This window comes from Streptosporangium sp. NPDC000095 (assembly GCF_042899335.1).
In the GTDB taxonomy this organism is placed as follows: domain Bacteria; phylum Actinomycetota; class Actinomycetes; order Streptosporangiales; family Streptosporangiaceae; genus Streptosporangium.
Map to the genome: position 1 here is coordinate 1 of NZ_JBIAZS010000012.1, position 115,343 is coordinate 115,343.

The following is a 115,343-nucleotide window of genomic DNA, read 5'->3' on the forward strand; positions in this document are numbered from 1 at the left end:
CCTGCGGGTCCGGGAGGTCCTTCGGGTCCGGGTGCGCCGTCAGCGCCTGCGGGTCCGGGAGGTCCTTCGGGTCCGGGTGCGCCGTCAGCGCCTGCGGGTCCGGGAGGTCCTTCGGGTCCGGGTGCGCCATCGGCGCCTGCGGGTCCGGGAGGTCCTTCGGGTCCGGGTGCGCCGTCAGCGCCTGCCGGTCCTGCCGGTCCTTCGGGTCCTGCGGGACCTGCTGGCCCGGGTGCGCCGTCAGCGCCCGCTGGGCCCGCCGGACCTGTGTAGCCTCGGGGGCCCATCGGGCCCCTGGGACCTGCCGGGCCGGCTGGGCCCGCTGGACCCTGGATCCCGTCAGGGATTCGGCAGAGGAAGATCGGCAGACCCAGCCACCTGCACAGCGGGATGTAAATCGCATCGCTCGCGGTGGGCTGCAGGCCCTTGTGGATTATCGCTCCGGTAGTTATGACATCCCTGCTACGGATCACGGTGGGCAGGGATACGAAGTTCGTGCAAATGCTGGCAAGCACCACAGGGCAGGGGTCCCCCTGCGTGCTTCCGGCGGATTGGATTTCGTCGCGGCGAGCCTGCGCCGATATCTGAAGTTGCGAATCGGCCGAAACTGGGACAGGGGAGTGCAGAAGCAGGACGGCCCCGGCGAGCGCGCCGCCCGCAAGGGTCCGTTTCATGAAAGTAGACACGTGCGTTGTTTCTCCCTTCCTGTTGAGAGAAAACGCCGCGCGGACATTCTTGGGGCGCCCAGGAGATAGGCGGGAGAAGTGTGCTTCAAAGCTGGAATGGAAGCTTGATGGAGGGTGCGCGTTTCTTTGCGCTCCAGGCATTTGATTATATTTATAGAGCGTTAATGTCGCCGTTATTGCGATTGTTCGGATAAGTGGGCGATGATGGCATAAAGCGTAAATTAGGTTATGGGCTTGTTTCGTGCCAAGGTTCCGTGGCCGAACCCTGCTCCCGGGTTCGCCGCTCGGATCCATGCGGTTTCGTGTGGTCGGACGACGCTGGGGCACGGAAGGCCCGCCGGTAGGCCGAGGGGGAGGTGCGCATCGTCCGGGTGAAGTGATGGCGGAAGGTCGCCGTGCTGTCGAAGCCCACCGCGGACGCGATGTCCTCCACCGGCACGGAGGTGGACTCCAGCATCGTCAGGCTGGCCGCGACCCGTTGAGAGATGACCCAGCGCAACGGACTCGTCCCGGTCTGCCGTCCGAAGTGCCTGATGAACGTACGCGGGGACATGTGCGCGGCCTCCGCCAGGGTGGCGATCGTGATGGGTTCCGCGAGGTGCTCCAACGCCCAGGCCATCGCGGCGGTCACGGCGGCGCCGTCCTCCACGTGAGGGACCGCGGTCTGGATGAACTGTGCCTGCCCGCCCTCCCGGTGCGGGGGGATGACGAGTCTTCGCGCGACCTCGTTGGCCACGCCGGGCCCGTAGTCCTTGCGTACCAGATGGATGAGCAGGTCCAGTCCTGCCGCGCTGCCCGCGCTGGTCAGCACGTCCTCACCGTCCACGTAGAGCACATCCGGATCGACCTCGACCCGCGGGAACCTGTGCTGGAGCAGCTCGGCGTACTTCCAGTGGGTCGTCGCCTTCCTGTCGTTCAGTAGTCCGGCCGTGGCGAGGGCGAACGCGCCCGAGCAGATCGACACGACTCGCGCACCCCTGTCATGGGCTCGCCGCAGTGCTGTGACCACCTCGGGGGAGACCTCGCCGTGGACATTCGCGACCCCAGGCACGATCACCGTGCTCGCGGCCTCAAGCGCGTCGAGCCCGTGCTCGGTCCGCATCGTGAACCCGCCCGTGACCCGCAGATCGGCGGGCGTCTCGGCGCAGACCGACAGCCTGTACCAGGGCACCTCCAACTCAGGGCGGGCGATGCCGAAGATCTCGACCACGCAGCCAAGCTCGAAAGGTGACATGCCGTCGAAGGCCAGCACGGACACGGCGGGAGGTGTGGCGTGGGGCGCCGGCGGAGGGATGAGCATGGCGAGATATTAACGATAAGCGGCGTTCGTGCCACTGTTGGAACCGATCTGCCGACCGACACCATTGTTCGTGCCAGGCATCACCCCCGGTGCCATCTCCCGAGCCGGGAACCGCGACCGGTACCTTCCACCACCGCGGACCTCGCCGCCGTCACCGTTGTCTGAAAGGCCGCCCATGTCTGTCCCCGTTCCCTCCCCCTCCGCCGTCACCGCGGTACCGGCCGCGAGGAATGCCGAGGCGCTGGCGCACTTCGCCGCCAGGCTGGCGTTCGAGACCGACGTCTCCGACGTCGCCGCCGACCTGGCCGCCGGTGCCACGGACATCGTCGTGGTCGACTCCCGGAGCCGGGAGGGCTGGGAGCAGGGCCATGTCCTGGGAGCCGTTCACCTGCCCACCGCGTTGATCGCCGAACGCGCTCGCTCGGTCGTTCCCTCGGGGGTGACCGTGGTGACCTACTGCTGGGGGCCGGGATGCAACGGCGCCACCCGGGCCGCGCTGGAGTTCGCCGGACTCGGCTACCCGGTCAAGGAGATGCTCGGCGGCTTCGAGTACTGGGCCAGGGAGGGCTTCCCCGTCGAGACCGTCGCGGGCGTGTCCCGCCGCTCCGTCGACGCCCTGACCGCGCCGGTCTCCGGCATCGCCTGTGCCTGCTGACGTCACCTCGGCAGACGGCGGACGTACGCGGTGGGCGGCATGCCGATGACGCCGGTGAAGTCGCGGGTGAAGTGGGACTGGTCGCTGTAGCCGAGATCGGCGGCGAGCCGCGACCAGTCGGTCGCGGGTCCGGCTCTCTCGGCGGCCTCGTGGATGCGGTAACGGCGGATCACCCATTTGGGGGAGACCCCGACGTGGTCGCTGAACAGCCGCTGCAGGTGCCGGACACTCAGCCCGTGCAGGGCGGCCAGATCGCCGACGCGGACGATGGCCGGGTCGGTGAGCACGCTCGCGACGAGGTCCGCCGCCCGCTCGGCGACGGGGTCGCGGACGGGGAGCCGCGTGAGCAGGAACCCTTCCAGCGCCCGTACCGCCTCCTCGTCGGAGGCGGCCAGTACGGCCGGGGTCACCGCGTCGGCGTCCGGCCCGAGGATCCGGGAGGCGGGGACGCGGAGATCGGTGATCGTGGACAGCGGGGCGCCGAGGAAGGGGCGGAAACCGGCGGGCCGGAAGCGGGTGCCGACCACGACCCCGGTGCCGGTCAGGACCTCCAGGTAGTCACCGGTGATGACCCCTGCCACGTGGGAACCGTGCTCGTGGAAGACCAGGTTCACCGATGGATGGGACACGATCCGCTGTTCGTACGGTTCGTCCAACTCCCAGCGGACGATCCAGTGATGCTCGACGAAGGGGACCAGGGCCGGGTGGCACGCGTGACGCCCGTAACGGAACCGGGCCGCCCCGAAGTGCAGGATGCCCCGGGTGTCGTCGGCGGGCGTACCCGTCACGACGGGATGGGGATGTGGATTTTCGGCAGACCCTGCGGTTCCTTGCCCGGATACTCGCCCCCCAGCATGGTGGCCACGGTGTAGAGGTGCCAGGCGTGGGTGGGTTTCTTCAGGACGGGGTCGGCGAACAGCTTGCGTACCTCGTCGGGCTTGACGATGGGAGACAGCAGGTCCAGGCGGCCGAGGACGTGGTCGCGCATCAGGCCGGTCAACTCGGCGCCGGGACTGGTCCGCCAGTTCCAGCCGCCCCCTCCGGTCTTCGGCGCCGTCAGCACTGGCGGCCTGCGCTGCCAGGGGTAGTAGCGCTTCCCCGCGGTGAACCGCCACGGCTTGCCCTCGACCGGGATGTTCCGCAGAGACGGGGCCAGGATGCCGAGCAGCTCGTAGATGACCTCCTCCGACAGCCGCCAGGTCTGGTCGAGACCCAGCGCGGCGCGGACCACCCGGTTGTCGAAGAACGGCCAGATCTGGTCGCCTCTGCGCAGCGAGCCCGCCCGCGCCCCCGCCTGCCAGCGGCCGACCTTGTAGGAGATGTACATGTGGTCGAGCGCCTCCAGCGGAGCCCGCTTTCGCCAGGGCTCGGCCAGCTCGCGGGCGTGCTCGTTGGCCTCTTCGGTGAACAGCGCGGGATCTCGCAGGAAGGTCACGTCCACCCGGCGGCGCAGCGCCTTCTCGCTCAGGTCGGTCTGGAGCAGCAGCAGGCTTCCGGCCCGCAGGCTCTCCCCGCTCTGCCCCGACATGGTGGGTTTGGCGCTGTAGGGGAGGTAACCGACGATCGACTCGTACGCCGACGTCATCCCCTCACAGGCGCGCAACGTCTCGTAGGTCCGCGCGAGGGGATGCTCGACGACGATCGCGTCCTTCTTCTCGACACGGGCCGGGGGGATGACGGTGTGCTCGATGCGCAGCGCGCGGGCGACCTTCCCGGCGATGACCACGTCGGGATGGGTGTCCAGGCCGTTGGTGGTCGCGCGCAGCGGGATGCCGGCCGCGTGCAGCACCGCGGCGATCAGGCGGCTGTCCCTGCCGCCGGTGAGGGCGAGGTTCACCGGCTCCCTGGTCGTGCGCAGCGGCTCCACCGTCGCCAGAAGCGCCTCGGCCAACTCCCGGACGAGGTGTTTCTTCTGCCTGCGTGACTCGGGCGCGGGCACGGCCGTGGGGAGCGGGGTCGTGACGATCGTACGCCGGCCGTTCCTGACGGTCACCGACGAGGACGGTGGCAGCGCGCTCACCCCTCGGTAGGGGGTCTCGTCCGACAGGAAGTATCCCTGCCTGACCATCGACTGCAGCGCGAGCACGTCCCACTCCACGCGCTCGCCGCCGCCCGCGAGGTGGACGAGCAGCGCCCGGCTGCCGATCACGTGCACGTCGGGGGTCTCGGCGTAGTAGACCGGGCAGATCCTGTGGACCGCGGTGGCGGCGGACAGTTCGTCCTCGGTCGCCCGGAACGCCGAGAAGCACCCGCCGATCCCCTCGGTGTCCAGCACCGGCATGGCCGCCAGCCGGTTCACGTCACCCGGTGCGGTCAGGTAGCCGTTCACCCCGGTCACCCGGTCGTGGCCGGTCTCCAGCAGGGGAGGACGCCGCGAGTCGTCGGGCTCGTTGGTCCAGGAGAACACCGCGATCCCGGGACGGTGCCACTCCCGGGATCCGATGACCTCGGGCGGTACGGCGAACGCGCTCTCGATCGCGCCTCTCACGGTGTGCAGCATCGTCTCGGGTATTCCGGCTCCTGGGTGTTTGGCCGCGAGGCCGAGATATACGCGCATGCTGCAGGATCCTATGACGCGTTTTTTCAAGACAGCTGTGAGTTCGGCTCGACAGCATGGCAGGCATGAACGAGATGCTGTCACGTGCCGTCACCGGCACCGCGGCCGTCGCCCGCGGCGTCCGCGACGACCAGCTGGGCCTGCCCACCCCCTGCGACGGCTTCGACGTGCGGGAGCTGCTCGGCCACCTGGCCTGGACGGCCGCGATGTTCGAGGCACTGGCCCGCCGCGAGCAGCCGCCGTCGCAGGACGCCGACCACGCCCCTTTCGCGGACCGGGCCGCCGCGCTGCTCGCCGCCTGGTCGGAACCCGGGGTGACCGAGGGCACCAGTCCCACGATGGGGATGCCCATGGCCATGGTGCTCCAGATGGTGCTGGGCGACACGGTGATCCATGGCTGGGACCTGGCCAGGGCCACCGGTCAGGAGTACACGGTGGACGCCGCGACCGGCGAGGCCGTGGCCGCCTTCGTCGAGGGGATGGCGCCGCAGGGACGGCGCCTGGGAGTCTTCGGGGAGGAGGTGCCCGTGGCGAGCGACGCCTCACCGTTCGAGCGGGCGCTCGGGCTCAGCGGACGGGACCCGGCCTGGAAACCCTGATCACGCGCCGAACACGGTTAGCGCTCGCTTGGGTCAAGCTCCCGGCGGACCGTGCAGAGGAGTCGTCGTAGGGGATGACACGCATCCCCAGGAGGCGACATGAAGTCACGTCCGCTCACCATCGTCCTCGCCGTGCTCGCGCTGCTCGCCCTGATGCTCGCCGCCGCCTGCGGCGGATCCGGCAGCGAGCCGGTGCCGGAATCCGGAAGGGCGGTCCCGTCCATGCCCTCGGACGCCGCCCCCGAGGCCGGAGATCAGAGCTCTGAGGGAACCGAGTCCGAGGCCCGGGCCACTCCCGAAAGCGAGGCCACCCGAAGGCGCGACACCTCCGCCGAACAGATCTCGACCTTCGCCCTCGACGTGGACACCGCGTCGTACGGCTACAGCAAACGGATCCTCGCCGAGGGCAGGTTGCCGGAGGCGGGCCAGGTGAGGCCGGAGGAGTTCGTCAACTCCTTCGCCCAGGACTACGCGGAACCCGAGGACGACGGTTTCACCGTGCACATGGACGGCGCCCGCACCTCGGGAAACGGCACCGCGCTGCTCCGCGTCGGCCTGCAGACCCGGAAGGCGAGCGCGCAGGCCCGGCGGCCGGCGAACCTCACCTTCGTGGTGGACGTGTCCGGCTCGATGGGCGAGCCGGGCAGGCTCGACCTGGTGAGGGATGCCCTGCACAAGCTCGTCGACCAGCTCGGACCCGGCGACCAGATCTCCCTCGTGGCCTTCAGCGACGAGGCGGACGTCGTCCTCTCCATGACCCCCGCGACCGACAAGGAGAGGCTCCACGCCGCCGTCGAACGCCTCGCCATCCAGCAGTCCACGAACCTGGAGGCGGGGCTGACCAGCGGATACGCCGAGGCTGCGGCGAGTTTCAGGGCGGTGGCCGTCAACCGCGTCATCCTGCTCTCCGACGGCCTGACCAACGTCGGCGACACCACCTGGCGCGGCATCCTCGACCGGGTCGAGGATGCCGCGGCCAAGAAGATCACCCTGCTGTGCGTCGGCGTCGGCCGCGACTACGGCGACGAGCTGATGGAGCGGCTCGCCGACAACGGCGACGGCGCCGCGGTCTACGTCGGTTCCGTCGACGACGCGCGCAAGGTCTTCGTCGAGCAGCTCGCCACCAACATCGACCTGCGCGCCCGCGACGCCAAGGCGCAGGTCGTGTTCAACCCCTCGGTCGTGGAGTCCTACCGCCTCATCGGCTATGAGAACCGGCGGCTCGCGACCGAGGACTTCCGTGACGACACCAAGGACGGCGGAGAGATCGGCCCCGGCCACTCGGTGACGGCCCTGTACGAGCTCCGGCTGCGCGGCGGGTCGTCGGGACAGCTGGCCACCGCCACCGTGCGCTGGCAGGATCCCGACACCCGCGACCCGGCGGAAGCCTCTCGCTCCCTCGCGGCGGGCGATCTGGCGAACTCGCCGTGGGAGGGGCCCACGCCGAGGTTCCAGGTCGACGTGGTGGCAGCGGGCTTCGCCGAGTATCTCCGCACCGGGGAGGGGATCGCCGGAGCCACGCCCGGTGATCTCGCCGCCCACGCCACCCGCCTGGCCGCCTCCACCGAGGACCGCGCGGTGACCGAGCTCGCCGAACTGATAGAGAAGGCCGCGTCGCTCTGATAGGCGTGCGTGGGCACTCCATGATCGAGTGGGCCGGCTCCTCGCGAGTCGGCCTCGTGGGCGGCCCGCGCCGGTTACGCCGGTTACAGGGTGAGGGGTGATCTCCTATACACTGGCGTGGTCGCCGGGTCAGGCCCGGAGGCGTCGACGAGGGGCTATGGCGCAGCTGGTAGCGCGCCTCCATGGCATGGAGGAGGTCTGGGGTTCGAATCCCCATAGCTCCACCCCTGATCGTTTCTGAGTCAGCTCAGTGACGGCCGACGAGATCCCGTCCGATCATTTGATCGGACGGGATCTCGTCGTTTCCGGGGTCTCGCGATCGCCGGCCGGGCTTCGGATGAGCCGTGGAGCGGGAAATCATCGTGACGGCACCTGAGTGATTAAGGGACGGCGACGCTTCGTGGGTATTCCGTACGGCGTCGCCACCGGCTCGTTCCTGAAAATTTGTCCACGCTCTGAACTAATTCACGTGACCCCGTGGCGGTTATGAAAGTTTCTTCGGGATTTCGTGCGCGGGCGAGGTCTGAGAGCGAACCGCAGGGGCCTCGACGACCGTCTTGAACGGTCGGCAATGGAATGACCTTCCCCTTCCGAGCAGCCAGAAGACGTCGAGGGCGGGCGTCGTGCGCCTTTGGTTGAGATGTGGTGTTTCCGGGCCAGGGGGATTGGTCGGATCCGGCCCGGAATGGATTCCTTGACTTAACGGGTTAAGTGAACTTGGCTCACCGAAACCATGTGAATGACCTGGGGGTTCAGGGCGTTCGGCTCCGGTGCTGCGCCCAGGAGGGAGGCAAGAACATGATCTTGCGACAACGAGGACCGGCGATCCTCAGGAGCGCGGCGGGAATCCTCTGCCTGGCGGCGGGCCTGCTCGCGGCGCCGGCCTCCGCCGCGTCGGTCTCCGCGGCGCCCGGCTGCCAGGTCGCCTACTCGGTGGCCTCCCAGTGGGGCGACGGGTTCGGCGCGAGCGTCACGATCACCAATCTGGGAGATCCGCTCAACGGCTGGCAGTTGAAATGGTCGTTCGCGGCCGGACAGAGTGTGACGCAGGGCTGGAACGCGACCTTCTCCCAGAGCGGCAGCACGGTGACCGCCGCGAACGTCGCCTACAACGGCGCTCTGGCGACCGGTGCCGCCACCACGATCGGCTTCAACGGCAGTTGGAGCGGATCCAACCCGGTGCCCACCTCCTTCACTCTCAACGGGGTCGCGTGCACCGGTTCGGTCACCAACCCGCCGTCGCCGAACCCCACCCCCACCCCCACCCCCACTCCGACGCCTTCGCCGCCCAACACCACCGGTCTGGTCGGCTGGGCGACCCAGGGGGGAGGCACGACCGGTGGCGGCAGCGCGGCCGCCACCACGGTGACGAGCGCGTCGGCCCTGACGAGCGCCGCCTCGGGGACGGGCGCGGCCGTGATCCGGGTGTCGGGCACGATCTCCTGCTCGGGCATGCTGAGGATCGGCTCCAACAAGACGATCATCGGTAACTCCGGAGCGACGATCGTCGGCTGTGGCCTGAACGTCTCCAACGCGTCCAACGTGATCATCCGGAACCTGACCTTCAGGAACTGGGACGACGACGCGATCAACGTCCAGTACTCGACCCGGGTCTGGATCGACCACAACACGCTGTCCAACGGTTACGACGGCGCCATCGACATCAAGCGCGCCAGCGACTACGTCACCGTGTCGTGGAACCGCCTGTACAGCCACGACAAGGCCATGCTGCTCGGGCACAGCGACGACAACGGCTCCGAGGACAGGGGTCACCTGCGCGTGACCTACCACCACAACTGGCTCGACGGCACCAACCAGCGCAACCCCCGGGTGCGCTTCGGCAACCCGGTGCACGTCTACAACAACTACTACTCCAACGTCAGGGGATACGGGGTCGCCTCCACTCAGGGCGCCGGTGTGCTGGTCGAGGGCAACTACTTCGAGAACGTCCCCGACCCCTACCACCTGGGCGAGGCCGCGTCGGGCCCCGGCACCCTGGTGGCCCGCAACAACCATCTGACCGGTTCCGGCAGCGGGCAGCAGGGTGGTTCGGTGGCCTCCATCCCGTATTCCTACGGCCTTGATGGAGCGTCCGCCGTCAAGTCCATCGTCACCTCCGGTGCGGGAGCAGGAAAGATCAACCTCTGAACGGCCGTGAAGCCGATTTCCCGGGACGTTATGCCCGCCCCGGACCGTGTCCTCGCTCCGCAGGGCGGAGCCGGAGGGGGCACGGCCCGGGACGGAAAAGAGAAAAAGTCGAATACCGCTCACCGTCTTGACGCTCCCAATAGCGCTCCTTAGCATTCTTTCACCGATATCGGGAGCGAACCGATCGACGACGACCCTCAATATGGCACTCGACCAGAAATTTGGTCGAGTGCCATATTGGTGTGTGTCTCGACGGCAACGTGGCGGGTGCGAAGGAGAGGGCTTGAACAAGCCGTTCGGCCGCGGCGGAAACCGTCGACGCGGCGGGTCGACTCGCCGGGACGACCACCTCCGGCAGGAACACACGCCGGGGAATACACGCGGGATTTCATGCGGTTTTTTGTGCGGTCCCCCGGCGAGGAGGACCGCGATGACCGGTAGTGGCCGGAGATGAATGACCTGAAAGTCCGCTTCTCCGGCTCCCGATCGGGCCGATGGCCCATAACGATCGGTCAGCGGAATGTGCTGGGCTGGATCAGCCCGGACCTGCCGGGGCCGGCCGACATCCTGTCAACGGTGGTGCGTGTGCCCCGGGGAAGCACCATGGACGCGGTCGGTGCGGCGCTGGGCGCGCTGATCGAGCGCCAGGAGGCACTGCGGACCCTGCTGCGGGACGGTGAGCAGTTCGTGCACGCGTCGGGGACGCTCATCGCCAAGGTGGTCGAGGCCACGGGCACTCACCAGGACTGGTTCCTGCCGGGCGGGGCTTTCGATCCCGCCGTCGACCTCCCGGTGAGGGCGAATGTGGTGACCCGATCGGGATCTCCGTTCCTGGTCGTCCTGCACGTGTCGCACGTGGCGGCGGACCTGTCGGCGATGACGATTCTGCGCGCCGAACTCGCCGCTCTGCTGGCGGATCGGCGGCTTCCTCCCGCCGCCTACCATCCCGCCGACCGTGCCACCTACGAGCTCACCCCGGCCGGGCGGCGCCAGTTGGAGGGGGCGACCGGATACTGGGCTCGCCAACTGGCGGAAAGGCCGTTGTGCTCGCTCGGTCTGCCCTTTCGCTTTCCCGACGCTCGCGGTCATCATCACGTGCTGCTGGGCTCCCAGGTCGCCGCGGAGGCGGTGGTCCAGGTCGCGGCGAAGACGGGTGCGCAGCCGTCGGCGGTGGTGATGGCCGCGTTCGCGGCGCTTCTGACAGGCTGGACCCAAGACCCGGAATGTCAGCTGCACTGCCTGTGTAACAACCGTTTCTCCCCGGAGTTGCGTGACTACGTCGGCACGCTCGCCCAGGACACGATCATTCCTTTCAGTGCCTCGTCCTCGTTCCTGAGGTCGGTCCGGCGGACGAACGCCGCCGCCCTGACGGCTTACCGGTATGGCCGATACGACCCGGTCCGACTGGACGAGACGATGGGCGCGGCGGAACGGGCCCGCGGTATGCGCTGTCACCGCGACGTGGTCGTCAACAACACGAGCGGCCACGTGCATACGATCCTGCCGAGGGCCGGGGTGGAACCCGGCATGGGCGATCGCGTGTTCGGCGCCCCCGCGGAGTTCGACATCTACCGGCTGGACGGCAAGCTCGGCTGCGGGCTCGCTCTCGATGCCCGCCTGGCCACCGCCGACGAGACCGCAGGCATCCTCGGCGGAGTCGAGCGGCTCATCGTCGCCGCCGCAGACGGCGACGTCGATCCGGCGGAGTTCGGGATCCCCCCTGCGCAACGGGGGCCGGGCTGGGTGCGTGCCCGCTCGTGCTGGGTCGATCTCTCCGGTGTCCAGGCCGTGGTGGATCTCGCCCTCGGCCCCGGTGCCGCGCGGATCGAGGCCGTCGGCGACGGGCTGATCGCGCGGGTCGGGCGGGACACCGACCCCTCCGCCGCCGCCAGGGCGGTGGTCGAGGTGGTCCTGCGCGAGGGACGCCACGGTGTCGTCGCCCCCGGCGACTACGTGCGGGCCGTCGGCTGAGGAAGACCGGCCATGAGCGTGTTCCCCGATGTTCTTCCCGGGAAGCACACCGCATGACCGGTCCTCCTCACCTGCCGGACCTGAGGGGTCAGTTGCCGGTGATCACGAAGGTCGTCCCCGGCTGTCGCACGATGTCGCCGGTGGCCGAGTTGGTTATGGTCACGTTCGTCAGCGTCGCGTTACCGCGAGCGCCGCTCATGGCGAGGATGCCGGCCCCGTTGTTGGACCTGTCGATCCTCACATTGGTGATCGCGACGTTCGGCATGTTGCCGCCGCCCGTCTTGAACTGGATACCGTCGTAGGTCGAGTCGCGGATCTCGGTGTCGCGGATGGTGACACCGGGGATGTCACCGGCCTGCGGGAACAACGTGATCGCTCCGAACTCCTGGTCCTCGTTCCAGAAGGCACCACCTGTGCGGTAGAGCCCGTTGTTGGCGATCAACATGGTCCCCGAGAAGGGCAGGGGGCTGTGGTCGGTCGCCAGCATGATGCCCGGGTAGTTCATGGTGTCGTAGATCAGGTTGTTCTCGATCGAGTTGTTGTAACCGCCGTAGACCGCGATGCCGTTCGCCCGCCAGGGCAGCTGGATGGTGTTGTTGACGAAGTGGTTGTCGTGCGTGTTGTCGACGACCCGGTCCTTCACCGCCTGGTTGGCCCAGATCGCGAGGGCGTCGTCGCCGGTGTTGCGGAACGAGGAGTTGAACACCCGCGAGTTCCGTGTGCCGTTGGTGAAGTTGATGCCGTCGGCGTAGGTGTTGCGGATGCGCATGCCGCTGAACAGCAGGTTGTCGCCCGGCCCCCACAGGGCGGGGATGTTGTCGTAGTCGCGGCCGACCCAGGCGCCCACGTTGGCGTGTTCGATCCACACGTTTGTGATCTTGGTGTTCTCGCCGAACCGGCCGTTCAGGCCCACCCCGCCCTCGTCGTTGCCGTCTCCGCCGCGAATGCGGCCGGATCCGAAGATGGCGATGTCGGAGATCTGGGTGTTGCTGTCGATGTCGAAGCCGAAGTTGCCCTCGTGCGGGTGGTTGATGCCGCCCACCACGTCCTGCGGTTCGGTCAGGGTGTACAGCTGGGAGTGCCACATGCCCGCGCCGCGGATCGTGACGTTCTTGATGCCCACCTGGTTCCACTGCCCTCGGTTCAGCGGGTCGTCGGTGAGGATCTTCTGCTCCTGCCGCCACTGTCCCGCCGGGATCCACACGCAGCCGATGACGCCGTTCTGGTCGTCGGTCACCGCCCGCTGGATGGCGGCCGTGTCGTCGAGCCCGTCGTTGGGCACCGCGCCGTAGTCGGTGATCGAGGTGCATTCGGCCGGTCGGCTCGTCGGAGGTGCCACCTGCTCCAGGTCGATCAGGTCGATGACGTAGAACGCGGCCGTGTCGGTCGCGTCACGCTGCAACCGGAATTTGGTGCCGGCCGGGTAGGTCTGCGAGAGCAGCGCGTGCGACTCGTCGAACAACCGCCGGGCGTCGGCCTGGGGGGTGTTCGACAGTGACTCGGGGCCGTCGGTGTTCCCGTACAGCCAGCTGTGGCGTGAGGAGAGGGTGAGCTTCCTGGAGAAGGTGCCGTTGACGTAGAGGCTGATGGTCGCCTCGATGCCGCCGCCGCCCGGCGCGTCGGGGATGGAGTTGCGGACCACGATCGAGTTGGAGGGGTTGGTCGAGGTGAACTCGACGAACTGACCCGTGCTGTTCAGCCGTACCGACTTGCGGCCCGAGGACTCGGTGGCGAAGTTGGTGTGCCCGAAGGTGCGCAGCGGGTCGGTCTCCAGCAGGGTGCCCTGGTAGTCGGCGGATTCGGCCTCGTACTCGACCCATGGGACGGCCGCACCGCGCCCGACCACGATCGACAGCGAGAACGTGTTGTTGTTCTCGTTGGTCTCGGCGACGGCGTTGGTCGCGTCGGCGGTCGCGGTGACGGTGGCGCCGCCGCCGGTGGCGGTCCAGCTTCCGTTCACGGCCACGTTGACCGTCGCGCCCGCGGCGATCGACGCGGTGTTGGTGTTGAGCGTGGTGCCTCCCACCGTCACCCGGGTGACCGTGGTCGCGCCCGTCGCGGTGGTTCCCCGGTTCTTCACCGCCACGGTGAACGTGACCGGCGCTCCGACGGCCGGGTTCGGCGGGTTGGAGGTGACGCCGAGCACCTGCAGGTCGGGCCCGGGAGCCTGCGAGACCACCAGCGGCGACGACGCGGTGAGGGTGTTGTTGTCCTCGTTCTGCTCGAAGACCGAGTTGTCCGGATCCACCCTGGCGTTGACCGTGTAGCTCCCCTCGCCGCGGGTGCCGATGTTGTGGGTCACCGTGGCGGTGCCGTTGACGGGGAGGGCGGGGACGGCGACGGTCGCGACCGGAGTGCCGTCGAGGTTGAGGTTCACGCTGTCGGCGGGGGAGGGCGCGGTGCCCACGTTCCTGACCGTGGCCGACAGGGTGATCGCGCTGGTCTCGTTCGGGGACGCCGGGGTCCACGAGAGGTTCGTGACCGTGAGGTCGGGGTTCGGCGCGGGGACGCCGAAGATCTGGAACTCGGCGACCTGCCCGCCGGGCGCGCCGCTGTTGGCGGTGAACCTCAGCTGGACGTCGGCGACGGTGGCGTTGAGGGGGATCGTCACCGAGTTGCCGGAGGCCGGGTTGAAGGTGTGGTTCTGCGCGGAGACCAGGCTGGTGTAGCCCGTGGCGTTCTGCTCGCGGCCCAGGATCTGGATGTTCTGCGTGCGGGTCCCCCACGCGGAGTCGGGGTTGAGCTTCAGCACCACCGAGCTGACGTTCGCGTTGGCGCCCAGCTTGGCGGTGAGCGTGTTCGGGAACGCGCCGGAGTTGGCCTCCCAGTAGGTGGAGAGGTTGTCGTCGTTCGCGTTCGCGGCGACGAACGAGTGCACGTGGCCGGACTCGGCCATCTCCTTGCCGATCGCCAGGTTGGATCCCGGGGTGCCGGTGCCCTCGCGGGTCACGGAGTTGCTGTTGGCCGACTGGTTGCCCGCCGCGTCCTTGGCCCGCACGAAGTACGTCACGGTCGCCGACGCCGGCTGGTTGTCGGTGTAGGTCAGTACGTTGCCGACGCTGCCCCGCAGTTGGTTGTCGGCGTAGACGTCGTATCCGGTGACGCCCACGTTGTCGGTGGAGGCGTTCCAGGTCAGCCTGATCTGGCCGGTGGCGGGCTGGGTGAAGGCGAGGTTGCCGGGGGCCGTCGGGCGCTGGGTGTCGCCGCCGCCGGCGGTGCCGTAGATCTCGAATTCGGAGATCTGCGCTGCGGGCCAGCCGGTGTTCGCGGTGATGGCGACGCGCCAGTACCGGTGGGTCGCGGCACCGAAGTCGATCGTGACCGTGTTGCCGGTCGCCGGGTTGAACGTGTGGTTCGCCGAGGCCACGACCGTGCTGAAGGTGTTGCCGTCGGCGCCGCCCTGGATCGAGAGCGTCTGGGTACGGGTCTGCCAGGCGGCCGCGGGGGGCACCTTCAGCACGATCCGGTCGACGCTCGTGGCGGTGCCGAGGTCGATTCGCGCCCACTGCGGGAAGCTGTTGTTGGGACTCTCCCAGTAGGTGTCCGGGTTTCCGTCGTTGACGGCGGACACCGGGTAGCCGCCCGTGGAGCCGCTCGCCAGGGTCGCCTTGCCCGGCGATAGATTGGGTCCGGCCGCGGCGGAGGCCGGGACGACCGACCCCACGACGAGGAGTAAGCCGGTGACGACCATGGTCGCCACCCGTCGTAACGGTCTGTACAGCATTCTCATTCGCCTTCTTCTCTCGTCGGGCACGGCGGGGCCGAGGCGTGAAGGTGGGACCTTCACCGCACACGTAATGGGGGGCAGGTGCACGACGCGGTGCATCCCTGGAGAGTTGCGATGAGTAGCAAGAAAACGAACAGAGCTTTGCAATATTCTTGCGCGGTGTTGGCCAAAGGTTACATACGTGCTACGGGCGCGTCAACGGCGGGGAAGCGGCTTTCTCGATTGGCTCGACGCGAGCTGTGACATGCCACCAAAACCGGCAAACCGGTGGTGAACGCCGGTCGCGCGCCGGGGCGAAGCCGGCGCGCGAGGGGGCGTTCTCAGCCCAGCTCGTAGTCGAGGTGGAAGGAGTGGGCGCCGCCGTCGTTGACGATCTGGCCGCCGCCCCGGATGCCCAGCAGCTCGCCGGTGCCGGAGTCGGGAAGGATCGTCCAGCTCAGCCCCGCCTCCCCGGCCGTGTGGTGGAGCACGAAGGTGCCCTCACGGCCGTGCGCGGTGCCGGTGAAGCGTTCGAAGCCCGCGTAGGCCGCCGATGTCTCGATTCGGGGGATCGCGGTGATGATGTCGGCGGTGCTGGTGCCGACCAGGTCGCCGTCGAAGGTCTTGGTGAGGTGGACGCGGGTGAGCGTCGCCCCCTCGGCCTCGTCGTAGGTCTGCGGCTCCCAGCTGTCGATGGTGAAGGTTCCTGTGGCGCGAGGCATGTGTGCTCCCATGTGGGGTTCCGGATCTCGCGCCAATCCTGGCGACCGTACCTGACGCCTGATGTCAGGTACGGCTCCGCGCGGCATCCGCTATGAGAGCTGCCATTTGTCCATGTTCCAGGTGATGGTCGACTGCGCGGGGTTGGGGACGACGTTCTGGAGCGTCTCGTCCCAGGCGCTGAGTCCCGGATGCTGGAAGAGCGGGATGGTGGCCAGGTCGCTCCAGAGCCTCTTCTCGATCTCACCGATGATCGGGTTCTGGGCCTCCAGGTCCACCGTCGAGTTCAGCTTCGCGATGAGGCGGTCCACCTGCTCGCTGGAGTAGCAGCCGTTGTTGCTCCCCTTGTTCTGGGCGTCGCACTTTCCCGGCGAGGTGAAGTTGGAGGCCCAGCCGCTGACCAGGGTGGAGCCCGACCAGGCGAACAGGGCCACGTCATAGCCGTTGTTCGGCAGCACGTTGTCGAGGAAGTCCTCGGAGCCCTTGTCGACGACCTTGAAACCGGCCTTGTCGCAGGCCTCGATGATGAGCTGGACCGCCGCGGTACGGCGCGGGTTCGGAGTCTGGTAACCGATGCTCACCTCAAGGCCCGTCTTGCCGGCCTTGCGTAGCAGCGCCCTGGCGCCCGCGATGTCCTGTCGCTCGTACAGGCCCGCGCTGCCGCTGGCCGCGACCACCGCCGCGCTGTTGGCCTGGAAGGGGGCAACGGTGCGGACCTCGAGGGGCTTGGCGGCGGGCGCGACGGGGCCGATCAGGGTGTTGACGATGAGCTGCCTGGGCACGCACCTGGCGAACGCCTCACGCAGCCTCCTGTCCCTGAACGGGCTGGAGTCGAAGTTGAAGTCCAGATGCTCGTAGGTGTACTTCTCGAAGACGCCGACCTTCACGCCCCGCAGCGACTGCAGTTGCCTGAGCACGTCGGGCCCCGGCTGGGGCTCGACGATCTGGACCTCGCGGTTCTGCAGCGCCTGGGCCTGCTCGTCGAGGGTGATGAAGCGCTCGACGATCGTCGGGGTCGCGGCGGGGGTGCCCCACCACCTGTCGTTGGCGACGAGGGTGAGCCGCTGCCCGGCGTCCAGTCTGGAGAGCTTGTACGGTCCCGAGGACGGGATCAGCTCGGCGTCGGGCAGCCTGCCCTCGGAGACCCAGCCGTCGTTGAAGAACCTGATGCCCTTCTCCAGCTTCTGCGAGTCGGCCCCTCTGACCGCCGCGATGAACTCCTCCTCCGACAGGCCGTCCTGCTTGGCGACCACGTGGGCGGGCATCATCTCGGTCGCGCCGGGTCCTCCGGCCACCCAGTCCGCGAACGGCTTGTCGTAGACCAGGGTGAACTCCCTGCCGCCCTTCTCGCAGTCGGGGATCCGAGTGTCCCGAAGGCCGGTGGTGTCGGCGGAGGCGAAGCCCTTGACCTTGCCGGACCGGAAGGCCCACCACAGCATGACGTCGTCGCAGTCGATCGGGGTGCCGTCCGACCAGACCGCCTTGTCGTTGATGGTGTACTTGACGCTCAGCGGGTCGTCGGAGATCTTCTCGTACGTCCCGAAGTCCTTGTCGGGGGTGATCGCGCCCTTCTCGCCGTAGAACCAGAAGCCCGTCAGCACCCGCTGCAGCGGGGCGGCGTTGCGCGTGGCGTTCTCCCCGGTGGTGTTGTTGTTGTAGGAGTGGAACTCCTGCTCGTAGGCGTAGGTGATGGTCTCTCTCGGTGGACCCGACTCCGAGGCCGTGGGATCGTCCGCCGTGCCGTCGTCAGCGCAGGCGCCCAGCAGAAGTGAGCCGGCCGCGAGCAGCGCGAGAAACCCTCCCGGCCTTCGTGCGTGGAACACGGCACCACCCCTTCGATCGCCCGGTCCCCGGCAAGGCCCCCGTGCCGGTCGAGCATCGTCACCTCTCGCGACCGGGCGAGACCCGGACGGGCATCGTGCCCGCTCCGCGACCATGCCGGGTGCGAAACCCTCAGGTCAGGAGAATAGGAAAAACGTAACCTTTGAGCGAATTCACCCAAAATGTGAGATGGAGATCTTGTGGGTTCGCGTCACGGGTGTATCCGTGAACGGGAAGGCTCTATGGCCTGATTCTTGCGATTATTGGCACCCGGGCCACTCGCTGGGCGAGGTGCCGCCCCACGATTATGGGGCCCATGACAACGACACTTCGGGCGCCCAACCGCGGACTCCACCGCGCCTGGATCGTGGCGGGAGTCGCGTTCGTGGCCATCCTCGGCGCGGCGGGGTTCCGGGCTACGCCCGGGGTGCTGATCACACCGCTGCAGGAGGAGTTCGGCTGGTCCCGGGGCACGATCTCGCTGGCCGTCTCGGTCAACCTCATGCTCTACGGGCTGACCGCGCCCTTCGCCGCCGCACTCATGGACCGCTTCGGCATGCGCAGGGTGGTGACGTACGCCCTGCTGCTGGTCGCCGCGGGCAGCGGGTTCACCATCCTGATGAACGCCCCCTGGCAGCTCATCCTCTGCTGGGGCATCCTGGTCGGGCTCGGCACCGGCTCGATGGCCCTGGTCTTCGCCGCCACCCTCACCGAACGCTGGTTCGTTCGCCACCGCGGCCTCGTCACCGGCGTGCTGACAGCGGGCGGGGCCACCGGGCAACTCGTCTTCCTGCCCGTCCTCGCCCATCTGGCGGCGGACAGGGGGTGGCGGTCGGCGGCCGTCACGGTCGCCGTCGCCGCCCTCGCCGTGGTCCCCCTGGTCTGGTTCCTGCTGCGCGACCGGCCGGAGGAGGTGGGCACCACCGCCCTGGGCGCCGATCCCGCCGCACCCCCCGCCGTTCGGCCGGCACGGGTGGGAGGCGCCGCCTCACGCGCACTCGGCGTGCTGTGGAGCGCGGCGCGCACGCGGCCCTTCTGGCTGCTCGCCGGAGGCTTCGCGATCTGCGGAATGAGCACCAACGGCCTGGTGGGCACCCACTTCATCCCCGCCGCCCACGACCACGGCATGGCCGAACCGGTGGCAGCGGGACTGCTCGCCCTGGTCGGGATCTTCGACGTGGTCGGGACCGTCGCGTCCGGCTGGCTGAGCGACAGGGTCGACTCGCGCATCCTCCTCGGCGCCTACTACGGGCTGCGCGGCCTGTCGCTGATGGCCCTGCCCAGCCTGTTCGGAGCCACCGCCGAGCCGAGCATGCTCGTCTTCATCATCTTCTACGGCCTCGACTGGGTGGCCACGGTCCCACCCACGGTCGCCCTGTGCCGCCAGATCTACGGTCCGGAGGGGTCCGTGGTGTTCGGCTGGGTCTTCGCCTCCCACCAGGTCGGTGCCGCGGTCGCGGCGGTCGCCGCGGGGGTCACCCGTGACCACTTCGGCGCCTACGACCTCGCCTGGTACGCCGCGGGCCTCCTCTGCCTCGCCGCCGCCGTCATGTCGATCGCCATCACCAGGAAGTCGTCCCTCGGCGGGGAGTCCACCGCGGGGAAGCAGGCATCCTTGAAGGCGTGAGAGAACGAGGCGGGCGAACCGCGGGAGACGGAACCGGATCGGACGCGCGGCGGCCGGGGAAGATCGCATGACCCGCGCCGGGGACGACGCGACAGGGGCGACGGGCGGGACGACCGGCGGTAACGGCGGAGACGCTGATCGGGACAGAAGGGTCCTCCCGCTGGTGGTGCGCATCGAACGCTCCGCGCCGCCCGAGCGGACCGACGCCCTGGAGGCGGCGGCACTGGCCGTGCTGGCGCTGCTCGACGACCCGCGCGCCCTCGACGGCGGCGAGTGGGCCGAGGCGGTACGCGTCTGGGACGGCAGCCGGTTCAGGAAGGTCGTCCGGCGGGCGCGCGGGGCGGAGTGGCGCAGGGTGCTCGACCTGCCCGGTGTCACCGTCACCTCGGGCACCGCCGAGGTCCGCGTCCACCCGCCGGTCCCACTGGACGGCTGGCCCAAGGACCTCTCCAGGCTCCAGGTCTCCGGTACCGAACTCACCGACTCCTCCGAGCCTGGACCACCGGGAGACGTGGTGCTCTGGCTCAACCCGGGGCTGACGATGTCGGCGGGCAAGGCCATGGCCCAGGCGGGACACGCCGCCCAGCTCGCCTGGCAGGCGAGTGGGGACGACACCAGGAGGGCCTGGCGGGAAAAGGGGCTGGCGGTCTCCGTGCGCACCGCCGACCCCGCCGCGTGGGCCGGGCTCGTCGCCTCGGGCCTGCCGGTGGTGAGAGACGCCGGATTCACCGAGATCGAGCCCGGCTCCCGTACGGTCGTCGCGGACGCCCCTTGGCTGCGCGAGGGCGGCCGGTGACCCCTTCGGGGAGTTCGATTCCCGGACGGCGGGTCGCCCGCGGCCGGTGAGGGGCCCGGGGCCGGCGCGCACGATCGGCAGGTCGGTGTGCGGCTCCCGCCTCGCGGGAGGAGACATCGGAGGTGAGCCCGGCCCCGCATTCCACGAACATTCCGTATTCGTCGCGGAGCGTTTCCCCCGGGGACGAGAAAGGTACTCGTTCCCGAAGTGTGATGGGGATCCCGCACGGGAAAACCGGATTTGTCGTACGCTCCCGATCGTGCTCGATGGGTTGGGTGGGACTCAGGGGACCCGGGAGACGGGTCCCGCGCCGACATACGTGACCGCCGAGGCGGCCACGTCGGAGATGCCGAAAATCGTGGCGGAGAGTCCCCCGAAGCTACCGGATTCCCCGGTGAAACGGTCCCGCATCGGCGACCTGCCGATGCGCGTGATCTACCGAATCCTGGCCGTGGGCGTCGCGGTGATCGTGGCCGCGGTCGCGACGGTGGTCGGCTTCGTCTCCTCGGGCTCCTCAGATCAACCGGGCGAGGGAAAGACGGGGCAGATCGCCGCGCCATCTGCCGCGCCACCCTCGCCCGGTTCAGTCTCGGCGGAGCCGTCCACCTCGGTGTCGGAGCAGGCGTCCACGCAGGCCTCCGCCGCGTCGGCGTCCCCCTCGGACACCACCCCCGCCACCCCCTCCGCGTCGTCGTCCCCCTCGGGAAGCCCGAGTCCTTCCGAGACGGCCGCCCCCGCCTCGGTGTCCGACGGCTTCGAGCCGGCGCCCGACCGCAGCGCCGTCATCGCGGCCCTCACCGACCCCCGAGTGCCCGACCTTCCGCGCGACAAGCGGCTCGCCCGCCTCTCGGGCAAGGCGGCCAAGGGCAAGCGCCGCGTCCAGGACGAAAAATCGGGCGTGTCGCTGGTCCGCCTGGGCAAGCCCTGGAAGGTCTTCGGCGCGTCGCCGTTCGCCACCAAGCAGGTGCTGCCGAAGGCGAAGGGGGCCGGTCACCGGGCGATGGTCGTGAGCTGCCCGGTGCCGATCCTGGTGCAACGGGAGTCCAAGGACACCGCGCTGCTGGCCGCCCGGTGGACGCTCAACCACCACCCCAAGGGCGGCAAGATCACCTGGACCGCCTCGCAACCGATCAAGAACGGCTGGCTGCTCGCCTACCGGGTGAAGTACAAGCTGAAGGGCAAGACGCGCTTCTCCATGGCCGCCGTCGCCGTGACCGAGATCTCCGGTGCCAAGCCCGCGATGCTTTTCGCCACCATTCCCGACACCCAGCGCAAGTACTGGCGCGCCATCAACACCGCGGTCTCCTCCCTTCGAGTGAAATAGCGCCGCCCGAGTCCGTGGCGAGAGGACGGGGAGAGCCGCGCTAGGCTCGGTCGCCGTGACCCAGATCGTCCTCGCCTCCGCCTCTCCCGCCCGCCTCGCCCTGCTCCGCAGCGCCGGACTCGATCCCAAAGTGATCGTCAGCGGCGTGGACGAGGACGCCATCACCGCCGACAGCCCGAGCGAGCTCTGCCTCACGCTGGCCCGCGCGAAGGCGGCCGTGGTCGCCCGCGGTCTGAGCGGCGGGCTGGTCATCGGCTGCGACTCGATCCTCGAACTCGACGGCCGTGCCTACGGCAAGCCGTCCTCGCCCGAGGAGGCCGTGGCCCGCTGGCGCGACATGCGCGGCCGTGAGGGACGACTGCTCACCGGCCACTGCGTCATCAACGTCGCGGACGGGCGCGAGGCGGCGGAGGTGGGCGCGACGGTGGTGCGCTTCGGCACCGCCGGAGACGACGAGATCGCCGCCTATGTCGCCACCGGCGAGCCTCTCCACGTCGCGGGCGCCTTCACCCTGGACGGCCGCGGCGGCTGGTTCGTCGACGGCATCGACGGCGACCACGGCAACGTCCTGGGCATCTCCCTGCCCCTGCTCCGCCGCCTCCTGGGCACCCTCGGGGTCTCCGTTCCCGGCCTCTGGCAGCGTCCCTGACGCCGCGGCTTCTTTTCCCGGCATCTCTGCCGTTCGCGGTATTGTCGGCTGTCCTCCCAAGGGGAGCCGATCCCGATAATCTTCCGCCATGGGTCATTTCCGCTCCTTTCTGGACGGCATCGGGTTCTTCTTCCAGGGACTGCGCTGGGTCACGCGAAACCCACGCTGGTGGCTGTTCGGGTTGATCCCGGCGCTGATCGCGTTCGCCCTCTACGCGACCGGCCTCTACTTTCTCGGCACGAACGCGCTGGACCTCGCCGCGTGGGGCACACCGTTCGCCGACGGATGGGGCGAGGCGGCGCGGACCGCACTGCGAGGGCTGGTCGGTCTGGCGATCTTCGTCGCCGGGTTGATCCTGTCGGTGGTGACCTTCACGGCGATCACCCTGATCCTGGGCGACCCCTTCTACGAGAAGCTCTCCGAGAAGGTGGAGGAGACCTACGGGGAGGTGCCGACCGGCCACGACCTTCCGCTGTGGAAGTCGATCCCCCGATCCATCAGGGACAGTGTGATCACCCTCGGATGGCTGTTGCTGTTCACGATCCCGCTCTTCTTCCTCGGGTTCGTGCCGGTGATCGGGCAGACGGTGGTGCCGGTTCTGGGCGCCCTGGTCTCCGGGTTCTTCCTCACGGTCGAGCTGACCACCCTGGCCCTCGAGCGCAGAGGGCTGGTGCGCAAGAGCAGATTCGGCCTGCTCAGGGGGAACAAGGCCCCCGCGCTCGGCTTCGGGGTCCTGCTCTTCCTGCTCTTCCTCATCCCGTTCGTCGCGGTGGTCGCGATGCCCGCCGCGGTGGCCGGTGCGGCCATCATGGTCCGCACCCGTCTGGCACCGGCCGTCCTCCCTGAGGGAAGGACGGCCGGGGACCCACGCGTCGACAGGGGTGTCTGAGGGGGCGGCCGGAAAGAGAGTCACCGGGCCTTCGGCGCGTCCCGTTCAGGTGCCGGAGGATGCGCCTATGGTTCGTCAAGCGGCAGAAGTCAGATCTTCTTGTGCCGGCTGGGGAGGTAGGAGCGCGTAGATCTCTCGGGCGATGTAGCGCTTCAGGCAGCGGATGATCTCTTTCTTGTCCTTGCCTTCTTCGGTGCGGCGTTGTAGGTGGTCGCGGGTGCGTGGGTCGGTGGCCGTTCGGCTGTGGACGGCCGCGGGCTCTGTCCACAGAACTCCGTTCGGGGCGCGAACGGCGGCACGGTTCCGGCGAGGCTTCCCGGCATGACATCAGACCACCCGGCCTCGCCCGAGTTCTCAGCGTCCTCCTTCCCCCGGTTCCCGACCTCGTCGAACGAGTCCTCGGCCTCGTTCGAAGCGCTCTCTCCCTCGTCTGCGCTCTCGGCCGAGTCCTCCCTGTCCTCCCTGTCCTCCTTTCCCCAGTCCCCACCCTCCCCGCTCGCCTCAGCGCCCCGGCTCCTGCTCGGTTCCACCGAAGACGTGCTGGGGGCCGTTCCCTACCTGCTGGGGTTCCACCCCACCGACAGCCTGGTCGTCATCGGACTCACGGGCAGTCCGCCCAGGATCAGACTGCACCTCACCGTCCGCTGGGATCTGCCCCTGGGCTCCGGCGGTCTCGGCCAGATCGTCCCGCTCTTCGTAAAGGAGGGCGTCGCCCAGGTCATCCTGGTGGGCTACGGTCTTGGCCCGCTGGTGACCCCGGCCGTCGACGAGGCCGTGGCGCTGTTCCGCCGGAGCGATCTCGTCGTCGTCGACGCGCTCCGGGTGGAAGGCGGTCGCTACTGGTCGTACGAGTGCGCGCGGACCGACTGCTGCCCGGCCGACGGCGTGCCGTACGAGCGGCGGGCCGACGCGGTCGCGGCCGAGGCGGTCCTGCACGGGCTGGTCGCCCTGCCGGACAGGCAGACCCTGGAGCGCTCGCTCGATCCGGTCACCGGGCCCGCGCGGCAGGCGATGAGCGAGGCGACGGACCGTCTCACGGCGGAGCTTCGCGACAGGCTCGCCAGATGCCGCGACGCCGACGGGTTCGCGGCGGAGTTCGTCGCGGACGGCATGGCCAGGGTGCGCGAGGCGATCGTCACCTACGCCTCGGGAGGGCGGCTCGGCGAGGAGCAGGCGGCCAGGCTGGGGATCGACCTGGCGGTGATCAGGATCCGTGACGAGGCATGGACGCTGGTCGGTGAGGAGAGTCACGAGGCGCACCTCAGGCTCTGGCACGACCTCACCCGGAGGCTCGAGCCGCGGTTCGTGCCTCCGGCGGCCTCGTTGCTCGGCCTGGTCGCCTGGCAGCGGGGAGACTCCGCGCTGGCGGGCATCGCCCTCACCCGGGCGCACGAGGCCAACCCCGGTTACTCGATGGCCCACCTGCTCGCGCACGCGATCCACCATCTTGTCCCACCGCACGCGCTCAACGGCCGGATGCCCAGCCCCGAGGAGCTCGACCGGGAGATGGGCACTCCCCGGATGGCCTGGCTGCTTCCGATGGCCGCGCTACTGGAGAAACCCGGCGGCCCCGCATCCGAGGGGGCCGCTACGGGGGCGCGTCACTGATGCTTCAGCTCACCGGTCTGGGGGACCCAGGGAACACTCGGCCGTCCCCCCACGAGACGCTGAAGCACACCGACCCCCGCTCCCGCCGCTCCCACGAAAGTGACCAGAAGATGGACGGCGCCGAAGTAGAGGCCGAAGAGGAGACCTCGGCGGGCGAACACCCGCCGGTAGGTGCTGCCGTCGAGGACCACGGCGGCGGCGACGAGGAGCGGCGACACGAGGGCGCCGACGGGACCGACCAGCAGTGGCAGCGAGATCGCCGGTACGGCGGCGACCAGCAGGACACCGCCGAACGCGCGCGGTACGGAGTCACCGGGCGTTTCGCCCCGGGTCCATTCCCGGGCGCTCACCCGTGCGCGCCGGAACACCTTCTTCAGGATCACCCGCAGCGTGGAGTCGTGGTCGGCCCGGCCACGGACGGCGTCGGTGATGCGCACCCCGTAGTTCTTCCGCATCAGCCGGGAGCGGTAGTCCGCGGACACCGTGTCGCTCAGATGGGGGTTGAAGGGGCCGATCTCCTTGAACACCTCGGTCGGCACGGCGAGCACGGCGGCGTGCAGCTCAAGGGTCGGGCGGTCGGTCGGCATCCACCAGTGATACATCTGCAGCGCGCGATACTGCGCGGCGAGGCTGCTGGCCGCGAGCGGCTCGGGGTGGAGGATGCCGCCCAGGGCACCAAGCCCGGGCTCGGATCCGAGGATGTCCACCGCGTTCTCAACGCTGTCCGGGTCGAGTGCTATGTCGCCGTCCTGGAAGAGCAGGATCTCGCCGTGGGCGTGCTCCGCGCCGAGGTTGCGCGCGGTCGACGCCCCGCTGTTGACCTCGGTGCGCAGCACGGTGACGCCCATCGACCTGGCCACCTCCGCCGCGTCCTCGGTGCCGCAGTCGTCCACCACGATGACCTCGATGGGCGAGTAGGTCTGCTCCTTTATCGCACGTAGGCACAGGCGTAGCACGTGGGATCGGTTGAAGCTGGGGATGATGACCGAGACTAGCGGGCGTTCTCGATTCATGGGTCGCTCCATTGGCTGAAGGCCGCTCTTTCCGAACCGCGGGGTGTTGGCCGATGATCAGGGCGGGCTGCCCCGGTGGGTTCTCGGTCGACCGGCCGTGGCTCGTCGCCAGGCCTCGGACCACCCTGTTTCCGGCTGTTTCCGGCTTGCTTCCGTTCCACGCTAGCCGCGACGGCTTGTCTCATTCTTGTCGTCCGGTTCGCCGCATCGTACGGTTCTCTTTCCGCGGGGCCTGTGCCGTGGCCCGCGTGGTCCGCGGCGAGGTTGATTCTGCGGGCGTGGACGACAAGGAAGCGACAAGAACCGGTCAGTACGTTGAGGTACCGCTGGAAGTGATCGCGGATCTTCAATGGCTGTCGCCGGCCTGACCTACGTGCCGAGGTGGTGTGCTGATGGGCGACCGGGACATCTTGACCGAGGATCAGCCCACGGAGGTCCCCCCGGAGAAGCCGGTCGGCCGGTGGGCTCGCCTCGGTCGGTTCATCCGGCCGCGGCGACGCTGGTGCCTGGGCACCCGGCTGGTGGTGACCGCCACCACGGGGTGGCTGCTGTTCGTGGTCGTGCATCTGCTGGTGAGCGGCCGCACCTCGCTGTGGGCCCCGCTCGACCTGATGCCGCCGTTCATGTTCGTGGCGGTGCCGGTTCTGGTGCTGGTGGTGGCGCCGCTGGCGCGCCCGGTCCGCTGGCGGGTCATCTCGGTGCTGGTGTTCACCCTGGTGCTCGGCGCGGGACGGAGCGGGATCAACGTGGCGACCCTCTGGTACACCCCACCGCCCGCACCGCCCGGGGCGATCACCGTGGTCACCTGGAACACCGAGTTCTGGGACCAGGATTGGCGCACCTCCGACGGAAACCGCTATTCACCCGACTTCTACGACTACCTGCGCGAGATGGACGCGGACGTCTACCTGCTCTCGGAGTATCTGTACGTCGACACCTCGGCGGGGGACATGATGACGTCGAAGTGGACCGCCGACATGGCACTCCGCATCGACAAACTGCCGGAGCTGCGGCGCGAGTTCCCCGGATACCAGGTCGCGACGTCCGGGGAGCTGATCACGCTCTCCCGGCTCCCCATCGTCGGGGAGCGCGGGCTCGACATCACCCGGTGGCTGCCCGACGACCAGAAGGCGGTGCCGGAGGTGATGCGGGACTGGCCGACCTCCTACACGGTCGAGACGCTGCGCACCGACATCCAGGTGAACGGCACGGTCGTCTCCTTCTACAACACGCAGATCAACCAGCCTCCGATTGAGTGGCGGCTGTACGACGGCGAGGCCCGTGACTCCAACCAGTACGCCCACAGCCGGCGGGAGGCGAGCTATCGGGCGCTTCGCACGGACATCGAGGCCAACGACCATCCGGTGATGCTCGGCGGCGATCTGAACACCACCCCGGCGATGGGGATGCTCCGGCTGCTGCCGGAGAAGCTGGTCGATCACACCCGGGCGCTGCCGTCCCTCTACCCGGTCACCTACCTCGCGGGAGTCGGCGAACTCTGGCGGATCGACTGGGTGCTCACCACGCCGGACCTCCTCGTGCACCGCTACGAGATGCCCGGATCGGCCGGACTGTCCGACCACCGCCCTCAACAAACGGTTCTATCGGTTGGCCACTGAGCCGCAGAAGGAGTTCAGATGACGGAACCGGCGACGGCGCGGCCCGAGGACGTCGCGGTCATCGTGCCGAACTACAACAAGAAGAAGACCCTCCGAGCCTGCCTGGAGGCGGTCTACGCGCAGACCCACCCCCCGGCCGAGGTGATCGTGGTCGACGATCGCAGCACGGACGGCTCGTTGGAGATCGCGCGGGAGTTCCCGTGCACGATCATCGAACTGCCGAGCAACCGGGGGCCTTCGGCGGCGCGCAACGCCGGGGTGGACGCCAGCGGCTCGCCCCTGCTCTTCTTCGTGGACTCCGACACGGCGCTGGCTCCGGACGCCGTACAGAACGCGGTGCGCGCCTATCGGGACACGCCCGACTGCGGCATGGTCCAGGGGATCTACGACAAGGAGCCGCTCTTCGACGACGGCCCGGTGGAGCGCTACCGCGTCTTCTCCGAGCACTTCGACCGCCAGCGGGCGGTGTCCACGTTCCTGTCCAACTCGCTGATCCCGCGCACGGTCTTCCGCGAGGCGGGCGGGCTGGACGAGCGGTTGCGCGACGGTGAGGACTTCGAGTTCGGCAACCGGGTGCCGTCCAAGTACCGGCTGGTGGTGACCGCGACCGTGGTCACCAGGGCGGACGATGTCGACCGGTTCTGGGAGTGCATGTGGGAGCGGTTCGTCAGAGCCAGCACCCTGCCGGTGATCATGTTGAGGGCGCGGCGGCTGTACGACGACGACACGATCGGATTCCGGCTGGACATGATCGGGCCGGAACCGCGCACCCGCCGCCTGCCGCCACGGATCTCCTCCGTCTCGGCGGCGCTGAGCCTGTTCACGCTGCCGTTCGTCTTCCTCGCGCCGTGGCTGCTCCTGGTGCTCGCGCTGCTGCTGGCGGCGTTCGTGACGGTGAACCGTGACTTCCTTCGATACTCCTACCGCTACCGCGGCGCGGGCTTCGCGTTGCTCATGGCCTCGATGCAGTTCTGTTATCACACGGCGTTCTTCCTCGGAGCCGGCGCGGGGCTGCCACGGCTCGTCTTCGAGCTGCTCCGCCGCCAGGGGCACCCGGCCAAGACCGGCCTGACCACGGTCTCCTCGGCCGGTGCGCCCGAGTGAGCGTGATCCGGTCGTGGCGCCCGTCGTGGCGTCCGCCTCGCGCACTCGTGCGCGCCCTGATGGCAGCGTTCGCCCTGGTCCTGGTGGGCGCGGTGGCGACGGCACTGGCTGGGCAGGACTGGAGCGTGGTCTCGGTCATGCTCGCCGGGAGCGACGGTGGGAGGATCGGCCTCCTGCTCGCCGGTGCGTTGCTGATCAGCATGGTCGGGCTGGGATTCGGCTATCTGGCGTGGCGGGCGGTGCTGTTCGAGCTCGGCCCGCCGGTGAGCGAACCACGGGTGGCGCGCGTCTTCTTCGTGACGTTCCTCAGCAAGTACGTGCCGGGGAAGGTGCCGGGCCTGATCGCCGCGACCAAGGTGGCCACGGCCAACGGCGTCGGTTTCGGGCGGTTGATGAGCACGGCGGCGCTGAGCATGAGCCTCGTCCTGCTGACCGGGCTCACGATCGGGCTGCTCGCGGGCGTGCACATGCTCGGCACCCAGGTGGTATGGCTGGTGGCGGCGGCGACGGTGCTGGTCGTGGTCGTGCTGGTACGACCGCAACTGGTCAACCACGGCGCGCACCTGCTGCTGCGGTTGCTGCGCCGGCCGGACCCGACCAGGTCGGCGTCGGCACGTGGGATACGGCTGGCCGTCGTCTCGCAGGCGGTGTCGTGGACGGTCACCGGCCTGCACCTGTGGCTGCTCGCGGTCGCGATGGGGGCCGACCCCGTGCGGTCCCTGGGACTGTGCGTGGGCGCGTTCACCCTGGCCACGACGGTCGGAATGCTGACGGTCGTGCTGCCCGACGGGATCGGTGTCCGCGAGGCGGTGCTGACCGCCGCCCTGACGGTGGTGCTGCCCGCGCCGGCCGCCGCGGTGGTGGCGGTGGCGAGCCGGCTGGTCTCCACGGTCGGCGAGGTGGCCTTGGGAGCGGCGGCGCTGGCGGTGGCCGAGGTCGCCATCAGGCGCGCTCCGGCCGCTTCGGCGGAACCGGAACCGGAGCGGGTGACAGAGCCGGCGACAGAGCCGGCGACAGAGTCGGCGACGGAGGCCGAAGCGGCAGCGGCACCGGCGGGAGACAAGTAGCCATGTCAAGCATCGGAAGACACGAATGCGCGCGAGCGTCCGCCGGGCGGGTCCCCTCCCGGCCGACGGACGCCCGCCGACCCGAAGGGGGCATCGACCATGGATGAGCAGCGACCGCTGGTCTCGGTCATCGTGCCGAACTACAACTACGCCCGCACACTGGACCTGTGCCTGAGCGCGCTGGAGCGGCAGGACTATCCGCACATCGAAGTGATCGTCGTCGACGACCGCAGCACCGACGACTCGGTGGAGACGGCCCGCCGGCACGGGGTGCGGGTGGTGGTCACCGACACCAACATCGGGGCGCCGGCGGCGCGCAACCTCGGCGTCCTGCACGCACGCGGGGAGGTGCTGTTCTTCCTCGACTCGGATGTGGCGCTCACCCCGGACACGGTCGGGAACGCGGTGGCGCTGCTCACCTCCGATCCCACGCTGGGGGTGGTGTGCGGCACGTACGAGCCCGAGCCGTTGATCCCCGACAGCCGCGTGGAGCGGTACCGCAGCCTTCAACTGCACTACTGGATCTCCGGTGACGCGGGCGACATCACCACGATCTATTCGGCGATCTTCGCGATGTGGGCGAGGGTCTTCCACGAGGTGGGTCCGCTCAACCCGGCGTTGCGCCACAGTGAGAACGCCGACTACGGCCACCGGATCACCCAGCGCTACCGCATCGTGCTGGACACCACGATCAGGGGCGCGCACGACCACGACGACCGGCTGAGCGTGGTGCTGTCGAAGTTCTTCCACCGCGCGCGTCTGCACATCCCGCTGTACCTGCGCCGGCCGGACTTCAACGGCGGCCCGACCAACAGCAGCCGCGGCTGGGGTTCGCTCGCCGCCCTGTTCGCGGTGGTCACCGTGGTGCTGCCGGTGCTGTTCGGCCCGCTCTGGGCGCTCGTGCCGATCGTGCTGCTGATCGGCTCCATCGCGTCCGACCTGGGGATGTACCGTTTCGTCTGGCGCTACGCCGGTGCGGCGTTCACCGTTTACTTCACCGCGATCCACTTCCTGGTGAACGTCACCGTCGCGGTGGCGGTGTTCGTCGGCGTCGCGCAGTGCCTGCTGTCCAGCCGGTTCCGGCGCACCTACGACATGCCGAACCCGTCCGCGCCGGCGATGGGGGCGTGAGCGATGACCCGCCCGCTGGTATCGGTGGTGGTGCCCAACTACAACTACGCGGCCTCACTGGAGCTCTGCCTGCGCGCCATGAGGGAGCAGACCTACCGGCCCATCGAGCTGATCATGGTGGACGACGGCAGCACCGACGACTCCGTCGCGGTCGCGGAACGGCTCGGTGTCCGAGTCGTCCACACCGGGCGCAACATGGGGGTGGCCGGCGCGCGTAACCTCGGCGCCGCCCACACCCGTGGCGAGATCCTGGTGTTCGTCGACTCCGACGTGGCCGCCTATCCCGATGCCGTCGAGGTGGCGGTGGGCATGCTCGCGGAGAATCCGCGGCTCGGGGCGGTGTGCAGCATCCACGACCCGGAGCCGCTGATCCGCGACAGCCTCGTCGAGGAGTATCGGGCGCTGCAGTACTACTACTGGACGGCGAGTTCCGAGGGGCCCATCTCGTTTCTCTTCCCGGCGCTGGTCGCGATGCGCCGCAGTGTGTTCGACGAGGTCGGGCCGTTCAACACCCGGTTGCGCGAGACCGAGGAGGTCGATTACGGCCACCGTCTCACCCAGCGGTACGACATGGTGCTCACCACGGCGATGCGGTCCCGGCACGACCACGACGACCGGCTGTTCACGTTGCTGCGCAAGCTGTTCCGGCGGGGGCGCGCCCGGGTGCCGCTGTACGCGCGGCGCAAGCGCTTCGCCCGCGGGTTCGAGACCTCGAACCGGGCCGGTGGAAGTCTCGCCGCCCTGGCGGCGGTGGTCACACTGCCGGCGGTGGCGCTCGGTCCGGCCGGTGCCGTGTTGCCGGTCCTCGCCCTCGCCGTGTCGATCCTGGCGGACCTCGGCATGTACCGGTTCGTGCTGCGGCGGCGCGGCCCGCTGTTCCTGCTCTACTACGGTACGGTGCATTTCGTGGTGAACGTGACCATCGCCGCCGGGGTGGTGGCCGGAGTCGCGCAGTGGTTCTGCTCTGCCAGGTTCCGCCGGCTCTACGATTCCGAGCTGCTCGTGCGGCCATCGGCGACCGGGGAGGCGACGACATGACGGCTCGCCCGTTCCCGCCCATGACGTTCATGACATCCGCGACGTCCTCGCCGTTCATGGTGTCCGCGCCGCTCGCGACGTCCATGACGTCCGCGACGCTCACGACGCCCGTGGTGCTCGCGACGCCCGCGATGTCCGCGGCACCCATGACGACCGCGACGACCGCGCCACGCGCACGTTCCGGACCCGGTCACCGTCGATGACCGATACGCGGGTCGTGACAGCGACCGCCGGGTCCCGGCCCGCGTGGCGGTCGCGCTGGAGGACCTGGCCGCTGCTGTCCGCGCCGGTCGCTTGGCTGGTGTTCGTGGTGCTCCATCGTGTGCTGTCCGGCCGGGTGTGGTGGTGGCAGGTTCCCGAGCTCGTGCCGCCGCTCGCCTTCGCGGTCGTCCCGATCCTGCTGCTCGCGGTGGCCCTGCCGGCGCGCCGGGCACGGGGGTGGATCGCGGTGGTGACGCTCGCCTCCCTGGTGCTCGGCGGAGGCGGGAGCGGGCTCAACCTCGCGGCCCTGTGGCACCGGCCCCCACCCGCGCCGCCGGACGCGATCACGGTGTTCTCCTGGAACACGTTCTATTGGGACCAGCGGCCGGAGAACGGGGCGGCGATGCCGCCGCCCACCGGCACTCCGCCACGTGACATCGCCGACTTCTACCGGTATCTGCACGACCAGAAGGCGGACGTGTATCTCCTACAGGAGTACGTCTACTTCGGCCAGGACTCGAAGGCGATTCGGGTGGACGACCTGGACAGGCTGCGCCGGGAGTTCCCCGGCTATCACATCGCCGCGGCGAGCGAACTGGTCACGGTCTCCCGGTTCCCGATCGTCCTGCGGTCGGGGATCGACCTGCGCCCGTGGCTGTCGGAGGAACGCGACAAGGCCATACCTCCCGACCCGGGTCTGCCGGATTTCTCCACGGTGAAGACGCTGCGCACGGACGTACGCGTCGGCGGGGACGGCGGAAAGACCGTCTCGCTCTACAACACGCACATCAACTCGCCCGTTCACGCGTTCCCCCGGGGCCCGGATCCCCGCCGCCTCAACCGGACCCAGCACGAGCGGCGGCAGGCCAACCTCCGCGCGCTCGCGGCCGACGTCGAGCGGAATCCGCACCCGGTCCTGCTGGCCGGGGACTTCAACGCCTCACCGGCGATGGGCATCCTGCGCCTGCTGCCGGACCGGCTCGTCGACGCCACCCCGGTGCTCGGATCGCTCTACCCCACCTCCTGGGACGACCGCCGGCCGCTGTGGCGGATCGACTGGGCGTTCACCACACCGGACGTCACCGTGCACCGGTACGAGCTGATGCGGTCGAACGGTCTTTCCGACCACAGCGGGCAGCGCCTGGTCGTCTCGACGAGCGGTTGACCCGGGAGGAATCGCCAGGAAACGGGGATGCTCCGAAGGGCCGGGGAAGAACGGTCAGGGCCTCCGGGACAGCACCCGGTCGGGCAGGTGGGCCGTGGGACGGGTCCAGCTCAGCGATTCGGCGCGCGGTGGCTTCCCGAGGGGCGCCCAGCCGAAACCGCCGTGGTCGGCACCGGCCAGGACCACCTCCCCGGCCGCCCAGACCGGCTGATCGTGATCGCCTCGCAGGATCTCCTGGTGCAACGCGCGCAGCTCAGGCCCCGGCTCGATGCCCAAGTGGTCGGCCAGATACCCGCGCAGGAGCGCGTACTGGGCCACCGCCTCCGCGGTGCGTCCCAGGGCGCACAGTGCGCGCATCAGCATGCTCGCGAGCGGTTCCACGAGCGGGTAGCGGGGAACGAGGGGGGTGAGCTCGGTCACGACCGTGTCAGGCCGTCCCAGCCGCAGGTGCGCCTGCGCCCAGGTGACGACGGCGCCGACGAACTGCTGCTCGATGCTGTAGCGCATCCGGGAGGCCCAGTCTCCCGAGATGCCGGTCAGCGGCGAGCCGCGCCACAGCTCCATCGCCTCGGCGAGCAGTGCGACCCGGACGGAGTCGTCGTGCGCATGGGTCTGCGCCTGCTTCGCGAGCCGGTGGAACCGGTGGGCGTCCACCCGCTCCGGGTCGGCCTCCAGCACGTAGCCGCCGCCGCGGCGCTCGATGGAGACCGCGGATCCCGTCAGTGCCTGCCGCAGGCGTGCGATGTGGGCGTACAGCGAATCCGTCGCCCGGTCCGGTGGGAGATTCCAGACCCGGTCGATCAACGTCGGAAGTGACACGGGATGATTGACGTCGACCGCGAGGGCGGCCAGCACTGCACGTCGTTGCGGTGGTCCCAGGGGAACACGCCGGCCGTCGACGGTCACCTCGACCGGACCCAGTATGCGGACTTCCATTCTTTCCTTCCGTGTCGCTTTCACCGCGCCGCTTTCACGACGCCGCTTTCGCAACGTCGTTCTCACAACGGGACGAGATGGTGGGCGAGCAGGAGCGTCACACCCAGGGTGGCGGCCCACAGCACCGAGTTGGCGACCATGACCCGGTCCCGAAGCAGGATCCGGACCGGGTCGCCACCGTCGTCGTCTATCAGCTGGATCTGCAGGTAGCGGAAGAGGGCGAAGAGCGCGAAGGGGGTGGACAGCAGCATCGCCGTCTGGCCGTACTGCGGGCCGAACGGGCCTTCGTCGCGCAGGTAGATGAGGCCGGACAGCAGGGCGAGCACCGAGGCGATCTGCAACAGCCAGTTGGTCAGCTCCATCGAGTAGCCGCGGAGTGCCGGGCGGTGCGCGGCGCCGCTCTTCAGTTCCTGACGCCGCTTGCCGATGAGGAGCAGCAGGGAGATCGAGAACACCGTGACCAGTAACCAGGCGGCGGCTCGCCCTCCGGTCACCTCGTATCCCTGGATGACCCGGAGGACGAAACAGACGGCTATCGTGCCCACGTCGACCAGCGGTACGTGTTTGAGAAAGCCGCTGTACGCGATGTTGATCACGAGGTAGGCGAGGATCGGCCAGTAAGGGCCCGGGGTGAGCCCGACGATGGCGCCGAGCAGCCCGAGCAGGATGGCGCAGTAGACGTACGCGAGCCTGATCCCCACGCGGCCGGCCGCGACCGGACGGTGACGCTTGACGGGGTGGTGCGCGTCACGGTGCCGGTCGGCGATGTCGTTGCCGACGTAGACGGCGGCGGAGGCGAGGATGAACGCGACCGTGGCCAGGACGATCTCACCCAACGCGGTGAGGCTCCACAGGGAGGTGTCGACGAGCGCGATCGGCACGAGGAGGATCGCCTTGGCCGCGTGCGACGGCCGTATCAGCCTGAAGAGGTCCGTGACCAGGTGTGGACGGGCCTTCGCTGCCTCTTCCGGTACCACCTCCCGGGGCTGTGGGAGCTCTGGGATGTCTGCCGATTCGACGACGTACATGCTTTCCCCGTCACTTCAGAAGAACACTTTCGCCAGGGACAGCGCGCCCTGCCGCCACGCGTCGCGGCTGGTCTGGCCGGCGCCCCGAGGCGAGCCGGCGCCGCGATTCTCCCGCCACCAGGCGTATGTGCGGAGAATCGCGTCCCGGTTGGACAGCCGGGGGCGGAAACCGAGCCGCTCCCCGGCCTTGTCGATGCTGACGTAGGAGTCGGCGAGCAGTTTGTGCACCAGCCGTCCGTACACCGGCGACAGCCGGGTCCTTTCCAGTAGCCGGAGCCCGGTCAGGGCCGGCCGGACGGGCAGCGACACGACGCGTTTTCCGTGACCGGCCGTGTCGAGTACCGCCTGGAAGTCCTCTCGCAGCGTGCCGAACTCCGCCGCCGCGAGATTGTAGGTGTCGTTCGCGATGTCGGCCGGCACCGTCAGGACGTCGGCCACGGCATCCACCAGGTCCTCTATGGCGAGCATCTGGATGCGTACGTCCCCGCGGCCGAGGACCGGGAAGTTCCGGCCCTCCTCGGCCCATTCGAAGAGCATCGCGAACAGGCCCATCCGGCCGGGACCGAGGAAGGTCTTGGGGCGCAGGATCGGCACGCACATTCCGCCGGCCCGGTACTTGTCGGCGAGTTCCTCCGCCTCGGTCTTGGCCCTGGTGTAGGGGTCGACGGGCTCGCGCGGATGCTCCTCGGGGGTGGGCACCAGTTTCGGGAGCCCGTACACGGCGGTGGAGGAGATGTGGACCGTTCTTTCCACCCCGGCCCGGCGCGCGGCCTCCAGCACGCTGTGGGTGCCGCCGACGATCAGGCTGTGGATCTGCTCCGCCGGATAGCTCGGCAGCGCGCCGGCGCAGTGCACGACCGCGTCCGCTCCGGCCATCGCCTCGGTCATCAGCGAGACGTCCCGTACGTCGCCGACCCGGTGGCCGTATCCGGGGTCCGGTTCCGAGGGCGGGCGCAGGTCCACGCCGATCACCTCGTGGCCCGCGAGTACGAGCCGCCGGACCAGGTTGCCGCCGAGCATTCCGGCGCTGCCGGTCACTACGACCCGATAGGCCACCGTGACCCCACCTTCTCTCGCACGAACCTGGCGAGCAGTCGAGGCAGGCCCTTGGCCAGGGTCTTGTCGAGGCTCTCCAGGAAGTACTCGAGGTCGTCGGGCTCGATGGCGAGGGTCGGCGCGACGACGAGCGGGTTCTCGACGTTCGGGCTGTAGTACGACACGATGTCGTGCTCGCGGTAGAGTTCCGCGATCACCGAGAGGGTGATCAGCTTGGTGCGGAAATTCGGATCGCCGGAGAAGCCCGGTGCCAGCTTGCCGGCGAGGTCGAGCACCTTGGGGCCGCCGGTCAGGAACACCCCCCACAGCGCCCCGGTACCGGTCACCTGGCCGACCACCTCCGGATAGCGCTTCTGGATGTTCTCCAGTCCGGGGCCCAGGACGCGCTCGATCTGCCTGGCCCGCGCGGGATAGTCCTCCTCGACGATCACGTTGATCGCCTCGATCGCGGTGGCGGTCTCCTCGCCGAACCCGTAGTAGGTGGTGCTGTGCAGGATGACGTCGGAGAGCCGGTCGTAGGCCTTGCGGAAGATGGGCTCTCGGGCGGTGTACCCGGCGATCGACGCCTTCCCGCCGCCGAGCGATTTCGAGTAGGCGAGGATGTCCGGCAGCAGGCCCGGATATCGCATGAAGTAGAAGAGGCTGCCGGTCTTACCCCATCCGGTGTACACCTCGTCGAAGATGAGGATGATGTCGTGCTCGTCGCAGAGCCGTCGCAGCCCGTGCAGGTCGGCCTCCGACCAGGAACGCATGCTCGAAGCGCTGAAGGGCTCGACCATGATCGCGTAGACGTCGCACTTCCCGTCGGGGGTGCGCGCGGCGTCGACCGCCGCCCGTACGGACGCGAGGTCGCCGTAGGGGTGGATGACGATGCCGGGAAGCCCGGGGAACCGGAACGAGTTCTCCGAGGATCCGGTCAGACTCCCCGCGCCGAGGGTCTTGCCGTGGAAGCTGATGTCGGACCGCAGGATGGTGTTACGCCGCCCGCCGTGATACTTGTACGCCATCTTGATGGCGCCCTCGTTCGCCTCGGCGCCCGAGTTCGGAAAGTAGGAGATGTTCAGGTCGCCCGGCAGCAGCGTGGCCACGTTGTGGCTCAGGGCGGCCACGTAGGGCGAGAAGAACGCCTTGTGGACCTCCATGCGCCCCCGCTCGGCGAACCGGCGGCGGGCGGCCAGGATGCGCGGGTGGTTGTGGCCGTGGTTGAGTACGCCGACCCCTCCGGTGACGTCGAGGATCCGGCGGCCGTCACGGGTCCAGATCCAGGCGCCCTCGGCGCGTTCGGCGAGTTCGCGACCGAAACCGAAGGAGGTCATGAGGTTGACCTGGCTGCGGCTGACGTACTTCCCGTAGAGGTTCTGGACCTGCTTCACGGTAAGGTTTTCACACTCATCGATGCCGATTAACTCCGACACGTCCGCCCTTTCCTGGCGTTTTTTTGAAACTTTCAGCTTCTGGCGTCACGGATGAGTACGGTTCGAGGATGGCGATCGCCGGGAGGCGCGTGTCCGTCGGGTGCCCGCGGTGGTGCCACCGCTGTCATCGATCAACCCCCGGAGCTTCCTGTGCAAGATGCCGGCCTTCTCTCTAGAGATGTGAGAAGACGAGAGAGATGTCGCTAATAGTGATGAATGTTGCTATACCTCGCACCACACAAGTTTGTGTAGGTCGACGCTTCGCTCGATGAGGCATGGGGGCGAAAAAGCGGTGCGGCACGTGATCCCGGGGATTCGTCTTTCGAATCCCCGGGATCATTACGTAGATGTGGCGATGATTTCGGACACGCCGAATCCGATATTTACGGTGAGAGGAATTGAGAATGATTTAACGCGCGGTGAATCCGCGCCCCCGTGGACGCATGGAGAACGGTTTCCGGCGCGTCAGATTATGTGATTACGGCGGCTGGAGACGAGGATTGTTTCCGCCGCGTCAGATCCCTCGCCGGTTTCGATCGCTCATTTCCCATCGCCACGGCGGCCGGTGCGAAGCGGCGCCGTGGACGGTCGGCAGACCGGTGACGTCCCCCGCCGCGCCGGGCGCCTGTCGCGCGGTGGAGATCAGGTCGGCCATCTTGGCGTTGAGCCATCGGGGATCGATGGTGCAGTCGTCGGGCGACATGCTGAAGCGGCCGAGTGCCAGGTGACCGAACTTGGCGTCTCTCCCGGCCCGTCGGTGGCGCACGTCACCGAGGGTGCAGGCGATGACGAGGGAGCTGTGAAGCGCCCGCCTCACGGCCTGCACCTGCTCCTCCTCGGTCTCCTCCTGCCGGGTGCGCTCGCGGGCGAACAGGCAGAGCAGGTCGTGCATGCGATACCGGCCGGCGTCGCGCACCTCGAGGAGCTGGGCGTCCGCGAGATGATCCAGGAGATCCGCGGTCTGTTCCTCCGAGCGATCGGCCAGCGCCGCGGCGACCGCGACGCTGATGTCGGATCCGCCGAGCAGGCCCAGCAGCCGGAACAGGCGGGAGTGCTCGGCCTCCAGGGCGCGGTAACTCACCATGAAACAGGCCCGGACCGCCCGGTCGTCGGCCTGCAGTTCGGAGAGGCGATGATCCTCGACCGCGAGGCGGTCGGCGAGACCTCGCAGCGACAGGTCCGGCCGCGCCACCAGCCGGGCGGCGGCGATCCTGATCGCCAACGGCAGGCCGCCGCAGAGCCGCACGATCACGCGCGCCGCCCGTGGGTCGGCCGCGACGCGCTCGCCGCCGATCAGACGGCTCAGCAGGGTGGTCATCTCGTCCTTGGCCATGACGCCGAGGCGGAGATGCGCGACGGTGTCCAGAGAGGTCAGCATCCTCCGGGCGGTGATCAGCACGCGGCAGGTGGGGCTGGCGGGCAGCAACGGCCGTACCTGCTCCGCGTCGCGAGCGTTGTCGAACAGGAACAGCAGGTGTCTGCCGTCGGTCAGCGAGCGGAATCGGGCGGACGCCTCGTCCACGTCGGTCGGGACGGCCACGTCGTCGCCACCGAGGGAGCGCAGGAGGCGGGCGAGGACCTCGGCCGGATGCAGTGGTTTGACGTCGGGGGTGGAGCCGTGCAGGTTCACGTAGAGCTGCCCGTCGGGGAACCGCTCCGCGATCTGGTGGGCGACGTGTACGGCGAACGCCGACTTGCCGATCCCTGCCGCTCCGGCGACCGCGGAGACGACGATACGGCCAGGGGCTGCCGAGGTGAGCGCCGTCCGTAACCAGGAGACCTCGGAGGCACGCCCGGTGAAGGCGGCCGAGGCGATCGGGAGCTCCGCCGGGGCGAAAACCCGGCGGACGGCGACCGACGGTGACGGCGCCGCCAGTGCGGAGTCGTCGGCGAGGATCTGCCGATGCATACGGACCAGTTCGGGGCCGGGATCGACACCCAGTTCCGCGGCGAGCATCTCCCGCGCGTGCTGGTACACCGCGAGCGCGTCGGCTCGGCGGCCGGAACGGTACAGGGCGAGCATGAGCTGCGCGCGGAGTCGTTCGTTCAGCGGATCCCTGCGAGTCAGCGCCTCCAGATCGGGAAGCACCTCGCCATGCTGGCCCAGCGCGAGGCGGGCCTCCAGCGAGGCGTCCACGACGATCGTTCTCAGCCGTTCCAGCCGTGCCGCCTCGCCTCGCAACGGTTCGGGCAGGGAAAGCCCTTCCAGAACCGCCTCGGCGCGCCACAGACCCAAGGCCCGGGTGTACCGTTCGAGCGCGACGTCATTTCGCCCTTTGGATAACATCAGACGCCCTTGAGCGGCGAGTTCCTCGAACAATCTCACGTCTATTTCATCGGGGGCGACCCGGAGCACGTACCCGTTGGAGCCCGCCTCGATCCGGGAAGGCGAACCAAGCACCCGGCGCAGCGCGGAGATATAGGTGTAGAGGTTCGACTCGGCGTTGGCGGGAGCCTGTTCCCCCCACAACCAGTCGAGCATTCGATGGGTGGGGATCGCCTTGCCGGCATTGAGGAGCAAGGCGGCGAGCAACACCCGCTGTTTGCGCCTCCCGAGGGTGATCGGTTGCCCGTTGGCCGCCCGCACTTCGATCGGCCCGAGAATCTTGAAATCCATCGGCATCACTCTTCAGCGGATACCATGCGCCAACATGAACCGTACAAATGCGTATAAATCCGTTTTTACATAGCGATTCATGATCGTGGGCTCTAACCTTCGGAGGGTACTCACCTGAAGGGAAGAAAAAGATTACGCGGCAGGCGCCCGAACACTCACGCTCCGGTGCGACGCTCCTCGCCGTGTGTGATCATCCCTGACCGGCCACCCTGACCAGGGCGTCGCGCATCGTCAGAGGGTGCGCCACGGCGCGGTTCCCGGACGCGCCGACCGGTACCGGCGGCGCCGTCGGCGGACCAGGGTCGGCCGCTCGATGGGGGCGTTCCTCGCGAGCGCCGGGAGCCCTTCGGCTCGGCGGGCGGCAGCCCGTGCGCCCGAGGGCGTTTCCTCGCGAGTGCCGGCGGCCCCGGGCCGGCCGGTCATCCGGCCGACGTGATCCTCGGCCGCGTCGGCGGACCGCAGCCGGTCATCCCGCCGGCCTCTGTCCGTACCGCGGTAAGAGTGAGGCGGCCCCTGGCGACGAGAGGGCCGCCGGTCTCTCGGGCCCCCGAGTCGGCGGATGCCCGCGGGGCTCCCCGGTTTCGGTGATGAGGGGAGCCCGGCGCTCTTCGCTCAGCCCTCGGCGCGTTTCTGACGCTCGTTGTAGGCCCTCATCCGGGGTGGATAACCGGTCAGCTGGACGTCGTAGACGGGCAGGGCCAGGTCGCGGGCCACCTTGCGGATCACCGCGGGGGAGCCGACCCGGCGCCGGGTCCATTCACCGTCGTCGGCGACGGCCACCGCCGTGGTGTTCGTCGCGAATGTCTCGGGCTCGACGTAGAACTCGACGCTCTTGCGCGACTTCGCGAAGGCGATGAGCGCCTCGATGTCGGCGTCGGTCGTGGCGCGGTCGAACTTTGCGATCTTCGGCCCGCGTAGCCGCCTCAACCCGTAGCGATCTCGCCATCTCATATTTCCTTGTATACCTCTCCTGCTCGTTCCGTGGCGGAAGGCCAGGGATGGGTCTCAGGGGCTTATGGGGGTTCATCCTGATATACCGGGCCGACAATCTGGACGAACATTGAGATCGAAGCGGCGAAGAAAGGGTATCGGTCTCATGGCAGGCACAGCGACACCAGCAGGCCCGGGGTACGGGGGAGTGCCGGCGGCAGGTCCTCGACCCGGTCACGCGGGGCTTCGGGTCAGCAACCAGGATCGCGAGCGGGTAGTCGAGCACGTCCAGGCCGCCTACGCGGAGGGAAGACTCGACAAGGCCGAGTTCGACGACAGGCTGGAGCGGGCGATGACGGCCCGCGTCCACGGCGACCTCGTCCCGATCATGAACGAGCTGTACGGCACGCGTCCGGCCCGTCTCGCCTCCTACCCGCCCGCCGCGGGTCAGGTCGCGTACGGTCATCACGCACGCCCCTTCGGCCGGGGGGAGAGCGGAGCGGAGCGTCTGGGGGCGGTGGCGTCGCACCTGCTCCCGCTGGCGGGCCTTCCCGTCATCGGTCCGGCCGTCATGATGCTCACCGCGGGCAGGACGTCGCCCTACATCCGGGCGCACTCGGTGGAGGCACTGAACTTCCAGCTGACGATGCTCGCGGCCACCATCGTGCTGGCGATCACTTTCATCGGCTTCGTCCTGACGCCCCTGCTCTGGATCGGCGGCGTGGTGCTGTCCGTGGTCGGCGCCGTGGCCGCGGCGGGCGACGGCGACTTCCGATACCCCTTCACCCTGCGTGTCGTCAAATGACGCCTCCGGTGTCCTGAGGCCGCAGGACCTACGGGACGGCAGCCGCACGAGGGACGTGGCACCCGTGCGGCGGTACGCCGGACCACGGACGTGACACGAGCACGAAGACATGTCAGAGCATGAGGGCGCGGACCATGTCGACGGTGTCGGCCTGGTCCGCCGTCTTGTCGGTGCGGTAGCGGATGACCCTGGCGAAGCGCAGCGCCATGCCGCCGGGATAGCGGCTCGACTGCTGCACGCCGTCGAAGGCGATCTCGACGACCGTCTCGGGACGGACGGTGACCGTCCAGCCGTCGGTGGGCCCCTCGGCGATGCCGAGGAAGCGGTCGGTCTGCCAGGCGAGCAGCTCGTCGGTCAGGCCCTTGAAGGTCTTGCCGAGCATGACGAATCCGCCGGTCACCGGGTCGCGGGCGCCCAGGTGCAGGTTGGAGAGCCTGCCCTCGCGGCGACCATGGCCCCATTCCGCGGCCAGGACGACGAGATCGAGCGTGTGCCGGGGCTTCACCTTGATCCAGCCGGCGCCGCGCCGCCCGGCCGCGTAGGGCGTCAGGAGCGACTTGACCACCACGCCCTCGTGGCCGCTCCTGATCGCGTCCTTGAAGAACGCCTCGCCGTCCGCGACGTCGCCGGTGACCAGGCGAGGGGTCACCAGCTCCGCGGGCACGGCGGCGGTCAGGGCCGCATGGCGTGCCTCACCCGGCAGGTCGAGCAGATCGGCGCCGTCGACCCGCAGCGCGTCGAAGAAGAAGACGCTCAGCGGGATCCTCTCGCGCACGCGCGGCACGTCGGTGCGGCTTGACACGCGGCCCGAGGTGACCTGGAAGGGCTCGGGGCGGCCGTCGGCCCGCAGCGCGATCACCTCGCCGTCGAGGACGAGGTCGCGGGAGGGCAGGGCGCTCATCGCCTCGACCAGCTCGGGCACCTGCGCGGTGATGTCCTCAAGGGCGCGGGTGAAGACGGTGATCCGCTCATCCGAGCGGTGCGCCTGGACCCTGACGCCGTCGAGCTTCCACTCGATGGCCACCGGCTCGCCGAGCTTGCCGAACGCGGTCGCGATGGAGGTGGCGCTCTGGGCGAGCATCGGCGACACCGGGCGGCCGACCTCAAGGTGGAAGGCGCGCAGTGCCTCGACCCCACCGCCCAGGGCGGCGGCGCCGACGGCGGGAAGCCAGCCGCGCAACGTCAGCGCCCGCCTGACCTCGGTGGCCGGCACCCCGGCCGCCTTCGCCACGGCCTCGACCATCACTCCTTCAAGCGCGCCCTGACGCAGCTCGCCCCGCAGCAGCCGTGACAGGAAAACCTGCTCCTGGCGGGTGAGGGCGCCGAACAGCTCGGAGACCAGCGTCCTGCGCGCACTCTGCGAGCCGGGGCCCGACAGGGCCTTGATCTCATCGAGGAGGTCGTGGACCCCACGCAGGGTGGCGGTGGCGGCGAGCCGGGGCTCCGGCGGGTCCTGCAGGCTCGTCCAGCCCACTCCAACGTTGCGCTGAGGCAGCTCTCCCGAGAGGTAGGCGATCGCGATCTCGGCCTCGTCCGGCTCGACCCTGCCGAGCAGCTCCGCGAGGTGGGCGGTCTTCGCCAGCCGGGCGGAGACGGCGGTCACGGCCGCGGAGGTGCGCGCGAGGTCGATCAACAACACAATGGCCAGCTTAAGAGCTACGAGCGGTATTTCGGTGAGGCGAGGCGCTGCTTTTCTGAGTCATCGCGCCCCGCGGGGAGGTCGGACCTTCCCGCGAACCTCGCGAACGTGAGGTGGCCGCCAGACCGGGGCACACAGAGGACGACATCGGACGCAGGGCACGGTGCCGGATATGAAGGACGGTGCAGGACGATCGGGACGGCAGTGGGGGCGGAGGGGTGACAGGACACGCGGGGCGGGCCACCCGTCGCCGGTGTGGCCCGCCCGCATGCGTCGTTTCGTCCCGAGTCAGCTCACGCCGAGCAGGTCCACGACGAAGATGAGCGTCTCGCCCGGCTTGATGCGGTTGCCCGCGCCGGCGTTGCCGTAGCCGAGGTGCGGCGGGATGGTGAGACGGCGGCGGCCGCCGACCTTCATACCCGCGACGCCCTGGTCCCAGCCCGCGATGACCCGGCCCCCGCCCAGCGGGAACTGGAAGGTGTCTCCGCGGTTCCACGACGCGTCGAACTCCTCGCCCGTCGAGAAGGCAACGCCGACGTAGTGCACGGTGACCTGGTGTCCCGGCTTGGCCTCCGGGCCGTCCCCTACGACGATGTCGACGATCTCCAGCTCCGAGGGCGGGGCGCCTTCCGGAAAGTCGATCTCCGGCTTCTCCAGTGCCACGTGGTTCTCCTTGGTTGGATGCGCGCCGGTCGATTTCCGACCGGCCGGACGACTCTACGGCTTCCGGCGTCACCACGAGAGACGTGGGGGCCGAGGTGGCTTCCGCGTCGTCTTTCCGAAGTCGTCCTTCCGAGGAGGGGAGGGGGTCTCCCGTACGGGGGCGGCGAGCACTCGTACGCGAGGCCGTCCGGGATCGTCTCGCGAGGCGGGGACCGGTGGCACCGCGGGTGCGGGCGGCAGGTGGGACCACGGGGGAAATTTGTGAGGGAGCGCTCTCTGAGATAGAGAGTGGCCCGCTCGGCGGGGGGTGTCAAGAGGCCGGTGCGGCCCTGTGGAACACGCTGGAAACGCGACCTTAATGTGACCTTTCCTCGTGGGAGCGCTCTATTTTCTATAAAATTTAACTTCAAAACCTCTCTGAGCTGGGGAAACATCCAAGAGAGCGATGGGGCACTTTCCGCGAAAAGCCGACCGCCAGGCGCGGGGTGAGGTCGGCGGTGCCGTTGACAGGCAATCCCCTTGGCGTCACTCTCTCTCAGAGAGCGCTCTCTCCATGATCATCTATGAGGACCCCGGGAGGGTTCCATGCGTAAGTCACGCCAGAGGTTCCTCGCCCCGATGGCCGCCGTTTCCGCCCTGGTCCTGGGCCTCACCGCCTGCGGTGGGGGTGGCGCCGGGAGCGGCGGGCCGGCCTCAGGGCCGGCCGAGAAGATCAAGCTGACCGTCGGGCTGTTCAGCGACTTCCACTACGCGCCGCTGTACGAGGAGTTCAAGAAGACCCACCCCAACGTGGAGATCGTGGAGCGCCGCGCGCAGTTCAACGACCACCACACCAACCTCATCACCCAGCTGACCACCGGCGCGGGCGCCGCGGACGTGGTCGCCGTCGAGGGCGGTTACATCGGCGCCTTCACCCCCGTGCCGGACAAGTTCCACGACCTCAAGGAATACGGCCTGGACAGGCGCGAGAGCGAATACCTCGACTGGAAGTGGAAGCTGGGCGTCTCCAACGACGGCTCCGCCCTCCTGGGCCTCGGTACCGACGTCGGCGGCCTGGCCATGTGTTACCGCCCGGACCTGTTCAAGAAGGCCGGCCTGCCCGTCGACCGAGACGAGGTCTCGGCGCTCTGGCCGACCTGGGACGCCTACGTCGAGACGGGCAAGAGGTTCGTCGCGGGCAAGGTGGAGGGAGCCAAGTTCACCGACGGTCCCGGCGAGCACTTCCGCGCCATGGTCGAGCAGGCCCCCATCGGCTTCTACGACGCCGAGTACAACATCGTCGCCGCCACCAACCCCGACGTGCGCAAGGCGTACGACACGGGCGTGAAGATGATCGACGAAGGTCTCTCGGCCAACCTCGCCGCGTTCTCGCCGCCGTGGAACACCGGCATCGCCAAGGGAAGCTTCGCCACCATGGTCTGCCCGGCCTGGAAGACCGGAACGATCAAGGATCAGAAGCCCGGCGAGGGCACCTGGGACATCGCGGCGGTCCCCGGCGGCGGCGGCAACCAGGGCGGCACCCACCTGATGCTGCCCAAGCAGGGCAGGCATCCCAAGGAGGCCGCGGCACTGATCGACCTGCTGACCAGCAAGGAGAGCCAGATCAAGCTCTTCAAGGAGGCGAGCGCGCTGCCCTCGCTGCCCGCCCTGTACGACGACCCCGCGGTGAAGGACTTCGTCAACCCGTACTTCGGCAACGCGCCGATCGGCAAGATCTTCACCGACGCGGCCAAGTCGCTCAAGCCGCAGCCCGTGGGTCCCAAGGCCGGTGACGTCCTGCAGGCGATCGGCGACGGTCTCCAGCGGGTCGACCAGGGCAAGCAGAACGCCGAGGAGGCCTGGGCACAGGCGCTCAAGGACGTCGGCAGGATCAAGTAGTCGTCCCCCGGCCGGCCGGTCTGGTACCGGTCGGCCACCAGCCCGTGCCCCTGTCCCGTGGCGGGCACGCGTCCCGTGCCGCGGAACCGCACGCCTCCCGCCGTGCGCCGTGACGGGCCGACGCCGCCCGCCGTGACGGGCCGCACTCCTCCCGCCGTCCGAAGAACCGCAGAAAGGAGCTGCCATGGCCACCCGCGCGCCCGATCGCCTGGCGGCGGTCCCGCCGAACAGACAGGCGGGACCCCGCCTCCGCCGCCAACTGGTTCACCAACTCGACGTCAAGGGCTCGCCGTACGCCTACGTGGCCCCCTTCTTCCTGCTCTTCTCCGCGTTCGGGTTGTTTCCCCTCGCGTACACCGCCTGGGTGAGCCTGCACGAGTGGACGCTGCTCCGGGACGAGCAGACCTTCGTCGGCCTGGAGAACTTCAGAACGCTGCTCGCCGACGACTACTTCTGGAACGCCACTTTCAACACCCTGTCCATCGGGGTGCTGTCCACCGTGCCGCAGCTGCTGCTCGCCATCTGGCTCGCCCACCTGCTCAACCGGCCGCTACGGGCGCAGACCTTCTTCCGCATCACGCTGCTGCTGCCCAACGTGACCAGTGTGGTCGCGGTGGTGGTCATCTTCAGCCAGTTGTTCGGCCGGGACTTCGGCATGATCAACTGGGTGTTCTCCCTGGTCGGCGTCGAGGGCATCGCCTGGAACGAGGGGGTGCTCAGCTCTCACTTCGCCATCTCCACCATGATCATGTGGCGGTGGACGGGCTACAACGCCCTCATTCTCCTGGCGGCGATGCAGGCGGTGCCGCGCGAGTTGTACGAGGCGGCCACCATCGACGGCGCGAGCGGGACGACCCAGCTCCGCAGGATCACCATCCCGATGATCAAGCCAACGATCATCTTCGTCGTCATCACCTCGACGATCGGCGCGATGCAGATCCTCGCCGAGCCGCTGCTGTTCGGCTCCTACCTCGTCACCGGAGGGGTGGACCGGCAGTATCAGACGCTCTCCCTGTTCATCTACGAGAACTTCACCAAGCTCGACTTCGGTTACGCCTCGGCCATCTCCTGGATGATGTTCGTCTTCATCGTGGTGGTCGTCGGCGTCAACTACCTGCTCACCCGTCGTGGGAAGGGAGGGCTGACATGAGCGCCCACACCGCCGTCCCCGCGGTCCGCCGTCGTTCCGGCGGCGCCGCCCGCAGGCTCACCTACCTCACGCTCGCCGCGGTGGCGTTCTTCTCCATGATGCCGCTCTACTACAGCGTCGTGGTCGCCTCCCGCGACAACGCGGCCCTGGCCGACGTGCCGCCGCCGCTCATCCCCGGCGGCAACTTCTTCGCCAACGTCGCCCGCGTCTTCGACACGGTCCCCTTCGCCCTGGCGATGCTCAACTCCGTCATTGTCTCCGGCACCGTCGCGTTCGCGGTGATGCTCTTCTCCACCCTGGCCGGGTTCGCGTTCGCCAAGCTGCGCTTTCGCGGGCGCAACGCCCTGCTCCTGCTCACCGTGGCGACGATGATGGTGCCGACCCAGCTCGGCATCATCCCGCTGTACATGCTGATGGTGAAGCTGGAGTGGACCGGCACCATGTACGCGCTGATCGTGCCCGCGCTCGTCAACGCGTTCGGGGTGTTCTTCATGACCCAGTACCTCTCCAGGGCGCTGCCGACCGAGCTGCTCGAGGCGGGCCGGGTCGACGGCTGCAGCACCTGGGGCCTGTTCTGGCACGTCGTGCTCCCGGCCGCCCGCCCGGCGGCGGCGGTGCTGGGCATGCTTACCTTCATGTCGGTCTGGAACGACTACTTCTGGCCGCTGGTCGTCCTGACCCCGGAGGATCCGACGGTCCAGGTGGCCCTGTCCACACTGGCCAGCGGATACGTCAACGACTACGTGCTCGGCCTGGCGGGCACCACGCTCGGCACGCTTCCACTGGTCGTCGTGTTCGCCCTGCTCGGCAAACAGATCATCGGAGGAATCATGCAGGGGGCGGTGAAGGGATGACCGCCGTCGGCACTCGGAGGCCACCCTCGCCTCCGTCGTGCCGACGGCAACGGCCACCCGCGCGTCGTGCACGCCGCGATCGCCGAAGGGGCGGACGTGCGTGGTCATCCGGTCGCTGCTGATAATTTCGAGTGGGCCGGAGGGGACCGGCGTAGGTTCGGGATCGTGCGCGCGGACTTCGCCACCCGGCGGCGTCCGCTCAAGGACGGCGCGCCGTTGTACCGCGATGTCATCGCACGTAACGGACCGCAATCGACGGTAGGGGAAGAACACGATGAGACGTCCCACCCTGGAGGCGGTCGCCGCCCGTGCCGGGGTCTCCCGGTCGACCGTCTCCCGGGTGGTGAACGGCCAGACCACGGTCACCGCCGACATCCGGGACCTGGTCATGCGCGCGGTGAACGAGCTCGGCTACGTCCCCAACGGGGCGGCGAGAAACCTGGTGACCCAGCGGACCAACTCGGTCGCGCTGGTCGTCTCGGAGTCGCCGAACCGGGTGTTCTCCGACGATCCGATGTTCTCCACCGTCATCCGTTCGGCCAGCCTGGAGCTGGAGGCCGTCAACAAGCAGGTGGTGCTGCTGCTGGCCGGGTCGCCGGAGAGCCATGCCCGGGTGGAGCACTACATCGCCGGCGGCCACGTCGACGGCGTCATGCTCGTGTCCAGTCACGGTGCCGACCCGCTGCCGGTCGCGCTCACCCGGCTGCGCGTCCCGGTCGTCTCCTACGGCAGACCCGCCGTGCCGGTCGAGATACCGTACGTCGACAACGACAACGTCGAGGGCGCCGCCACCGCCGTGCGGCATCTGCTGGAGCGAGGCAGGCGGCGCATCGCCACCATCGCGGGGCCGCTGGACATGATAGGCGGGCAGGACCGGCTGACCGGCTACCGCGAGGTGCTGCGCGACTCCGATCGCCGCTCGATCATCGCGGTCGGCGACTTCACCCGGGAGTCGGGGGCGGTCGCGATGCGGCAGCTGCTCGCCGACGACCCGGAGATCGACGCGGTCTTCGCCGCGAACGACCTGATGGCGATCGGCGCGATGCACGCGCTCCGCCAGGCGGGCCGGAGGATTCCCGACGAGGTCGCCATCGTGGGCTACGACGACATCGAGGCCGCCCGCTACACCGACCCGCCGCTGACGACCATCCACACGCCGCACGCCGAGCAGGCCGCGGCGATGGTCCGCCTGCTGCTCTCCCTCCTTGAGGGAGGCCCCGCCGAGTCGATGATCGTGTCCACGGATCTGGTCGTCCGGGCGTCCTCGTAGTCCCGGTTCGGAGCTCGGGCCGGAGCCCTGGCACCCGGCCGGGGCTCCGGATCCGTGCTCTTCGTCGGGTCTTGAGTTTCGCCCGCTCCCGTGGCCGGAGGGCGACCGGTCTCAGGACGCGGTGGACTCCCGGACGACCAGCTCGGTGGGGAGTGTCACCTGCGCCTTCTCCTCCAGGTCGAGGACCATGCGGGCGAGCCTCCGTCCCATCTCGACGGTCGGCTGCCTGACCGTGGTCAGCGGAGGCTCGGCGTAGGAGACGGCTGGGATGTCGTCGAAGCCGACCAGCGCGACGTCGTCGGGGACCCGTCGGCCCGCCTGGCGCAGGGCCGTCAGCGCGCCCAGCGCCATCAGGTCGTTCGCCACGAAGACCGCGTCGATCTCCGGGTCGTCGGCGAGCAGCTGCCGCATCGCGACCGTCCCCGACTCCCGGGTGAAGTCGCCGACCGCGACGATGGAGCGGCGGTCGGAGTCGCGCAGCACGGCGCGGTAGCCGTCGAGCCGGTCGATTCCGGCGATCATGTCCTGCGGCCCGGCGATGGTGGCGATGCGCCGCCTGCCCCGTTCCATCAGGTGCCGCACCGCGCGCTCGGCGCCGCCGGCGTTGTCCACGTCCACGTACGGCAGGCTGCTGGGCACGGTCGGCCTGCCGCTGCACACCACCGGCACCCCGCGCCTGGCGAGGATGGCCGGCAGCGGGTCGGTGCCGTGCATCGACGCGATGACCACGCCGTCCACGTGGCCGTTGGTGGCGTAGCGCTCGGCCCGCTGGTAGCCGCCCGTCGCGCCGATGAGCATCAGCACGAGCTGCTTGTCGGCCTCCTCGATCTCCAGGCTGACCCCGCGGATGATCCCGGCGAAGGTCGGGTCGTCGGAGAAGACCCGGGTCGCCGGCTCGGGGAAGACGAGCGCTATGGAGTCGGCCCGCTGGGTGACCAGGCTCCGCGCCGCCTGGTTGGGCACGTAGCCCAGCTCCTCCACGGCGCGGTTGACCGCGTCGCGGATCTGGGGTGCCACGCGCGTGGAGCCGTTGACCACGCGCGAGGCCGTCGCCCGGGACACACCCGCCCGGGCGGCCACCTTCTCCAGGGTCGGACGGGTCCTCACAGTCCGTTCCGGCGTACGACCTGGCTGTACCACAGGGCGCTGTCCTTGGGGATGCGGCGTTGCGTCGCGTAGTCGACGTGCACGACGCCGAACCGCTTGTCATACCCCTCGGCCCACTCGAAGTTGTCCAGCAGCGACCACACGAGGTATCCGCGCAGGTCGGCGCCGCCCTCGATCGCCGCGTGCGCCGCGCGCAGGTGGCCGTCGAGGTAGGACAGGCGGCCGACGTCGTGCACCTCGCCGTCCTCGACGACGTCGTCGAAGGCGGCACCGTTCTCGGTGATGATCAGAGGGGTGCCCGGATAGTCGCGCGAGAGCCGCAGGAGCAGGTCGGTGAGGCCGAACGGCTGCACCGGCCATCCCATCGCGGTCTGCGGCGCGTCGGCTCCGCCGAAGGCGATGCCCTCGCTGCCCGGATAGACCAGGTTGGCGGGCTCGCCGGCGCGGACGGTCACGGTCTGCGGGTGGTAGTAGTTCACGCCCAGCAGGTCGATCGGCTGACCGATGATCTCCAGGTCGCCGTCCTGGACGAAGGACCAGTCGGTGAAGCGGCGGGCACGCTCGACGACGTCGGCGGGATACTCCCCGCGCAGCACCGGGTCCAGGAAGATCCGGTTCTGCAGGCCGTCGACGAGCTCGACCGCGAGGGCGTCGTCGCCGATCACGGGGGAGAGGTTGAGCGTGACGCCGACCGTGGCGGCGCCCGAGGCGCGCAGCGCCTGGACGGCCAGGCCGTGGCCGAGCAGCAGGTGGTGGACGGCGGCGAAGCCCAGCGCGGGCTCGGCGAGGCCGGGGGCGTGGATGCCCGACGCGTAGCCGAGGAAGGACGAGCACCAGGGCTCGTTCAGGGTGGTCCACGTCTCGACCCGGTCACCCAGCCTGCCGTGCGCGATCGCGGCGTAGTCGGCGAAGTGCGCGGCGGTCTCCCTGCTGGTCCAGCCGCCGCGGTCCTCCAGGGTCTGCGGCAGGTCCCAGTGGTAGAGCGTCACGATGGGGGTGATGCCCTTTTCGAGGAGCTCGTCGACGAGGCGGTCGTAGAAGTCCAGGCCGCGCGGGTTGGCGGGCCCCGACCCGTCGGGCTGCACGCGGGGCCAGGAGATGGAGAACCGGTAGGAGTGCAGGCCGAGGTCGCGCATGAGCGCGACGTCCTCGGGATAGCGGTGGTAGTGGTCGCACGCGACGTCACCGGTGTGGCCCGCGTGAACCTTGCCGGGGGTGCGGGAGAACGTGTCCCAGATGGAGGGGCCCCTGCCGTCATCCCGGGTGGCGCCCTCGATCTGGTAGGCCGCGGTGGCGGCACCCCAGACGAAGCCCTCAGGGAATCTCAGCACGCCGGAGTCCTGAAGGTCGTAGGACTTTTCGGCGGACATGGTCATGTCCTCACCGCCCCATTCTGTTCGGCTGTTACGTGAGAGCGCTCTCTGGAGCATCACGGTACCGCACAGATCGTGTCAAGAATTCTGAGATGGTAACCGTAATATCACGGTTCTTGACTTTGCGTTGTGGGCAGACAACTCTTCCAGAGAGCGCTCTCACACTCCCCGGCAATTGTGTATTTGGAGGATGGTTCCATGTCGCTCCTCTCTCGGCCCCGGCGCACCGCCCTTGCGGCGGGCAGCATAGGGCTGGCGTTGGTCGTCACCGCCTGCGGATCCGCGGACCCCACGCCATCGGCGGGTGGCGACGACGCCGGCGCGTCCCCCGAATGTGCCGCCTTCAGTCAGTACGGCAAACACGAGGGCAAGACCGTCAGCATCTACTCGCCGATCCGTGACGCGGAGGCCGACCACTTCGAGAAGGCGTGGAAGCCGTTCGCCGACTGCGTCGGAATGAAGATCACCTATGAGGGCACCGGCGAGTTCGAGGCGCAGATCCAGGTCCGCGCGGACGGCGGCAACCCCCCCGACATCGCCTTCTTCCCCCAGCCGGGCCTTCTTGAGCGTTTCGCCAAGGCGGGAAAGCTCAAGCCCGCCTCCGAGGAGATCAAGAAGCTCACCGCCGAGGGCTGGTCGGAGGACTGGGCCAAGTACGCCACCGTCGACGGCGTCTTCTACGGCGCCCCGCTCGGCGCGAGCGTGAAGTCCTTCGTCTGGTACTCGCCGAAGATGTTCACCGAGAAGGGCTGGGCCGTCCCCAAGACCTGGGACGAGCTCATGACGCTCACCAACACGATCGCCGACTCCGGCGTGAAGCCGTGGTGCGCGGGCATCGAGTCCGGTGACGCGACCGGCTGGCCGGCGACCGACTGGATCGAGGACCTCATGCTCAGGGAGGCCGGTCCCGAGGGATACGACGACTGGGTGAGCCACAAGACCCCGTTCAACGACCCCAAGGTCACCGCGGCGGTCGACAAGGTCGGCGCGATCCTCAAGAACGAGAAGTTCGTCAACGGCGGCTACGGTCCGGTCAAGTCGATCGCCAGCACCGCCTTCCAGGAGGGCGGCGTCCCGATCACCGAGGGCAAGTGCGCCCTGCACCGCCAGGCGTCCTTCTACGCCAACTTCTGGCCCGAGGGGACCAAGGTCGCCGAGGACGGTGACGTGTTCGCCTTCTACCTGCCGGGCAACGACCCGGCCAAGAAGCCGGTGCTCGGCGCGGGCGAGTTCGTGGCGGCCTTCACCGACCGCCCCGAGGTCCAGGCCGTCCAGGCGTATCTCGCCTCCGCGGAGTTCCCCACCGCCCGCATGAAACTGGCGACCTACGTCACCGCGCGCAAGGGCGTCGACCCGGCCAACGCCCAGAACCCGATCGACAAGCTCTCCATGGAGATGCTCCAGGACCCGAGCACGATCTTCCGCTTCGACGGCTCGGACCTGATGCCCGCCGCGGTCGGCGCGGGCACGTTCTGGAAGGGCATGACCGACTGGATCAACGGCAAGGACACCAAGACGGTCCTCGACTACATCGAAGCCTCCTGGCCCAAGTCCTGATATATCCCGATGAGTCCGGTTCTGCGTGATGCGCGGGACCGGACCGTCGTCCTCCCGGGAGATTCTCCGATGGACTTCGACTTCGCCGCCGAACTGCCCAAACTCCTCCAACTGCTGATCGGCGTCGCCGCGTTCCTCGTGGTGGTGGCGGTGATCCTGGTGCTCCTCGACCGCGCCCCGATGCGGCGGCGCGCGTGGACCCACGCCACGATCCTGCTTCTGCCCGCCATCCTGCTCCTCGCCATCGGCCTGGTCGTACCGGCCGTGCGCACCACCCTGCTGTCGTTCATGAGCGGCGACGGCAAGGAGTGGGTCGGCATGTCCAACTACGCCTGGATGTTCACCCAGCCGGAGGCGGTGATCGTCCTCCGCAACACCCTTATCTGGGTGCTGCTCGTCCCGCTGCTGGTGACCTCGGTCGGGCTGGTCTACGCCGTCCTGGTCGACCGCACCCGTTTCGAGTCGCTCGCCAAGTCACTCGTCTTCCTGCCGATGGCGATCTCCTTCGTCGGGGCGGGCATCATCTGGCGCTTCGTCTACGCCTACCGCTCCGAGGAGCAGGACCAGATCGGCCTGCTCAACCAGATCACGGTCGCGTTCGGCGGCGAACCACAGCAGTGGCTCCAGGAGGCACCGCTCAACACACTGTTCCTCATCGTGGTCATGGTCTGGATCCAGGCGGGTTTCGCCACCGTGGTGCTCTCCGCCGCGATCAAGGGAATCCCCGCCGAGATCGTCGAGGCCGCCCGGCTGGACGGGGCGAGCCCGCTGCAGATGTTCTTCCGGGTGACGCTGCCGTCCATCCGATCGGCCGTGATCGTGGTGCTGGTCACGCAGTCGATCGGCACGCTCAAGCTGTTCGACATCGTCCGCACCATGACCGGCGGCCAGTTCGACACCAGCGTCATCGCCAACGAGATGTACAACCAGGCGTTCCGGTACGGCGAGACGGGCAAGGGCGCGGCCCTCGCGGTCTTCCTGTTCGTCCTGGTGACCCCGATCGTGATCTACCAGATCCGCCAGCGCAGAGAGGCCGTCAGGTGACCGGGCGAGCAGGCAGGCCCCGCGTCGCGAGTACGCGGACGGCGAAGGAGTCCACATGGCCACGTTGACCCAGACCATGGTGCGGCCCGAGGCGACGACGGCACCGCAGCGCGTACGGCGGAGACTGAGCGGCCGCGTCGCCGGCGCCGCGGCGATCGTCATCGCGGTCCTGTGGACCACCCCGACCTTCGGTCTGCTGCTGTCCTCGCTGCGCCCGGAGGACCAGATCAAGACCACCGGCTGGTGGACGTTCTTCTCCGACCCGCAGATCACCCTGGAGAACTACCAGCAGGTCCTGTTCGGAACCTCCTCGTCCTCCGGCCAGATGATGAGCTTCCTGATCAACTCGATCGTCATCACGATCCCGTCGGTGCTCTTCCCGCTCGCCCTCGCCACCTTCGCGGCGTACGCGCTCGCCTGGCTGCCGTTCCGCGGACGAGAGTGGATCTACATCGGCATCTTCGCGCTGCAGATCGTGCCGCTGCAGATGGCACTCGTGCCACTGCTCTCGTTCTTCTCCGAGGGCGTGTCCGTCTTCGGCCTCCAGTTGATGCCCGCCTGGGAGCTGGAGGGCCCCGCCCGGTTCATTCAGGTCTGGTTCGCCCACACCTGCTTCGCGCTACCGCTGGGCGTCTTCCTGCTGCACAACTTCATGTCCGAGCTTCCCGGCGAGTTGATGGAGGCGGCGAGGGTCGACGGGGCGAGCCACGGGAAGATCCTGCGCACGATCGTCCTCCCGCTGGTCGGGCCGGCGCTCGCCACCTTCGCGATCTTCCAGTTCCTCTGGGTCTGGAACGACCTGCTGGTGGCCCTGATCTTCGCCGGAGGCACCCCGGAGAGCGCTCCGATGACGGTACGGCTGGCGCAGATGGCCGGTACCAAGGGCAACGAGTGGCAGCGCCTGACCTCGGGAGCGTTCGTCTCGCTGATCATCCCGCTGGTCGTCTTCCTGTCGATGCAGCGCTACTTCGTCCGCGGCCTGCTCGCGGGCGGCGTCAAGGGCTGAGCACCCTCTTCCGCGTCCACCTGCCGGCGGGCGCCCCGGATCGGGGCGCCCGCCGGATGTTCTGTCGGGACTCTCTCACCAGGCGCACTCAGGAGTCGGGCCGCTCGGAGCCGGCCGACCGGACGGCGGGGCGGTCGGGAGAGGTCGGCTGCGCGGGGATCCGGTGCTCGGCGGTGCCGGGCCGCGCCGGCTCGGCACCCTCCTCGGCGTGCGACGGCGCGGGGGACGTGGGAGCCGGGTCGTCCGCGGGCGCGGGGTGGTCCGCGGTGGCCGGTCGCGCGGCGCGCCCGGGGATGACCGGCTGCGGCGGCAGGTCGGAGGTGACCGGACGGCCGGAGAGGTCGGGGGCGGACGGCTGCGGGGGGATGTCGGTGGCGAGCGTCTGTGCGGGGGTGGCGTGGGTGGGGGAGGTGGCCCCGGTGGCGGCCGGGTCGTACATGCCGGCGGACGGGGGAACCTCCACGACCATGGTGTCGGCGGGGCCGGGGGTCGACTCCAGGACGGCCCGCGCGTGGTCCAGGTGGGAGGCCGCGACCAGCACGTCGTAGCGGCCGGCGACGATCGCGCTGCGCGAGGCGAAGTCCCGCTTGCCGCCGGTGAAGAGGTGGTTGATGAACCCGAACGCGGCTCCCATCACGGCACCCCACAGGGCCGCCCAGAGCACGAGGACGAAGAACGACATCGTGGTCGAGGTGAACAGGCCGAGGAACATCCCCACGACGGCGCCGAAGGCCGCGCCGCTTCCGGCTCCGGTGAGCGCGGCCCGCCCGTTGGTCATCCTGCCGGTGACGGTCTCCTCGAGTTTCAGGTCGCTGCCGACGATCGCCACGTTCTCGACGGGGAAGCCCGCGTCGGAGAGTCCGTCCACGGTTCGCTGTGCCGCGAGGTAGTTGTCGTAGCCTGCCAGGACCCTCCGGTCCACGACGACCTGCGTGTCCAGGCCGGTGGGCGTTCCATTCATGTCCGCTCGCCTTTCGGTGGTGGAAGATGGCTCGACGAGCCGACTACCCCGTGGCGGTAGGAGGATGCGTGTCCTTTCCCGGGATCTCGCCGGCTACGGCGAGATCCCGGGAGAACGGTGGGACGGATCACCAACTCTGGTGGAGCGGCATTCCCTCGGTGTAGCCGGACGAGCTCTGGACGCCGATCACCGCGCGCTCGTGGAACTCCTCCAGGGTGGAGGCCCCCGCGTAGGTGCACGAGGAGCGCAGACCGGCCACGATGGCGTCGATCTGGTCCTCGACGCTGGGCATGGCCGGGTCGAGATACATCCTGGAGGTCGAGATGCCCTCCTCGAACAGGGCCTTGCGCGCCCGGTCGAAGGGGGAGTCCTCCGCCGTGCGCAGTCTCACCGCGCGGGCCGAGGCCATGCCGAAGTTCTCCTTGTACTTCCGCCCGTCGGCGGCGGTACGGGTGTCGCCCGGCGATTCGTAGGTGCCCGCGAACCACGAGCCGATCATCACGTTGGACGCCCCCGCGGCCAGGGCGAGGGCGACGTCGCGGGGATGGCGGACGCCGCCGTCGGCCCACACGTGGCGGCCCAGCCCGCGGGCCTCGGCGGAGCACTCCAGCACGGCGGAGAACTGCGGGCGGCCCACGCCGGTCATCATCCGGGTGGTGCACATCGCCCCGGGGCCGACGCCGACCTTCACGATGTCGGCCCCCGCCTCGACGAGATCCCGCACGCCCGCGGCGGTGACGACGTTGCCCGCCGCGACGGGCACGTCGGGGCCGAGCGCGCGGACCGCCCTCAGGGCGCTGATCATCTTCTCCTGGTGTCCGTGGGCGGTGTCCACGACCAGGCAGTCCACCCCGGCGTCGAGGATCTCCTTGGCCTTGGCGGCCACGTCGCCGTTGACTCCGACGGCCGCCGCGACGCGGAGCCTGCCCGAGTCGTCGACGGCGGGCCGGTACAGGGTGGCGCGCAGCGCGCCCGTCCTGGTCAGGATGCCGACCAGCCGGCCGTCCGCGTCCACGACGGGGGCGAGCCGGTGACGGCCCTCGTGGAGGCGGTCGAAGGCCTCGCGCGGGTCGAGCCCGGCGGGCAGCGTGAGCAGGTGGTCGGACATCACCTGGGAGAGCTGGGTGTACATGTCCACGCCCGAGCAGTCGCTCTCGGTGACCACGCCGGCCGGGCGGTTGTCCCAGTCGACGATGATGATCGCGCCGTGGGCCCGCTTGGGCAGCAGGTTGAGCGCCTCTCCGACGGTGTCGTGCGGGGTGAGCGTGAGCGGTGTGTCGTGGACGAGGTCGCGTTTCTTGACCCAGTCGACGACGTCGGCGACCACGTCGATCGGGATGTCCTGCGGGATCACGGTGATCCCGCCCCGCCGCGCGACGGTCTCCGCCATCCGCCGTCCCGCCACCGCCGTCATGTTGGCGACCACGATGGGGATGGTGGTTCCGGTGCCGTCCTGGCTGGAGAGGTCGACGGCGAGCCGCGAGCCGACGGAGGAGAGCGACGGAACCATGAAGACGTCGCTGTAGGTCAGGTCGTAGGCCGGTGCCATCTCATTGAGGAATCTCACGTTGCTCCACCTTATGCCGTGAATTGCCGGATATGAGCGTTCCCCTTTTCCCGGCCTTCGAAGAGGACTGGCAGCTCGGAGCGGGGACTAGGATCCGGTTTGCGTGAATAAGTGGATGGCCATGAGGAGGCATTGTGATCGTGGTTGATCGGCCGGAGATGCTCGTCGTAGGTCATGCCGTACGGACGTCGAACGCCGACGAGACGGAGCCCGGCCGGGGGAGGCTCGGCGCGCTCTGGGCGCGGGCGGGGTCCCCGGGGGCCTTCGCCCATGTGCCGGGACGGGTCGACGAGAACATCTACGCGGTGCTCACCGACTACGAGAGTGACCACCACGGCGCCTACACCCAGATCGTCGGGGTCGCCGTGCGCAGTGCCGCGGCGCTGCCCGAGGGGATGGTGGCGGTACGGGTGCCGGGAGTGCCGTCGCTGAAGGTCGAGGTCCGCGGGCCGATGCCGGGTGTCCTGCTGGAGGGGTGGCAGCAGCTGTGGAAGCACACCGAGTCGGGTGGCACCCCGCCGAGGGCCTTCACCACCGACCTGGAGGTGCACCACCCGGGGGGAGCCGACATCTACGCGGCGGTCCTGTCCCCGATGCGCTGAGTGCGGTCGGCCCCGGTCGGCTCGCGGTGACGCGTCCGACCGGGCGGCTCGGTGCCCTCGGTGTTCAGCCTTCCTGCCCCCACAGAGGCTCGGGGATCTCGAAGCCCACGTCCTGGCCCCACCGGTTGCGGTAGCTCACCTCGTGCGCGGGACGTCGGGGCGCGACACCCCAGCGCCCGGTGGGGTAGCCGAAGGTGACCGTGCAGGCCAGGGCCCAGCCCTTGCCCTCGGGCACGCCGAGCACCCGCAGCGTCTCCTCGGCGTGGAAGATGCCGAGCACGCTGGTCAGCGCGCTGCCCACTCCGTGGGCGCGGGCGGCGAGCTGCGCGCTCCACACCGAGGGGAAGATCGAGCCGCCGGACGGGTCGTTGCGGACGAACGCGAACAGCAGCAGCGGATAGCCCTCGAAGTGGTCGGCCAGGTACTGGGCCGACTTCAGGACGCTGAGCGTCCGGGTGTCGCCCTCGGCCTCGGCCTTCTCGCGCATCGGCCGGTAGTGGCCCTCGAAGAGCTGTCCGAGCGCGTCCCTGTAGAGGGGGCCGAGCCGTTCCTTCACCGCGAGGTCGTCGACGAGCAGGAAGCGCCAGCTCTGCACGTTGCCACCGCTGGGCGCGCGGACCGCGGCGTCCAGGATGCTTCGCTGGACCTCCTCGGGGATCGGGTCCGGCTTGACCCTGCGCATCGCCCTGGTGGTGTAGAGGGCCTCGAAGACGTCCATCAGGCCAGCACCCCCGCTTCGCGCAGCCGTGCCGCGGTCTCGTCGGCCAGGCCCCAGGAGGAGAGGTCGTCCAGCCGGGTGGAGGGGGAGAGGTCCTGCTCGGGCGCGCCGAGCAGGCGTGGCGTGGGCACGGGTTGTCTGATCCCGCCGATGTCGACGAACGTGCCCCTCGCCTTGTGGTGCGGGTGATCCGCGGCCTCGCCCATCTCCAGCACCGGGGAGACGCAGGCGTCCGTACCGTCGAAAAGCGCCTCCCACTCGGCGCGGGTCCTGGATCGGAACGCCTCGGCGAGCCGCTCGCGGAGCGCGGGCCACCGTGACCTGTCGTCTCGGTCGGGCAGGTCCTCCAGGCCCATCAGGGTGATCATCTCCGTCCAGAACTGCGGCTCAAGCGCGCCGACGGCCATGTATCCGCCGTCGGCCGTCTCGTAGGTGTCGTACATCGGCGCGCCGGTGTCCAGCAGGTTCGTGCCGCGCGGGCCCCAGCCGCCGGTCTGCACGCCGTGGTAGAACATCGCGAACAGCGTCGCCGCGCCGTCCACCATGGCGGCGTCGATCACCTGTCCCTCGCCGGTCCGCTCCCGCTCGATCAGCGCCAGCAGCACGCCGTACGCGAGCATGAGGCCGCCTCCGGCGAAGTCGCCGAGGATGTTGATCGGCGGGGTGGGGCGCTCGCCCGCACGGCCCAGCATCGACAGCGCGCCGGAGACGGCGATGTAGTCGATGTCGTGCCCCGCGGTCGGGGCGAGCGGGCCGTCCTGGCCCCAGCCGGTCATCCGGCCGTAGATGAGGCGCGGGTTGACCGCGTGCAGGTCGGCCGGGCCGATGCCGAGGCGCTCGGCGACCCCCGGCCGGAAGACGTCGACGACCACGTCGGCCCGGCGGGCCAGTTCCTTGAACGCGGCGACCCCCTCGGGGGACTTGAGATCCAGGCCGACCGTCCGCTTGCCCCGGTCCATCACGCCGGCGCGCGGCCTGTCCCCGGCCTTGGCGACGACGCTCACGCGATCGACGCGCAGCACCTCGGCCCCGTGGTCGGCCAGCATCATCCCGGCGAACGGTCCGGGGGCCAGTCCCGCCAGTTCGAGCACGCGGACTCCGGCCAGCGGGCCCTTCCTGGTCACGCGCTCCATCGACATTCTCCTCGGGTGTCGCCGGTTCTCTTCGGGTACGGCGTCAGCAAGCAATCACTTGGTCGTGACCACTGCCGTCTCCCGCCACAGTAGAACAACATTCGACTTTCGATGGCAAGACACATCGCCAGGAGCCACATGAGGCCCGCGCGTGTATGGGAAACTTGCGCCCTCTCCGAATGGTACCTAGGGGTCTTACGATGACATATCCGCACAGTGAACGGGTGGTCGCTGGGCGCTATCGGTTGCTGCGAGAGCTCGGCCGGGGCGGGATGGGCGTGGTGTGGGAAGGCCACGACACCCTCCTCGACCGCTCGGTCGCCGTCAAGGAGGTGCTCCTACCGCCCAACCTCTCCCCGGCCGAGCACCAGGTCCAGCTGACCCGCACCTCCCGCGAGGCCAGGACCGCGGCGAGGCTCAACCACCGGGGCATCGTGGCGATCTACGACGTGGCGGAGCAGGACGGCCGCCCCTGGATCGTGATGGAGCTGGTCAGGGCGCGCGGGCTGGACGAGGTCGGCCCGCTGCCGGTGCGCCAGATCGCCGACATCGGCCGCCAGGTCCTGTCGGCCCTGCGCGCGGCCCACGAGGCCGGGATCCTGCACCGCGACGTCAAGCCGAGCAACATCCTGCTGGACGCCGAGGGACGCGCGGTGCTCTCCGACTTCGGCATCGCCACCGTCGAGGGCGACACCTCGCTCACCCAGACGGGCATGGTGACGGGCTCGCCCAGCTTCCTGCCGCCCGAGCGCGCCACCGGCGTCGACGCCGGCCCCTGGTCGGACCTGTGGGCACTCGGCGCCACCCTTTACGCGGCCCTGGTCGGCCGGGGACCCTTCGAACGCCGCGACGCCATCTCCACCCTCAGTGCCCTCCTCACCGAGGAGCCCGACTTCGGTCCGGTACCCCCGGAGATGCGAGCGGTGCTCATCGGCATGCTCCAGCGGGAGCCCGCCCACCGGCTGACCGTGCGGCAGGCCGACGCGATGCTGGCGGAGGTGATCGACAACCCGTCGGCCGCGGCCCGCCGCACCGGGGAGACCGCCGTCCGCCCCGCACCGACAGGCCGGGGGCACCGTACGGAGGAGAGCTTCGGCCACACCGGCAGGACCGTTCAGCACAGGCACGAGACCGGGATCTCGGCCGCCTCCGGTCGTCGCGGGGGAGGGCGGCTCCCGCTGATCCTGGGTGCCGTGGTGGTCCTGGCCGCGGGTGGCGCCGCGGCGGCCGTGGCGATGTCGGGGTCCGACCAGCAGCCGGTGGCACGTTCCGTGCCCACGGTCGCCCAGACCGAGCCGACGCCGGTGGAGCAGAGCACGTCGCCGACGCCCACCCCGACCCCGACTCCCACCCCGACTCCGGCCCCGACCAGAACGACGGCGCCCGCCGGCGGGCTGAAGGCGTGGCGGGCACGTCCCCCGGAGAACTGGTCGATCGGCTACCCGGCCGGGTGGAGAGGCGACTATGCGGCCGAGACGGGATACACCCAGTGGCTGCGCCCCGACGGGGCGGCCCACATGTCGGTGGAGCTGCTGGAGGGAGACGCCGGCGAACTGGAGCGACTTCAGTGGCTCGTGAGGGAGAACGCGGTCCAGTGGAGTGAGATCCACTCCGATGACACGTTCAAGATCCCTCTCGCCTACGGGGCCGGGCTCCAGTGGGAGTTCACCTGGAGCATGAAGGACGGCGGGGGAGCACCCTGGGCCAAGTCCGGGGTGACCTATCACGAGGTGCGGCGGTTCATCGCGGTGGGCAACTCGGTGCTGGTGCTCAGCTGGACCACCCACGAGGCCGACTGGGACACCCAGCGTGCCCTCATGACCCGCGTGTTCAACAGCTTCCACCCCCGAGGCGGTGAGTGACATGCCCTGGAAGGTGCTCGCGCTGCCGCCGCTCCCCGAGGATGCGGTGCGCAACCTGCTCGGCTCGCTCGGCGACCGGGTCGCCGTCTCGGTTCCCGCGACCCGAGACAGAAAGTCGCTGCTCGCCGCACTCGGCGACGCCGAGATCGTGGTGGGCGACTGGAGCGGCGGGCTCACCCTGGACGCCGAGGCCGTCCGTGCCGCACCGGACCTGGCGTTCGTGCAACAGCCCTCCGTGGGGGTGGACGGCCACGATCTCGCCGCGCTCGCCGCGGCGGGCGTGCCGCTGGCCAACACCGCGGGGGTGAGCGCGATCGGGGTGGCCGAGTGGTGCCTCGCCGCCACTCTCGCACTGTCGCGGCGGCTGCTCGACGCCGACGCGGCGGTCCGCGCGGGGCGCTGGCCGCAGCTGGACCTCGGCCCCGCCGAGCTGTACGGATCACGCGTCGGCATCGTCGGGTTCGGCCCGATCGGCGAGGCCGCCGCCCGGATGTTCGCCGCCCACGGATGCGAGGTCTCCTACTGGACCCGGACGCCGCGCGAGGTGCCCTACACCTACCGAGAGCTCGGTGATCTCGTCGCGAGCTCCCAGGTGCTCGTTCTGGTCATCCCGCTGACGGAGGAGACCAGAGGGATGATCGACCCCTCCCTGATGCCCGCGGGCTCGCTGCTGGTGAACGCGGCGAGGGGACAGGTGGTCGACTCGACGGCGCTGCTGGAGGCCCTGGAGTCCGGGCACCTGGGGGGCGCCGCGCTCGACGTGTTCGACACCGAGCCGCTGCCGCAGGACGACCCGCTGCGCACCGCTCCCCGGGTCCTGCTCTCGCCGCACGTGGCCGGGGTGACCCCTCAGTCGACCGGCCGCCTGATCCGCTGCGTGCTGGACAACCTGGAGGCCGCGATCGAGGGCCGCCCGGTGACGAATGTGGTCAACGGGGTTGATGCGGTGGTCGGTCGAAGATCACTGGAAGAGCGGTCGTAGAGTTTTCTCGTGTTTAACGCGTCCCACCTGGTTCCGGAGACATCCGAGATATAGCGTGCCTAGGGGCGATCTTTCTGATGAGGTCATGGGGGTGATTACCGTGCGACAGACGACAGGGATGCCGGCGCACCGGCAGGCGGTGGAACAGATCAGGGCGTCTTACGCCGCCATCCCGCAGGACGCGGCGCCCCGGCTCTCCAAGGCCACCACGAACCTGTTCCGGTTCAGGGACGGCGCCCGCTCGGCGAAGCTGTCGGCCAAGGACCTGGACCAGGTGATCGAGGTCGACCCGGTGGCGATGACCGCCGAGGTCCAGGGGATGACCACCTACGAGAACCTGGTGGACGCCACGCTCGCCCACGGGTTCATGCCGCACGTCGTGCCACAGTTGAAGACGATCACACTGGGCGGGGCGGTGACGGGGCTCGGCATCGAGTCCACCAGCTTCAGGGACGGGCTGCCACACGAGTCGGTGGAGGAGCTGGAGATCCTCACCGGTGACGGACGGATCGTCGTGGCCCGTGACGACAACGAGCACCGCGACCTGTTCCGCGCGTTTCCCAACTCCTACGGCACGCTTGGCTACGCCCTGCGGATCCGGATCAAACTCAAGCGCGTCCAGCCCTACGTCAGGCTGACCCACATCCCGTTCGGCGACGCCGACAAGTGCATGCTCGCGATGCGGGAGATCTGTGAGCGCGGCGAGTACGAGGGCGAGCGCGTCGACTTCGTGGACGGCACGTTCTTCGAGCCCGGCGAGCTCTACATCACGGTGGGCCGCTTCGCCGACCGTGCCCCCTACCTCTCCGACTACACCGGGATGCGCATCTACTACCGGTCGATCCAGACCAGGACCCGTGACTGGCTCACCGTGCGCGACTACCTGTGGCGCTGGGACACCGACTGGTTCTGGTGCTCACGTGCCTTCGGCGTGCAGACCGCGCTGGTGCGGTCCCTGATGCCGCGCAAGTGGATGCGTTCGGACGTCTACCGCAGGCTCGTCGGTCTCGACCGCAAGTACGGGGTGATCGCCAGGGTCGACCGCTGGCGCGACCTGCCGGTACAGGAGTCGGTCATCCAGGACATCGAGGTGCCCGTCGAGCGCGGTGCCGAGTTCCTGGATTTCTTCCACACCAAGGTCGGGATGGCGCCGGTCTGGATGTGCCCGCTGAGGTCCACGGGCGAGTGGCCGCTCTACCCGTTGGAGCCGGGACGGCTTTACGTCAACTTCGGCTTCTGGGGAACGGTGCCGCTCCCCAGGGGGCAGTTCGACGGTTATCACAACCGTCTGATCGAGAACCGGGTCCACGAGCTGGAGGGGCATAAATCGCTGTACTCCACTTCGTTTTACCCAGAAGATGAATTCTGGCGGTTTTATAACGGAACCGCCTACTGGCCGGTCAAGCGGGCATACGACGGGGGTGGCCGGTTGCTCGACCTCTACGACAAGTGTGTTCGGGGGCGTTAGTAGGAGAGGTTGTTTCTGTGTCGCTCGCAGAGATCTTCGAGAAGGTCATGGGGCCCGAGGCGGACGTGCGCTTCGTCGCCTACGACGGAAGCAAGGCCGGACCGGACGGTGCCGACATCAGCGTCGAGGTGAAAACCCCGGCGGCCGTCGCCTACCTGGCGCAGGCACCCGGAGAGCTGGGTCTGGCGAGGGCGTACGTGTCAGGACATCTCGACGTCCACGGTGACATGTACACCCTGCTGTCCCGCATGTGGTCGCTCACCGTCAACGACATCCCGGTCGGGCAGAAACTCTCGGCCATTCGGGCCATCGGGGTCCGCCCGCTGCTGACACGAATGCCGCCGCCTCCGCAGGAGGTGCGGCGCAGCGTGCTCGCCCGGATGGGCAGCAGGCACGCCAAGCAGCGCGACGCCGAAGCCATCCACCACCACTACGACGTCTCCAACAAGTTCTACTCGTGGGTGCTCGGCCCTTCCATGGCCTACACCTGCGCGGTCTTCCCCGAGCAGGACTCCACGCTGGAGGAGGCGCAGCGCGCCAAGTTCGAGCTCGTCGCCCGCAAACTGGCTCTCAAGCCCGGCATGAGGCTGCTGGACGTCGGCTGTGGCTGGGGCGGCATGGTCATCCACGCCGCCCGCGAGTACGGCGTGAAGGCGCTGGGTGTCACGCTCTCGCGTCAGCAGGCCGAGTGGGCGCAGAAGGCCATCGCCGAGGCCGGTCTCGGCGAGCTCGCCGAGGTCCGCCACATGGACTACCGCGACGTGTCGGAGACCGGCTTCGACGCCGTCAGCTCGATCGGCCTGACCGAGCACATCGGCAAGGACCAGTTGCCCTTCTACTTCCGTTTTCTTTACGACAAGCTCGTCCCCGGCGGACGGCTGCTCAACCACTGCATCACCCGCCCGACGGGCACGGAGAAGACGCTCAACGCCGGCGGGTTCATCAACCGCTACGTCTTCCCCGACGGAGAGCTGGAGTCGGTCGGCTACCTGGCCCGCCAGATCGAGGACACCGGCTTCGAGATCCGCCACGAGGAGAACCTGCGCGAGCACTACGCGCAGACCCTCCGCTTCTGGTGCGCCAACCTCGACGACCACTGGGACGAGGCGGTCCGGGAGGTCGGCGAGGGCACGGCACGGGTCTGGCGCCTCTACATGGCGGCCTGCGTGGTCGGCTTCGAACGCAACAAGATCCAGCTTCACCAGGTTCTCGGGGTGAAGCTCCACGACGACGGCAGGGCCGGCGTCCCGCTCCGCCCTTCGACCGACTGGCCCTGATCTCCGGGACACCCGCTCACGCGCGGGTTCCGGGAGGCACGTCGCGTGCCTCCCGGAACCGGCGGCGCCGCCGCCGTGCTCTCACCGGCCGCGGACCTCTCGTCGCTCAGCGGAGCTCGCGCTTGAGGATCTTCCCGGTCGCGGTCATCGGCAGGGTGTCACGGAACTCGATGATCCGCGGATACTTGTACGCGGCCATGTTCTCCCTGCTCCAGGCGACGAGCTCGTCCTCGGTGACCGTCGCGCCGGGGGTGCGGATGACGTACGCCTTGACCTCCTCGCCGTGCGAGTCGTGGGCGATCCCGACCACCGCCGCGAGGGAGACCTCGGGATGGGTGATCAGGACCTCCTCCAGCTCGCGCGGGTAGACGTTGAAGCCACCCCGAATGATCATGTCCTTCACCCGGTCGATGATGGCGTAGTAGCCGTCGGCGTCGCGGGTGGCGATGTCGCCGGTGCGGAACCAGCCGTCCCGCATGACCTCGGCGGTCGCCTCGGGCCGGTTGTAGTAGCCCTTCATGACGTTGTGACCGCGGATCGCGATCTCGCCGGGCCCCTCACCCTCGATCGTCTTCCAGTCGGCGTCGATCAGCTTCATCTCCACCCCCCAGATCGGGGTGCCGATCGAGCCGGGCTTGCTGGGCCTGCCCGGCTGGTTGAAGCTGGCCACCGGGGAGGTCTCCGACAGGCCGTAGCCCTCCAGGATCCCGATCCCGAAGGTCCTCTCGAAGTCCTTGAGCACCTCGACGGGGGAGGAGGCGCCACCGGCGGCCGCGACCTTGAGCGAGGTGGGCACCTCGTCGCCGTCCGCGTGGATCTTCGACAGCATGGCCCAGTACATGGTCGGCACACCCGCGAACAGCGTGACGTTCTCGGCGCGCATCAGCTCCAGGGCGGGGCCCGGCTCGAAGCGCGGCAGGAGCACGATGGTCGCCTGGCGCCGGAACCCGGCGTTCATGACGACGGTCTGCCCGAAGGAGTGGAACAGCGGCAGCACCGCGAGATAGGCGTCGCCGCCCTCGCTCCGAGGGAACATCTCATCGGCGACCATGGCGTTGAGCAGCATGTTCTGGTGGCTGAGCTCGGCGCCCTTGGGCTGGCCCGTCGTGCCGCTGGTGTACAGGATCACCGCGGTGTCGTCGGGTGAGGTCTGCACGGTCTCGAACTCGCCGGACACGCCGTCCAGCGCCGCCCACAACGTCTCCCCGTACTCGGACTCGGTGGCGAACGCGGTGGCGGGCAGGATGAGGAGGTGTTCCGCCGAGGACTCCTCGAAGCCCGCCCTCCCGCGCTCGCCCAGCGGCAACTCGGGGGTGCCCTCGAAGCAGAACAGCGCCTTGGCCTGTGAGTCCTCCAGGTGGTAGGCGATCTCTCTGGACTGCAGCAGCACGTTGAGCGGCACGACCGTCGCGCCGGCCTTGAGGATCCCGTAGTAGACGAAGGGGAAGTAGGGCAGGTTGGGGCAGGCCAGCGCCACCTTGTCGCCCTTACCGATCCCCCGGGAGACCAGTAGGTTGGCAACCTGGTTCGCGATGGTGTCGACCAGGGAGTACGGCAGCCGCAGGTCACCGAAGACCAGTGCGGTGCGGTCGGGGGCCTCCCGGGCGCTGTCCTCCAGGGCGATCGACAGGTTGAGCATCGTGCGTCCTCCTCCGAGCGGGCTCTGACTTGCTCATACTGGCAGCCAGAGATACCGACCGGTAGGTAGCGCGGCTACGAATTGACTGGCAAAGCGTGGGGGAGTAAGCAGATGAGAGCGCGCTTACGGGGAGACGGGCCGGTCGTCTGTGTGATGAGAGGTCATTGAGCGTGGAGTACGACTACGTCATCGTGGGTGCGGGGTCGGCCGGATGCGTGCTGGCCAACCGTCTTTCCGCCGACTCTCGCGTGAGGGTCGCCCTCATCGAGGCGGGTGGTTCCGACCGGAGACTCGAGGTCCGGATGCCCGCCGGTTTCGCCAAGCTCTTCAAGACCGAGTGCGACTGGGACTTCACCACCGTCGGGCAGCCCGAGCTGTCCGGCAGGGAACTCTACTGGCCGCGCGGCCGGATGCTCGGCGGGTCCTCCTCGATGAACGCCCAGATGTGGGTGCGCGGGCACCGCGCGGACTACGACGGATGGAACGTGCCAGGCTGGTCTTATGAGGAGGTCCTTCCGTACTTCCGCAGGGCCGAGCGTCGCACGGGCTCCAACCACGGAGACGTGTACGGCACGAAGGGCCCGATCCACATCTCGGAGCTGCGCTCCCCGAACCCCGCCACCGCGCTCTTCCTGCGGGCCTGCGAGGAGTTGGGCATCGCCCGCCTGGACGAGCTCAACGGCCCCTCCAACGAGGGCTGCTCGCCGACACCCGTCACCCAGCACAGGGGCCGCCGCTGGAGCTCCGTCGACGCCTACCTCGCCCCCGCGGCCGGGCGACCCAACCTCACCGTGCTGACCTCCTCGCGGGTACGCCGGGTGCTCGTCGAGGACGGACGGGCGACCGGGGTGGAGTACGGCGACGGCGACGGCGACGGCGACGCAGCGGTGGCCCGGGCGCGGGGAGAGGTCATCCTGTCGGCCGGGGCGATCGGCTCGCCGCACCTGCTCATGCTGTCGGGCATCGGCCCGGTGGACGAGTTGCTGGCCGCGGGCGTCGGGCCGGTCCACGAACTGCCCGAGGTCGGCGCCAACCTCCAGGACCATCTCGCCTCGGGCGTCTTCCTGCACTGTCTCAAGCCGATCACCCTCGCCGGTGCCGAGTCGCCCGGCAACCTGCTCCGCTTCCTGGCCGGAGGCCGGGGCATGCTCACCTCCAACGTCGGCGAGGCCGTGGCGTTCATCCGCACCTCGGACGAGGAGCCCGCCCCCGACATCGAGCTGATCTTCGCTCCCGGGTCGTTCATCGGCCACGGCCTCACCCCGCCGCCCGGCCATGGCCTGACCATCGCCTCGATCCTGCTCCGGCCGGAGAGCCGAGGCCGCCTCTCGCTGGACGGCGAGGACGTCGTGATCGACCCCGGCTACCTGACGGCGCGGGCCGACGTCCGCCGTCAGGTGGCCGGGCTGCGCAAGGCCGGGGAACTGTTCGCCACCGAGGCGCTCCGGCCCCTCGCGGGACCACCGATGGACCCGTACTGGGGTCCGAGGACCGAGGAGGGGCTCGTCCGCTGGATCCGCGAACGCAGCGAGACCCTCTACCATCCGGTCGGCACCTGCCGGATGGGTGAGGATCCCGGATCGGTGGTGGATCCCGCCCTGAGGGTGCGGGGGATCGCCGGTCTGAGGGTGGCCGACGCCTCGATCATGCCGGTCATTCCCCGGGGGCACACCCACGCGCCCACCGTAATGATCGCCGAAAGAGCCGCCGACCTCGTCGCCGAGGACTCGCCGAGGCGTTGAGGCGCGAGATGCCGGGACGTCGAGGTGCCCGGGTGTCGGGGTGCGGGGCGTTGTGACGTCGGTCACCGGGGAGTCTGCCGCGTACCGGTCGCGCGGGAGGACCGGCCTGGCCGGGCTCCGGCCTTCCTTTCGCGGGGTCGCAGGGGGGAGCATGTTCTCCAGGCCGGGCGCTTCCCACATCGGGAGTGCTCCGGGAAAGGCGACGACCTCGTTCTGCGCTGGTTGAGGTGAGGGTCCTGTGGCAGGATCCAAGAAACAGAACGCGGTTCTAGTGGAGGCTGGCGTGACGGTTTCACTCGCGGACATCGACCTGTCGGACATCTCCTTCTGGGAGCGGCCGATGGCGGAGCGGGAGGCCGCTTTCGCGGTGCTTCGCGCGCAGCCGGGCCCTGTCCTCTTCGCCGAGCCCGAGATCCCCTTCGCTCCGCCGGGTCCCGGCTACTACGCCCTCGTGCGGCACGCGGACATCATCGAGGCGAGCCGCCACCCCGACGTCTTCTCCTCCGGCCGGGGGGCGACGTCCATCCAGGACCTCGGCCCCGACTTCGGCGAGTACTTCGGCTCGATGATCAATATGGACGATCCCCGGCACGCGAGACTGCGCAGGATCGTCTCCCGGGCGTTCACGCCAAAGATGATCAAGCAGTTCGAGGTCGACGTCGAGGCCGCCGCCGTGCGGATCGTGGACGATCTGATCGCGAAGGGCCCCGGCTGCGACTTCGTGACCGAGGTGGCGGCGAAACTGCCCTTGAAGATCATCTGCGACATGATGGGCATCGGACCCGAGCACTACCAGGCGGTCTTCGACGCCACGAGCATCATCCTGTCGGGCGGAGACCCCGAGTTCATCGCCGACGTCAGCCGCGCCGCCGAACTGCTCCTCGGCGCGGGGCAAGGGCTCCAGGACCTCGTCGTCTCCCTGGCCGCCGAGGGCGGGGACAACCTCACCACCGCACTGACCAGCGCCAACATCGACGGCGAGAAACTGACGATGCAGGAGCTCGGCTCGTTCTTCATCCTGCTGGTGGTGGCGGGCAACGAGACCACCCGCAACGCCATCTCGCACGGTCTGCATCTGTTCAGCGAGAACCCCGACCAGCGAGCACTGCTGCTCGAAGACTTCGAAGGACGCCTGCCCGGTGCCGTCGAGGAGATCGTCCGCCTCGCCTCGCCCGTCGCCTGGATGCGCCGCAGCCTCACCCGCGACCACGAGATGAACGGCCACCTCTACCGCGAAGGCGAGAAGGTCCTGCTGTACTACTGGGCCGCCAACCGCGACGAGAGCGTCTTCACCGACCCGCACCGCTTCGACATCCAGCGCACCGAGGGCCCGCACATCGGCTTCGGCGGGCCAGGGCCGCACTTCTGCCTCGGCGCCCACCTGGCCCGCCGCGAGATCACCGTGATGTTCCGCGAGCTGTTCACCCGCCTGCCCGACATCCGTTCCGAGGGGGAGCCCGACCGTCTGCGCTCCAGCTTCATCAACGGCATCAAGCGGATGAGGTGCACCTTCTAGCCTTCCGTGACCTTCCGGTGCTCCTCGCCCCTCAGAACGGGAGCGGTGCTCACCGCTCCAGCGCGCGGATCGACTTGAAGACGGTGTTGATGTCGGGGAGCAACTCCTTCTTGCTGTCCGGCACCGACATGTAGACGATCGCGGGCAGGTCGGCGCCGGTGCTCACGGCGGCCACGACCATGGTCGTCTTCGAGTCGCCCGAGGTGATCTCATACGCGGCGAGCTGGCCGGGCAGGCCGTTCACCGACAGGGTCTGCTGGGCGGTCTTGCGGGCGGTGTTGCCCTCGGGGAAGAACTTGTTGCGCCCGCTGGAGGCGACCGCGTTGATCACCGGTGCGAGGTTCTCCGGCGAGGTGTACTTCGCCTTCAAACGCGGGGAGAGCGGACCCGACATCAGCTGGGCGAACTGGGTCTTGCCCGTGGAGTCCGGGCCCGCGGGGAGATACTGGCGGGTCGTGAAGCCGTAGCTGGCGGGCATGCCGGGACGCTGGTCCTGCCGCCAGGGGGCACCGAGCTGTGCCAGGGTGATCCCCGCCTGCTGGTCGGTGAGCGTACCGGCCACCGGTGAGGCGTCGCCGGTGAAGCGCGGCAGACGGCCGATGGCGGCGGGCTTGGTCGACTTCTGGGTCGCCGCGGGCTTGGGATCGGCGGGGATCTCCTCGTCGGCCGAGGCGAGCGGCCCGGCCAGGAAGGCCCAGAGCACCGCGCCGAGCAGCGCGATGACCACGGATCCGGCGAGCGCGAAGATCCAGACCGGTCGGCCCCGCTCCCCGTCCTCCTCGTCCTCGATGGCCTGATAGTTGTCGCCGAAGACCGTGTTCCACAACTCCTGCTGGCGCTCCGGCGGAGGTGTCTTCGGGCCGCTGATCTGACCCGCGGTGACGAACGGCTTGTTCGGGTCGGACGGGTCACGACTCAGATGATGGCCGGGCTGGCCAGGCTGGTTCACCTGACCAGGCTGAGGCTGGCCTGGCTGGGACTGCCCCTGCTGGGGTCCGCCCTGTCGCGGGTCGGTTCCGGGGTGAACAGGGGGTGCTCCCAGAGCCGAGGACGCGTTGGGGGCCGCCGCGTTCGCAGCGGCCAGGGCCCACATGGCGGGGTTGTCGGGCACGCCGTAACCGCGCCGGGCGTTTTCGCCGCCGGAGTCGCCGCCGTTCCGGGGACCGTTCGGGTGGCCGCCATCGGGTGAGCTGCCGCCGAAGGGGGTGGCGCCGGGTTGGGAACCCTGAGCGGTGCCGGGGAGGGCGCCGCCGGAGCGAGCGGCCGGAGCGTCACCGTTCGCCCAGGCGGGGGAGAACGTCGAGGTGGGGGCCTCGGCGAATCCCGCGTTTCCCGGGGTGGCCGGGGGCCAGGTGTCACCGCCCGCCGGAGAGGTGGGCGGCCACGCGGCGTTCTCCGCCTGAGCCGGCGGCCACGCGTTGTTCTCCGCCGAGGGGCGACCGGAGGGCTGCCCCGGTGCGGTGGCCTGCCACGTCTCACCCGCGGCGCCGGAACCCTGCCGCTGGGCGTTCCCCTGCGGGCTGGTCGCCTGTGCCCAGCTGTCGGCCTGCGGGTTTTGGGTGCGGTCGCTGTGGGGTGGGGTGGGGGGCCAGGTGTCGTCGGGAGTGGCTGCTTGGGGCCGGCCGCCGGGGGAGTCCGTCTGGGGGGCCTGGCGCTGGTCGCCGTTGTGGGACTGGGGGGAGGTGGGCTGCGGCCATCCGTTGCCGTTGCCGGGTGGGGTCTGGTGCCGGTTGTCGGTGCCCCGCGGGCCCGACGCCTGCGCCCAGCCGTCGGCCTGCGGAGTGGTCGCCTGTGCCCAGCCGTCGGCCTGTGAACCGGATGCCTGTGCCCAGCCGTCTGCTTGAGAAGCGGACCCCTGTGCCCAGCCGTCGTTGCTCTGGGGAGCCGAGGCCTGTGCCCAGCCGCCTGCCTGCGGGCTGGTCGCCTGTGCCCAGCTGTCGGCCTGCGGGTTTTGGGTGCGGTCGCTGTGGGGTGGGGTGGGGGGCCAGGTGTCGTCGGGAGTGGCTGCTTGGGGCCGGCCGCCGGGGGAGTCCGTCTGGGGGGCCTGGCGCTGGTCGCCGTTGTGGGACTGGGGGGAGGTGGGCTGCGGCCATCCGTTGCCGTTGCCGGGTGGGGTCTGGTGCCGGTTGTCGGTGCCCCGCGGGCCCGACGCCTGTGCCCAGCCGTCGGCCTGTGCGGCGGATCCTTGCGTCCAGCCGTCGTTGTTCTGCGGGGCCGAGGCTTGCGCCCAGCCGTCGGCCTGTGAACCGGATGCCTGTGCCCAGCTGTCGTTGTTCTGCGGGGCCGAGGCTTGCGCCCAGCCGTCGTTGCGCGGACTGAAGGCATCAGGCCAGCTGCTGACCTGAGGGTTGGTCGCCTGTGCCCAGCCGTCGTTGTTCTGCGGGGCCGAGGCTTGCGCCCAGCCGTCGGCCTGCGGGCTCTGCGGGCGGCCGTCGCTCTGGGGCGGGGTGCCCTGGGACCGGCCGCCGCCGGGGAGGTCGGCCTGGGATGTGGAGGCGCGCTGTCCTTCGCCGGGTGAGGTCTGCCAGGAGGGGCCGTTGCCGCTCTGCTGCTCGTCCTGCGGGAGGGGCAGCCGGGGTCCGGTGCCAAGCGAATCGTTCGACCACGAGGGCGACGGCTCGGCAGCCTCCGGCCATGCCGAAGGCAGGTGGGACTGGCTGGACTGCTCCGAGGCCATGCTTTCCTTACCTCCCGCGCGGGTGCCCGAATTAGGCGTATTGGGCATGGTCTCACGTGAGACGGGGGGGCTCGCAGGGAAACTGGAGAACGCCCCCCTGAACTGGAGCCCGGTGGGGTCGGTCGGCGGATCCTGCATGGGCAGGCCGACCTCCATCGGATCCGGGCCCTGCCCCGACTCTGCTGAATGTGCCACGGTTAGAAGAGTAAACGCGAGAGACATACGAGGTCACAACAGGCGTATAGCCATCGGGTCTCGTTGCCCCCGGGAGAACGGGAGCCTCCATTCTGCTGACCTGGCCGGATCCTGTCTCCTGTTTGCCGTTATCGGCCCTGTTCTCGCCGACCACGAATACGCCTTGCGGGCTGCGATAGTCTTGCCCTATGCGTGCCGCGACCCTGCTTATCGGGCCGCATCGGCCTTCCCGTCCCTGAGCGCCCTGCCGATGCGGCTGCCCTCCGCGTGAGCGGGGGGTTTTTGCATTGGGCCGGACGGGTCGGACCATCCACGCAGGCATACCCCGAGGAAGATCGACGTGAGCGAGCGAGCCGACATGCAGAGCGACGAGCAGCACTATGACCCGCAGGCCCTGCAGGTCAAGTGGCAGCGCAGGTGGGAGGAACTGGATCCCTTCCGGGCCTCCGACGACCCCGCCGACCCGCGCGAGCGGCGCTACATGCTCGACATGTTCTCCTATCCCTCGGGCGACCTGCACATGGGGCACGCCGAGGTGTTCGCCCTGGGCGACGTCATCTCCCGCTACTGGGTCCAGCGCGGCTACAACGTGCTGCACCCCGTCGGCTGGGACTCCTTCGGCCTGCCCGCCGAGAACGCCGCGATCAAGCACAACGCGCACCCGGCGGAGTGGACCTACGCCAACATCGAGACCCAGGCCAACTCCTACCGGCGCTACGCGATCTCCTTCGACTGGTCCCGCCGTCTGCACACCAGCGACACCTCGTACTACAAATGGACCCAGTGGCTCTTCAACCGCTTCTTCGAGCGTGGCCTGGCCTACCGCAAGGGTGGCCTGGTCAACTGGTGCCCGAACGACCAGACCGTGCTCGCCAACGAGCAGGTCAAGGACGGCAGGTGCGAGCGCTGTGGCGCCGAGATCGTCCGTCGCGAGCTGACCCAGTGGTATTTCAAGATCACTGATTACGCCGACCGGCTGCTGGACGACATGTCCCTGCTGGAAGGCGGCTGGTCCGAGCGCGTGCTGACGATGCAGCGCAACTGGATCGGCCGCTCCGAGGGTGCCGACGTCGACTTCGTGATCGAGGGCCGGGACGAGCCGGTGACCGTCTACACCACCCGTCCCGACACCCTGTACGGCGCCACCTTCTTCGTGGTCGCCCCGGACGCGCCGCTGGCCGAGGAGATCGTCACCGACGACCGGCGTGAGGCGTTCGAGGCATACCGGGTCGAGGTGTCCAAGCTGTCCGACATCGACCGGCTGTCCACCGAGAAGGAGAAGACCGGCGTCTTCCTGGGCCGGTACGCGATCAACCCGGTCAACGGTGAGCGCATGCCGGTCTGGGCGGCCGACTACGTGCTGTCCGACTACGGCCACGGCGCCATCATGGCCGTGCCCGCCCACGACCAGCGCGACCTGGACTTCGCCCGTACCTTCGACCTGCCGGTACGGGTGGTCGTGCACACCGGTCTGGCCGATCCCGGCGAGACCGGTGTCGCCACCACCGGTGACGGCGCAATGGTCAACTCCGGCCCGCTGGACGGCCTGGCCAAGGCCGAGGCGATCCGGAAGATCATCGAGGTGCTGAGCGAGCGGGGCACCGGTCACTTCACGGTCAACTTCCGGCTGCGCGACTGGCTGCTGTCCCGCCAGCGCTTCTGGGGCTGCCCGATCCCGATCATTCACTGCGCCGACTGCGGCGAGGTCCCCGTCCCCGACGACCAGCTGCCCGTCACCCTGCCCGACATGCGTGGCGAGGCCCTGGCGCCCAAGGGCATCTCCCCGCTCGCCTCGGCCGAAGACTGGGTCAACGTCTCCTGCCCCAAGTGCGGCGGCCCGGCGAAGCGCGACACCGACACGATGGACACCTTCGTCGACTCCTCGTGGTACTTCCTGCGCTACGTCGACCCGGCCTACGACGAGGGGCCGTTCGACGTCGAGCGCGTGCGCAGGTGGGGTCCGATCGACCAGTACATCGGCGGTGTCGAGCACGCCGTGCTGCACCTGCTGTACGCCAGGTTCTTCACCAAGGTCCTGCACGACATGGGAATGGTCGACTTCGTCGAGCCCTTCACCCGCCTGCTGAACCAGGGGCAGGTCATCAACCAGGGCAAGGCGATGTCCAAGTCGCTGGGCAACGGCGTCGACCTGGGCCAGCAGATCGACGCCTACGGTGTCGACGCGGTCAGGCTGACCGTCGTCTTCGCCGGACCGCCCGAGGACGACATCGACTGGTCCGACGTCTCTCCGGCGGCCTCGCAGAAGTTCCTCGCCCGCGCGTTCCGCGTGATGGCGGAGGCCGGCGCGGCCTCCGCGCCCGGCGTCGACGTCACCGCGGGAGACCTGAACCTGCGCAAGGTCGTCCACCACACCATCGACGAGGTCACCAAGCTGGTCGAGTCGCACCGCTTCAACGTCGCGGTGGCCCGCATGATGGAGCTGACGAGCGCGGCACGCAAGGCCATCGACTCCGGCCCCGGCGCCGCCGACCCGGCGGTCAGGGAGGCCGCCGAGACCCTCGCGGTCATGCTGTCTCTGGTCGCGCCGTACGCGGCGGAGGAGGGCTGGGAGCGGCTGGGACACGCCGCCTCGGTCGCCACCGCGGGCTGGCCGGTGGCCGACCCGGCGCTGCTGGTCCAGGAGTCGGTCACCTGCGTCGTCCAGGTCGCGGGCAAGGTGCGCGACCGGCTGGAGGTCTCCCCGGAGATCTCCGAGGCGGACCTGGAGTTGCTGGCCCTGCGGTCGGAGAAGGTTCAGCCCTTCCTGTCCGGCACGCCGCGCAAGGTGATCGTCCGCGCGCCCAAGCTGGTCAACATCGTGCCGTAGTCGTCCCGCGTGCCCTCGCCGCGGACGACGGACTGCTGAGTGACCGGCCGCGGACGTCTCGCGGGGTCGCTACGGACTCGGGGTGCCCTTGCGAGGGCATCCCGGGTGTCGCGCGTCAACTCGGCCGGCGTGTCCCCGTGACCACTTCGGGGGAGAACCCGTGCCGCTTCAAGCGGCGGGCCTCCATCTCGGCCTCGCCGGGTGGGTTTCCGTGCCCGCCGGCGAGAGATCTTCCCGGGGATATCCCATCACCTGAGAACGCCGGATGGGGCCCGACATCTGATGTCGGACCCCATCCGGCGTGTCGTTCTATGGCGTGTCGCACAGAAAGCCGGAGGCGCGTGATGCCGAGCTCGCGTAACCACGGTGTGGCTCGGTCCGGACCCGCGTGCCGGGTGACGCTCTCAGGCGGCGACGCCTCCACGGGCCGGAGCCCGTGGAGAGCGGTGAGGAGCCTGCGTGGGACGCTCGCGTCAGAGCTTGCGGAGGACCGCGACGACCTTGCCGAGCACGGTGGCCTCGTCGCCGGGGATCGGGTCGTAGTTGGGGTTGTGCGGGACCAGCCAGACGTGGCCGTCTCTGCGCTTGAAGGTCTTGACCGTGGCCTCGCCGTCGATCATCGCGGCGACCACGTCGCCGTTGTCGGCGACCGGCTGCTGGCGCACGACCACCCAGTCACCGTTGGCGATGGCGGCCTCGATCATCGAGTCGCCGGTCACCTGGAGGAGGAAGAGCGTACCCTCACCGACAAGCTGCCTGGGCAGGGCGAAGACGTCTTCGATGCTCTCCTCGGCGAGGATGGGGCCACCGGCGGCGATCTGACCGACGAGGGGCACATAGGCGGCGGTCGGACGGCTGACCGGAGTCTCGTCCTCACCGGAGTCGGGATCAACCCACAGCACGGGCTCGCCGGGAAGGCGGACCTCCAAGGCGCGGGGGCGGTGCGGATCACGCCGCAGGTAGCCCTTGCGCTGCAAAGCCGTCAACTGGTGCGACACGCTGGAGGTGCTGGTGAGCTGCACCGCTTCGCCGATCTCCCGCATGGACGGCGGATAGCCGCGCTGCTGCACGGAATCGCGGATCACCTCAAGGATCTTCCGCTGCCTGGGGGTGAGGCCAAGGGAGTCACGCCTTCGCACCGCCAGGTCGCTGGCGGCCGAACCGTTCTCGTTGTGCTGGCTCATACGAACTCCTCGCCTCCCGGTCTGTATTTAACACGTCGCACACAGCGACCATACCTCGGCCGAAGATCATACTCAAACAATTGTTCGAATGTCCTCGAAATCGGCGACGCCGTGGTGTACAACATCGTACGGGAGTTCGATCGACATCGTGTTCGATTCACCGATCTTTCTTCGACATGTGTTCGGCCAGGTCGAGGGGATGGGGGGCCACCGTGAAACCGACCGCGACGACACCACGATCCAGGATCGCGCCGAGGTCCCGGGCGGCGCAGCGATCACCGGGAGCGCCGCGCCTGCGGCTCGTGCCGCCCCCGAGACCGGAGCCGGAACCCGGTCCCGCGCCGGAGTCCGGGCGGAGATCCGAGGCGAAGCAGGGGTGGGAGGCCGTGTGGGACTCGGTGCCGGTGTCAGGACCGGTGCCGAGGGCACGCCTCGGCCGCGAGCCGGGGCGAAGGTCCGGCGGGGAGCCCGAGCGGGTCTTCGAGCGTGAGCCCGGGCGAGGATCCGGCCGTGAGGCCGCGCGAAGGTCCGGCCGCGAGATGAGACGGGAATCCGCTCGGGAGTCCGGGCGAAAGCGTGGGCGAGAGCCGGGGCGGGCCTCGCGTGAGTCCGAGCGAAAGCCCGGCGGGGCGTCCGGGCGTGAGCCTGGGCGGAGTCCTGGCCGCGAGGCGAGGCGGTCGCTCGGGCGTGGGCGGGGGTGGAGCCCCGGCCTTGGGCGGGGACGGTGGTCCGGGCGTGATCCGGAACGGGGAGCCGGACGCGGGGCCGGGCCGAGGAGGGCGCCGCGATCGGCGACGGCATCCTCGGTGGGCACCCGCCGGCCGGGTGTCGGCCGGAAGGGAGCGGTTCGGCGGCCCCTTCGACTCACCCGGCGTGGAAGGATCGTCGTGGTGGCGGTGCTCGCACTGTTCAGCCTGGCGGTGCTCTGGATCGGCGGACGCATCGACATGGTCGCGGCGGACGAGCGGGCGGGCCTTGAGGGGCTGCCGCGGATCACGGTGCACGCGGACGACACGCTGTGGGAGATCGCGGACGCGTTGACGAAGGAGGCGGACACCGGCTCGGCGGTCCGTCGCATCATGGACCTCAACGGGCTGTCCGGCTCGGAGGTCCGGCCGGGGACCCGGCTCTATCTCCCGGAGGGCCTCGTCTCCGTGAGGTGAGGCCGGTCCGGGCTCCGGCGATCGGGCCGGGGCTCGTGGGACCGCTGCGGCGCCCGGCCGGGCTCCGGCGGGGCGGCCGGCGAGAGGGGCGGGCCTCGTTCCGGCGGGGTGGGGCGGGTCGGCGGCGCGGGTGGGGCGAGGGGTGTGAGAGGGGATGCGAGGGACTCGTCCGACGGGTCGTCTGGGGCGACTGTGAGACGAGAGGCGTCCGGGGCGAGAGGGGTCTCGCATGGGTGGCGACACGCCGGGATGTGCGGGCTGATCAGCGACTTCGTGCCGCAAGGTCGTTTCAACTTGCGTTCATGGTCGAGCACTTCTACGGTTGGACCACAACATCTAGTGGCTGCATCGCAACACTTCACCACAGCTTGTGTTTCCATTACCGCATCTCGACTCTTCGAGATGTGTGCGCGGGCGTCTGGCCGTGCGTGTCGTGGGTAGGTGAGGTGGGTCGGCCGCTTCGGTAGGTCAAGGAGGCGACACGCGTGCATTGTCCGTTCTGTCGCCATCTAGACACGCGAGTCATCGACAGCCGGGCCACCGAGGACGGCGGGGCGATCCGCCGCAGGCGCACGTGCTCGGAATGCGGGCGCAGGTTCACCACGCAGGAGACCGTTCTGCTCATGGTGAGCAAGCGCAGCGGTGTGACGGAGCCGTTTTTCAGGGACAAGGTGATCGCCGGGGTCCGGCGGGCGTGCCAGGGGCGGTCCGTCAGTGAGGATTCCCTGGCGCAGCTGGGCCAGCGAGTCGAGGAGAGCATCCGGGCCACCGGATGCGCCGAGATCGCGGCCCACGAGGTCGGGCTGGCCATCCTGGGCCCGCTCCGCGAACTGGACGAGGTGGCGTACCTACGGTTCGCCTCCGTCTATCGCGGTTTCGAGACGCTGGCCGACTTCGAGGCGGAGATCGAGCGACTCCGGGCGGAGCGCTCCACCAAGCAGGACTGATACAGACCCCGGGCGCCGGGGGTGATGCGGCGCGTTGGTGTGGTCCGATTCGAGGGTTCCACGGAGCCCCAGGAGGGGGAAGTCATGACGGAGACCGCCGGTGCGGTGACACGTGGAGGCAAGAGGCCACGTAAGGGTCTGAAGATGAAGCGCATCTTCACCACGCCAGGCGTGCATCCCTATGACGAGCTGGTCTGGGAGCGCCGTGACGTCGTCATGACCAACTGGCGCGACGGCTCGATCAACTTCGAGCAGCGCGGTGTCGAGTTCCCCCGGTCGTGGTCGGTCAACGCCGCCAACATCGTGACCACCAAGTACTTCCGCGGCGCGGTCGGCACCCCGCAGCGGGAGTGGAGCCTCAAGCAGCTGATCGACCGGGTGGTGGGCGTCTACACGCGTACGGCGGTCGAGCACGGTTACTTCGCCACCGACGAGGACGCCGAGATCTTCGACCACGAGCTCAAGCACGCTCTGGCCAACCAGGTCTTCAGCTTCAACTCGCCCGTCTGGTTCAACGTCGGCACCGCCTCGCCGCAGCAGGTCAGCGCGTGCTTCATCCTGGCCGTCGACGACCAGATGGAGTCGATCCTCGACTGGTACAAGGAAGAGGGTGTGATCTTCAAGGGGGGGTCCGGCTCCGGCGTCAACCTCTCCAGGATCCGTTCCTCCAAGGAACTGCTCTCCAGCGGGGGCACCGCCAGCGGCCCGGTCTCCTTCATGCGCGGCGCGGACGCCTCCGCGGGCACCATCAAGTCCGGGGGCGCCACCCGCCGCGCCGCCAAGATGGTCGTCCTCGACGTCGACCACCCCGACATCGAGGAGTTCGTCGAGACCAAGGCGCGCGAGGAGGACAAGATCCGCGCCCTCCGTGACGCCGGGTTCGACATGGACCTGGGCGGCAAGGACATCGTCTCCGTCCAGTACCAGAACGCCAACAACTCGGTGCGCGTCTCCGACGAGTTCATGCGCGCGGTGGAGAACGGTGAGGAGTTCGGCCTGCGCGCCCGCCTCACCGGCGAGGTCATCGAGAAGATCGACGCCAGAGAGCTGTTCCGCAAGATGGGCAAGGCCGCCTGGGAGTGCGCCGACCCCGGGGTCCAGTACGACGACACGATCAACGACTGGCACACCAGCCCGGAGACGGGTCGCATCACCGCCAGCAACCCCTGCTCGGAATACCTGCACCTGGACAACTCCTCGTGCAACCTGGCGAGCATCAACCTGCTGAAGTTCCTGAAGGACGACGACACCTTCGACATCGCGAACTTCGTGAAGATCACCGAGCTGATCATCACCGCGATGGACGTCTCCATCACCTTCGCCGACTTCCCGACCGAGAAGATCGACCAGACCACCCGCGCCTACCGCCAGCTGGGCATCGGCTACGCCAACCTCGGCGCGCTGCTCATGGCCACCGGCCACGCCTACGACTCCGACGGCGGCCGGGCGGTCGCCGGGGCCATCACCTCGCTGATGACCGGCGTCTCCTACCGCCGCAGCGCCGAACTCGCCGCGGTCGTGGGCCCCTACGACGGCTACGCCCGCAACGCCGACGCGCACAAGCGGGTCATGCGCAAGCACAACGACGCGAACGAGGCCCTGCGCACGTTCGACGAGATCGACGGTGCCATCCACCGTGAGGCCTCCAGCCAGTGGAGCGAGTGCCTCAGGCTCGGTGAGAAGAACGGTTACCGCAACGCCCAGGCATCGCTCCTCGCCCCGACCGGGACCATCGGCCTGATGATGGACTGCGACACCACCGGCATCGAGCCCGACCTCGCCCTGGTCAAGTTCAAGAAGCTCGTCGGCGGCGGCTCCATGCAGATCGTCAACCAGACGATTCCCCGCGCGCTGCGGCGGCTCGGCTACCAGGAGGAGCAGGTCGAGGCGATCGTCGAGTTCATCGCCGAGCACGGTCATGTCGTCGACGCCCCCGGCCTGCGGCGCGAGCACTACGAGGTGTTCGACTGCGCGATGGGCGAGCGCGCGATCGCGCCCATGGGCCACGTGCGCATGATGGCCGCGGCCCAGCCGTTCCTGTCCGGAGCCATCTCCAAGACGGTCAACCTTCCCGAGTCCGCGACGATCGAGGACATCGAGCAGGTCTACATGGAGGGCTGGAAGCTCGGTCTGAAGGCCCTGGCGGTCTATCGCGACAACTGCAAGGTCGGCCAGCCCCTCTCGGCCTCGGGCAAGAAGACCGAGGAGAAGGAGGAGCCCGCCGAGCCGGCGATCCAGGTCGTGGAGATCAGCCGCCCGACCCGCCGCCGGATGCCCAACCAGCGCCCCAGCACCACCACCCGCTTCACCGTGGGAGGCGCCAAGGGCTACATGACCGCCTCGTCCTATCCCGACGACGGCCTCGGTGAGGTCTTCCTGAAGATGTCCAAGCAGGGGTCGACCCTCGCGGGCGTCATGGACGCGTTCTCGGTGGCCATCTCCATCGGCCTGCAGTACGGGGTGCCGCTGGAGACGTACGTCGGCAAGTTCGTCAACATGCGCTTCGACCCGGCCGGTATGACCGACGACCCGGACGTCCGTATCGCCGCCTCGGTGATGGACTACATCTTCCGCCGTCTGGCCCTGGACCACCTGCCCTACGACGACCGCGCCGCCCTCGGGATCTTCTCCGCCTCCGAGCGCGCCGCGCAGCAGCGCGGTGAGGACCCGGCCCCGATCCACAGCGACGAGGTCATCGCCGAGCTCGCCACCTCGGCTCCCATCGAGGAGCCGCAGTCCCGCCCCGAGGCGGCACCCGCGGAGACCCCGCGCCGCACCGGCTCCCTGGAATCCCACCAGGGCCGCACCGCCGACGCGCCTCTCTGCATGACCTGCGGCACCAAGATGCGTCCCGCCGGCAGCTGCTACGTCTGCGAGGGCTGCGGCTCCACCAGCGGTTGCAGCTGATTCGGAGCTGATTCAGAGCAGAAAAGCAGCGCTGGGTAAGAAAGCCGAACCCGCATAACGCTCGCCAGAAAAAGGGGGCCGGAATTGACTCCGGTCCCCTTCCGGTGTTTTCGGAAGGCCTTGGTGAAGAAAACAGGGGAAGGTGATGGCCGATGCGGACGGTTGGTGAGAAGTGCGGACGGTCGAGCAGGTGCGAGAATATCTGTTGACTCATATCAATTTTGCTCTTCGTCGGCCAGGTGTGTTCGGTGGAGAGATCGCCCTAAGAATTTACTTTGACGCGATGGCCTACACGGACGACCGTGAACAAGGCTGGAGTGAGGAACAAGATTTCCTTCGTGCTCGGAGGGCTTTTCTCTCCACGGGAGTTCGGGGAGCCTTCGAGTCTCTCTGGGGTGCCGGAACCGATGACATGGCCGCGTCCGTCTATGCCGAGTTCGCCCATCGTCACGGATGGCTCCGGCCGGACCGTATCCTGTCGCGGGACGGGTACGACAAGCTGATCGGTGCCAAGAAGGCTTGGTGTGAGCGCGATCGAACCCTCGAACAGACCCTCGGTATGTTCGGGCCGCCGTCTGTCTACTGCGGTGGCACGAGCCCATACTTTCCCAAGACCTTGGTATATGCGACGGGGCACCCTCAGGATTCTTTGCTCTGCTTCCATTTCTGGAACGAGTTCCTTCATTTGCGTACGGATCAGACCGCATTGTACGGCGAGCCCATGCTTCTGGCCGTCCGGGGAGAGGGTTCCGACTTCGCCGACAGTTTCACTTTCACGCCTGTCGGTACGAACCGGTGCCAGGGAGCCCGGAGGAGCGATCAGCTTTCCGAATAGGTGTCCTACGGTAGTCGTCGAGGAGGGCGACACGACATGAGACGGCTGTCCATGGCGTGTGCGGCCCGTCGATGTCCACGCTGTCCGGTCCAGCTATTTCGACAACCAGGATCGGTTCCCGCGAGGCAGCGCGAAGCTCGACTGCGCGCTGCTGATGCGCGAGGTGCCGGCAACATGGATCCCGGTGCAGCCAATGCGGGTTACGACGCCGGACCGCAGGCACGCCGGAAACACCGAACCTTCCGAATAAGCGCACTCCCTCAGTACCCTCGGCGCTGCCGAGGAATGAAATACCTGGTCAAACGGGACCTGTTGGGTTCCACTCCTGGCTTCGGCCGATATGACCTCCCATTGTTAATGTGATTGATGCAGCTGGTGCTTGCCTGGTGAAATCGGCAGATGATCGGAAAGACGCTGTGGGAGCGGCAGCTTCATCAGAGGGGGTCCGCTTCGGCGTTGGCGGTGACGGAAGACCGCGTCGTTCTCCATGAGCGCCACACTCGGCTTGTCTGCCTGGACCGCCACGACTGCTCGGTCCGCTGGGACGTCCCGATAGGAACCTGGCCGCGTGCCGTCGTGGTCGCCGGTGATCGTTGCCTGGTTCTGCCACAGGACACCGATCAACTGTTCTGTCTCGATCTCACTACGGGATCTGTGGTGTGGCGCGCCGGGTTGCCGCAATACTCGGGGCATGTCGTGGCTACCGCGGAGACGGTCGTCGTCGGCGGCTGGCGTGGTTACACGCCCATGTCTGCTTTCGACCTGAAGGACGGACGGCCTCTGTGGCGGACACGGCGGCGCATGGCCACGGTGCTTCCTCTGCCCTGGGATGGCGGCGTGCTGTTGGGAGACGGCTCGGAAGCGTGGCTGATCGATCCACGAGATGGCAGGGAACTGGACCGCTGGCGGTTGCCGGAGCCGCTGGTCGAAACCGACGGTCATCCGGCGTTCACCATGATCGGCCCTGACCGTTGCCTGGTGCCGTGCGGCCCACGATCCGTTGTAAGCATTCGATTGTCATCGGGTCTCGTCGAGCGCTTCTTCCGTCACGATGCCGACCTCTCGTCCTCGGCCGCCCAGTTCACCGGTGGTGTGGTGTGGTTGCGAGAACGAGGGGCCGGTTATCTCGCCATCGACCCCGAAGACGGATCGGTGTTGTGGAACGTGGACGTCAGGCAGCCACTCGTCGGTGAGGTGGTCCGAGACGGCGAGGGGTTCGTAGTGGCCGGCGCGGGCGGCCTGCTCTTCCGCCTGCGGTCTGATGGGCACGTCCTGGAGCGGTCCTCATCGGTTACCAGGGTGGCTGCACTGCGAGACCTTGGAGCAGGGGAGATGCTCATGGTGACCAAGGGAACCTTGAGGATGATCACCATCGACCCGTACCGGCGAGGTGAATGACGCAGGAATACCGCAGCCCACGAATAAGTGCTCTGCCCCAATATTCAGGGCTGATTCAGAGCAGAAAAGCAGCGCTGGGTACGAAAGCCGAACCCGCGTAACGCCCACCGGAAAAGGGGGGCCGGAGTCGACTCCGGCCCCCCTTCTCTGTTCCCGGACGCTCTGGGACTGTGCAGTGAGAACACCGTGATCGCCCGTCGTTTTCCCGGCCGGTAGGGTCGCCGGGGACATCTTCGGGTTGAAGGGAACGTCTCATCGTGGATGCGGGCATCATCGGGCAGGCGGTGGGATTGTTCGCTGTAACCAACATCGACGACATTTTGATCTTGGCGTTGTTCTTCGCCCAGGGCGCCGGACGCCGCGGAGCCGCCGCGCGGGTGGTGGCCGGTCAGTATCTCGGCTTCCTGGGCATCTTGGCCGTGGCGGTGGCCGCGGCTTTCGGTGCCACCTTCCTCCCCGAGCCGGTCCTGCCCTACCTGGGCCTGCTCCCGCTGGTCTTGGGCGTCAAGGCGGGTCGGCAGGCGTGGAAGGCCCACCGCGATGGGCGCGACGGAGCCGGGGAGACGGCGGAGGAGCATGCCGGTGGGCCGAAGGTCCTGGAGGTGGCCGCGGTCACCTTCGCGAACGGCGGCGACAACATCGGGGTGTACGTCCCCGTCTTCGCCACCGCGGGCGTCGGCTCGATGGCCGTCTACGTCACCGTCTTTCTGACCTTGGTGGCCGTGTGGTGCCTTGCCGGGCGGTTCTTCGCCACTCGACCGATCGTCGCCAGGGCACTGAGCCGGTGGGGACACATTCTGCTGCCGGTCGTGCTGGTCGGGATCGGCCTGCTCATCCTGATCGAGGGCGGTGCCTTCGGCCTGTAGGGCTTCGTCACGAAGCGGCGTACTCCGACGACACGGACCAGGGGCGGCCGGTAGCGCGTACGTCTGAGTCGGGTGCTCACCGCCGACGGCCGGGTGATGACATCGGCCTTCACTCCCGGCTGCCTCTCACAGGCGGTAGACCCGGCGGGCGGTGGCGGCGAACACGTTCTGGACGGTCTGGGGGGACCGGCGGGCGAGGACCTCCTGCCAGGTGGAGACCAGGGTGGGAAGGTCGGTCCAGATCTTCTCGATCGGGAAGTTGCTGCCCCACATGCAGCGGTGGGAGCCGAAGGCCTCCAGGCAGGTGTCCGCGACCATCTCGATCAGCGAGCGGTCCACGCGGTGCACGAACGTGCCCTGGCCGGTGAGCTTCACCACGACGTTGGGGCGCTCGGCCAGCAGCCTCAGGCCACGTTTCCACTCCGCCACCCGGGACGCCCCGGACTCTTCGAGCATCCCCGCGTGGACCAGCACGAACGTGACATCGGGGAAGTCGTCCACGAAACTCGCGGCGTCGGCCATCTGGTCGGTGAACACCTGGAGTTCGAACAGCCAGCCGAGATCGGCGAGCGAGGCGATGTTGCGCCGGAAGACGGGATCCTTCATGCGGTCGGGGGCGGAGGCGAAACGGAACTCGGGCCGCTCGTGCCAGTGCAGTTGCAGACGGGTTCCCCTCATGAGCGGGGTGAGCGCGGCCTGGCGGCGCATCACGTCGGCCGCGCCCTCGTCGAAGAGGTCCGCCGAGCCGATCACGGCCATCGGCCAGCCGGTCTCCGCATGGGTGTCGCGCAACCAGCGCACCTCGTCCAGGCAGCGGTCGAGAGACCAGTTGGCCTGGACGTAGACCGAGGAGGTGATACCGCAGCCGGTGGCCTCCTCGACGTACTCCGACACCGGGTAGTCGCGGCGGATCGGCTCGTAGGGGCCGAAGATGCGCGGGATCATCTCCCCCTGGAGCCAGGGCAGGTCGGCGGCGCGCCAGATGTGGTGGTGCGCGTCGACGATCCCGGCGAGAGCCGGACTGGCGGTGGTGTCGTTCATCGAATACCTCCGGCGTGGGGACCTCCGGCTTCGGCCCCGGGGAGGGGACGCGGGACCGTGAGGCATGTCATGGACGGGTTCCCGTGGGTCGTGGGATGGGCCACCGCCTGGCCGCCGCGCCCCGAGGGCCGGACAGGACCGCGGGGAGGCGGCGGACCTCCGCGAGGGCGGTGGGCAGGTCGCGCACGCCGCCGAGGTGGTCCAGGTGGGGGAGCTGGGCGGCCATGGCGCGCGTGACCGGGATGTAGTCGGGGGAGCACGCCAGCGGTGACCACCAGACGAGCCGGTGGCCCAGGCGGGACAGGCGGGCGGTCGCGCGGACCATGGGGACGTGGTCGCCGCGTTCGAGCCCGTCGGAGAGCACGATCACGAGCGCGCCCCTCGCGAGCGCCACGAACCGGGGGACTCCCAGGAACTCGTGCAGCGCCGCCCCGATCGCGGTGCCGCCGTCGGCGTCGGTGACCAGCTCGGACACCGCGCGCAGCGCCCGGCCGGGGTGGGGGTGTGACAGCACGGAGGTGATCCGGGTGAGCCGGGTGCCGAAGGTGAAGACCTCGGTACGGGCCGGCGCCGCGCGCAGGGCCGTGTGCGCCAGACGGAGCAGGTCGGGGGTGTGTCGCCGCAGCGAGCCCGAGACGTCGACCAGGATGAGCAGGCGGCGCGGGCGCGGGGGGCGGGCACGCAGGCGCAGCTCGATGATCTCCCCGTCGTGGCGGCGCGCCCGACGCCAGGTGTGCCGCATGTCCAGCCGGTCGCCGGAACGCGCCGGGCGCCGCCGCCTGGACGGGGTCGGGGGCAGTGCGGCGGGCCAGGCTGCCTCCAGTGCGCGGACGACCGAGCGCCACCGGTCGTCGGCCGCGTCGAAGTCCCGCCTGCCGTACGTGCTGAGTGTGCTGGCCTCGACGCCGTCACCGGGCAGCACCTCTCGCGGGGCGGGGTCGTCCTCGCCCGGCCCCTGGGGGGAGGGGGACTCGCTCTCCCCCGCCGGGGGTGGCGGTACGGCGTCAGGAGGGCCGCCCTGCCGGAACCACGCGGTGAAGACCCGGTCGAAGGCGGCGAGCTCGCCGATGTCGTGCAGCAGGGTGATCCGGGCGTACCAGTACAGGGCGGTCAGGTCACGCGGTGGTGACGCGCCGACAATCCGCAGCAGGTCGGCCTGTTTCGGCAGCGCGGTGGTCACGCCGGCGGCGCGCAGCGAGGACAGGAATCCCCACAGATGACGCGCGGCGAGGGCGCCGGGCTCGGAATCGTCGTACGGCTCCCTCGCCGGGACGGCGGCTGTGGGGAGAACGGCTTCGGAGCCGGGGGGCGGGCTTCCCGCGACGGCGGCGGGATCAGACATCGCCGAACAGCTCCTCCGCGTGCCCGGCGAGCAGCCGGGTGTCCTCCTCGTCCTTGATGAGCAGGCCGAGGGCACGGCGCAGCGCCACGGGCCACGGGCTGCCGCCCTCGGCGAGGGTCACCGCCCCCCTGGCCCACTCCACGGACTCGGCGATACCGGGCCGTTTGAGCAGAGGCAGCCCGCGCACCCGCTGGACGGCGCGTACCAGCCCTTCAGCCGCCGTCTCCTCCAGGCCGGGTACGGCCGCGCGCAGGATCGCCCGCTCGCGGTCGACCTCGGGGAAGGCGATCCAGTGGTAGAGGCATCGCCGTTTGAGGGCGTCGTGCAGCTCGCGGGTCCGGTTGGAGGTGAGCACCACGATCGGGGGCGTGCGCGCCCGGATGGTTCCCAGCTCGGGGACGGTGATCTGGAAGTCGCCCAGGAACTCCAGCAGGAACGCCTCGAACTCACTGTCGGCGCGGTCGATCTCGTCGATGAGCAGGACCGCGCCGCGATCCGACTCCAGGGCGCGCAGCAGTGGCCGTCGCAACAGGAACTCCTCGCGGTAGAGGTCGCCGACCTCCTGGCCGCGACTCTCCGCCACCCGGACATGCAGGAGTTGCTTGGGATAGTCCCATTCGTACAGCGCCTGTCCGGCGTCCAGTCCCTCGAAGCACTGAAGCCGGATGAGTTCCCGGCCGACGACGCGCGAGAGCACCGCGGCGACCTCGGTCTTCCCGACTCCCGGTTCTCCCTCGAGCAGTAGCGGCCGGTCCAGCCGTAGCGCAAGGTGGACGGCGGTGCGAAGACCCTCGTCGGCGAAGTACCCCTCCCGTTCGAGCGCGGCGGCGAGCGCGTGCTCGTCCGGCGGGCAGGCCGCTGCCCCTCCGCCATCCGTCGCCGCTCCGCCGTCCGCCGCCCTTCCGTCCGCTGTCCCTCCGCCGAGCGCCACCCCTCCGCCGGCCGCCGGGGAGGACCCGGCCGCCGAGGAGGACTTGTCGGCGGGGAAGGCCCCGTCGGCCACCGGGAAGGACCCATCGGGCGCGGAGGGGAACCCGCCGGACACCGGGGACGCCCCGCCGGGCGTCACAGCTGGGCGTGCTCGGTCGTGAGCAGGTGGACCCGCTGGGTGGTGTGCGCGGCGGCGTCGGCCGCGGCGGCCTTGCCGTGCTCGGAGCCGAACGCGGCGGCGCGGGCGTCCTCGTCGTCGAAGTAGAGCTCGTTCACCGAGTCGAACGGCGCGTCATCGCCGTTGCTGACGCTCACCGTGTACTTGCGCAGCCCGGGAAGCTTCTTGGCGAACTCGACGTGGTCCTCCACGACCCACTTCGCGAACTCCTCGTGGGACATGTTCTCCGCGCGCTTGAGCAGCGAGACGACTTTCAGCATGGTTATCGGTTCCTTCGGATCGGGTGGGTGTTCCGGGTGTTCAGGCGCCCTCGTGCGAGGGCACCTCGTGCGTGGCGTCTCGCGCGAGGGCGTCCAGCCCGCGCAGGACGCGTTCGGGGGTGAAGGGCATCGCCGTGATACGCACGCCGCAGGCGTCGTAGATGGCGTTGGCGATGGCGGGGATCGGCGCGTTGGCGGTCATCTCGCCGATGCCCTTGGCGCCGTAGGGGCCGTTGCCGGCGGGACGTTCCAGGAACAGGCTGTGCTGTACGGGGATGTCGGCCGGGCCCGGCATGAGGTAGTCGGCGAAGTCGCGGGGCCCGTGGTCGCGCCGCGGGTAGTAGGGCTCGGTGGTCTCGAACAGGGCGTGCGACACGCCCATCCAGGCACCGCCCTCGACCTGCTGGGTCGCCATGGCCGGGTTGAGCGCGCGGCCGATCTCGTAGGCGTTGTACAACTCCAGCACCTCGACCACCCCGGTCTCGTCGTCCACCTCGACGACGGCGACCGTGCACGCGTGCGCCTGGCACGAGTCGGGGTCCATCTCTCCCGTCTCGGGCACCGGCACGCTCGGCTCCTTGAGGAAGATGCCGCGCCCGGAGATCGTACGGCCGTGCTTGAAGTGCGCGGCCATGGCCAGCTCGGTGATGTGGATGCTCGGCTCGTCGGAGCCCTTGAGCTTGATGACGCCGGTGCCGTCGGTCTCCAGGTCTCCGGCGTCGACCTCCAGCTCCTCGGCGGCGACCTCCAGCATCACGCCGCGCGCCTCGGCCGCCGCCATGATGACGGCGTTGCCGACGCGGTGGGTGCCCCGGCTGGCGAAGGTGCCCATGCAGTGCGGGCCCGTGTCGGTGTCGGCGGTGTTGACCAGGACGTTCTCGATCGGCAGGCCGAGCGTCTCGGCCGCGCACTGCGCGGCGATCGTCTTGATGCCCTGGCCGAGGTCCACCGAGGAGAGCGTGATCACGAAGGTGCCCGTGGTCGTGGAGTGGATCAGCGCCTGTGAGGGGTCGCCGCCGAGGTTCATGCCGGTCGGGTAGTTCACCGACGCGTATCCGCGCCCGCGCAGCCTGGCCATGGCCTACAGCCCTTCTCGTGTCGTCGAGGACATCCGGCGGTACGCCTCGGGCAGTTCGTGCCCGGACATCTCCGCGGCCTTCTGGATCACTTCGACCAGCGCCGTGCCCTCGGCGACCTTGCGGTGGGCCTTGAGGTCGCCGTCGCGGTAGGCGTTGAGCAGCCGCAGCCGCAGCGGGTCCATCGAAAGGGCCCTCGCGATCCGGTCCATCTGCGACTCCAGTGCGAAGTCGCCGATGGTCACGCCGAACCCGCGCATCGCGCTGGAGGGCGTGCGGTTGGTGAACACGCAGTGGCAGTCGGCCCACACGTTCGGGATCGAGTACGGTCCCGGCAGGTGGGCCGCGGCCTTGGTGGTGCCGTACGGGGTGTGCCGCGCGTAGGCGCCCGAGTCGACGTACAACGTGACCTTGCGGCCGATGATCCGGCCGTCGCCCATCACGGCGTCCTTGATGTAGATGCGTTCGGCGGCGCGCGGCGAGGAGACCTGCATCTCCTCGTACCTGCCGTAGACGAACTTGACCGGGCGGCCGGTCGTCATGGCGGCCACACACGCGACCGGTTCGACGACGACGTCGACCTTGCCGCCGAAGCCTCCGCCGACCGTCCCGCCGACGATGCGCAGCTTGTTGAACGGGGTCTGGAGGATGAGCGCGGTGTTGTCGAGGGTGAAGAAGCACGCCTGGGTGTCGGAGTGGATGCGCAGCCGGCCGTCGGCCTGCGGGACCACCACGCAGCCGGTGGTCTCGGTGGGAGCCTGCTCGATCGGCGCGGACTCGTAGCGCCACTCGAAGATGTGGTCGGCCTGCGCGAACGCCTTCTCCACGTCGCCGAACCGGATCCGCCGGCAGTGGTGTCCCTCGTACGTGAAGAAGTTGCGGCCGTGGTACTCGTTGACCAGTGGCGCCCCCTCCGCCAGAGCCTCCTCGACGTCGAAGACCGCGGGCAGGTCCTCGTAGTCGACCCTGATCCTGGCCACCCCCTCCAGGGCCGCGGCCTCGGACTCGGCGATCACCGCGCAGATCGGCTCGCCCAGGTAGCGAACCTTGTCCACGGCGAGGATCGGCTCGTCGTCCGGCCCGACGCCGATCAGCTTCAGCGGGGTGTAGAGGTTGTTCGGGATGTCGGCGTGGGTGAGGATCCGGGTGACGCCGGGCACCTCGAGGGCGGCGGTCAGGTCGACGCCCCTGATCCTGGCGTGGTGGCGGGCCGAACGGTGCATCTTCAGGTGCAGCATCCCCGGCGGGGCGACGTCCTCGAAGAACTCGGTCCTGCCGGTGACGTGCCCCAGCGCGTCGGAGCGCTGGACGACCGAGCCGATGACGGTGAAGTCGTCCTCGCGCTCGGCGGCGAACGAGTCCTTGTCGATGGGGGCGAGCCGGTAGGTCATCGCGACACCGTCTCTTCCCGCGACACCGTCTCTTCCGAGGCCGGCACCGGCTTGGGGGATTCTCCGCGCCTGCGCCTGGCCGCGTCCAGGATGGCGATCATGATGGGCTGGTAGCCGGTGCACCGGCAGACGTTGCCCGAGATCGCCTCGGCCACGTCCTCCTGACTCGGATTCGGATCGCGGTCCAGCAGGGCCTCGGCGACCATGATCATGCCCGCCGTGCAGAAGCCGCACTGGGTGGCGAAGTTGTCGACGAAGGCGCTCTGCACCTCGTCGAGGTCTCCGCCCGCGGCCACTCCCTCAAGGGTGCGGACCGAGGCCCCCGAGACCGTTTCCACGGCGATCAGGCACGCCGTCACGGGCCGGTCGTCGACGAGCACGGTGCAGGTGCCGCAGCTTCCCTGCGCGCAGCCCCGCTTGGCCGCGGTGAGCCCCAGCGAGTCGCGCAGGACCGCCAGGAGTGTGGTGCCCGGTTTGGCGATGAACTCCCGGGGCTCGCCGTTGACGACGAGCGAGACGATCTGTGACGACATTGTCCGGCCCTTTCTGGGGGTGGGCGGGCTTTTCATGAGGTGAGGGGTGTCTGGTGGACGCGGCGGGACCGCTAGCCGGTGAAGGCCCGGCGCAGGTGCACGGGCAGGACACGCGCCCGGTACCAGGCGCTGGCGTAGGCGTCGTCGAAGGGCGCCGCGTCGGAGCGGGCGGCCTCTCCGGCCTCGGTCAGGACCTCGGGGCTCAGCGGGCGGCCCAGCAGCAGCCGCTCGGCCGAGACCGCGCGTACCGGGCGCGGGGCGACGCCGCCGAGGGCGATCACGGTCGAGGTCACCACGCCGTCCTCGGTCCGCGTCACGGACGCGACGGTCACGATGGAGGCCGAGTTCAGTCTGCGGCGCATGGCCTTGTGGTAGTACCAGGTTCCCGGTTCCGGCAGTGCGGTCACCACCGCCGTGACGAACTCGCCGTGGTCGACTCCCGAGGCGAGCACGTCGGCCACCGGGGCCTCGCGCCGCCCGCCGGGACCCGCGATCTCGCACACCGCGCCGAGGGCGAGCAGGCAGACGGCGAGGTCGCCGTACGGCTGCTCGACGAACAGGTTGCCGCCCACGGTCGCCAGGTTGCGGATCGTGGGGGAGGCGATGCTGCGCATCGCCGGGCGCAGGAAACCGAGGCCGGGATGCTCCTCGACGGAGGACAGGGGGGCCGCCGCGCCGATCCTGGCCTGGCCGTCGCGGACCTCGATCCCCGAGAGCCCGGCCCGGCGCAGGCTGATCAGCTCGCCTCCGGGCGCGGCTCCGCCGGTGACCAGCGGCATCACCACGGTGCCGCCGCCCATGATCTGGCCGCCCCTCGCCGAGTGGACCGCCACGGCCTCCGCGGACTCGGGCACGTGGACTGCCTGGATCATCATGTCCGGCCCCCTGCGTTACGAATGGGTTAATTATCGATAATTGATTATCGGCACCGTAAGCTGGGTGTCACCCCGGAGTCAAGAGGAGATCGATGAGCGAGAATCGATGCTCGGTAAGATGCGCTCCATGACCGAGGAGCCCTCCAAGCTGCCGAGGCTGACGTTGTCGCGGCAGATCCGCGACTCACTGGTCAGCCGGATCATCTCCGGCCGGCTCGGACCCGGTGAGCGCCTGGTGGAGACGCGTCTCGCGGCGACGTACGGCACGAGCCAGGCCCCCGTCCGCGAGGCGCTGCGCGAGCTGGAGGTCATGCGGCTGGTGGAGACCCAGCCACGCAGGGGCACCTTCGTGCGCCCCTTCGTCCACGAGACGCTCAGGGAGAGCTACGTCGTGCGGGCCGCGCTGGAGGAGACGGCGATCCGCCTGGCCCTGCTCGCCGGGACCGTCCCGCTGGAGGCGCTCGCATCGGACGTGGAGGCGATGCGCGTCGCCGCCGCGGAAGGCGACGGCGAGGCGTCCACGCGAGCGAGCGTGTCCTTCCACCGGCGCATCGTCGAGGCCGCCCGCAACGAGCTGCTCAGGCTCTCCTGGGAAGGGCTGCAGATCGAGGCGCGCACCTCGGTCACGATGCTCGCGACCGGCGTGAACCTCGACGAGATCGCCCGCGACCACGCCGAACTGCTCGCGGTGATCGAGCGCGGCGACCTGGAGACGGCCTGCAAGCACGCCCGCGACCACCAGTGGCACTACGCCGACCTCCCGCACGACGCCCACGGCCGGGTCCGCGACACCGCCGCCGGTTGAGTCACCGAGCGGGTGGACACGCGGGGAAAGCCCTCGTCCGGGGCGAAGGTACCGACCGGTCCGAACGGGGGAAACGAAGAAAGACCCGCCGTGGCGGGTCTTTCGCGAGGAGGCCGGACGTGGGGTCGTCCGACGGTGACGGGGGTCAGGCGGCGGACGTGGGACCGCTCGTCCGTGGAAAACGCAGGACGTTGCGGCCCGTGTAGGCGCTGAGGTCGACGACCTTGGCATCACCGGTCGCGCCACGGCGTGTCACGGAACGAATGTCCCTGATCTTCAGCCGCGCGACATATGGTGGCACGACCACAAGTCTCTTCATTGAGCCCCCCGGCGTGATGGTTCCGTTATGAGAAGTATCTACAGATCGCCGCATAAGGCTGCCGTAAAGACCAGGTCAACAGGGGTGCCCTGAGGGAGGCCGCGGATCCAGGCCCGGGGTGCGGGCGGGGCGGCACCGGATGATCCGAGTGGGTCGACGCATGATCCGCCCCCTTCCCCGGCTCGCCGTGCTCCGCGTCCTGTGACACCGATCCGCCGGACGCTCGCGCGTCCGGCTCGCACGGGCAACCGTGCGAGCCAAACCTAGTGCGCCTCGCCCCTCCCGATCAACCGTTTTGGCTACGCAGGGTCCCTGGAACCACACGTGTGGTGACGACGATCCGGTTCCACGCGTTGATCGTCGAGATCGTCACGACCAGCGCGGCCAGCACCTCGGGCTCGTAGTGCCTGGCGGCCTCCTCCCACACCGCGTCCGGCACCCTCTCACCGTGGACGGCGAGAAGGGTGGCCTCCTCGGCCAGGGCGAGGGCCGCCCGCTCGGCGTCACTGAAGAAGGGCGCCTCCCGCCAGGCCACCACGGAGAACAGCCGCTCGTCACTCTCCCCGGCCGCCTTCGCGTCATGGGCGTGCATGTCGACGCAGAAGGCACAGCCGTTGATCTGGCTGACCCGTATCTTGACCAGTTCCCTCGTGGTGTGGGGCAGCCCGCTGCCGGCCAGGTATTTCTCCAGCCCCTGCATGGCCCGGTAGGCCTCGGGGGCGAGTTCGCCGATGTTCATCCGCTGCTTCATCGGACACTCCTTAGTTTCTCCGGGTTTCTCACGATGTCGATCCCGGTGATCCGGCCCTCGGAGACGGTCAGCCCGTAGACGGAGAGCCCGTCTCCCGACGTTCGCAACAGCCCGGCCCGGCCGTTGACCGTGGTCACGGCCAGCCGGTCGGCGCGGCCGATCCTCCTGGCGATGCCGAGCAGGAAGCGGGCGACCCGCTCGGAGCCGTGGACAGGACGCCTCGCCGCCCCCACCACCCCGCCGCCGTCGCTGCGCAGCACCACGTCGGGATCGAGCAGCGCCATCAGCGCGTCGATGTCGCCGTCGCCGTCCCCGCCTCGGATGACCCGCGCGAACGCCTCGACCACCCTGCGGTGCTCGGCCTCGTCGACCTCGAAGCGGGGCGCCCGCGCCGCGACGTGCCCGCGGGCACGGGCGGCGAGCTGCCGGCACGCGGCGGCCGAGCGCCCGACCGCGCGCGCGACCTCCCCGAACGGCAGCCCGAACACGTCGTGCAGGACGAAGGCGGTGCGTTCGGCGGGGCTGAGCGACTCCAGCACCACCAGCATCGCCATGCTCATCGACTCGTCCAGGGTCACCCTGTCGGCGGGGTCGCCCTCGCCGACCACCGGCTCCGGCAGCCACGGCCCGACATACTCCTCGCGCCGCACGCGCGCCGAACGCAGTACGTCCAGCGCGAGTCTCGATACTGTGACCACCAGCCAGCCCGTCACGTCGCCGATCTCCGAACGCTCCGCCCTGCCCAGCCGGAACCAGGCGTCCTGGACCACGTCCTCGGCCTCGTCGACGCTGCCGAGCAGGCCGTAGGCCACGCCGACCAGCCGTGGCCGGATGGCATCGAACTCTGCCGCGAGAGCTTCGTCACCGTTCACGTAAGGAGGACGAGACATGTCCCGAGTCTGTGACATCGCCCGAACCTCACCGTCCTCCGGGGCGTCCAATCCACCGGAGAACGGAGCGTGAGTTGAGTACGGCACTTATCGATGGTGATCCACAGCGGCTGGGCGGCTACTGGCTGGCCGGGCGGCTGGGCGCGGGCGGCCAGGGCGTGGTCTACGAGGCGTACGACGCCGAGGGCACGCGCGTCGCGGTGAAGGTCCTGCACGGTGATGCGGGGACCGACCCCGAGCTGCGCGACCGGTTCGGCCGCGAGGCCGCCGCCGCCCGCCGGGTGGCCTCCTTCTGCACGGCGGGCGTGCTGGACGCCGATCTCGACGGGCCCAGGCCGTACATCGTCAGCGAGTACGTGGAGGGGCCCAGCCTGCGCAGGGCCGTCGCCGAGGGGCGCCGCTTCACCGGGGGTGACCTGCACCGTCTCGCGGCCGCGATCGCCACCGCGCTCACCGCCGTCCACGAGGCGGGGGTCGTCCACCGCGACCTGAAACCCGACAACGTGCTGCTCGGCCCGGACGGCCCGCGGGTGATCGACTTCGGTGTCGCCCGCACCGAGGACATGTCACTGACCGCGACCGGCATGGTGGCGGGTACCCCGACCTACATGGCCCCCGAGATCTTCATGGGCCTGCGCGCGACCGCGGCCGTCGACGTCTTCGCCTGGGGCGGGATCATGGTCTTCGCCGCGACGGGCGCCGACCCGTTCCGGGCGGAGAGCCTGGGCGGGGTCATGCACCGCGTGCTGTCGGTGCAACCCCAGCTGGACATGCTTCCCGAGCACCTGCGGCCGTTGGTCGCGGCCTCGCTCGCCAAGGACCCCGAGTCCAGGCCGACCGCGAGGGACCTGCTGCTCGCCCTGGTCAGCGGCGGCAGGACCTTCGACACCCCGAGGCTGCTCGCGGTGGGCAGCGACGCCGGGTCCCAGGTCCGCGCGACCTCGACGGACCCCGCGCTCGGCACCCTTGCCGAGGACGCCTACGCCGCGCTCGGCCCCGCCGAGCGGGAGCTCGCCCCCGAGATCTTCCTGCGGCTGGTCACCGTGACCGACGACGACCAGCTCGTCGTACGCCGTGCGCAGTGGGGCGAGCTCCTCGACGGGCGAGGGGAGGGGGAGGCCGCCGCCGTACGGCGCCTGATGGAGGTCTTCGCGTACCTGCTGGCTCACGACGACCGGGAGGTGTGGCTGTCGCGGCCCGCGCTGCCGCGGGCCTGGCCCAGGCTGCGCGGGTGGGTCCAGGCCAACCTGGACGGCCTGGCCGTGCACCGGGGTATCCTCACCGCCGCGCGGCGCTGGCAGGTCCAGGGGCGCAGGGACGGAGACCTGTTCCAGGGCGGCAGCCTGGAGAACGCGATGCGCTGGGCGGCCACCGGGCGCCGCAACATCACGCTCAGCCCGGTCGAGCGTGACTTCCTGGAGGCCGGTGCCGCTCTCACCCGGCGCCGGGCGCGCAGGGGCAGGGTGCTCTCCGGCACGCTGGCCGTGCTGCTCGTCGTCGCGCTGGCCGCCGGGGCGTTCGCCGTGTGGCAGGGCAGGGTGGCCGACGCGCGCAGCGCCGTCATCGCCTCCCAGCGCGACCAGGCGACGGCCGCCAGGCTCGCCGCGACGGCGGAGACGCTCCGCAGCTCGGAGCCGGTCACGGCGATGCTGCTCAGCGTGGCCGCCTGGCGGCTGGCGCCGGTGACCGAGGCGAGGGCGAGCCTGACCGGTTCGCTGGCCCAGCGGGAGTCCGCCGCCTTCCACGACCCGGCCACGGGGATACAGACCCTCAGGGCGCTGAGCGCCGACGGGCGCATGCTCGTCAGCGTGAGCGACGGCGAGGTGCGTGTCTGGGACGTGCGGACCGGCAGGCGCACCGGGGGCTTCACCGGGATCGGCGGAGACCTGCGCTGGATCGCGTTGAGCCCGCGAGGCGGCCGGCTCGCCGTGATCAGCGGCCTGAGGCTGAGGATCTGGGACATGCGGACCGGCAGGCCGACGGGCGCCGCCATGGAGGTCCAGGGCAGGAACGCGGGCGGCGACACCACCGCGTCCTTCGGGCAGTCGGAGGACTGGCTCATGGTCGGGCAGGGGGAGGGGTTCATCGTCTGGAACGTCGTGACCGGCCAGAGGCACTCCCCGGTCGTGGGAGCCATCGGCAGCGACATCTCGGCGGACGGGCGCGGGTTCGCGACCGCCGACCTCAACGGCGATGTGTCGGCCTTCACCCTCGACGGTCTGCGCAAGGTTCCGCTGGGGAGCCGCTGCAACGTCTGCGGGCGGAGGAGTTTGGCCTACAGCCCCGACGGCGCGACCATCGCCGTCGCCAGGGGCCGGATCGTCGAGCTACGCGACGCGTCCACCGGGGGAAAGCTGGACAGGCTCTTCGAGGAGGGGGCGACCGGCGAAATCGTCTTCAGTCCCGACGGGCGCTTCCTGGCCACGGCGGTCGACACGGCCCTGCGGCTCTGGCGGGTCGAGGACGGCAGGCTGCTGCTCACCCAGCGGATCGACGCCTTCGACCCCGTCGTGGCCTTCGACCCGGACGGGCGCACCCTGCGCTACCTCGCGGAGGACTCGGTGACGAGCCTCGACGTCTCCGCGCTGACCAGGCCCGTCACGCTGAAGGGCCCGGGGACCCGCTGGGCGGCATTCAGCCCAGGCGGGCGGCTCCTCGCCTCCAGGGAGGGCGAGGCGGGCGAGGTCGTGATCCGAGACGTCCGCCGTCGCGCACGCGTGGGCTCGCTGAAGATCGGGCCCGGCGGCGCGGACAGGTACTTCGCGATGGTCTTCAGCGCCGACGGCGGGCGGCTGGTGGTCAACAACGGCGCGGAGAGCTCCCGGCTGACCGTCTGGGACACCTCCACCTTCAAGCGGATCACCACCGTCACCCCCGCCCGCGCCGGCCAGGTGCCCGCCGTGGCGATCAGCGCCGACGGCACCGCCGTGGCCTCGTACACCCTTTACTACGACTCCGGGGTGGAGCCTGAAGGGGAGATCCACGTCTGGGACGTGCCCAGCGGCCGGCTCCGCTGGTCGCGGCCCCAGGGCATCGCCGACGGGTTGGTGTTCACCCCGGACGGCAGGGCGCTCGCGGTCGTGGGCGGTGAGCACCGGTTGCTGGACGCGGGCACCGGCGAGCCGTTCGGAGACACCTACGGCTCGCCCACCGCGAGCATCCCGGCGATCGCGCTCGCCTTCGACCGGAAGGGTGACCGCTTCGCCGTCGCCGACCAGGTGGGGCGGATCTCGGTGCTGGAGACCCGGGACAGGAAGCGGGTGGGCGCCGTGATCCGGGGCGGAGCGGGAACAGGGGCCAACCTGACATACTCCCCCCGCGGTGACCTCATCGCCGCGGCCGTGACCGCGCGGTCGGTGGGGATATGGGACGTCGAGACCGGGCGCCGCCTCGGCCAGCCGATCGTCGCCCAGACCGGCGACCTGCGGGCGCTGACGTTCAGCCCCGACGGTGCCCGGCTGATCGCCGTCGACGAGGCCGGCACCCTGAGCGAGTATCCGGTCGCGCCCGAGGCGGTGGCGCGGGCGGTCTGCGAGCGTGCGGGCCGCACCCTGTCGCGCGAGGAGTGGCGCACCTACCTGGGGGATCTGGCCTACCGGGACGTCTGCCCCGCCTGAAGCCTGAAGAGGGTCTCCTCAGGGCGCGTCGCGGACCGTACGAGATCGGTAGGAAGCCGGTCGTGGGCCCGGGGCGGTCGGTGCGAAGGTTTCGGCCATGCCTGTCACGCCCGTGGTGTCCACCTCGCCCGCGAGGGCGGTCGCGACGACACGGGTTGTCTGACCTGCGGATACCTGGGTAGGACCCTCACCGGAAAAGCCACGAGTTTTCGGGGGGAAACATGGCGACCTGTGAAATGTGCGGAAACGACTATGACATGAGCTTCGAGGTGCACGCCCAGGGCACGGTGCACGTCTTCGACAGCTTCGAGTGCGCGATCCAGCGGATGGCGCCGATCTGCGAGCACTGCGGGGTCCGCATCGTCGGGCACGGCGTCGAGGCCGACCGGCGCTGGTTCTGCTGCGCGCACTGCGCGCGCAAGGAGGGGGCGGACAGGATCGTCGACAGGGTCGGCGCGCAGGTGTGAGTCGCGAGAGGTCGGCGGCGCGTCCCCCCGGCCGACGAGGCGACGATGTGTGACGGCGCGTGGCGCCACGCGGTGCCGGTGCCGTCGCGGCTCGGGTTCGACGCGCGGTGACGGTGGGCCGCGCCGCGCCGCGCCGCGGTCCCGGTCCGGCGCGCGGTGACGGCGCGTACCGCTCCGCGGACGCTGGGGATATTACGGCCGTGTGGCGGTGTGAGGCGGTATTAACGAGACTGCCACGATCTGGTATTCCGTGAGTCTGGCTGAGACCGTCTCCTGCCTGCACACTGGGGCCTATGAGGGATTTTGATGTCCTTGTTCTTGGTTCCGGACCGGGTGGACAGAAAGCCGCGATCGCCGCGGCGAAACTCGAACGGCGTGTCGCGCTCGTCGAGCGGCGCAACATGCTCGGCGGGGTGTGCATCAACACCGGCACCATCCCCTCCAAGACGCTGCGCGAGGCCGTACTGCACCTGACCGGTCTCAACCAGCGGGGTATGTACGGCCAGAGCTACCGGGTGAAGGACGAGATCACCGCGGCGGACCTGGGGATCCGCACCCAGCACGTGATCGGCCGGGAGATCGACGTGATCCGCAGCCAGCTGTCGCGCAACCACGTGACGACGCTCAACGGGCACGGCCACTTCGTGGATCCGCACACGGTCGGCGTCGTCGACGAGCACGGCCACGAGACCAAGGTCACCGCAGACAAGATCGTCATCGCCACGGGCACCAGGCCCGCCCGGCCCGACACCGTGGAGTTCGACGGCCACACCATCATCGACTCGGACGGCATCCTTCAACTGCAGGACATCCCGGACTCGATGGTGGTCGTGGGAGCCGGGGTGATCGGCATCGAGTACGCCTCCATGTTCGCCGCCCTGGGCACCAAGGTGACCGTGGTCGAGCGCCGCGACCGGATGCTCGACTTCTGCGACCTGGAGATCGTCGAGGCACTCAAATACCACCTGCGCGACCTGGCGGTGACCTTCCGCTTCGGCGAGACCGTCGCCGCCGTCGAGCGCCGCTCCCGGGGCGCGCTGACCGTGCTGGAGAGCGGCAAGCGGATCCCCGCCGAGACGGTGATGTACTCGGCCGGACGCCACGGCATGACCGACGAGCTCGCCCTGGAGGCCGCGGAACTGGCCGCCGACGCCCGGGGACGCATCCAGGTCGACGAGCACTACCGCACCGTCGTGCCGCACATCTACGCGGTCGGCGACGTCATCGGCTTTCCCTCGCTCGCGGCCACCTCCATGGAGCAGGGCCGCATCGCCGCCCACCACGCCTGCGGCGAGCCGCTGGGCGGCATCCACCACCTGCAGCCGATCGGCATCTACACCATCCCCGAGATCAGCTTCATCGGCCCCACCGAGGACGAGCTGACCGCCTCCCACGTCCCCTTCGAGGTCGGCATCGCCCGTTACCGCGAGCTGGCCAGGGGCCAGATCATCGGCGACACGTACGGCATGCTGAAGCTCCTGGTCTCCCCGGAGACCCGCGCTCTGCTCGGGGTGCACGTCTTCGGCACCGGCGCCACCGAGCTCATCCACATCGGCCAGGCCGTCATGGGCTGCGGTGGCACCATCGACTACCTGGTCGACGCCGTCTTCAACTACCCCACCCTCGCCGAGTCCTACAAGGTCGCCGCGCTGGACGCCATGAACAAACTCCGCCGCGTGGCCCGCTTCGAACTCTGACCGAGGGACATCGCGGCCGGTACGGGAGGGGTCGCGATGTCCCGCGGCTTCTCCACGGTGCCGTTCTCGCGGGCCGGGAACCACGGTCCGCGAACGGCGGCCTCGCCGCGGTCACCCGGGTCACGACCTGTGGATCCGCCCTGGGGGGTCAGCCCCGATCGCCGAAGGCGTACCTCAGCGGTGGCAGCACCGCTCGGGCGTCCGCGCCGCCGACCCACAGACCGATCATGAACGCCGCGGTCGCCTCCAGCAGGCCCGCGCGTTCCAGGCCGCCGCCGTCGACGGGCTCGCACCCGAGATCGGTGACGAGGGAGCGTACGGCGGCCAGCGCGGCGGGGTCGTCGCCGCAGAGGGGCACCGCCAGCGGGACGCCGTCGAAGGCTGGCGGCGTCATCCGCCATACGTCCTCGTGGCAGAGGTTGAACGCCTTGACGACGTGTGCCCCGGTGCTTTCCGCGACGCGCCGCGCCATCGAGGGGCCACCCTCGGTGGCGAGGGTGAAGCGTCCCTGGACGACCGGATTGACGCAGTCGGCGAGCACCCGTCCGTCCAGCGTCCCCCGGCCGCCTCCCGCGGCCGCCAGGACCTCGGTCACGGCGTGGTCGCGGACGGCGAGCAGCGTCACCTCGCCGAAGACCGCCGCCTCCTCCCAGGTGCCCGCCCGTGCGGCGGGCCCGAGCCTGGCCGCGAGGGCGGCGGCCTTGGCCGGGTTCCGGCCGCTCACCGTCAGTTCGTGGCCCGCGCGGGCCCAGTGCGTTCCGAGCGCGTCCGCCATGCGGCCCGCGCCGAGGATGCCGATGCGCATCCGTCCTCCCCTGCTCGACTGCTGCTGTGGGACGAAGGTAGAGAATTCATCGGGCACCGTTCGGTGCGTGACGTCTCGGAGAGACTGGAGGACCCGGCGTGTTCCTCGCCGACTGCCGCGCCCGGCTCGCGTTCGACCTGATCGGCAACACCTGGAACGCCGTCGTCGTCTGGGCACTGCGCGCCGGTCCCCGGCGTCCCGGCGAGCTGCGCGAGGAGATCGGCGGGATCAGTGCGAAGGTGCTCACCGAGACCCTGCGCAGGCTGGAGTACAACGGCCTCGTCTCCCGCCGGGCCTACGCCGAGGCGCCGCCCAGGGTCGAGTACGGGCTCACCGACCTGGGCCGGACGCTGGTGCCGCTGATCGGGGCGTTCGGCGAGTGGGCCTTCGACCACGGTGACGAGGTCCTCGACGCCCAGGACCGTGCCGAAGGGCTCACCGGGTGAGGTCGTGGCGGTCCGCGCGGGGGCCGGCGGGGGCCGGGCATGACCGCGGGGAGCGCCCGCAGCCGATCGAGGACCCCCGGCCTTGGCGGCCCGGCCGGATGACCGGGCGCCGGGGTTGTTCAGCTCCCCGAGGAGGGGCGCTCCTTCTTCCCGGCCACGAGGGTGTCGGAGGTCTTGCCGGGCGCGGGAGGCCCGACCGGTGTGGGCGCGGTCGCGGGGGTCGCCGGGGGTGTGGACGTCGCGGCGCCGGACGGAGGCTTGCGGGTGCGCGTACGAGGACGGGGGGCGGCGGGGAACTCCGCGGTGTCCGTGGTGCTCTCCGAGGCGGATCCTTCCGGCTCTGAGGTGGGCGGGGACGCCTCGTCGGGCTTCTTCCCCGAGGTGGGACGGGCGAGGGCGGGCGCCGCGTGGGTCTCGGGCTCGCGCAGCGAGGCGATGACGTCGTGGGCCTCGTTCTCGGCGGCGAAGTCCTCGGCGGCCTCGGCCTCACGGCGCTTGATCACCACCATGTGGTCGACCGAGAGGCGGCCCGCGCCGCCGACCGCGAGCAGGATGGAGGCCGCGCCAAGGGCCACGATCAGCTTGGCGTCGCCACCGGTGAGCGGCAGGCCCACCTCGCCGCTGGCCAGGATGAACACGGCGAGAGCCTCGGCGAACAGCAGCAGCCCGCAGGCGGACACGGCGAGCCCCGCGACCAGCAGCGCGCCGCCGATGAGTTCCGTGAGCATGGTGGTCGCGGCCCACACGTAGGGCCCGGAGGCGCCCAGGCTCGTGAACTGCTCGGCTGTGGCGTTCAGGCCCGCTTCGAGCTTGTGCCAGCCGTTGGCGAAGAAGATCCCGCCCACGCCAAGTCTGGCGGCCAGGGAAGCAAGATCATGAAGGGTTTGTCGCACGGTTCCTCATTCTGGTTAGATTCCCCGTTCCTGCCCATGCTTGACCGATAGATGACCGAGCGGGGGCCGTCCAAACCCTCGGCGACCCTCGGCGACCCTCGGTGCCCCTTGGTGACCCTCGCGACCCGTCACGAACCTCCACGAGGGGCGTCCCTCTCTTCGCCGACGGGGCGGCGGGGCACCAGGAGTGTCACGGCCAGAGCGGTGGCGGCGAGCAGGAACACGCTCACCGCCACCGTCGTGTGCAGACCGGAGACGAACGCGACGCGGGCCGCGTCGAGCAGGGCGTCTCCCACGCCGCCGCCGATCTCCCGCGCCACGTGGGCGGCGGAGGCGAGCGACTGGCGGGCCTGCTCCATCATCGCGGGCGCGACACCGTGGACCGGGGGCAGCGAGGGGGCGTACACGGCCGTGGTGATCGTGCCGAGCACCGCGACGCCGAGTCCGGCGCCCAGTTCGTAGGCGGTCTCCTCGATCGCGGCGGCGCCGCCCGCGTGGGACTCGGGGGCGGAGGACATGATCGTGTCGGAGGCGGCGAGCAGAGTGACCTGGATGCCGAAGCCGATGCCGATGAAACAGAGCGCGAGGGCCACCGGATGTCCCTCGGTGTGCCAGGTCAGGGTGGGCGCGAGGGAGAGGGCGGTCAACGCCAGCCCGCCGCCCATCGTGGCGCGCAGCCCGAACCAGCGCAGCAGCCGCGCCCCGGCCAGACCGCCCACGATCGCGGCGATCATGAGGGGGAGCATCCGTACGGCCGCCTGGATCGGGCTGTGACCCAGGACCAGTTGGAGATACTGGGCGAGCATGAGCTGCAGCCCGACCAGGGCGAAGACCGTGAGCAGCACGCCGCCCACCCCCGCGCAGAAGGCCCGCCTCCGGAACAGGCTCAGGTCCAGCAAGGGGACGGCGAGTGAGCGCTGCCTGCGGACGAACCACACCAGCAGCCAGACCCCGCCCAGGAACGCCACCACCCCGCCCGGATGCCCGGCCCCCGCCTCCTTCAGGCCGAAGGCCACCCCGAGGATGCCCAGCACCGACAGCGCCGCGCTGAGCGCGTCCCACGGCTGACCGGTGCGCCTGCGGGACTCGGGCAGGACCCTGGCCGCGGCGGGCATCAGGACCAGCAGGATGGGGACGTTGATCAGGAAGACGGCGCCCCACCAGAAGTGTTCGACGAGCACCCCGCCGATGATCGGGCCGACCGCGGCCCCGGCCGCGGCCACCGCGCTCCACACACCCAGCGCGATCGCCCGCTCGTGCCGGTCGGTGAAGACCTGCCGGATGATGGAGAGCGTGGCGGGCATGATCATCGCTCCGCCGAGACCGAGCAGTGCGCGTGCGGAGATCAGCGCGAGCGGGGTCGGCGCGAACGCCGCCGCGGCCGAGGCGACGCCGAAGACCAGGTATCCGGCGAGCACCAGGCGCTTGCGCCCGTAGCGGTCACCGAGCGTGCCGAAGGTGAGCAGCAGCGGCGCGACCATCAGCGAGTAGACGTCGATGATCCACAACAGCTCCACGGAGGACGGCTCAAGGGCGGCCGTCAGCGCCGGTACCGCGATGTGCAGCACCGTGGCGTCCACCGTGATCAGCAGCAGACTGAAGCAGAGGACGGCGAGGACCGACCACCGGCCGGCCCCGGATGCCCGTGGGTCGCCGGCCGCGCGTCTGGCCATGACGGTGGTCATGAGCCGCTCAGGATCTGTCGGCCTGGACGAACATGCGTCGCAGCTTAGGCGAAGCCGGGCAGTGCCCGGGGCTGCATTGGGTGATTGATTCACAGGGGAATGTCCGTTTTATGCCCCGAGCAGGGCGGTGTTCGGCGGTTCTCGGGCCGCTGCGAGCGACCTCTCTAGAGAGATACAGGCATATACCGACATCTAGGCAAAAGGTGATCTCGCACCGACCATGGCGATCGTGGGGAGCCAGCGCGAGGCCCGTGAGCCGCCGTGGTGAGCGGGTCCGGCGGGGATGACCCCGCCTCGATCCCGCCACCGCGGGACCCTGTCGATTCCCGGTCCGGGAACGCCCTCGGCCGGGTCACCGCGTCGCCGCGGGACCTCCCTGGTTCCCGGTCAGGGAACGACCTCGCCTCGGGGCCCGTGCCGCCGCCGCGGGACCCCGCCGACCCCCGGCAGTGGTGCGCGGTGGCCGCCGCGTGGCTGGCCCGTGACCGGCCCGAGGCCGCGCTGGAGGCCGCACGCAAGGCGCTGGACCTCGACCCCCGGTCCGAGTCCGGCGCCGACTGGGGATACCGCCTCGCGAGCCTCGCGTTCGAGCGGCTCGGCCGCGACGCGGAGGCCGTGGCCGCGGCCGAGGAGGCCGTACGCCTCGCACCGGGTTCCTGGGCCGCGCGAATGCGGCTGGGGGCCGCGCTGCGCAGGGTGCCGGGACGCTGGCGCGAGTCGCGGGCGCAGGCGGCGAGGGCCGTGCGCTACGCGCCGGAGGAGCCGGACCCGCACGTTCTCGCCGGTGACCTCGCGCTGCTGCGGGGTGAGTACGCCGCTGCGGAGGCCGCCTACCGCGAGGCGCTGCGCCTGCTGCCCGGCCACCCGGGCGCGAGGGTGAACCTCGGCCTGGCCCGGCTGCGCTGGGAGCGCCCGCGCGCCCACCACGACCCCGCCTGGCCGGTCGACCCCCGCGAGACCGGCCGGGCCAGACGTGCCCTGGCGACATGGTCGCGGCAGATCCGGATCCTGCTCGCCGTCGCCCTCGTCGCGGTCTGCGCGACCGAGTTCGGGTTCGGCCTGGCCTCCGTGGCGAGGATCGGCGGCGGCCTGGTGTTGCTCGCCGTCCTGGCGATCACCCTCAGGCGGGCGCAGCGGGTCAGGCTCTGGTCGTACGTGCCGGGCATGCTCGCCCGCGACCTGTGGCTCAGCACGTCGGTCTCGATCACCCTGGTCGCCGTGGCCGCGTACGTCGCGGTCGTCGCCATCCTCCCCGCGGAGATCCCACCACCCCCCTCCGGCCCGGTGCCGGGTGCGCTCTGGGCGAGTCTCGCCGGACTGGTGCTCCTCAACGGGATGGTGCTGCTCGTCCTGCGCGTCCTCGTCGAGGCATGGCGCGGGCGGCCGGTCAGCGCGCTGGCCGAGTTCGCCGCCGCGGGCGACGATCGCACGGCCAGGCGCGACGTGAACGTGACGCTCTGGCTCGTCGCGGTCAGGGTCTGGTCGGTACCGGCGGCGGTCACGGTGGCGGTGGTCGTCCTGGACGAGCGGAGCTGGGCACTGGCCGCCCTCGCCGTACCGCTCGCGCTCGGCCGGCTGCGAGTCCGGGTGGGTCCGCCCCTCGGGCTCGCCCGCGCGTCGGCCTCCGACCGCGCGCTGGTGGCGGTCCTGGCGCTGTCCGCCTCGGCGTCGATCCTGCTCGGCGTGGCCGGGGCGGCACCGGCTCTCGGGCTCGACCCGCCGGGAGAGTGGGCCTGGTGGGCGGGAATCGCGCTGCTCGCCGTACCGGTGGCGGTATTCGCCACGAGGTCGGTGCGGGCGTGGTGGCACGGCGCGCCGGGGCCGTGGCGGGCCTCGCTGGTCATGTGCGACGGCTGCGGAAGCCGCCTCCCCGGCGACGCGGGAGCGCCGGTGGGTCTCAGCGGGGAGGTGCGCGCGGCCTTCACCTACGCGCGGGGGGTGGTGCTCGCGTACGCCGATCCCAGCGGTCCGCGCGCGCTCGCCGTCGGCGCGGTCAGCTCGGTCGGCCCGAGCGGCGAGCTGCGCCTGATCGCCGCCTCCGACGCCTGGGAGGCCGCCGAACGCGACCCCAGGGTGGCGGTCTTCGTCGCCGACCCGCTCGACCGCCGGTTCTGGGCCGAGGTACGGGGCGTCGCCGTCGGCGACACCGAGGCCGACCTGCTGAGAATCACCCCCAAGGAGGTCGTGGTCGGCGAGTATCCCGGCCGCCACCAGGGCCGCGCCCGCCGCGGCTGAGGGGTCCTCCCCGGAGCGCGGGACCGTCCTGCGGTGCGTGACGCGGTACGTGCCGGGATCCGGTTCTCCCCGGAGCGCGGGACCGTCCTGCGGTGCGTGACGCGGTACGTGCCGGGATCCGGTTCTCCCCGGAGCGCGGGACGCCCTCGCCCGGAACGCGACCCGCCCGGGGAGCCATGCCGGGACCGGGGCGTCCAAGGGCCGCGTGACCCGCGGGGCGCGGAGCCGTGGACCGTCTTGCCGGGCGGTGACATTTCCCTGCCCGCGACGCCCGCGACCCGGCATGGCTCCCCGGGCGGGCGAACGGCGGGGGCGGCCGGGACCGGGCCGTACCGCCTCGGGGGAACGCGGGCGAGGGTCGCCGCGCGCGGGGCGCGGGGGCGGCACAGGGAGAGGCGTGGCCGGAGGGACCGCGCGGAAAGAGCTTGCTACCTCGAACGTTGGTTTCATCCGCTCTCATCCGGATATCTGATCCTGCCCACACGACGGCGTGGCGCGACCCTCAGGCACGCGCAAACGCCCCCTTGTTGCGGTATAACCAGGGGCGGACCGGGGAGGCGTGATGCGGGAATCCAGCAGGGCCCGTCCGGCGGGGCGCGCGGCGGCACGGGATCTGTTCGAGCAGGTTCGACTGGGCTACTTTCGGCTCTCGCCGCCCCTGCGCAGGCTGATCTACGTCGCGGTGCTGGTCGGAGCGGTCGCGCTGGCGTTCGGACTCGGCTGGTCGGTCCTCAACACGTTCTTCTCCACCCTGGTGCTGCTCGGCTTCGCGGCGTTGACCCTGAGCTTCCCCCGCGCCGCGGCGACCCTGCTCGTGGTGCTCGGCTGGCTGGGGGTAGTCCTGATCTTCCGGGCCGTCCTCTTCGGCCTGCACTCGCCGGTCCCGTCGGCGCTGATGCTCCTCGGACTCCTGGTCGCGGGGGCCGCCCACCTCATCCGCTGGGTCCCACCGTGGATGACCACGGTCATGGCACTGGTGCCCGCGGGACTGACGGCCGTCCTGCTCGACGTGGTCATCACGGGGTTCGTGCCCGCCGTCGCCGTCTGGGCCGCGTACGCCGTGGCGGCCGGGGTGCTGGTCCACCGGTTCCTGCAGGCCCGCCGGGTGCGGGCCGCGCTGGAGGCGGGGGAGCGGCTCCCGAGCGGGCTCCGGGTCCGCGAGGGCGGCCACCCCGCCCCCGCCCAGAGCGCCGGCGAGCGCGACGACCCCCCGCCCATCTCGGTGGAGGAGGCGCTCGGCGAGCTGGACGCCATGATCGGCCTCGCCCCGGTGAAGGAGCAGGTCCGCTCGATCGCCGCCTCGATCGAGGCGGCCAGGCTGCGCAGGGAGGCCGGATACTCCACCGAGCCGCCGATGCGGCACTTCGTGTTCGTCGGCCCTCCCGGCACCGGCAAGACCAGCGTGGCCAGGACCGTCGCGAAGATCTTCTACTCCTTCGGCCTGCTGGAGACCCCCTACGTGGTGGAGGCCCAGCGGGCCGACCTGGTGGGGGAGTTTCTCGGCGCCACCGCGATCAAGACGAACGAGCTGGTCGACCGGGCGCTCGGCGGGGTGCTGTTCGTCGACGAGGCGTACAGCCTGATCAACTCCGGTGACGGCCAGCCCGACAGGTTCGGCACCGAGGCCGTGCAGACGCTGCTCAAGCGGGCCGAGGACGACCGCGACCGGCTGATCGTCATCCTGGCCGGATACGAGAAGGAGATGGGCACCTTCCTGTCGTCCAACCCCGGCCTGTCCAGCCGGTTCTCCAGCAGGGTCCGCTTTCCCAGCTACGCCCCCGACGAGCTGCTCCGGATCACCGAGCTGCTGCAGCGGCGCAGGGGCGACCGGATGGCGCCCGAGGCCGCGTCCGCCCTGCTCGCCCGCTTCGAGGACATCCACCGGCGCGCGATCGTCGACGACCTGGGCAACGCCCGGTTCGTCCGCAGCCTCGTGGAGGCCGTCGCGCAGGCCAGGGACGTGCGCGTGGTGGGAGCGGGCGGCGCGCCCACCACCGAGGACCTGGTCACCACGATCGAGGCCGACGCCGTCAAGGCCTTCGACGAGCTCACCGCCCGCTACCGGGGCTACCAGGCCGCCCCCTCCCTTGAGGAGGCGCTCGCCGACCTCGACCGCATGGCGGGGCTGGAGCCGGTCAAGCGGCAGGTGCACGCGATCGCCGCGCAGCTCAGGGTGGCCAAGATGCGCGAGGAGCGCGGGCTGCCGACCCCGCCGCAGATGCGGCACTTCGTCTTCGCCGGACCGCCGGGAACCGGTAAGACCAGCGTGGCCCGCATCCTGGGCCGCATCTTCGCCGCGCTCGGCCTGCTCACCCAGCCCGACGTGGTGGAGGCGCAGCGGGCCGACCTGGTCGGCCAGCACCTCGGCGCCACCGCGATCAAGACGAACGAGCTGGTCGACCGGGCGCTCGGCGGGGTGCTGTTCGTCGACGAGGCGTACAGCCTGGTCAACTCCGGCTACAGCGGGGGCGACGCCTTCGGCACCGAGGCCGTGCAGACGCTGCTCAAGCGGGCCGAGGACGACCGCGACCGGCTGGTGATCATCCTGGCCGGATACGAGCGGGAGATGAACGCCTTCCTGGCCTCCAACCCGGGCCTGGGCAGCAGGTTCAACCAGCGGGTGCAGTTTCCCTCGTACTCGCCGGGGGAGCTCACCGAGATCGCGGTGCTGCTCGCCGACGAGTCGGGAGACCGGTTCGACGACGACGCCCGCCGCGACCTGGCCGAGGTCTTCACCTGGGTCTGCGACGAGGGCCTGATCGACGGGCTCGGCAACGGCAGGTTCGCGCGCTCGCTCTTCGAGCGCGCCGCGATGCGCAGGGACGTCCGCCTCGCCGCCCTCGGCGGAACCACCGCGAGCGCCGCCGACCTGACCACCATCACCGGTGCCGACCTGCGCGCGGCCGTCGACGAGCTCGCGGGGAAGTGACCTCGGCTCCGCCATCTCCCATCGAGATCCCTCCGACTCGGTACGCTGTGCAGTCCGTCGGTCGCCGAGTGTAGCAAGATGGTCACCGACAGCGGCGGGGCTCCGGAGGAGGAAAGATGGCGGGATTCCTTACCCGCAGGCTGCTCAACTATCTGGTGCTGATCGTCGTGGCCACCAGCCTGGCCTACATGCTCGCCGCCTCCGCGCTCAACCCGCGATCCAACTACGAGGGCCGCAACCCCCCGCTCCCGTCGGCCGTCGTCGACGCGCACCTCACCGACCTCAACCTGAACGACCGCACCCCGCTCTTCGAGCGCTACCTGACCTGGGCGGGAGGCGTCGTGCGCGGAGACTTCGGCAAGACGGTGGGCGGAGGGTCGGTCAACGACGACCTCGGGCGCCGCGTCGGCGTCACCCTGCGCCTGATCACGATCGGACTCGTCCTCGGCAGCGTCGGAGGTGTGCTCATCGGAGCCTACGCCGCGGTCAGGCAGTACGGCCTCTTCGACCGATCGGCGACCGTCCTGTCCTTCGTCGTGCTCGCGATCCCCACGGTGGTGCTGGCCAACATGCTGATCATCGCCGCCATCCGGCTCAACGAGGCGGCCGGCACCCAGATCGTCCTCGTCAGCGGAGAGGCGACCCCCGGCCTTGAGGGAGGGCTCGCCGCCGCCGTGTTCGACAGGATCAGGCACCTGGTCCTGCCCACGCTGTCGCTCTCGCTCGGACTGGTCGCCGTCTACAGCCGTTACCAGCGCAACATGATGCTCGACGTGCTCGGCGCCGACTTCGTCCGTACGGCCATGGCCAAGGGGCTGAGCCGCAGGGCCGCGCTGACCCGGCACGCGCTGCGCACCGCGCTCATCCCGGCGGTCACCTACTTCGCCTTCACCTTCGGGGCGCTGCTGGTCGGCACCACCTTCACCGAGAAGATCTTCGGCTGGCACGGCCTGGGGGAGCAGCTGGTCGACTCGATCTCCACCAACGACGTCAACACCGTCGCGGCGATCAGCTGCTTCGCCGCGCTGGCCGTGTTGCTGGCCGCGCTCGCCTCCGACATGCTCCACGCCGTCCTCGACCCCCGTGTCCGGGTGGGGTGAGCCGGAGATGGCCATCGCCGACGAGGAGCTCGCCGAGCAGCAGTCGTCCGTCGACAGGATCAAGGCACCCTCGCGGCTGCGGGTGGTCGCGGGCCGCCTCCTGCGCTCGGGGCGGGGCAGGATCGGCCTCGCCCTGCTTGTGCTGATCTTCCTGCTTGCCTTCGCCGGGCCGCACCTCACCCGCTGGACGTACGTTTCGAAGGACTACACGGCCTTTCTCGCGCCTCCCTCCGCCGAGCACTGGTGGGGGACCCTGCAGACCGGCGCCGACGTGTACGCGGTCACGTTGCGCGGCCTGCGCAGGTCCCTGATCGTGGGCCTGCTCGCCGCGGTGGTCGGCACCGCGCTCGCGGCCGTGGTGGGCGCCTTCGCCGGATACTTCGGAGGCTGGACCGACCGGGCGCTGACCTGGCTGACCGACCTGCTGCTCGTGCTCCCGGCCTTCCTCATCCTGGCGATCATGTCCCCGCTCTTCGCCGGGAGGCAGTGGCCGGTGTTCGTGCTGGTGCTGGCGCTCTTCCTCTGGATGGTCACCTCGAAGATCGTCCGGAGCATGACCATCTCCCTCAGGGAGCGGGAGTTCATCCACGCGGCCAGGTTCATGGGCGTGCCCCCGACGAGGATCGTCTTCCGGCACGTGATCCCCAACATGTCCTCGCTGCTGGTCGTCGACGCCACGCTCAACGTCAGCGCCGCGATCCTCACCGAGACGTCCCTGTCCTACTTCGGTTTCGGCATCCAGCCGCCCGACGTCTCGCTGGGCAGCCTCATCGCCGACGGCGCGCGGACGGCCCTGTACGCCCCCTGGACGTTCTGGTTCTGCGCGGGTCTGCTGATCGTCACCGTGCTCGCGGTGAACCTGGTCGGCGACGCCCTGCGCGACGCCTTCGACCCCACGTCCCACGGGGCGGGTGACCGATGACGGGCGAGCGATTCCCGGGTACGACGTCCAGGGCCGGCGAGCGCGAGCCGGTGCCCGACCCGATCGCCCCCGTGCTCGAGGTGCGTGACCTCGACGTCACCTTCGGCTCGGGGCCGGGGGCGGTCCGCGCGGTCAGGGGCATGGGTTACGCGGTCCGTCCCGGCGAGGTGCTCGGTGTCGTCGGGGAGTCCGGCTCCGGCAAGTCGGTCACCTCGCTCGCCGTGATGGGCCTGCTCCCGGCGCACGCCCGCGTCACCGGCTCGGTCCGGCTGCTCGGGCAGGAGATCCTGGGCGCCCCGGAGAGGACGCTCACCGCGTTCCGCGGCAAGACCGTCTCCATGGTCTTCCAGGATCCGCTCTCCGCGCTCACCCCCGTGTACCGGGTCGGCGACCAGGTCGCCGAGGCGATCCGCGTCCACCAGCGGGTGGGCGCCGCCCAGGCGGCCAGGCGTGCGGTCGAACTGCTCGACCTGGTCGGCATCCCCGACGCCGCGCGGCGGGCCAGGGCGTTCCCGCACGAGTTCTCCGGTGGCATGCGCCAGCGCGCGGTGATCGCGATGGCGATCGCGAACGACCCCGACGTGATCCTCTGCGACGAGCCCACCACCGCGCTCGACGTGACCATCCAGGCGCAGGTGCTGGAGGTGCTGAAGACGGCGCAGCGTGAGACCGGCGCGGCGATCGTCGTCATCACCCACGACCTGGGGGTGGTGGCGGGGTTCGCCGACCGGGTCCTCGTCATGTACGCCGGGCGCCCCGTCGAGGTCGGCTCGGTGGACGAGGTCTACTACCGCAGTCGCATGCCGTACACCATGGGACTGCTCGGCTCGGTCCCGCGCCTCGACCGCGGCAGGGGGCGCCCGCTGGTGCCCATCGAGGGCGGCCCGCCGTCACCGGCGGCGCTGCCGCCGGGCTGCCCCTTCGAGCCGCGCTGCCCGATCGCCGTCCCGGCGTGCTCCGAGACCGAGCCGGAGCCGGAGCCCGTGGACTCGCCGGGCCACCTCGCGGCGTGCGTGCGCTCCGGCGAGATCGAGGCGGCGGGATGGTCGCCGGACCAGGTCTACGGTATGCGCGGACCGGCCACGGGCACCGCCACACGTGCCGCCGCCGCTCCCGCCCGGCGTCCCGCGAGCCCTGTGAGCCCCACCGACTCCACTGCCTCCATCGACTCCACCGGCCTCGCCGCTCCCGGCGTCGAGGAGCCGCCGCGCCCGCGCGAGGAGCGCGCCGTGGTCCTGCGGGTCGAGGGCCTGGTCAAGCACTACCCCCTGGTCGCCGGGACGCTCCTGCGGCGGAGGGTCGGCACGGTCCGCGCGGTGGACGGCGTCGGCTTCGACGTCCGCGAGGGCGAGACGCTCGGCCTGGTCGGCGAGTCGGGCTGCGGTAAGACCACCACCCTGATGGAGATCCTCGAACTGGCCGCACCGCAGCGCGGCAGGATCACGGTGCTGGGCCACGACACCTCAAGGATGAGCGCCCGCGACCGGATGGCCGTGCGGCGCGACATGCAGGTCGTCTTCCAGGATCCGCTCGCCTCGCTGGATCCGAGGATGACCGTCTACGACATTCTCGCCGAACCGCTGCGCGCGCACGGCGAACGGGACCCGGGGCCGAGGATCGGCGAGTTGCTCGACCTCGTCGGCCTGGAACCCGGCCACGCCGCCCGCTACCCGCAGGACTTCTCCGGGGGCCAGCGTCAGCGCATCGGCATCGCCCGTGCCCTCGCCCCGCGGCCCCGGCTGGTCGTGCTGGACGAGCCGGTCTCGGCGCTCGACGTGTCCATCCAGGCGGGGGTGCTCAACCTGCTGGAGGGGCTGAGGAGCCGCCTGGGCCTGTCGTACCTCATCGTCGCGCACGACCTGGCCGTGGTCCGGCACATCGCCGACCGGGTCGCGGTCATGTATCTGGGGAGGATCGCGGAGATCGGCCGGGTCGGCGCCGTCTACGACACCCCGCTGCATCCCTACACTCGGGCCCTGCTGTCGGCGGTCCCGCTTCCCGACCCGCTGCTGGAACGCTCCAGGAAGCGCGTCCTGCTGGAGGGGGACCTGCCGAGTCCCGCCGCCCCTCCCTCCGGGTGCCGTTTCCGGACCCGCTGCCCCCTGTTCAAAACCCTCGGCGAGACCGACCGGCGACGCTGCGTGGACGAGGAGCCCTTGATACGGCAGGTCGGGGACGACCACGGCGTCTCATGCCACTTCGCCGAGAGGTCCGACGCCGGATGACCCAGCCGTATGCACCGGGAGGAACACCGTGATACCAATCCGGCGCGTGGGCGCGCTCGCCGCCGCGCTGGCCGTGGCCTTGGCCGTCGCACCGGGTCTCGCCGGATGCGGGGGAGGGGGGAG

88 protein-coding genes, 1 tRNA gene and 1 pseudogene (1 of these 90 running past the window's edge) are annotated in these 115,343 nt (G+C 69.8%); 52 read left to right on the forward strand and 38 right to left on the reverse strand.

What is annotated here, in order from left to right; all coding sequences use genetic code 11:
• Nucleotides 1-909: 909 nt before the first annotated feature.
• Nucleotides 910-1,983: a helix-turn-helix domain-containing protein gene (locus tag ACFY3V_RS25070; RefSeq protein ID WP_389776681.1), complete on the reverse strand. Its 1,074-nt coding sequence runs from the start codon at nt 1,981-1,983 to the stop codon at nt 910-912.
• 175 nt (nt 1,984-2,158) lie between these two features.
• Between ACFY3V_RS25070 and ACFY3V_RS25075 the strand changes: the two genes are divergently transcribed.
• Nucleotides 2,159-2,638: a rhodanese-like domain-containing protein gene (locus ACFY3V_RS25075; RefSeq protein WP_389776684.1), complete on the forward strand. Its 480-nt coding sequence runs from the start codon at nt 2,159-2,161 to the stop codon at nt 2,636-2,638.
• A gap of 2 nt (nt 2,639-2,640) precedes the next feature.
• Here the strand turns inward: ACFY3V_RS25075 and ACFY3V_RS25080 are convergent, their stop codons facing one another.
• Entirely contained in the window at nt 2,641-3,426 is a 786-nt protein-coding gene (locus tag ACFY3V_RS25080) for an AraC family transcriptional regulator (protein WP_362905296.1), read from the reverse strand.
• Complete coding sequence (locus ACFY3V_RS25085) at nt 3,423-5,195, reverse strand: asparagine synthase-related protein (RefSeq protein WP_362905294.1); 1,773 nt, start codon at nt 5,193-5,195, stop codon at nt 3,423-3,425. Before ACFY3V_RS25085 ends, ACFY3V_RS25080 begins: the two co-directional genes overlap by 4 nt.
• 65 nt (nt 5,196-5,260) lie before the next feature.
• Here ACFY3V_RS25085 and ACFY3V_RS25090 point away from each other — a divergent pair, with 65 nt between their 5' ends.
• The 5 genes from ACFY3V_RS25090 to ACFY3V_RS25110 all read left to right on the forward strand — a co-directional run bounded on the left by ACFY3V_RS25090 (nt 5,261) and on the right by ACFY3V_RS25110 (nt 11,536).
• The gene (locus tag ACFY3V_RS25090; RefSeq protein ID WP_389776689.1) at nt 5,261-5,794 is read left to right on the forward strand and encodes a TIGR03086 family metal-binding protein; all 534 of its coding nucleotides are present in this window, start codon (nt 5,261-5,263) and stop codon (nt 5,792-5,794) included.
• Between the two features lie 99 nt (nt 5,795-5,893).
• Nucleotides 5,894-7,417 carry a von Willebrand factor type A domain-containing protein gene (locus ACFY3V_RS25095; protein ID WP_389776692.1) on the forward strand — a complete coding sequence of 508 codons (1,524 nt, stop codon included), beginning with the start codon at nt 5,894-5,896 and terminating at the stop codon, nt 7,415-7,417.
• A gap of 151 nt (nt 7,418-7,568) precedes the next feature.
• Nucleotides 7,569-7,641, forward strand: a tRNA-Ala gene (locus tag ACFY3V_RS25100).
• Nucleotides 7,642-8,215: 574 nt separating this feature from the next.
• Nucleotides 8,216-9,565, forward strand: coding sequence for a cellulose binding domain-containing protein (locus ACFY3V_RS25105; protein ID WP_362905288.1), 1,350 nt, complete (start codon nt 8,216-8,218; stop codon nt 9,563-9,565).
• Between the two features lie 450 nt (nt 9,566-10,015).
• Nucleotides 10,016-11,536 carry a condensation domain-containing protein gene (locus tag ACFY3V_RS25110; RefSeq protein ID WP_362905286.1) on the forward strand — a complete coding sequence of 507 codons (1,521 nt, stop codon included), beginning with the start codon at nt 10,016-10,018 and terminating at the stop codon, nt 11,534-11,536.
• 88 nt (nt 11,537-11,624) lie between these two features.
• Here the strand turns inward: ACFY3V_RS25110 and ACFY3V_RS25115 are convergent, their stop codons facing one another.
• From ACFY3V_RS25115 to ACFY3V_RS25125, 3 genes are all read right to left on the reverse strand, one after another.
• Nucleotides 11,625-15,266: a CARDB domain-containing protein gene (locus ACFY3V_RS25115; RefSeq protein WP_389776696.1), complete on the reverse strand. Its 3,642-nt coding sequence runs from the start codon at nt 15,264-15,266 to the stop codon at nt 11,625-11,627.
• A gap of 317 nt (nt 15,267-15,583) precedes the next feature.
• Nucleotides 15,584-15,964 (reverse strand): DUF3224 domain-containing protein, encoded by a 381-nt coding sequence (locus ACFY3V_RS25120; protein WP_362905282.1) that lies wholly within the window; start codon nt 15,962-15,964, stop codon nt 15,584-15,586.
• 90 nt (nt 15,965-16,054) lie between these two features.
• The gene (locus ACFY3V_RS25125; protein WP_350945874.1) at nt 16,055-17,785 is read right to left on the reverse strand and encodes an ABC transporter family substrate-binding protein; all 1,731 of its coding nucleotides are present in this window, start codon (nt 17,783-17,785) and stop codon (nt 16,055-16,057) included.
• 314 nt (nt 17,786-18,099) lie between these two features.
• Between ACFY3V_RS25125 and ACFY3V_RS25130 the strand changes: the two genes are divergently transcribed.
• From ACFY3V_RS25130 to ACFY3V_RS25155, 6 genes are all read left to right on the forward strand, one after another.
• Nucleotides 18,100-19,410 (forward strand): MFS transporter, encoded by a 1,311-nt coding sequence (locus ACFY3V_RS25130; RefSeq protein ID WP_362905280.1) that lies wholly within the window; start codon nt 18,100-18,102, stop codon nt 19,408-19,410.
• Between the two features lie 67 nt (nt 19,411-19,477).
• The gene (locus ACFY3V_RS25135) at nt 19,478-20,206 is read left to right on the forward strand and encodes a peptidyl-tRNA hydrolase (protein WP_362905278.1); all 729 of its coding nucleotides are present in this window, start codon (nt 19,478-19,480) and stop codon (nt 20,204-20,206) included.
• A gap of 259 nt (nt 20,207-20,465) precedes the next feature.
• On the forward strand, nt 20,466-21,530 hold the full coding sequence (locus ACFY3V_RS25140) for a hypothetical protein (protein ID WP_389776701.1): 1,065 nt from the start codon (nt 20,466-20,468) through the stop codon (nt 21,528-21,530).
• A gap of 55 nt (nt 21,531-21,585) precedes the next feature.
• A complete protein-coding gene (locus ACFY3V_RS25145) occupies nt 21,586-22,179 on the forward strand; it encodes a nucleoside triphosphate pyrophosphatase (RefSeq protein ID WP_350945878.1) in 594 nt (197 codons plus the stop codon).
• Between the two features lie 88 nt (nt 22,180-22,267).
• Complete coding sequence (locus ACFY3V_RS25150; protein WP_362905274.1) at nt 22,268-23,068, forward strand: EI24 domain-containing protein; 801 nt, start codon at nt 22,268-22,270, stop codon at nt 23,066-23,068.
• A gap of 321 nt (nt 23,069-23,389) precedes the next feature.
• The gene (locus ACFY3V_RS25155; RefSeq protein ID WP_389776706.1) at nt 23,390-24,676 is read left to right on the forward strand and encodes a DUF4192 domain-containing protein; all 1,287 of its coding nucleotides are present in this window, start codon (nt 23,390-23,392) and stop codon (nt 24,674-24,676) included.
• On the opposite strand, the gene ACFY3V_RS25160 is transcribed toward ACFY3V_RS25155, so the two are convergent.
• Nucleotides 24,670-25,689, reverse strand: coding sequence for a glycosyltransferase (locus tag ACFY3V_RS25160; protein ID WP_350945881.1), 1,020 nt, complete (start codon nt 25,687-25,689; stop codon nt 24,670-24,672). The two genes, ACFY3V_RS25155 and ACFY3V_RS25160, sit on opposite strands and share 7 nt — an antisense overlap.
• 392 nt (nt 25,690-26,081) lie before the next feature.
• Here ACFY3V_RS25160 and ACFY3V_RS25165 point away from each other — a divergent pair, with 392 nt between their 5' ends.
• The 6 genes from ACFY3V_RS25165 (at nt 26,082) to ACFY3V_RS25190 (ending at nt 33,014) form a co-directional block, all read left to right on the forward strand.
• On the forward strand, nt 26,082-27,308 hold the full coding sequence (locus ACFY3V_RS25165) for an endonuclease/exonuclease/phosphatase family protein (RefSeq protein ID WP_389776709.1): 1,227 nt from the start codon (nt 26,082-26,084) through the stop codon (nt 27,306-27,308).
• Nucleotides 27,309-27,326: 18 nt separating this feature from the next.
• Complete coding sequence (locus ACFY3V_RS25170) at nt 27,327-28,412, forward strand: glycosyltransferase family A protein (protein ID WP_362905267.1); 1,086 nt, start codon at nt 27,327-27,329, stop codon at nt 28,410-28,412.
• 59 nt (nt 28,413-28,471) lie between these two features.
• Nucleotides 28,472-29,479 carry a lysylphosphatidylglycerol synthase domain-containing protein gene (locus ACFY3V_RS25175; protein ID WP_389776714.1) on the forward strand — a complete coding sequence of 336 codons (1,008 nt, stop codon included), beginning with the start codon at nt 28,472-28,474 and terminating at the stop codon, nt 29,477-29,479.
• 99 nt (nt 29,480-29,578) lie between these two features.
• On the forward strand, nt 29,579-30,610 hold the full coding sequence (locus ACFY3V_RS25180; RefSeq protein ID WP_362905263.1) for a glycosyltransferase: 1,032 nt from the start codon (nt 29,579-29,581) through the stop codon (nt 30,608-30,610).
• Nucleotides 30,611-30,613: 3 nt separating this feature from the next.
• Nucleotides 30,614-31,648 carry a glycosyltransferase family 2 protein gene (locus tag ACFY3V_RS25185; protein WP_362905261.1) on the forward strand — a complete coding sequence of 345 codons (1,035 nt, stop codon included), beginning with the start codon at nt 30,614-30,616 and terminating at the stop codon, nt 31,646-31,648.
• 217 nt (nt 31,649-31,865) lie between these two features.
• Complete coding sequence (locus ACFY3V_RS25190) at nt 31,866-33,014, forward strand: endonuclease/exonuclease/phosphatase family protein (protein WP_389776719.1); 1,149 nt, start codon at nt 31,866-31,868, stop codon at nt 33,012-33,014.
• A 54-nt stretch (nt 33,015-33,068) separates the two neighbouring features.
• On the opposite strand, the gene ACFY3V_RS25195 is transcribed toward ACFY3V_RS25190, so the two are convergent.
• The 6 genes from ACFY3V_RS25195 to ACFY3V_RS25220 form a co-directional block, all read right to left on the reverse strand.
• A complete protein-coding gene (locus tag ACFY3V_RS25195; RefSeq protein WP_362905257.1) occupies nt 33,069-33,950 on the reverse strand; it encodes a BTAD domain-containing putative transcriptional regulator in 882 nt (293 codons plus the stop codon).
• A 62-nt stretch (nt 33,951-34,012) separates the two neighbouring features.
• Nucleotides 34,013-34,927 carry a UbiA prenyltransferase family protein gene (locus ACFY3V_RS25200; RefSeq protein WP_389776723.1) on the reverse strand — a complete coding sequence of 305 codons (915 nt, stop codon included), beginning with the start codon at nt 34,925-34,927 and terminating at the stop codon, nt 34,013-34,015.
• Nucleotides 34,928-34,993: 66 nt separating this feature from the next.
• Nucleotides 34,994-36,034, reverse strand: a complete 1,041-nt coding sequence (locus ACFY3V_RS25205) for an NAD-dependent epimerase/dehydratase family protein (RefSeq protein ID WP_362905253.1) — start codon at nt 36,032-36,034, stop codon at nt 34,994-34,996.
• A complete protein-coding gene (locus tag ACFY3V_RS25210) occupies nt 36,016-37,407 on the reverse strand; it encodes an aspartate aminotransferase family protein (RefSeq protein ID WP_350945891.1) in 1,392 nt (463 codons plus the stop codon). The genes ACFY3V_RS25205 and ACFY3V_RS25210 overlap by 19 nt, the downstream gene beginning before the upstream one ends.
• Before the next feature lie 556 nt (nt 37,408-37,963).
• A complete protein-coding gene (locus tag ACFY3V_RS25215) occupies nt 37,964-40,066 on the reverse strand; it encodes a BTAD domain-containing putative transcriptional regulator (RefSeq protein WP_389776732.1) in 2,103 nt (700 codons plus the stop codon).
• Nucleotides 40,067-40,678: 612 nt separating this feature from the next.
• Entirely contained in the window at nt 40,679-41,017 is a 339-nt protein-coding gene (locus ACFY3V_RS25220) for a hypothetical protein (protein ID WP_350945893.1), read from the reverse strand.
• Nucleotides 41,018-41,162: 145 nt separating this feature from the next.
• On the opposite strand from ACFY3V_RS25220, the gene ACFY3V_RS25225 reads away from it, so the two are divergent.
• A complete protein-coding gene (locus ACFY3V_RS25225; protein WP_362905248.1) occupies nt 41,163-41,801 on the forward strand; it encodes a DUF1707 and DUF4870 domain-containing protein in 639 nt (212 codons plus the stop codon).
• A 112-nt stretch (nt 41,802-41,913) separates the two neighbouring features.
• Here ACFY3V_RS25225 and ACFY3V_RS25230 read toward each other — a convergent pair whose 3' ends face one another.
• Together ACFY3V_RS25230 and ACFY3V_RS25235 are read right to left on the reverse strand one after the other, a co-directional pair.
• A complete protein-coding gene (locus ACFY3V_RS25230) occupies nt 41,914-43,440 on the reverse strand; it encodes an ATP-dependent DNA ligase (RefSeq protein WP_362905246.1) in 1,527 nt (508 codons plus the stop codon).
• A gap of 288 nt (nt 43,441-43,728) precedes the next feature.
• On the reverse strand, nt 43,729-44,103 hold the full coding sequence (locus tag ACFY3V_RS25235) for an FKBP-type peptidyl-prolyl cis-trans isomerase (protein WP_350925951.1): 375 nt from the start codon (nt 44,101-44,103) through the stop codon (nt 43,729-43,731).
• Between the two features lie 585 nt (nt 44,104-44,688).
• On the opposite strand from ACFY3V_RS25235, the gene ACFY3V_RS25240 reads away from it, so the two are divergent.
• The 5 genes and pseudogenes from ACFY3V_RS25240 to ACFY3V_RS25260 all read left to right on the forward strand — a co-directional run bounded on the left by ACFY3V_RS25240 (nt 44,689) and on the right by ACFY3V_RS25260 (nt 49,255).
• Nucleotides 44,689-45,981, forward strand: a complete 1,293-nt coding sequence (locus ACFY3V_RS25240) for an ABC transporter substrate-binding protein (protein WP_362905244.1) — start codon at nt 44,689-44,691, stop codon at nt 45,979-45,981.
• 184 nt (nt 45,982-46,165) lie between these two features.
• Entirely contained in the window at nt 46,166-47,131 is a 966-nt protein-coding gene (locus tag ACFY3V_RS25245; RefSeq protein WP_362905242.1) for a sugar ABC transporter permease, read from the forward strand.
• On the forward strand, nt 47,128-47,985 hold the full coding sequence (locus ACFY3V_RS25250) for a carbohydrate ABC transporter permease (protein WP_389776738.1): 858 nt from the start codon (nt 47,128-47,130) through the stop codon (nt 47,983-47,985). The genes ACFY3V_RS25245 and ACFY3V_RS25250 overlap by 4 nt, the downstream gene beginning before the upstream one ends.
• Nucleotides 47,986-48,051: 66 nt before the next feature.
• A pseudogene (locus tag ACFY3V_RS25255) lies at nt 48,052-48,219 on the forward strand (family 1 glycosylhydrolase); the annotation flags it as partial.
• A 40-nt stretch (nt 48,220-48,259) separates the two neighbouring features.
• Nucleotides 48,260-49,255 (forward strand): LacI family DNA-binding transcriptional regulator, encoded by a 996-nt coding sequence (locus ACFY3V_RS25260; RefSeq protein WP_350945899.1) that lies wholly within the window; start codon nt 48,260-48,262, stop codon nt 49,253-49,255.
• Between the two features lie 111 nt (nt 49,256-49,366).
• On the opposite strand, the gene ACFY3V_RS25265 is transcribed toward ACFY3V_RS25260, so the two are convergent.
• A complete protein-coding gene (locus ACFY3V_RS25265) occupies nt 49,367-50,362 on the reverse strand; it encodes a LacI family DNA-binding transcriptional regulator (RefSeq protein WP_362905238.1) in 996 nt (331 codons plus the stop codon).
• Nucleotides 50,359-51,738: a GH1 family beta-glucosidase gene (locus ACFY3V_RS25270; protein WP_350945901.1), complete on the reverse strand. Its 1,380-nt coding sequence runs from the start codon at nt 51,736-51,738 to the stop codon at nt 50,359-50,361. The genes ACFY3V_RS25265 and ACFY3V_RS25270 overlap by 4 nt, the downstream gene beginning before the upstream one ends.
• 195 nt (nt 51,739-51,933) lie before the next feature.
• On the opposite strand from ACFY3V_RS25270, the gene ACFY3V_RS25275 reads away from it, so the two are divergent.
• From ACFY3V_RS25275 to ACFY3V_RS25285, 3 genes are all read left to right on the forward strand, one after another.
• The gene (locus ACFY3V_RS25275) at nt 51,934-53,292 is read left to right on the forward strand and encodes an ABC transporter substrate-binding protein (protein WP_362905234.1); all 1,359 of its coding nucleotides are present in this window, start codon (nt 51,934-51,936) and stop codon (nt 53,290-53,292) included.
• Between the two features lie 69 nt (nt 53,293-53,361).
• A complete protein-coding gene (locus tag ACFY3V_RS25280; RefSeq protein WP_362905232.1) occupies nt 53,362-54,336 on the forward strand; it encodes a sugar ABC transporter permease in 975 nt (324 codons plus the stop codon).
• Between the two features lie 55 nt (nt 54,337-54,391).
• The gene (locus tag ACFY3V_RS25285) at nt 54,392-55,342 is read left to right on the forward strand and encodes a carbohydrate ABC transporter permease (protein ID WP_362905230.1); all 951 of its coding nucleotides are present in this window, start codon (nt 54,392-54,394) and stop codon (nt 55,340-55,342) included.
• Nucleotides 55,343-55,430: 88 nt separating this feature from the next.
• On the opposite strand, the gene ACFY3V_RS25290 is transcribed toward ACFY3V_RS25285, so the two are convergent.
• Together ACFY3V_RS25290 and ACFY3V_RS25295 are read right to left on the reverse strand one after the other, a co-directional pair.
• Nucleotides 55,431-56,303 (reverse strand): general stress protein, encoded by an 873-nt coding sequence (locus tag ACFY3V_RS25290; RefSeq protein ID WP_362902449.1) that lies wholly within the window; start codon nt 56,301-56,303, stop codon nt 55,431-55,433.
• Between the two features lie 127 nt (nt 56,304-56,430).
• A complete protein-coding gene (locus tag ACFY3V_RS25295) occupies nt 56,431-57,870 on the reverse strand; it encodes a GuaB1 family IMP dehydrogenase-related protein (protein WP_389776745.1) in 1,440 nt (479 codons plus the stop codon).
• Between the two features lie 134 nt (nt 57,871-58,004).
• Here ACFY3V_RS25295 and ACFY3V_RS25300 point away from each other — a divergent pair, with 134 nt between their 5' ends.
• Nucleotides 58,005-58,472: a GyrI-like domain-containing protein gene (locus ACFY3V_RS25300; protein ID WP_362902445.1), complete on the forward strand. Its 468-nt coding sequence runs from the start codon at nt 58,005-58,007 to the stop codon at nt 58,470-58,472.
• A 64-nt stretch (nt 58,473-58,536) separates the two neighbouring features.
• On the opposite strand, the gene ACFY3V_RS25305 is transcribed toward ACFY3V_RS25300, so the two are convergent.
• Complete coding sequence (locus ACFY3V_RS25305; protein ID WP_389776748.1) at nt 58,537-59,190, reverse strand: nitroreductase family protein; 654 nt, start codon at nt 59,188-59,190, stop codon at nt 58,537-58,539.
• Nucleotides 59,190-60,323, reverse strand: a complete 1,134-nt coding sequence (locus tag ACFY3V_RS25310; protein ID WP_362902441.1) for a CaiB/BaiF CoA-transferase family protein — start codon at nt 60,321-60,323, stop codon at nt 59,190-59,192. Before ACFY3V_RS25310 ends, ACFY3V_RS25305 begins: the two co-directional genes overlap by 1 nt.
• Before the next feature lie 200 nt (nt 60,324-60,523).
• Between ACFY3V_RS25310 and ACFY3V_RS25315 the strand changes: the two genes are divergently transcribed.
• The 4 genes from ACFY3V_RS25315 (at nt 60,524) to ACFY3V_RS25330 (ending at nt 65,912) form a co-directional block, all read left to right on the forward strand.
• Nucleotides 60,524-62,185: a serine/threonine-protein kinase gene (locus tag ACFY3V_RS25315; protein WP_362902439.1), complete on the forward strand. Its 1,662-nt coding sequence runs from the start codon at nt 60,524-60,526 to the stop codon at nt 62,183-62,185.
• A 1-nt stretch (nt 62,186) separates the two neighbouring features.
• Nucleotides 62,187-63,167: a 2-hydroxyacid dehydrogenase gene (locus ACFY3V_RS25320; protein WP_362902463.1), complete on the forward strand. Its 981-nt coding sequence runs from the start codon at nt 62,187-62,189 to the stop codon at nt 63,165-63,167.
• A gap of 118 nt (nt 63,168-63,285) precedes the next feature.
• Entirely contained in the window at nt 63,286-64,635 is a 1,350-nt protein-coding gene (locus tag ACFY3V_RS25325) for an FAD-binding oxidoreductase (protein WP_362902461.1), read from the forward strand.
• A 17-nt stretch (nt 64,636-64,652) separates the two neighbouring features.
• Entirely contained in the window at nt 64,653-65,912 is a 1,260-nt protein-coding gene (locus ACFY3V_RS25330) for a cyclopropane-fatty-acyl-phospholipid synthase family protein (RefSeq protein WP_362902437.1), read from the forward strand.
• Between the two features lie 106 nt (nt 65,913-66,018).
• On the opposite strand, the gene ACFY3V_RS25335 is transcribed toward ACFY3V_RS25330, so the two are convergent.
• Nucleotides 66,019-67,551, reverse strand: a complete 1,533-nt coding sequence (locus tag ACFY3V_RS25335; RefSeq protein WP_362902435.1) for a long-chain fatty acid--CoA ligase — start codon at nt 67,549-67,551, stop codon at nt 66,019-66,021.
• A gap of 170 nt (nt 67,552-67,721) precedes the next feature.
• Between ACFY3V_RS25335 and ACFY3V_RS25340 the strand changes: the two genes are divergently transcribed.
• Together ACFY3V_RS25340 and ACFY3V_RS25345 are read left to right on the forward strand one after the other, a co-directional pair.
• A complete protein-coding gene (locus tag ACFY3V_RS25340; protein WP_389777128.1) occupies nt 67,722-69,293 on the forward strand; it encodes a GMC family oxidoreductase in 1,572 nt (523 codons plus the stop codon).
• A 340-nt stretch (nt 69,294-69,633) separates the two neighbouring features.
• Nucleotides 69,634-70,809: a cytochrome P450 gene (locus ACFY3V_RS25345; RefSeq protein ID WP_350946107.1), complete on the forward strand. Its 1,176-nt coding sequence runs from the start codon at nt 69,634-69,636 to the stop codon at nt 70,807-70,809.
• Between the two features lie 49 nt (nt 70,810-70,858).
• Here ACFY3V_RS25345 and ACFY3V_RS25350 read toward each other — a convergent pair whose 3' ends face one another.
• Nucleotides 70,859-73,681, reverse strand: a complete 2,823-nt coding sequence (locus tag ACFY3V_RS25350) for a hypothetical protein (protein ID WP_389776755.1) — start codon at nt 73,679-73,681, stop codon at nt 70,859-70,861.
• A gap of 358 nt (nt 73,682-74,039) precedes the next feature.
• On the opposite strand from ACFY3V_RS25350, the gene leuS reads away from it, so the two are divergent.
• Complete coding sequence (gene leuS, locus ACFY3V_RS25355) at nt 74,040-76,508, forward strand: leucine--tRNA ligase (RefSeq protein ID WP_389777132.1); 2,469 nt, start codon at nt 74,040-74,042, stop codon at nt 76,506-76,508.
• A gap of 473 nt (nt 76,509-76,981) precedes the next feature.
• On the opposite strand, the gene lexA is transcribed toward leuS, so the two are convergent.
• Nucleotides 76,982-77,692 carry a transcriptional repressor LexA gene (lexA, locus tag ACFY3V_RS25360; protein WP_350945914.1) on the reverse strand — a complete coding sequence of 237 codons (711 nt, stop codon included), beginning with the start codon at nt 77,690-77,692 and terminating at the stop codon, nt 76,982-76,984.
• Nucleotides 77,693-78,582: 890 nt separating this feature from the next.
• Here lexA and ACFY3V_RS25365 point away from each other — a divergent pair.
• From ACFY3V_RS25365 to ACFY3V_RS25390, 6 genes are all read left to right on the forward strand, one after another.
• Nucleotides 78,583-78,855, forward strand: a complete 273-nt coding sequence (locus tag ACFY3V_RS25365; RefSeq protein WP_350945915.1) for a LysM peptidoglycan-binding domain-containing protein — start codon at nt 78,583-78,585, stop codon at nt 78,853-78,855.
• 485 nt (nt 78,856-79,340) lie between these two features.
• On the forward strand, nt 79,341-79,802 hold the full coding sequence (gene nrdR / locus ACFY3V_RS25370; RefSeq protein ID WP_350945916.1) for a transcriptional regulator NrdR: 462 nt from the start codon (nt 79,341-79,343) through the stop codon (nt 79,800-79,802).
• 84 nt (nt 79,803-79,886) lie between these two features.
• Nucleotides 79,887-82,709, forward strand: coding sequence for a vitamin B12-dependent ribonucleotide reductase (locus tag ACFY3V_RS25375; protein ID WP_389776760.1), 2,823 nt, complete (start codon nt 79,887-79,889; stop codon nt 82,707-82,709).
• Nucleotides 82,710-82,881: 172 nt separating this feature from the next.
• Nucleotides 82,882-83,544: a hypothetical protein gene (locus ACFY3V_RS25380; RefSeq protein ID WP_389776763.1), complete on the forward strand. Its 663-nt coding sequence runs from the start codon at nt 82,882-82,884 to the stop codon at nt 83,542-83,544.
• Between the two features lie 399 nt (nt 83,545-83,943).
• Nucleotides 83,944-84,942 carry a PQQ-binding-like beta-propeller repeat protein gene (locus ACFY3V_RS25385; protein WP_362902426.1) on the forward strand — a complete coding sequence of 333 codons (999 nt, stop codon included), beginning with the start codon at nt 83,944-83,946 and terminating at the stop codon, nt 84,940-84,942.
• 257 nt (nt 84,943-85,199) lie between these two features.
• A complete protein-coding gene (locus tag ACFY3V_RS25390; protein WP_362902425.1) occupies nt 85,200-85,808 on the forward strand; it encodes a cadmium resistance transporter in 609 nt (202 codons plus the stop codon).
• 126 nt (nt 85,809-85,934) lie between these two features.
• Here ACFY3V_RS25390 and ACFY3V_RS25395 read toward each other — a convergent pair whose 3' ends face one another.
• From ACFY3V_RS25395 to ACFY3V_RS25430, 8 genes are all read right to left on the reverse strand, one after another.
• A complete protein-coding gene (locus ACFY3V_RS25395) occupies nt 85,935-86,849 on the reverse strand; it encodes an amidohydrolase family protein (RefSeq protein WP_362902423.1) in 915 nt (304 codons plus the stop codon).
• Between the two features lie 67 nt (nt 86,850-86,916).
• Nucleotides 86,917-88,191, reverse strand: a complete 1,275-nt coding sequence (locus ACFY3V_RS25400) for a VWA domain-containing protein (RefSeq protein WP_389776768.1) — start codon at nt 88,189-88,191, stop codon at nt 86,917-86,919.
• Nucleotides 88,184-89,236, reverse strand: coding sequence for an AAA family ATPase (locus ACFY3V_RS25405; RefSeq protein WP_389776771.1), 1,053 nt, complete (start codon nt 89,234-89,236; stop codon nt 88,184-88,186). The genes ACFY3V_RS25400 and ACFY3V_RS25405 overlap by 8 nt, the downstream gene beginning before the upstream one ends.
• A gap of 20 nt (nt 89,237-89,256) precedes the next feature.
• Nucleotides 89,257-89,559: an EthD family reductase gene (locus tag ACFY3V_RS25410; RefSeq protein ID WP_362518745.1), complete on the reverse strand. Its 303-nt coding sequence runs from the start codon at nt 89,557-89,559 to the stop codon at nt 89,257-89,259.
• 40 nt (nt 89,560-89,599) lie between these two features.
• Nucleotides 89,600-90,637: a molybdopterin cofactor-binding domain-containing protein gene (locus ACFY3V_RS25415; protein WP_362902417.1), complete on the reverse strand. Its 1,038-nt coding sequence runs from the start codon at nt 90,635-90,637 to the stop codon at nt 89,600-89,602.
• 3 nt (nt 90,638-90,640) lie between these two features.
• Complete coding sequence (locus ACFY3V_RS25420; RefSeq protein WP_362902415.1) at nt 90,641-92,026, reverse strand: molybdopterin cofactor-binding domain-containing protein; 1,386 nt, start codon at nt 92,024-92,026, stop codon at nt 90,641-90,643.
• Nucleotides 92,023-92,559, reverse strand: a complete 537-nt coding sequence (locus ACFY3V_RS25425; RefSeq protein WP_389776776.1) for a (2Fe-2S)-binding protein — start codon at nt 92,557-92,559, stop codon at nt 92,023-92,025. Before ACFY3V_RS25425 ends, ACFY3V_RS25420 begins: the two co-directional genes overlap by 4 nt.
• 71 nt (nt 92,560-92,630) lie before the next feature.
• Entirely contained in the window at nt 92,631-93,434 is an 804-nt protein-coding gene (locus tag ACFY3V_RS25430) for an FAD binding domain-containing protein (protein WP_350945925.1), read from the reverse strand.
• A gap of 127 nt (nt 93,435-93,561) precedes the next feature.
• Here ACFY3V_RS25430 and ACFY3V_RS25435 point away from each other — a divergent pair, with 127 nt between their 5' ends.
• Nucleotides 93,562-94,239, forward strand: a complete 678-nt coding sequence (locus ACFY3V_RS25435) for a GntR family transcriptional regulator (RefSeq protein WP_362902411.1) — start codon at nt 93,562-93,564, stop codon at nt 94,237-94,239.
• A gap of 145 nt (nt 94,240-94,384) precedes the next feature.
• On the opposite strand, the gene ACFY3V_RS25440 is transcribed toward ACFY3V_RS25435, so the two are convergent.
• The 3 genes from ACFY3V_RS25440 to sigJ all read right to left on the reverse strand — a co-directional run bounded on the left by ACFY3V_RS25440 (nt 94,385) and on the right by sigJ (nt 96,199).
• The gene (locus ACFY3V_RS25440) at nt 94,385-94,558 is read right to left on the reverse strand and encodes a hypothetical protein (protein WP_350945927.1); all 174 of its coding nucleotides are present in this window, start codon (nt 94,556-94,558) and stop codon (nt 94,385-94,387) included.
• Nucleotides 94,559-94,844: 286 nt separating this feature from the next.
• Nucleotides 94,845-95,309, reverse strand: coding sequence for a carboxymuconolactone decarboxylase family protein (locus ACFY3V_RS25445; RefSeq protein WP_350945928.1), 465 nt, complete (start codon nt 95,307-95,309; stop codon nt 94,845-94,847).
• Nucleotides 95,306-96,199, reverse strand: coding sequence for an RNA polymerase sigma factor SigJ (sigJ, locus tag ACFY3V_RS25450; RefSeq protein ID WP_362902408.1), 894 nt, complete (start codon nt 96,197-96,199; stop codon nt 95,306-95,308). Before sigJ ends, ACFY3V_RS25445 begins: the two co-directional genes overlap by 4 nt.
• A gap of 74 nt (nt 96,200-96,273) precedes the next feature.
• Between sigJ and ACFY3V_RS25455 the strand changes: the two genes are divergently transcribed.
• The 3 genes from ACFY3V_RS25455 (at nt 96,274) to sthA (ending at nt 101,980) form a co-directional block, all read left to right on the forward strand.
• Nucleotides 96,274-99,816, forward strand: coding sequence for a protein kinase (locus ACFY3V_RS25455; protein WP_389776783.1), 3,543 nt, complete (start codon nt 96,274-96,276; stop codon nt 99,814-99,816).
• Nucleotides 99,817-100,037: 221 nt separating this feature from the next.
• Nucleotides 100,038-100,283, forward strand: a complete 246-nt coding sequence (locus ACFY3V_RS25460; RefSeq protein WP_362518789.1) for a hypothetical protein — start codon at nt 100,038-100,040, stop codon at nt 100,281-100,283.
• 293 nt (nt 100,284-100,576) lie between these two features.
• On the forward strand, nt 100,577-101,980 hold the full coding sequence (gene sthA, locus ACFY3V_RS25465; RefSeq protein WP_350945932.1) for a Si-specific NAD(P)(+) transhydrogenase: 1,404 nt from the start codon (nt 100,577-100,579) through the stop codon (nt 101,978-101,980).
• Nucleotides 101,981-102,128: 148 nt separating this feature from the next.
• Here the strand turns inward: sthA and ACFY3V_RS25470 are convergent, their stop codons facing one another.
• Nucleotides 102,129-102,962, reverse strand: a complete 834-nt coding sequence (locus ACFY3V_RS25470) for an NADPH-dependent F420 reductase (RefSeq protein ID WP_389776787.1) — start codon at nt 102,960-102,962, stop codon at nt 102,129-102,131.
• On the opposite strand from ACFY3V_RS25470, the gene ACFY3V_RS25475 reads away from it, so the two are divergent.
• A complete protein-coding gene (locus ACFY3V_RS25475) occupies nt 102,884-103,231 on the forward strand; it encodes a helix-turn-helix domain-containing protein (protein WP_350945934.1) in 348 nt (115 codons plus the stop codon). The genes ACFY3V_RS25470 and ACFY3V_RS25475 overlap by 79 nt on opposite strands.
• Before the next feature lie 119 nt (nt 103,232-103,350).
• Here ACFY3V_RS25475 and ACFY3V_RS25480 read toward each other — a convergent pair whose 3' ends face one another.
• Nucleotides 103,351-104,124: a DoxX family membrane protein gene (locus ACFY3V_RS25480; protein ID WP_389776790.1), complete on the reverse strand. Its 774-nt coding sequence runs from the start codon at nt 104,122-104,124 to the stop codon at nt 103,351-103,353.
• Between the two features lie 128 nt (nt 104,125-104,252).
• Nucleotides 104,253-105,809, reverse strand: a complete 1,557-nt coding sequence (locus ACFY3V_RS25485; protein WP_389776793.1) for an MFS transporter — start codon at nt 105,807-105,809, stop codon at nt 104,253-104,255.
• A 414-nt stretch (nt 105,810-106,223) separates the two neighbouring features.
• On the opposite strand from ACFY3V_RS25485, the gene ACFY3V_RS25490 reads away from it, so the two are divergent.
• The 6 genes from ACFY3V_RS25490 to ACFY3V_RS25515 all read left to right on the forward strand — a co-directional run.
• Nucleotides 106,224-108,044 (forward strand): hypothetical protein, encoded by a 1,821-nt coding sequence (locus tag ACFY3V_RS25490; protein ID WP_389776796.1) that lies wholly within the window; start codon nt 106,224-106,226, stop codon nt 108,042-108,044.
• 562 nt (nt 108,045-108,606) lie between these two features.
• The gene (locus ACFY3V_RS25495; RefSeq protein WP_389776799.1) at nt 108,607-110,973 is read left to right on the forward strand and encodes an AAA family ATPase; all 2,367 of its coding nucleotides are present in this window, start codon (nt 108,607-108,609) and stop codon (nt 110,971-110,973) included.
• Between the two features lie 116 nt (nt 110,974-111,089).
• Nucleotides 111,090-112,073, forward strand: a complete 984-nt coding sequence (locus tag ACFY3V_RS25500) for an ABC transporter permease (RefSeq protein ID WP_362902394.1) — start codon at nt 111,090-111,092, stop codon at nt 112,071-112,073.
• A gap of 7 nt (nt 112,074-112,080) precedes the next feature.
• Nucleotides 112,081-112,995, forward strand: a complete 915-nt coding sequence (locus ACFY3V_RS25505; protein WP_350945940.1) for an ABC transporter permease — start codon at nt 112,081-112,083, stop codon at nt 112,993-112,995.
• The gene (locus ACFY3V_RS25510; protein WP_389776804.1) at nt 112,992-115,220 is read left to right on the forward strand and encodes a dipeptide ABC transporter ATP-binding protein; all 2,229 of its coding nucleotides are present in this window, start codon (nt 112,992-112,994) and stop codon (nt 115,218-115,220) included. The genes ACFY3V_RS25505 and ACFY3V_RS25510 overlap by 4 nt, the downstream gene beginning before the upstream one ends.
• Before the next feature lie 28 nt (nt 115,221-115,248).
• Nucleotides 115,249-115,343, forward strand: the start of a protein-coding gene (locus tag ACFY3V_RS25515; RefSeq protein WP_362902389.1) for an ABC transporter family substrate-binding protein. Its footprint extends 1,609 nt past the window's final position; only the first 95 of its 1,704 coding nucleotides appear in the window; its start codon is at nt 115,249-115,251; its stop codon lies off the right edge, out of view.

Excerpts from the sequence above, each read along its gene's own strand:
- ACFY3V_RS25290 (WP_362902449.1), bottom strand. The coding sequence starts at position 56,303 with ATGAATGGAACGCCCACCGGCCTGGACACGCAGGTCGTCGTGGACCGG.
- ACFY3V_RS25120 (WP_362905282.1), bottom strand. The coding sequence starts at position 15,964 with ATGCCTCGCGCCACAGGAACCTTCACCATCGACAGCTGGGAGCCGCAG.
- sigJ (WP_362902408.1), bottom strand. The coding sequence starts at position 96,199 with ATGTCTCGTCCTCCTTACGTGAACGGTGACGAAGCTCTCGCGGCAGAG.
- ACFY3V_RS25250 (WP_389776738.1), top strand. The coding sequence starts at position 47,128 with ATGAGCGCCCACACCGCCGTCCCCGCGGTCCGCCGTCGTTCCGGCGGC.
- ACFY3V_RS25335 (WP_362902435.1), bottom strand. The coding sequence starts at position 67,551 with ATGCTCAACCTGTCGATCGCCCTGGAGGACAGCGCCCGGGAGGCCCCC.
- ACFY3V_RS25270 (WP_350945901.1), bottom strand. The coding sequence starts at position 51,738 with ATGACCATGTCCGCCGAAAAGTCCTACGACCTTCAGGACTCCGGCGTG.
- ACFY3V_RS25410 (WP_362518745.1), bottom strand. The coding sequence starts at position 89,559 with ATGCTGAAAGTCGTCTCGCTGCTCAAGCGCGCGGAGAACATGTCCCAC.
- ACFY3V_RS25395 (WP_362902423.1), bottom strand. The coding sequence starts at position 86,849 with ATGAACGACACCACCGCCAGTCCGGCTCTCGCCGGGATCGTCGACGCG.
- ACFY3V_RS25325 (WP_362902461.1), top strand. The coding sequence starts at position 63,286 with ATGCCGGCGCACCGGCAGGCGGTGGAACAGATCAGGGCGTCTTACGCC.
- ACFY3V_RS25110 (WP_362905286.1), top strand. The coding sequence starts at position 10,016 with ATGAATGACCTGAAAGTCCGCTTCTCCGGCTCCCGATCGGGCCGATGG.
- ACFY3V_RS25420 (WP_362902415.1), bottom strand. The coding sequence starts at position 92,026 with ATGACCTACCGGCTCGCCCCCATCGACAAGGACTCGTTCGCCGCCGAG.
- ACFY3V_RS25435 (WP_362902411.1), top strand. The coding sequence starts at position 93,562 with ATGACCGAGGAGCCCTCCAAGCTGCCGAGGCTGACGTTGTCGCGGCAG.
- ACFY3V_RS25220 (WP_350945893.1), bottom strand. The coding sequence starts at position 41,017 with ATGAGATGGCGAGATCGCTACGGGTTGAGGCGGCTACGCGGGCCGAAG.
- ACFY3V_RS25345 (WP_350946107.1), top strand. The coding sequence starts at position 69,634 with ATGGCGGAGCGGGAGGCCGCTTTCGCGGTGCTTCGCGCGCAGCCGGGC.
- ACFY3V_RS25240 (WP_362905244.1), top strand. The coding sequence starts at position 44,689 with ATGCGTAAGTCACGCCAGAGGTTCCTCGCCCCGATGGCCGCCGTTTCC.
- ACFY3V_RS25130 (WP_362905280.1), top strand. The coding sequence starts at position 18,100 with ATGACAACGACACTTCGGGCGCCCAACCGCGGACTCCACCGCGCCTGG.
- lexA (WP_350945914.1), bottom strand. The coding sequence starts at position 77,692 with ATGAGCCAGCACAACGAGAACGGTTCGGCCGCCAGCGACCTGGCGGTG.
- ACFY3V_RS25115 (WP_389776696.1), bottom strand. The coding sequence starts at position 15,266 with ATGAGAATGCTGTACAGACCGTTACGACGGGTGGCGACCATGGTCGTC.
- ACFY3V_RS25425 (WP_389776776.1), bottom strand. The coding sequence starts at position 92,559 with ATGTCGTCACAGATCGTCTCGCTCGTCGTCAACGGCGAGCCCCGGGAG.
- ACFY3V_RS25510 (WP_389776804.1), top strand. The coding sequence starts at position 112,992 with ATGACGGGCGAGCGATTCCCGGGTACGACGTCCAGGGCCGGCGAGCGC.
- ACFY3V_RS25215 (WP_389776732.1), bottom strand. The coding sequence starts at position 40,066 with ATGGATTTCAAGATTCTCGGGCCGATCGAAGTGCGGGCGGCCAACGGG.
- ACFY3V_RS25175 (WP_389776714.1), top strand. The coding sequence starts at position 28,472 with ATGGCAGCGTTCGCCCTGGTCCTGGTGGGCGCGGTGGCGACGGCACTG.
- ACFY3V_RS25160 (WP_350945881.1), bottom strand. The coding sequence starts at position 25,689 with ATGAATCGAGAACGCCCGCTAGTCTCGGTCATCATCCCCAGCTTCAAC.
- ACFY3V_RS25280 (WP_362905232.1), top strand. The coding sequence starts at position 53,362 with ATGGACTTCGACTTCGCCGCCGAACTGCCCAAACTCCTCCAACTGCTG.
- ACFY3V_RS25090 (WP_389776689.1), top strand. The coding sequence starts at position 5,261 with ATGAACGAGATGCTGTCACGTGCCGTCACCGGCACCGCGGCCGTCGCC.
- ACFY3V_RS25195 (WP_362905257.1), bottom strand. The coding sequence starts at position 33,950 with ATGGAAGTCCGCATACTGGGTCCGGTCGAGGTGACCGTCGACGGCCGG.
- ACFY3V_RS25505 (WP_350945940.1), top strand. The coding sequence starts at position 112,081 with ATGGCCATCGCCGACGAGGAGCTCGCCGAGCAGCAGTCGTCCGTCGAC.
- ACFY3V_RS25085 (WP_362905294.1), bottom strand. The coding sequence starts at position 5,195 with ATGCGCGTATATCTCGGCCTCGCGGCCAAACACCCAGGAGCCGGAATA.
- ACFY3V_RS25320 (WP_362902463.1), top strand. The coding sequence starts at position 62,187 with ATGCCCTGGAAGGTGCTCGCGCTGCCGCCGCTCCCCGAGGATGCGGTG.
- ACFY3V_RS25400 (WP_389776768.1), bottom strand. The coding sequence starts at position 88,191 with ATGTCTGATCCCGCCGCCGTCGCGGGAAGCCCGCCCCCCGGCTCCGAA.
- ACFY3V_RS25445 (WP_350945928.1), bottom strand. The coding sequence starts at position 95,309 with ATGAAGCAGCGGATGAACATCGGCGAACTCGCCCCCGAGGCCTACCGG.
- ACFY3V_RS25485 (WP_389776793.1), bottom strand. The coding sequence starts at position 105,809 with ATGACCACCGTCATGGCCAGACGCGCGGCCGGCGACCCACGGGCATCC.
- ACFY3V_RS25180 (WP_362905263.1), top strand. The coding sequence starts at position 29,579 with ATGGATGAGCAGCGACCGCTGGTCTCGGTCATCGTGCCGAACTACAAC.
- ACFY3V_RS25375 (WP_389776760.1), top strand. The coding sequence starts at position 79,887 with ATGACGGAGACCGCCGGTGCGGTGACACGTGGAGGCAAGAGGCCACGT.
- ACFY3V_RS25150 (WP_362905274.1), top strand. The coding sequence starts at position 22,268 with ATGGGTCATTTCCGCTCCTTTCTGGACGGCATCGGGTTCTTCTTCCAG.
- ACFY3V_RS25285 (WP_362905230.1), top strand. The coding sequence starts at position 54,392 with ATGGCCACGTTGACCCAGACCATGGTGCGGCCCGAGGCGACGACGGCA.
- sthA (WP_350945932.1), top strand. The coding sequence starts at position 100,577 with ATGAGGGATTTTGATGTCCTTGTTCTTGGTTCCGGACCGGGTGGACAG.
- ACFY3V_RS25500 (WP_362902394.1), top strand. The coding sequence starts at position 111,090 with ATGGCGGGATTCCTTACCCGCAGGCTGCTCAACTATCTGGTGCTGATC.
- ACFY3V_RS25165 (WP_389776709.1), top strand. The coding sequence starts at position 26,082 with ATGGGCGACCGGGACATCTTGACCGAGGATCAGCCCACGGAGGTCCCC.
- leuS (WP_389777132.1), top strand. The coding sequence starts at position 74,040 with ATGCAGAGCGACGAGCAGCACTATGACCCGCAGGCCCTGCAGGTCAAG.
- ACFY3V_RS25430 (WP_350945925.1), bottom strand. The coding sequence starts at position 93,434 with ATGATGATCCAGGCAGTCCACGTGCCCGAGTCCGCGGAGGCCGTGGCG.
- ACFY3V_RS25170 (WP_362905267.1), top strand. The coding sequence starts at position 27,327 with ATGACGGAACCGGCGACGGCGCGGCCCGAGGACGTCGCGGTCATCGTG.
- ACFY3V_RS25275 (WP_362905234.1), top strand. The coding sequence starts at position 51,934 with ATGTCGCTCCTCTCTCGGCCCCGGCGCACCGCCCTTGCGGCGGGCAGC.
- ACFY3V_RS25185 (WP_362905261.1), top strand. The coding sequence starts at position 30,614 with ATGACCCGCCCGCTGGTATCGGTGGTGGTGCCCAACTACAACTACGCG.
- ACFY3V_RS25135 (WP_362905278.1), top strand. The coding sequence starts at position 19,478 with ATGACCCGCGCCGGGGACGACGCGACAGGGGCGACGGGCGGGACGACC.
- ACFY3V_RS25440 (WP_350945927.1), bottom strand. The coding sequence starts at position 94,558 with ATGAAGAGACTTGTGGTCGTGCCACCATATGTCGCGCGGCTGAAGATC.
- ACFY3V_RS25305 (WP_389776748.1), bottom strand. The coding sequence starts at position 59,190 with ATGGACGTCTTCGAGGCCCTCTACACCACCAGGGCGATGCGCAGGGTC.
- ACFY3V_RS25495 (WP_389776799.1), top strand. The coding sequence starts at position 108,607 with ATGCGGGAATCCAGCAGGGCCCGTCCGGCGGGGCGCGCGGCGGCACGG.
- ACFY3V_RS25075 (WP_389776684.1), top strand. The coding sequence starts at position 2,159 with ATGTCTGTCCCCGTTCCCTCCCCCTCCGCCGTCACCGCGGTACCGGCC.
- ACFY3V_RS25310 (WP_362902441.1), bottom strand. The coding sequence starts at position 60,323 with ATGGAGCGCGTGACCAGGAAGGGCCCGCTGGCCGGAGTCCGCGTGCTC.
- ACFY3V_RS25460 (WP_362518789.1), top strand. The coding sequence starts at position 100,038 with ATGGCGACCTGTGAAATGTGCGGAAACGACTATGACATGAGCTTCGAG.
- ACFY3V_RS25155 (WP_389776706.1), top strand. The coding sequence starts at position 23,390 with ATGACATCAGACCACCCGGCCTCGCCCGAGTTCTCAGCGTCCTCCTTC.
- ACFY3V_RS25225 (WP_362905248.1), top strand. The coding sequence starts at position 41,163 with ATGGCAGGCACAGCGACACCAGCAGGCCCGGGGTACGGGGGAGTGCCG.
- ACFY3V_RS25385 (WP_362902426.1), top strand. The coding sequence starts at position 83,944 with ATGATCGGAAAGACGCTGTGGGAGCGGCAGCTTCATCAGAGGGGGTCC.
- ACFY3V_RS25095 (WP_389776692.1), top strand. The coding sequence starts at position 5,894 with ATGAAGTCACGTCCGCTCACCATCGTCCTCGCCGTGCTCGCGCTGCTC.
- ACFY3V_RS25415 (WP_362902417.1), bottom strand. The coding sequence starts at position 90,637 with ATGGCCAGGCTGCGCGGGCGCGGATACGCGTCGGTGAACTACCCGACC.
- ACFY3V_RS25245 (WP_362905242.1), top strand. The coding sequence starts at position 46,166 with ATGGCCACCCGCGCGCCCGATCGCCTGGCGGCGGTCCCGCCGAACAGA.
- ACFY3V_RS25105 (WP_362905288.1), top strand. The coding sequence starts at position 8,216 with ATGATCTTGCGACAACGAGGACCGGCGATCCTCAGGAGCGCGGCGGGA.
- ACFY3V_RS25070 (WP_389776681.1), bottom strand. The coding sequence starts at position 1,983 with ATGCTCATCCCTCCGCCGGCGCCCCACGCCACACCTCCCGCCGTGTCC.
- ACFY3V_RS25315 (WP_362902439.1), top strand. The coding sequence starts at position 60,524 with ATGACATATCCGCACAGTGAACGGGTGGTCGCTGGGCGCTATCGGTTG.
- ACFY3V_RS25260 (WP_350945899.1), top strand. The coding sequence starts at position 48,260 with ATGAGACGTCCCACCCTGGAGGCGGTCGCCGCCCGTGCCGGGGTCTCC.